The sequence below is a fragment of the Marinococcus tarijensis genome (assembly GCF_054971385.1).
Genome location: NZ_JBQOJA010000001.1, coordinates 56650 through 171992, shown reverse-complemented (window position 1 = coordinate 171992; position 115343 = coordinate 56650). Strand labels below are relative to the sequence as shown.

106 protein-coding genes, 1 tRNA gene, 1 pseudogene and 2 riboswitches (2 of these 110 only partly in view) are annotated in these 115343 nt (G+C 48.1%); of the genes and pseudogenes, 75 read left to right on the top strand and 33 right to left on the bottom strand.

All coding sequences use genetic code 11. From position 1 onward, the window contains the following. The 4 genes from ACTTK7_RS00845 to ACTTK7_RS00830 all read left to right on the top strand — a co-directional run. Positions 1–612: the final stretch of a transglutaminase TgpA family protein gene (locus tag ACTTK7_RS00845; RefSeq protein ID WP_462865047.1), read on the top strand. The gene continues 1542 nt to the left of window position 1, outside the view; the window shows 612 of its 2154 coding nt (coding positions 1543–2154); its start codon lies beyond the left edge, outside the window; it ends in the stop codon at positions 610–612. Between the two features lie 31 nt (positions 613–643). Further along, positions 644–744: riboswitch (purine riboswitch) on the top strand. A 208-nt stretch (positions 745–952) separates the two neighbouring features. Beyond that, on the top strand, positions 953–2497 hold the full coding sequence (gene guaA, locus ACTTK7_RS00840) for a glutamine-hydrolyzing GMP synthase (RefSeq protein WP_462865045.1): 1545 nt from the start codon (positions 953–955) through the stop codon (positions 2495–2497). 88 nt (positions 2498–2585) lie between these two features. After that, a complete protein-coding gene (locus ACTTK7_RS00835) occupies positions 2586–3899 on the top strand; it encodes an NCS2 family permease (protein ID WP_462865043.1) in 1314 nt (437 codons plus the stop codon). 110 nt (positions 3900–4009) lie between these two features. Continuing rightward, positions 4010–5005, top strand: coding sequence for an acrylyl-CoA reductase family protein (locus ACTTK7_RS00830; RefSeq protein ID WP_462865041.1), 996 nt, complete (start codon positions 4010–4012; stop codon positions 5003–5005). Positions 5006–5011: 6 nt separating this feature from the next. Here ACTTK7_RS00830 and ACTTK7_RS00825 read toward each other — a convergent pair whose 3' ends face one another. Beyond that, positions 5012–5608, bottom strand: a complete 597-nt coding sequence (locus ACTTK7_RS00825; RefSeq protein WP_462865040.1) for a DNA-3-methyladenine glycosylase — start codon at positions 5606–5608, stop codon at positions 5012–5014. 162 nt (positions 5609–5770) lie between these two features. Between ACTTK7_RS00825 and ACTTK7_RS00820 the strand changes: the two genes are divergently transcribed. The 24 genes from ACTTK7_RS00820 to gatB all read left to right on the top strand — a co-directional run bounded on the left by ACTTK7_RS00820 (position 5771) and on the right by gatB (position 34149). After that, a complete protein-coding gene (locus tag ACTTK7_RS00820; RefSeq protein WP_022793723.1) occupies positions 5771–6658 on the top strand; it encodes a nuclease-related domain-containing protein in 888 nt (295 codons plus the stop codon). Between the two features lie 304 nt (positions 6659–6962). Further along, complete coding sequence (locus tag ACTTK7_RS00815) at positions 6963–8270, top strand: allantoate amidohydrolase (RefSeq protein ID WP_462865039.1); 1308 nt, start codon at positions 6963–6965, stop codon at positions 8268–8270. A 107-nt stretch (positions 8271–8377) separates the two neighbouring features. Continuing rightward, positions 8378–8578, top strand: a complete 201-nt coding sequence (locus ACTTK7_RS00810) for an NETI motif-containing protein (RefSeq protein ID WP_462865037.1) — start codon at positions 8378–8380, stop codon at positions 8576–8578. A 91-nt stretch (positions 8579–8669) separates the two neighbouring features. Beyond that, positions 8670–8771, top strand: a riboswitch (purine riboswitch). A gap of 175 nt (positions 8772–8946) precedes the next feature. After that, complete coding sequence (purE, locus tag ACTTK7_RS00805) at positions 8947–9441, top strand: 5-(carboxyamino)imidazole ribonucleotide mutase (RefSeq protein WP_462865036.1); 495 nt, start codon at positions 8947–8949, stop codon at positions 9439–9441. After that, on the top strand, positions 9429–10568 hold the full coding sequence (gene purK, locus ACTTK7_RS00800) for a 5-(carboxyamino)imidazole ribonucleotide synthase (RefSeq protein WP_462865035.1): 1140 nt from the start codon (positions 9429–9431) through the stop codon (positions 10566–10568). The genes purE and purK overlap by 13 nt, the downstream gene beginning before the upstream one ends. Before the next feature lie 31 nt (positions 10569–10599). After that, a complete protein-coding gene (gene purB / locus ACTTK7_RS00795) occupies positions 10600–11895 on the top strand; it encodes an adenylosuccinate lyase (RefSeq protein WP_462865034.1) in 1296 nt (431 codons plus the stop codon). A 29-nt stretch (positions 11896–11924) separates the two neighbouring features. Then, positions 11925–12644, top strand: coding sequence for a phosphoribosylaminoimidazolesuccinocarboxamide synthase (gene purC, locus ACTTK7_RS00790; protein ID WP_462865033.1), 720 nt, complete (start codon positions 11925–11927; stop codon positions 12642–12644). Further along, the gene (gene purS / locus ACTTK7_RS00785; RefSeq protein ID WP_022793713.1) at positions 12637–12885 is read left to right on the top strand and encodes a phosphoribosylformylglycinamidine synthase subunit PurS; all 249 of its coding nucleotides are present in this window, start codon (positions 12637–12639) and stop codon (positions 12883–12885) included. The genes purC and purS overlap by 8 nt, the downstream gene beginning before the upstream one ends. Further along, complete coding sequence (gene purQ / locus ACTTK7_RS00780; protein WP_462865031.1) at positions 12885–13568, top strand: phosphoribosylformylglycinamidine synthase subunit PurQ; 684 nt, start codon at positions 12885–12887, stop codon at positions 13566–13568. The genes purS and purQ overlap by 1 nt, the downstream gene beginning before the upstream one ends. After that, positions 13552–15780, top strand: coding sequence for a phosphoribosylformylglycinamidine synthase subunit PurL (gene purL / locus ACTTK7_RS00775; RefSeq protein ID WP_462865029.1), 2229 nt, complete (start codon positions 13552–13554; stop codon positions 15778–15780). The genes purQ and purL overlap by 17 nt, the downstream gene beginning before the upstream one ends. Continuing rightward, the gene (gene purF / locus ACTTK7_RS00770; protein ID WP_462865028.1) at positions 15756–17177 is read left to right on the top strand and encodes an amidophosphoribosyltransferase; all 1422 of its coding nucleotides are present in this window, start codon (positions 15756–15758) and stop codon (positions 17175–17177) included. The genes purL and purF overlap by 25 nt, the downstream gene beginning before the upstream one ends. 17 nt (positions 17178–17194) lie before the next feature. Further along, complete coding sequence (purM, locus tag ACTTK7_RS00765) at positions 17195–18232, top strand: phosphoribosylformylglycinamidine cyclo-ligase (RefSeq protein WP_462865026.1); 1038 nt, start codon at positions 17195–17197, stop codon at positions 18230–18232. Next, on the top strand, positions 18229–18840 hold the full coding sequence (purN, locus tag ACTTK7_RS00760; protein ID WP_462865160.1) for a phosphoribosylglycinamide formyltransferase: 612 nt from the start codon (positions 18229–18231) through the stop codon (positions 18838–18840). The genes purM and purN overlap by 4 nt, the downstream gene beginning before the upstream one ends. Beyond that, complete coding sequence (purH, locus tag ACTTK7_RS00755) at positions 18837–20369, top strand: bifunctional phosphoribosylaminoimidazolecarboxamide formyltransferase/IMP cyclohydrolase (RefSeq protein ID WP_462865025.1); 1533 nt, start codon at positions 18837–18839, stop codon at positions 20367–20369. The genes purN and purH overlap by 4 nt, the downstream gene beginning before the upstream one ends. Before the next feature lie 95 nt (positions 20370–20464). Continuing rightward, positions 20465–21712: a phosphoribosylamine--glycine ligase gene (gene purD / locus ACTTK7_RS00750; protein WP_462865023.1), complete on the top strand. Its 1248-nt coding sequence runs from the start codon at positions 20465–20467 to the stop codon at positions 21710–21712. Between the two features lie 369 nt (positions 21713–22081). Continuing rightward, positions 22082–23824, top strand: coding sequence for an adenine deaminase C-terminal domain-containing protein (locus ACTTK7_RS00745; RefSeq protein ID WP_462865021.1), 1743 nt, complete (start codon positions 22082–22084; stop codon positions 23822–23824). Positions 23825–23939: 115 nt separating this feature from the next. Next, a complete protein-coding gene (locus ACTTK7_RS00740; RefSeq protein ID WP_091615863.1) occupies positions 23940–24254 on the top strand; it encodes a YerC/YecD family TrpR-related protein in 315 nt (104 codons plus the stop codon). A gap of 225 nt (positions 24255–24479) precedes the next feature. Next, positions 24480–25166, top strand: a complete 687-nt coding sequence (pcrB, locus tag ACTTK7_RS00735; protein WP_462865020.1) for a heptaprenylglyceryl phosphate synthase — start codon at positions 24480–24482, stop codon at positions 25164–25166. A gap of 73 nt (positions 25167–25239) precedes the next feature. Beyond that, positions 25240–27462, top strand: coding sequence for a DNA helicase PcrA (gene pcrA, locus ACTTK7_RS00730; protein WP_462865018.1), 2223 nt, complete (start codon positions 25240–25242; stop codon positions 27460–27462). Positions 27463–27476: 14 nt separating this feature from the next. Next, a complete protein-coding gene (ligA, locus tag ACTTK7_RS00725) occupies positions 27477–29480 on the top strand; it encodes an NAD-dependent DNA ligase LigA (protein ID WP_462865016.1) in 2004 nt (667 codons plus the stop codon). Between the two features lie 137 nt (positions 29481–29617). Next, positions 29618–30820: a CamS family sex pheromone protein gene (locus tag ACTTK7_RS00720; RefSeq protein ID WP_462865014.1), complete on the top strand. Its 1203-nt coding sequence runs from the start codon at positions 29618–29620 to the stop codon at positions 30818–30820. 110 nt (positions 30821–30930) lie between these two features. Further along, entirely contained in the window at positions 30931–31221 is a 291-nt protein-coding gene (gatC, locus tag ACTTK7_RS00715) for an Asp-tRNA(Asn)/Glu-tRNA(Gln) amidotransferase subunit GatC (protein ID WP_091615876.1), read from the top strand. Positions 31222–31238: 17 nt separating this feature from the next. Beyond that, entirely contained in the window at positions 31239–32696 is a 1458-nt protein-coding gene (gene gatA, locus ACTTK7_RS00710; protein ID WP_462865013.1) for an Asp-tRNA(Asn)/Glu-tRNA(Gln) amidotransferase subunit GatA, read from the top strand. 16 nt (positions 32697–32712) lie between these two features. Then, on the top strand, positions 32713–34149 hold the full coding sequence (gatB, locus tag ACTTK7_RS00705; RefSeq protein WP_462865011.1) for an Asp-tRNA(Asn)/Glu-tRNA(Gln) amidotransferase subunit GatB: 1437 nt from the start codon (positions 32713–32715) through the stop codon (positions 34147–34149). A 19-nt stretch (positions 34150–34168) separates the two neighbouring features. Here gatB and ACTTK7_RS00700 read toward each other — a convergent pair whose 3' ends face one another. Next, positions 34169–34756, bottom strand: coding sequence for a GNAT family N-acetyltransferase (locus ACTTK7_RS00700; RefSeq protein WP_462865009.1), 588 nt, complete (start codon positions 34754–34756; stop codon positions 34169–34171). 72 nt (positions 34757–34828) lie between these two features. After that, on the bottom strand, positions 34829–35140 hold the full coding sequence (locus ACTTK7_RS00695) for a hypothetical protein (RefSeq protein ID WP_462865008.1): 312 nt from the start codon (positions 35138–35140) through the stop codon (positions 34829–34831). 447 nt (positions 35141–35587) lie between these two features. Here ACTTK7_RS00695 and ACTTK7_RS00690 point away from each other — a divergent pair, with 447 nt between their 5' ends. Both ACTTK7_RS00690 and ACTTK7_RS00685 read left to right on the top strand, forming a co-directional pair. Next, positions 35588–36523, top strand: a complete 936-nt coding sequence (locus tag ACTTK7_RS00690) for a helix-turn-helix domain-containing protein (RefSeq protein ID WP_462865006.1) — start codon at positions 35588–35590, stop codon at positions 36521–36523. Positions 36524–36639: 116 nt separating this feature from the next. Further along, positions 36640–37527 carry a diacylglycerol kinase gene (locus ACTTK7_RS00685; protein ID WP_462865004.1) on the top strand — a complete coding sequence of 296 codons (888 nt, stop codon included), beginning with the start codon at positions 36640–36642 and terminating at the stop codon, positions 37525–37527. Positions 37528–37552: 25 nt separating this feature from the next. On the opposite strand, the gene ACTTK7_RS00680 is transcribed toward ACTTK7_RS00685, so the two are convergent. The 4 genes from ACTTK7_RS00680 to ACTTK7_RS00665 form a co-directional block, all read right to left on the bottom strand. Continuing rightward, complete coding sequence (locus ACTTK7_RS00680) at positions 37553–38125, bottom strand: GNAT family N-acetyltransferase (protein WP_462865003.1); 573 nt, start codon at positions 38123–38125, stop codon at positions 37553–37555. A gap of 143 nt (positions 38126–38268) precedes the next feature. Beyond that, entirely contained in the window at positions 38269–38640 is a 372-nt protein-coding gene (locus ACTTK7_RS00675; protein WP_462865001.1) for a DUF779 domain-containing protein, read from the bottom strand. Positions 38641–38680: 40 nt separating this feature from the next. Further along, a complete protein-coding gene (exaC, locus tag ACTTK7_RS00670) occupies positions 38681–40204 on the bottom strand; it encodes an acetaldehyde dehydrogenase ExaC (RefSeq protein ID WP_462864999.1) in 1524 nt (507 codons plus the stop codon). A 132-nt stretch (positions 40205–40336) separates the two neighbouring features. Next, a complete protein-coding gene (locus ACTTK7_RS00665) occupies positions 40337–41317 on the bottom strand; it encodes an aldo/keto reductase family protein (RefSeq protein WP_462864997.1) in 981 nt (326 codons plus the stop codon). Positions 41318–41488: 171 nt separating this feature from the next. On the opposite strand from ACTTK7_RS00665, the gene ACTTK7_RS00660 reads away from it, so the two are divergent. After that, positions 41489–42013 carry an N-acetyltransferase family protein gene (locus ACTTK7_RS00660; protein WP_462864996.1) on the top strand — a complete coding sequence of 175 codons (525 nt, stop codon included), beginning with the start codon at positions 41489–41491 and terminating at the stop codon, positions 42011–42013. Here the strand turns inward: ACTTK7_RS00660 and ACTTK7_RS00655 are convergent. Both ACTTK7_RS00655 and ACTTK7_RS00650 read right to left on the bottom strand, forming a co-directional pair. Beyond that, positions 42001–42726: a potassium channel family protein gene (locus ACTTK7_RS00655; protein WP_462864995.1), complete on the bottom strand. Its 726-nt coding sequence runs from the start codon at positions 42724–42726 to the stop codon at positions 42001–42003. The genes ACTTK7_RS00660 and ACTTK7_RS00655 overlap by 13 nt on opposite strands. A gap of 15 nt (positions 42727–42741) precedes the next feature. Then, the gene (locus tag ACTTK7_RS00650; RefSeq protein ID WP_462864993.1) at positions 42742–43239 is read right to left on the bottom strand and encodes an N-acetyltransferase family protein; all 498 of its coding nucleotides are present in this window, start codon (positions 43237–43239) and stop codon (positions 42742–42744) included. Positions 43240–43368: 129 nt separating this feature from the next. Here ACTTK7_RS00650 and rlmD point away from each other — a divergent pair, with 129 nt between their 5' ends. Next, positions 43369–44757, top strand: a complete 1389-nt coding sequence (gene rlmD / locus ACTTK7_RS00645; protein ID WP_462864991.1) for a 23S rRNA (uracil(1939)-C(5))-methyltransferase RlmD — start codon at positions 43369–43371, stop codon at positions 44755–44757. Between the two features lie 82 nt (positions 44758–44839). On the opposite strand, the gene ACTTK7_RS00640 is transcribed toward rlmD, so the two are convergent. Both ACTTK7_RS00640 and ACTTK7_RS00635 read right to left on the bottom strand, forming a co-directional pair. Beyond that, positions 44840–46015: a DUF4317 domain-containing protein gene (locus ACTTK7_RS00640; protein ID WP_462864989.1), complete on the bottom strand. Its 1176-nt coding sequence runs from the start codon at positions 46013–46015 to the stop codon at positions 44840–44842. Positions 46016–46137: 122 nt separating this feature from the next. Further along, positions 46138–46950: a PRC-barrel domain-containing protein gene (locus ACTTK7_RS00635; protein ID WP_462864988.1), complete on the bottom strand. Its 813-nt coding sequence runs from the start codon at positions 46948–46950 to the stop codon at positions 46138–46140. Positions 46951–47267: 317 nt separating this feature from the next. On the opposite strand from ACTTK7_RS00635, the gene ACTTK7_RS00630 reads away from it, so the two are divergent. The 6 genes from ACTTK7_RS00630 to ACTTK7_RS00605 all read left to right on the top strand — a co-directional run bounded on the left by ACTTK7_RS00630 (position 47268) and on the right by ACTTK7_RS00605 (position 55279). Then, a complete protein-coding gene (locus ACTTK7_RS00630; protein ID WP_462864986.1) occupies positions 47268–48782 on the top strand; it encodes a pyridoxal phosphate-dependent decarboxylase family protein in 1515 nt (504 codons plus the stop codon). Then, positions 48772–50529: an IucA/IucC family protein gene (locus ACTTK7_RS00625; RefSeq protein ID WP_462864985.1), complete on the top strand. Its 1758-nt coding sequence runs from the start codon at positions 48772–48774 to the stop codon at positions 50527–50529. The genes ACTTK7_RS00630 and ACTTK7_RS00625 overlap by 11 nt, the downstream gene beginning before the upstream one ends. Continuing rightward, positions 50510–51100 (top strand): GNAT family N-acetyltransferase, encoded by a 591-nt coding sequence (locus ACTTK7_RS00620; protein WP_462864984.1) that lies wholly within the window; start codon positions 50510–50512, stop codon positions 51098–51100. Before ACTTK7_RS00625 ends, ACTTK7_RS00620 begins: the two co-directional genes overlap by 20 nt. Beyond that, positions 51090–52406 (top strand): lysine N(6)-hydroxylase/L-ornithine N(5)-oxygenase family protein, encoded by a 1317-nt coding sequence (locus tag ACTTK7_RS00615; RefSeq protein WP_462864982.1) that lies wholly within the window; start codon positions 51090–51092, stop codon positions 52404–52406. The genes ACTTK7_RS00620 and ACTTK7_RS00615 overlap by 11 nt, the downstream gene beginning before the upstream one ends. A gap of 39 nt (positions 52407–52445) precedes the next feature. Next, a complete protein-coding gene (locus ACTTK7_RS00610; protein WP_462864980.1) occupies positions 52446–54245 on the top strand; it encodes an IucA/IucC family protein in 1800 nt (599 codons plus the stop codon). 179 nt (positions 54246–54424) lie between these two features. After that, the gene (locus ACTTK7_RS00605; protein ID WP_462864979.1) at positions 54425–55279 is read left to right on the top strand and encodes an STAS domain-containing protein; all 855 of its coding nucleotides are present in this window, start codon (positions 54425–54427) and stop codon (positions 55277–55279) included. A 65-nt stretch (positions 55280–55344) separates the two neighbouring features. Here ACTTK7_RS00605 and ACTTK7_RS00600 read toward each other — a convergent pair whose 3' ends face one another. Further along, entirely contained in the window at positions 55345–56148 is an 804-nt protein-coding gene (locus ACTTK7_RS00600) for an alpha/beta hydrolase family protein (protein ID WP_462864977.1), read from the bottom strand. 78 nt (positions 56149–56226) lie between these two features. On the opposite strand from ACTTK7_RS00600, the gene ACTTK7_RS00595 reads away from it, so the two are divergent. From ACTTK7_RS00595 to ACTTK7_RS00585, 3 genes are all read left to right on the top strand, one after another. After that, a complete protein-coding gene (locus ACTTK7_RS00595; protein ID WP_462864976.1) occupies positions 56227–56385 on the top strand; it encodes a hypothetical protein in 159 nt (52 codons plus the stop codon). A gap of 14 nt (positions 56386–56399) precedes the next feature. After that, entirely contained in the window at positions 56400–56951 is a 552-nt protein-coding gene (locus ACTTK7_RS00590; protein ID WP_462864974.1) for a GNAT family N-acetyltransferase, read from the top strand. A gap of 87 nt (positions 56952–57038) precedes the next feature. Beyond that, the gene (locus ACTTK7_RS00585) at positions 57039–58091 is read left to right on the top strand and encodes a C45 family autoproteolytic acyltransferase/hydolase (RefSeq protein WP_462864973.1); all 1053 of its coding nucleotides are present in this window, start codon (positions 57039–57041) and stop codon (positions 58089–58091) included. Positions 58092–58115: 24 nt separating this feature from the next. On the opposite strand, the gene ACTTK7_RS00580 is transcribed toward ACTTK7_RS00585, so the two are convergent. Then, positions 58116–58901: an SDR family oxidoreductase gene (locus tag ACTTK7_RS00580; RefSeq protein ID WP_462864972.1), complete on the bottom strand. Its 786-nt coding sequence runs from the start codon at positions 58899–58901 to the stop codon at positions 58116–58118. Positions 58902–59096: 195 nt separating this feature from the next. On the opposite strand from ACTTK7_RS00580, the gene ACTTK7_RS00575 reads away from it, so the two are divergent. The 17 genes from ACTTK7_RS00575 (at position 59097) to ACTTK7_RS00495 (ending at position 78972) form a co-directional block, all read left to right on the top strand. Continuing rightward, entirely contained in the window at positions 59097–59528 is a 432-nt protein-coding gene (locus ACTTK7_RS00575; RefSeq protein ID WP_462864970.1) for a VOC family protein, read from the top strand. 13 nt (positions 59529–59541) lie between these two features. After that, on the top strand, positions 59542–60087 hold the full coding sequence (locus ACTTK7_RS00570; RefSeq protein WP_462864968.1) for a GNAT family N-acetyltransferase: 546 nt from the start codon (positions 59542–59544) through the stop codon (positions 60085–60087). Positions 60088–60289: 202 nt separating this feature from the next. After that, complete coding sequence (locus ACTTK7_RS00565) at positions 60290–61000, top strand: TraR/DksA C4-type zinc finger protein (protein ID WP_462864967.1); 711 nt, start codon at positions 60290–60292, stop codon at positions 60998–61000. Positions 61001–61296: 296 nt separating this feature from the next. Beyond that, positions 61297–62118, top strand: a complete 822-nt coding sequence (locus ACTTK7_RS00560) for an MIP/aquaporin family protein (protein ID WP_462864966.1) — start codon at positions 61297–61299, stop codon at positions 62116–62118. Positions 62119–62508: 390 nt separating this feature from the next. After that, complete coding sequence (locus tag ACTTK7_RS00555; RefSeq protein ID WP_462864965.1) at positions 62509–63897, top strand: carboxylesterase/lipase family protein; 1389 nt, start codon at positions 62509–62511, stop codon at positions 63895–63897. A gap of 102 nt (positions 63898–63999) precedes the next feature. Further along, positions 64000–66954 (top strand): CDP-glycerol glycerophosphotransferase family protein, encoded by a 2955-nt coding sequence (locus tag ACTTK7_RS00550; RefSeq protein ID WP_462864963.1) that lies wholly within the window; start codon positions 64000–64002, stop codon positions 66952–66954. A 293-nt stretch (positions 66955–67247) separates the two neighbouring features. After that, a complete protein-coding gene (tagD, locus tag ACTTK7_RS00545; RefSeq protein WP_022793663.1) occupies positions 67248–67643 on the top strand; it encodes a glycerol-3-phosphate cytidylyltransferase in 396 nt (131 codons plus the stop codon). A gap of 227 nt (positions 67644–67870) precedes the next feature. Further along, the gene (locus ACTTK7_RS00540; protein WP_462864961.1) at positions 67871–69133 is read left to right on the top strand and encodes a CDP-glycerol glycerophosphotransferase family protein; all 1263 of its coding nucleotides are present in this window, start codon (positions 67871–67873) and stop codon (positions 69131–69133) included. Positions 69134–69166: 33 nt separating this feature from the next. Next, entirely contained in the window at positions 69167–69976 is an 810-nt protein-coding gene (locus ACTTK7_RS00535) for an ABC transporter permease (protein WP_462864959.1), read from the top strand. A gap of 59 nt (positions 69977–70035) precedes the next feature. Next, entirely contained in the window at positions 70036–70842 is an 807-nt protein-coding gene (gene tagH, locus ACTTK7_RS00530; RefSeq protein ID WP_462864958.1) for a teichoic acids export ABC transporter ATP-binding subunit TagH, read from the top strand. 93 nt (positions 70843–70935) lie between these two features. Further along, complete coding sequence (locus tag ACTTK7_RS00525) at positions 70936–71523, top strand: GNAT family N-acetyltransferase (RefSeq protein ID WP_462864956.1); 588 nt, start codon at positions 70936–70938, stop codon at positions 71521–71523. 1 nt (position 71524) lies between these two features. Next, on the top strand, positions 71525–71956 hold the full coding sequence (locus tag ACTTK7_RS00520) for a UPF0158 family protein (protein ID WP_462864955.1): 432 nt from the start codon (positions 71525–71527) through the stop codon (positions 71954–71956). A 14-nt stretch (positions 71957–71970) separates the two neighbouring features. Continuing rightward, on the top strand, positions 71971–72906 hold the full coding sequence (locus ACTTK7_RS00515) for an alpha/beta hydrolase (RefSeq protein WP_462864954.1): 936 nt from the start codon (positions 71971–71973) through the stop codon (positions 72904–72906). Positions 72907–73045: 139 nt separating this feature from the next. Beyond that, entirely contained in the window at positions 73046–73276 is a 231-nt protein-coding gene (locus ACTTK7_RS00510) for an LPXTG cell wall anchor domain-containing protein (RefSeq protein ID WP_462864952.1), read from the top strand. Between the two features lie 118 nt (positions 73277–73394). Next, positions 73395–74330, top strand: coding sequence for an NADP-dependent oxidoreductase (locus ACTTK7_RS00505; RefSeq protein ID WP_462864951.1), 936 nt, complete (start codon positions 73395–73397; stop codon positions 74328–74330). 169 nt (positions 74331–74499) lie between these two features. Next, complete coding sequence (locus ACTTK7_RS00500) at positions 74500–77304, top strand: EAL domain-containing protein (RefSeq protein ID WP_462864949.1); 2805 nt, start codon at positions 74500–74502, stop codon at positions 77302–77304. 27 nt (positions 77305–77331) lie between these two features. Next, positions 77332–78972 (top strand): thiamine pyrophosphate-binding protein, encoded by a 1641-nt coding sequence (locus tag ACTTK7_RS00495; RefSeq protein WP_462864947.1) that lies wholly within the window; start codon positions 77332–77334, stop codon positions 78970–78972. A gap of 32 nt (positions 78973–79004) precedes the next feature. Here the strand turns inward: ACTTK7_RS00495 and ACTTK7_RS00490 are convergent, their stop codons facing one another. Continuing rightward, positions 79005–80078, bottom strand: a complete 1074-nt coding sequence (locus tag ACTTK7_RS00490) for an FUSC family protein (protein ID WP_462864946.1) — start codon at positions 80076–80078, stop codon at positions 79005–79007. 124 nt (positions 80079–80202) lie between these two features. Continuing rightward, on the bottom strand, positions 80203–81639 hold the full coding sequence (locus ACTTK7_RS00485) for a carbon starvation CstA family protein (RefSeq protein WP_462864944.1): 1437 nt from the start codon (positions 81637–81639) through the stop codon (positions 80203–80205). 246 nt (positions 81640–81885) lie between these two features. Between ACTTK7_RS00485 and ACTTK7_RS00480 the strand changes: the two genes are divergently transcribed. The 3 genes from ACTTK7_RS00480 to ACTTK7_RS00470 all read left to right on the top strand — a co-directional run bounded on the left by ACTTK7_RS00480 (position 81886) and on the right by ACTTK7_RS00470 (position 85834). Further along, entirely contained in the window at positions 81886–82611 is a 726-nt protein-coding gene (locus tag ACTTK7_RS00480; protein WP_462864943.1) for a FadR/GntR family transcriptional regulator, read from the top strand. A 110-nt stretch (positions 82612–82721) separates the two neighbouring features. Next, positions 82722–83174 (top strand): MarR family winged helix-turn-helix transcriptional regulator, encoded by a 453-nt coding sequence (locus ACTTK7_RS00475; protein WP_462864941.1) that lies wholly within the window; start codon positions 82722–82724, stop codon positions 83172–83174. Further along, positions 83171–85834: an MMPL family transporter gene (locus ACTTK7_RS00470; RefSeq protein WP_462864939.1), complete on the top strand. Its 2664-nt coding sequence runs from the start codon at positions 83171–83173 to the stop codon at positions 85832–85834. The genes ACTTK7_RS00475 and ACTTK7_RS00470 overlap by 4 nt, the downstream gene beginning before the upstream one ends. 39 nt (positions 85835–85873) lie before the next feature. On the opposite strand, the gene ACTTK7_RS00465 is transcribed toward ACTTK7_RS00470, so the two are convergent. The 4 genes from ACTTK7_RS00465 to ACTTK7_RS00450 form a co-directional block, all read right to left on the bottom strand. Beyond that, a complete protein-coding gene (locus ACTTK7_RS00465) occupies positions 85874–86293 on the bottom strand; it encodes a GNAT family N-acetyltransferase (RefSeq protein WP_462864938.1) in 420 nt (139 codons plus the stop codon). 65 nt (positions 86294–86358) lie between these two features. Beyond that, a complete protein-coding gene (metE, locus tag ACTTK7_RS00460; RefSeq protein WP_462864936.1) occupies positions 86359–88635 on the bottom strand; it encodes a 5-methyltetrahydropteroyltriglutamate--homocysteine S-methyltransferase in 2277 nt (758 codons plus the stop codon). A 190-nt stretch (positions 88636–88825) separates the two neighbouring features. Continuing rightward, positions 88826–90298, bottom strand: a complete 1473-nt coding sequence (locus tag ACTTK7_RS00455; protein ID WP_462864935.1) for an MDR family MFS transporter — start codon at positions 90296–90298, stop codon at positions 88826–88828. A 260-nt stretch (positions 90299–90558) separates the two neighbouring features. After that, positions 90559–91434 (bottom strand): TetR/AcrR family transcriptional regulator, encoded by an 876-nt coding sequence (locus ACTTK7_RS00450; RefSeq protein ID WP_462864933.1) that lies wholly within the window; start codon positions 91432–91434, stop codon positions 90559–90561. A 166-nt stretch (positions 91435–91600) separates the two neighbouring features. Here ACTTK7_RS00450 and ACTTK7_RS00445 point away from each other — a divergent pair, with 166 nt between their 5' ends. Next, the gene (locus ACTTK7_RS00445; protein WP_462864932.1) at positions 91601–92851 is read left to right on the top strand and encodes a YeeE/YedE family protein; all 1251 of its coding nucleotides are present in this window, start codon (positions 91601–91603) and stop codon (positions 92849–92851) included. 51 nt (positions 92852–92902) lie between these two features. On the opposite strand, the gene ACTTK7_RS00440 is transcribed toward ACTTK7_RS00445, so the two are convergent. From ACTTK7_RS00440 to ACTTK7_RS00430, 3 genes are all read right to left on the bottom strand, one after another. Then, the gene (locus tag ACTTK7_RS00440; protein ID WP_462864930.1) at positions 92903–93463 is read right to left on the bottom strand and encodes a nitroreductase family protein; all 561 of its coding nucleotides are present in this window, start codon (positions 93461–93463) and stop codon (positions 92903–92905) included. A gap of 331 nt (positions 93464–93794) precedes the next feature. Next, positions 93795–94514 (bottom strand): NAD-dependent deacylase, encoded by a 720-nt coding sequence (locus ACTTK7_RS00435; protein WP_462864929.1) that lies wholly within the window; start codon positions 94512–94514, stop codon positions 93795–93797. A gap of 177 nt (positions 94515–94691) precedes the next feature. Then, positions 94692–94778, bottom strand: a tRNA-Leu gene (locus ACTTK7_RS00430). Positions 94779–94902: 124 nt separating this feature from the next. On the opposite strand from ACTTK7_RS00430, the gene ACTTK7_RS00425 reads away from it, so the two are divergent. Next, the gene (locus tag ACTTK7_RS00425) at positions 94903–95541 is read left to right on the top strand and encodes a hypothetical protein (RefSeq protein WP_462864927.1); all 639 of its coding nucleotides are present in this window, start codon (positions 94903–94905) and stop codon (positions 95539–95541) included. Positions 95542–95932: 391 nt separating this feature from the next. Here ACTTK7_RS00425 and ACTTK7_RS00420 read toward each other — a convergent pair whose 3' ends face one another. The 3 genes from ACTTK7_RS00420 to ytvA all read right to left on the bottom strand — a co-directional run bounded on the left by ACTTK7_RS00420 (position 95933) and on the right by ytvA (position 97553). Continuing rightward, complete coding sequence (locus ACTTK7_RS00420; RefSeq protein ID WP_027847408.1) at positions 95933–96133, bottom strand: cold-shock protein; 201 nt, start codon at positions 96131–96133, stop codon at positions 95933–95935. A 242-nt stretch (positions 96134–96375) separates the two neighbouring features. Further along, positions 96376–96576 carry a cold-shock protein gene (locus ACTTK7_RS00415; RefSeq protein ID WP_027847408.1) on the bottom strand — a complete coding sequence of 67 codons (201 nt, stop codon included), beginning with the start codon at positions 96574–96576 and terminating at the stop codon, positions 96376–96378. Between the two features lie 185 nt (positions 96577–96761). Then, positions 96762–97553, bottom strand: a complete 792-nt coding sequence (gene ytvA / locus ACTTK7_RS00410) for a YtvA family blue-light photoreceptor (RefSeq protein WP_462864925.1) — start codon at positions 97551–97553, stop codon at positions 96762–96764. 247 nt (positions 97554–97800) lie between these two features. Between ytvA and ACTTK7_RS00405 the strand changes: the two genes are divergently transcribed. After that, entirely contained in the window at positions 97801–98220 is a 420-nt protein-coding gene (locus ACTTK7_RS00405) for an organic hydroperoxide resistance protein (protein ID WP_298788255.1), read from the top strand. A gap of 77 nt (positions 98221–98297) precedes the next feature. On the opposite strand, the gene ACTTK7_RS00400 is transcribed toward ACTTK7_RS00405, so the two are convergent. After that, positions 98298–98522: a hypothetical protein gene (locus tag ACTTK7_RS00400; RefSeq protein ID WP_322526021.1), complete on the bottom strand. Its 225-nt coding sequence runs from the start codon at positions 98520–98522 to the stop codon at positions 98298–98300. A gap of 246 nt (positions 98523–98768) precedes the next feature. On the opposite strand from ACTTK7_RS00400, the gene ACTTK7_RS00395 reads away from it, so the two are divergent. The 5 genes from ACTTK7_RS00395 to ACTTK7_RS00375 all read left to right on the top strand — a co-directional run bounded on the left by ACTTK7_RS00395 (position 98769) and on the right by ACTTK7_RS00375 (position 105392). After that, complete coding sequence (locus ACTTK7_RS00395) at positions 98769–100214, top strand: DEAD/DEAH box helicase (protein ID WP_462864924.1); 1446 nt, start codon at positions 98769–98771, stop codon at positions 100212–100214. Positions 100215–100357: 143 nt separating this feature from the next. Next, positions 100358–102247, top strand: coding sequence for an ABC-F family ATP-binding cassette domain-containing protein (locus tag ACTTK7_RS00390; protein ID WP_462864922.1), 1890 nt, complete (start codon positions 100358–100360; stop codon positions 102245–102247). Positions 102248–102411: 164 nt separating this feature from the next. Beyond that, the gene (locus tag ACTTK7_RS00385) at positions 102412–102765 is read left to right on the top strand and encodes a winged helix-turn-helix transcriptional regulator (protein WP_022794628.1); all 354 of its coding nucleotides are present in this window, start codon (positions 102412–102414) and stop codon (positions 102763–102765) included. After that, positions 102765–103319 carry a 3-dehydroquinate synthase II domain-containing protein gene (locus tag ACTTK7_RS00380; protein WP_462864920.1) on the top strand — a complete coding sequence of 185 codons (555 nt, stop codon included), beginning with the start codon at positions 102765–102767 and terminating at the stop codon, positions 103317–103319. Before ACTTK7_RS00385 ends, ACTTK7_RS00380 begins: the two co-directional genes overlap by 1 nt. A 192-nt stretch (positions 103320–103511) precedes the next feature. After that, the gene (locus ACTTK7_RS00375) at positions 103512–105392 is read left to right on the top strand and encodes a cation:proton antiporter (protein ID WP_462864919.1); all 1881 of its coding nucleotides are present in this window, start codon (positions 103512–103514) and stop codon (positions 105390–105392) included. Between the two features lie 94 nt (positions 105393–105486). On the opposite strand, the gene ACTTK7_RS00370 is transcribed toward ACTTK7_RS00375, so the two are convergent. Together ACTTK7_RS00370 and ACTTK7_RS00365 are read right to left on the bottom strand one after the other, a co-directional pair. Beyond that, positions 105487–106488: an NADP-dependent oxidoreductase gene (locus tag ACTTK7_RS00370; RefSeq protein ID WP_462864918.1), complete on the bottom strand. Its 1002-nt coding sequence runs from the start codon at positions 106486–106488 to the stop codon at positions 105487–105489. Between the two features lie 21 nt (positions 106489–106509). Beyond that, positions 106510–107025 (bottom strand): cupin domain-containing protein, encoded by a 516-nt coding sequence (locus ACTTK7_RS00365; protein WP_462864916.1) that lies wholly within the window; start codon positions 107023–107025, stop codon positions 106510–106512. A 164-nt stretch (positions 107026–107189) separates the two neighbouring features. On the opposite strand from ACTTK7_RS00365, the gene ACTTK7_RS00360 reads away from it, so the two are divergent. The 3 genes from ACTTK7_RS00360 to ACTTK7_RS00350 all read left to right on the top strand — a co-directional run bounded on the left by ACTTK7_RS00360 (position 107190) and on the right by ACTTK7_RS00350 (position 108982). Continuing rightward, positions 107190–107510, top strand: a complete 321-nt coding sequence (locus ACTTK7_RS00360) for a DUF2325 domain-containing protein (protein WP_091616031.1) — start codon at positions 107190–107192, stop codon at positions 107508–107510. Positions 107511–107528: 18 nt separating this feature from the next. After that, positions 107529–107981: a hypothetical protein gene (locus tag ACTTK7_RS00355; RefSeq protein WP_462864913.1), complete on the top strand. Its 453-nt coding sequence runs from the start codon at positions 107529–107531 to the stop codon at positions 107979–107981. Between the two features lie 101 nt (positions 107982–108082). Further along, the gene (locus ACTTK7_RS00350; RefSeq protein ID WP_462864912.1) at positions 108083–108982 is read left to right on the top strand and encodes a diacylglycerol/lipid kinase family protein; all 900 of its coding nucleotides are present in this window, start codon (positions 108083–108085) and stop codon (positions 108980–108982) included. A 28-nt stretch (positions 108983–109010) separates the two neighbouring features. Here the strand turns inward: ACTTK7_RS00350 and ACTTK7_RS00345 are convergent, their stop codons facing one another. Further along, on the bottom strand, positions 109011–110129 hold the full coding sequence (locus ACTTK7_RS00345) for an oxidoreductase (protein ID WP_462864910.1): 1119 nt from the start codon (positions 110127–110129) through the stop codon (positions 109011–109013). Positions 110130–110222: 93 nt separating this feature from the next. On the opposite strand from ACTTK7_RS00345, the pseudogene ACTTK7_RS00340 reads away from it, so the two are divergent. Next, positions 110223–110405, top strand: a pseudogene (locus ACTTK7_RS00340) (NlpC/P60 family protein); the annotation flags it as partial. A 37-nt stretch (positions 110406–110442) separates the two neighbouring features. On the opposite strand, the gene ACTTK7_RS00335 reads toward ACTTK7_RS00340, so the two are convergent. After that, complete coding sequence (locus tag ACTTK7_RS00335) at positions 110443–110625, bottom strand: SE1832 family protein (protein ID WP_322526008.1); 183 nt, start codon at positions 110623–110625, stop codon at positions 110443–110445. Positions 110626–110770: 145 nt separating this feature from the next. On the opposite strand from ACTTK7_RS00335, the gene ACTTK7_RS00330 reads away from it, so the two are divergent. After that, complete coding sequence (locus ACTTK7_RS00330; protein WP_462864908.1) at positions 110771–111595, top strand: ABC transporter ATP-binding protein; 825 nt, start codon at positions 110771–110773, stop codon at positions 111593–111595. Between the two features lie 58 nt (positions 111596–111653). Here the strand turns inward: ACTTK7_RS00330 and ACTTK7_RS00325 are convergent, their stop codons facing one another. From ACTTK7_RS00325 to ACTTK7_RS00315, 3 genes are all read right to left on the bottom strand, one after another. After that, entirely contained in the window at positions 111654–113681 is a 2028-nt protein-coding gene (locus ACTTK7_RS00325) for an iron ABC transporter permease (RefSeq protein ID WP_462864907.1), read from the bottom strand. Between the two features lie 2 nt (positions 113682–113683). Further along, positions 113684–114706 carry an ABC transporter substrate-binding protein gene (locus ACTTK7_RS00320; RefSeq protein WP_462864906.1) on the bottom strand — a complete coding sequence of 341 codons (1023 nt, stop codon included), beginning with the start codon at positions 114704–114706 and terminating at the stop codon, positions 113684–113686. 103 nt (positions 114707–114809) lie between these two features. Beyond that, positions 114810–115169, bottom strand: a complete 360-nt coding sequence (locus tag ACTTK7_RS00315) for a DUF1499 domain-containing protein (protein ID WP_462864905.1) — start codon at positions 115167–115169, stop codon at positions 114810–114812. 157 nt (positions 115170–115326) lie between these two features. Between ACTTK7_RS00315 and ACTTK7_RS00310 the strand changes: the two genes are divergently transcribed. Further along, positions 115327–115343, top strand: the beginning of a protein-coding gene (locus tag ACTTK7_RS00310; protein ID WP_462864903.1) for an MBL fold metallo-hydrolase. 655 nt of this gene lie beyond the right edge of the window; 17 of the gene's 672 nt are visible here — the first part of the coding sequence; its start codon is at positions 115327–115329; its stop codon lies off the right edge, out of view.

Genomic DNA, 115343 nt, shown 5'->3' with positions numbered 1-115343 from the left:
GCGCATTCCTGGGTGGAAGTGTACTTTCCGGAGGTCGGATGGGTGCCGTTTGAACCGACGAAGGGTTTTTCTTCAGAGTTTAATTACACGTATGAAAACAATGAAGGGTCGGAGGAAGCACCTGAAATTGAAGATGAGCCGGCGTCGGAAGAAGCAGACGCACCCGAAGAAGAGGAAACGGCTCCTGAAGCAGGAGAAGAGCACGAAGAAGAGCAGGAGGACACATCCGGGGGCACCGGCATTGACTGGAGGCTTCCACTCTGGCCCTTTTTTGCAGCGGTCGTCCTCCTCCTTGGAGCTGGATGGTTTTTCCGGAGGAAGCTGTTGGCCAGCTATTTTCTTTTCAAATACCGGCATATGCATTCCGATGCAGAATTTCAAAGTGCCTACCAGGCACTGCTGAGGCTGCTGCAGATAGCGCGTGTGAAACGCACCAACGGGGAAACGCTGCGGGAATTTTCTGGAAGGGTGAATGACATTTACGGCAGCAGTGACATGGAACCACTGACTGAGAAATACGAACGTCTGTATTACGGACGTAAAACCGGAGACGGAGCCGAGCCGGAAACAGTCGCTGCATGGAAACGACTGGTAAAGAAAATCCGTTCTTGACCGGCCCATGACGGGCTGTTAAAATTTATTTCATGTTTACAGGTGAATACCTCGTATAGTTTGGGATCAGGCCCAAATGTCTCTACCCGGCCGCCGGAAAATGGCTGGACTACGAGGGCAGTGAAGGACAGACAGCGGCAGAAGCCCCTCCGTCTGTCCCCGGTCAAAAAGCTGCTTTCGTATGATGCGAAAGCAGCTTTTTTGGTCTGTAAAAAAAAGACTTTCATTGAAGTATTTGACGTGCGTCCGGTAATTGAAAACAGATAGTTGCCCGGAAGCAGGCATTCCTTTAAAGTGAACCTTGCACGTACATATTTGAAAACAGTTAGGGGTAGAAGCGATGAGCGTAGGAAATATCAGTGAAACGATTATTGTTCTGGACTTTGGCGGCCAGTATAATCAATTGATTACACGCAGAATCAGAGATCTCGGTGTTTTTAGTGAACTTCATCCGAACACGATCAGTGCAGAAAAAATTAAAGAATTGAATCCAGCGGGGATTATCTTTTCCGGCGGGCCGAACAGTGCGTATGTTGAAGGGGCGCTCACCTGCGATCCGGCTATTTTTGATCTGGATATTCCTATTCTGGGGATCTGTTACGGGATGCAGCTGATGACGCTGCATTACGGCGGAAAAGTGGAAAAAGCCCAGCACCGGGAGTATGGGAAGGCTGATATCCATGTGCAGGCGAACCCGGTATTATTTGAAGGGCTGCCGAAAACCCAGAGTGTGTGGATGAGTCATGGCGACTTAATTGTCGAGCCGCCGGAAGGCTTTACGGTGGACGCGACCAGTCCATCATGCCCGGTAGCTTCAATGAGTGCTCCGGAGAAGAAAATGTACGGCGTTCAGTTCCATCCGGAGGTGCGCCACACCCAGTTTGGCGATGATATGCTGAAAAACTTTGCTTACAGGGTCTGCGGCTGCTCTGATGAATGGACAATGGCCAATTTTATTGACGAGCAGGTGGAAATTATCCGTGAACAGGTGGGCAGCCGTAATGTACTGTGTGCGTTGAGCGGCGGTGTGGACAGCTCAGTAGCTGCCGCGCTCGTCCACAAAGCGATCGGAGATCAGCTTACATGCATGTTTATTGATCACGGTCTGCTGCGTAAAGAGGAAGCAACAGGCGTCATGGAATCGCTCGGACGTGGATTTCAGATGAATATTGTGAAAATAGACGCAGCTACGCGTTTTCTCGATCAGCTCAACGGAGTGAGCGATCCGGAGGAAAAACGGAAAATTATCGGAAATGAATTCATATACGTGTTTGAAGAAGAGGCAGGAAAGCTTGAAAATGTGGATTTTCTTGTTCAGGGAACGCTGTATACAGACGTCATTGAAAGTGGTACGGATACAGCACAGACGATCAAGTCCCACCACAATGTCGGCGGCCTGCCGGAGGATATGAAATTCGATCTGATTGAGCCTTTGAACACGTTATTTAAAGATGAAGTCCGCAAGCTCGGAACGGAGCTCGGAGTGCCGGATGAAATCGTATGGCGGCAGCCGTTCCCGGGACCCGGACTCGGGATTCGTGTGCTCGGGGAAATCACGGAGCAGAAGCTCGAAATTGTCCGGGAATCGGATTACATTTTACGCGAAGAAATCAAAAATGCCGGTCTGGACCGTGAAATCTGGCAGTACTTTACGGCGCTTCCGGATATGAGAAGCGTGGGCGTAATGGGAGACAGCCGGACATACGACTATACGGTCGGCATCCGTGCGGTTACTTCGATTGACGGTATGACTTCGGATTGGGCCCGTATTCCGTATGACGTTCTCGAAAAAATTTCCACCAGAATCGTTAATGAAGTGCAGCACGTCAACCGTGTAGTGTACGATGTGACATCCAAGCCGCCTTCGACCATCGAATGGGAGTAGGGGCTTGCGCCGCAAACGCTTAGTTAGTATATAATGGAATCAGAGAGAGTTTTGCCTGGGGAGAGCAAAGAGAGGAAGAGATAAGAGCATGGATCGTTTTTTTGAATTCACAAAGAATGAGACGAACTACAAGAAAGAATCGTTAGCCGGTTTAACGACTTTCCTTGCGATGGCGTACATTTTATTCGTCAACCCCAGTATTTTAGCCGAAGCCGGAATGAATGAGGCCGCCGTGTTTGTAGCGACAGCCCTGGCAGCAGCCATCGGGACGCTGATTATGGGGGTGCTTGCCAGGTATCCGATAGCTCTGGCACCGGGTATGGGGCTTAATGCCTTTTTTACATATTCCGTTGTGCTGACAATGGGGATCCCCTGGGAGCTTGCCTTGTTTGGGGTATTCTGCTCCGGAATGATCTTCATAGGGTTAACGACATTTGGTATTAGAGAGAAAATTATTAACGCGATTCCGGAGGAATTAAAATACGCTGTTTCTGCCGGTATTGGACTGTTTATTGCCTTTGTCGGACTGCAGGGAGCACAGATTGTGGTGGCCGACGAGTCTACTCTCGTCACGCTCGGTACACTTACTTCCGGTCCGGCTGCGCTTGCGGCATTCGGGCTGCTTGTGACCGTCATACTTATGGTCCTGGGTATCCGCGGAGGTATTTTTTACGGGATGGTGATTACCGCTCTGGCCGGCATATTAGTGGGCCAGATTCAGCCGCCGGGTCAGATTGTCTCCGGAGTGCCTAGTATCGCACCGACATTCGGGGCTGCTTTCACCTCTCTTGCAGACTTTTCGTGGGATTCAAGTTTTATTATTGGATTTATCGTAGTGGTGCTTACGTTTTTATTTGTAGACTTTTTTGATACGGCCGGAACTTTGTTTGCGGTAGCCAACCAGGCCGGCTTCGTAAAAGACAACAAACTGCCGCGTGCCGGGCGCGCCCTGGTGGCGGATTCATCCGCTACCGTCATCGGCTCGATTCTCGGAACGTCTACCACGACAGCATATATCGAGTCCTCAGCCGGCGTAGCTGTCGGAGGACGTACCGGGTTTGCGTCGATAATTACGGCGCTGTTGTTTCTTGCTGCTTTGTTTTTCTCGCCGCTTCTCGGTGTGGTAACGAGCGCCGTAACAGCTCCGGCTCTTATTATTGTAGGAGCACTGATGGTATCGTCGCTTCGCTTAATTGAGTGGCAGCGTCTTGAAATTGCTGTGCCGGCCTTTTTAACCGTCGTCTCGATGCCGCTTACCTACAGTATCGCAACCGGTATTGCCATGGGCTTTATCTTCTACCCGATCACAATGGTGCTCACTGGAAGAGGGAAGCAGTTGAACCCGATTATGTACGCTTTGTTTTTTTTGTTTATTATCTTTTTCTTATTTTTAACACCGTAGTAACGTCCCGCGCGCTTCCTGGAGGAGGCGCGTGTTTTTTGTTTTTACTCTGCATGGAATAAAGCTTTTATGGGAATAGAGTAGAGGATCATTTTATGGAGGTGGAAAGTATGAGTACATTTAAGGCGCTGGTCGTGGATAAAAACGATCAGGGAGAAGTTACAAAAGAGGTGCGCACACTGGAAGAAAGTGACCTGCCTGAAGGCGACGTCACCATTGATGTGCACTATTCAAGCATCAACTATAAAGACGGGATGGCAGCAGCTCCTGGAAGCCAGATTGCCCAGGGCTATCCACTGATTCCAGGGATTGACCTCGCCGGCGTTGTCGCCTCATCCAGTGATTCAAGGTATCAGGAGGGCGACGAGGTGCTCGTTACAGGCTATGAACTTGGAGTGGCCCATCACGGCGGGTATGCGGAAAAAGCAAGAGTGCCTGCGGACTGGGTAGTAAAACTGCCGGAGGGGATGACCCCAAGAGAAGCCATGATTTTTGGCACTGCCGGGTTTACAGCAGGATTATCGGTCGTGCGCCTGGAAGAGGAAGGAGTCACGCCTGAACAGGGCGAGGTCGTTGTAACCGGTGCTACTGGAGGCGTCGGAAGTATGGCTGTAGCGATGCTTCACTCCCTTGGATATGACGTTGCAGCCGTTACCGGAAACGCCGAAGCCCATGATTACCTCCGCAATATTGGAGCGGGCCGTATTCTCTCCCGTGAAGACGTAAATCCGGATAAACGAAAGCCGCTTGGCAAGGCGATGTGGGCCGGTGCCGTGGACCCAGTTGGGGGAGAGACGCTTGCCTACCTGCTTAGTACGATGAAATATCACGGTACAGCAGCTGTCAGCGGACTTACCGGAGGGACAGACGTTCCTACGACGGTTCATCCGTTTATTTTAAGAGGCGTCAATCTGGCTGGAATTGATTCTGTCTATTGCCCGGCAGAAAAAAGGCAGTACGTGTGGAACCGGCTCGCAGATGACCTGAAAATTCAATCACTGCTTGATACAATTGCAAGCGAGACCACCCTGGACGATTTGGCGGAGGATCTTGACGCTATTTTGGAAAGCCGTATCCAGGGCCGCCGCGTCGTCGCTTTGAAATAACAGGACTCAGGCCCTCCATTTAGACACGTAGGAATTTCCGGCTTCGAAGAACCGCCACGGGTAATGACGTGCTTCACCGCTTCCGGAAATGCCGACGCGAGGGCCGCTTTGAACCTCGGGTTCATAATCCTTTGACGACAGATACAGCGGCGGATGATCAAGTTCATGCCCATAGTAGCTCATATCAATGCCAAGCGCTTTCGTTAACTTGCCGGGGCCGTTTGTCTGCTGAATGCCGCGGACACGGTGCCGGCGTTTTTGAATGAGCTCGAGGCCTGCGACAGGCTCGACAGCGCGGATGAGGACAGCTTCCGGAGACTCTTCTGCCCCGCTGACGATATTTAGAAGCGCATGGGTATGCATTGTATACATATACACGTGGCCCGGGGGAAAGAACATTACGTCAGTCCGCTTTGTTCTGCGGTAATTGTAGCTGTGGGCAGCGCGGTCCACGGGTCCTATATAAGCTTCCGTTTCAACAATTCTGCCGGCTGCAGCTCCTTCCGGCGTTTCGTGCACAAGTACACAGCCGATCAGCGCCCTGGAGAGCTCGAGTGTCGGTTTGTCGTAAAAATCCTTTGGAACAACAGAATAAATTGTCATGGGGAAGAATCCTTTCTTTAGGTGTATACGAAAAGGAATATATTGATTATGATAGAAATATAATGTATATAGTTTTACATAGTGAATGAGAAGCGTTTTTTAGTGTACCAAATTCCGGGTCATAGTAAAAATATTAAGGCAGGAGATGGAAGAGGTGCTTATATGGGTATAGCAGTCACGGTTATTATAGCTTTAATCATCATTGGAGCAGTTATTTTAATTCAGCGGGATCAGTATCTAAAAAAAGTCCGGCAGTATGATAGGAAAATGGAAGAAGAAATTGAAGGAAAGAGCTCGCAGTACCGCGAGGATATCCAGGCGATACGCGGCAAATACGAGGAAGAAAAAGGGAAACTGACGGATTACATTTATCATTTGGAGAAAATCTCGCGGGAACCGGAAGAAATGAAAACACACGAGCTGCTTCGAAGCATTAAAAACGACCTTGTAGAGGCCAATCAGATCGCCGTAGATGAAATGTTGATTTCCGGACACGTATACGTGCCGCTCGACGAACGGACAGAGCTTTCAACCCGCCAGGTGGACCACGTCGTTTTGACGACCCGGGGGCTGTATGTGCTTGAGACGCAGAAATGGAAGGGCCATATTATTCACGGCGTCAGTAAACATAATGCCGGAACGCTTGATTTTGTACTTGATACGCTATACCCGGATCTTGAAGAAGACGTGGAAACGACAATGGTATTTCAAAACACAAGCCGGGGACACGTTCGGTCAGGGACATTTGAAGTTCACGACAGTCCGATTGAACACGCCAAAGCGACGGCATCGATTACAGAAGACTTTCTGCGCAGAGAAAAGCACAACCCGGGTGAAGTGACGCCGATTATCTTCTTCGGCCATTCAAACACGCAGGATGACCGGTTTGTGCAGGACGTATCTGTAGATGCCTATACTCATCGTTTTACGACGGAAGCAGCACTGCGGGCGTTCTTTCACGAGCAGTTTTCCCAAAACGCGCCCCTGTACTCCCAGGAGCAGCTGTATCAAATGGAGCGCTCTATCATTACGACCAATTATGTTTCATAGACTTTTATGCAGAAGCCGCCCTGGAAATCATCAGGGCGGTTTTTTGCGTCAAAATGCTGATGTATACCCTTTCCCAGTTACTGTAGAAAGCTTAAAATTTCTACTTTTAATACAGGAGTATTTATTCTTGTATTAAGCTACTTTTGATACGGTTAAATAGTATATAATGGAAACAGATGATTTTTTGGCAAATTTCACTGTATTAATGATGAAGGCCGGAGGTTTTTATCGTGGACCTGATGCAATGAAGTGTAACGTTTTTGCCGGTGTGTTAGTCTGAAAGAAGAGAAGGAGTGATGATGCTTTGGGTAACAAGGGATTCAGCAGAGAGCGCCTCCTCCAGACGATTGAGGAAAGCAGGGGCTTTCCGTCGATTGACCCCGAGGTTTTGGCCAGCCGCCTGGAGGAACTGGCCTCTGTTGGCCGCACGGAAGAGGGCGGCATTACACGCTATGTCTACACAGAAGAGGAGCAGCAGGCAAAAAATCTTTTTCGTTCCTGGATGGAGGAAGCGGGCCTGAATGTGCGGGAGGACGGTGTAGGTAACATTTATGGCCTTTGGGAGTCTGCCCGGGCCGGAGCCCCGATCATTCTTACCGGTTCTCATCTGGACACCGTGAAAAACGGTGGTGCTTTTGACGGGGCTCTCGGCTGTGTATCGAGCCTGATGGCTGTAGAAGCATTGAAGGCCGAAGGAGCCGAACTGGACTGTTCTATAGAAATTGCTGTTTTCGTCGATGAGGAAGGGGCACGTTTTGGGAGCGGCATGCTCGGAAGCCGGGCGGCCGTCGGCGATATCTCGAAGGATGATTTCTTTCAAATGCGTGATGACGAGGGAGTGACGGCGGCGGAGGCGATGAAGCTGATGGATTATTCGCCGAACAAGCCCGAGAAAAATATTTATCCGCGTGAACGGCTGAGGGCATATTTAGAGCTGCATGTGGAGCAGGGAAAACAGCTCGAACAGCAGGAGGCGGGTATCGGGGTGGTGGAAGGAATCGCCGGCCCTTCCTGGCTTGACGTTCATTTTTGGGGGGAAACGGATCACGCCGGTAACACGCCGATGAACATAAGAAAAGACGCAGCCGCTGCAGCAGCAGAATTTATTCTGTATCTGGAGCAGCTTCCTGCTATGTACAGTGACACCGCGGTAGCCACCGTAGGGAGGCTTTCTCTTGAGCCGAACGGTTCAAACGTAATTGCCGGAGAGGCCCGGCTGACAGCCGATATCCGGGACCTCGATGAGAAGGTCCGGGACCAGATGATCAGCCTGGCGCGAAGCGAAGCAGAAAAAATAGCCGGCCGCCGCGGACTTACTGTTTCTCATGAAGTGGCCTTCAGGGTGAAACCGGTCCCGGTCCCGGAATGGATCCGGCGTTCAATTGAGGAGGCCTCCCGGAGCATCGGCTTAGCTACAGAATCCCTCGTATCAGGCGCCAGCCATGACGCTATGATGTTTGGAGCCTACGTGCCATTCGGCCTGCTGTTTGTCCCGAGCTTTGAAGGTAAAAGCCATACCCCGGAAGAATTTACTGAATTAAAAGACTGTGTAAATGGGGTTGCTGTCTTAAAAGAGACCATACGAACGATAGGCATAGAAAACGGACGATAAATAAGCGAATGAAGTGGAAAATGAAATTCTGCTTCGTTCGTTTTTTTTAGAAAGAACCTGTTATACTAAAAAGCATAGAAATAAAGAAATAAGGAGCAGCTGCGCGAATGGCAAAAAAGAAAAATAAACAGACGTTTTACGTACAGGAAGAAGAAACAGTGGAAGAGTGCCTCGCCCGTATTGCGGCAGAAGGCTTTATGCCGGTACGCAGAATGGAAAAGCCCGTATTTGAAGAGCAGACCATTAACGGAGAGATGCAGTATGTGCCTGTGAGGCAGGAAATCAGTTTTGAAGCAAAAAAGAAATAAACGAACATTTGAAGTTATTTAATTCTTATTGTTCGAATTTTGATTGACAGATAATATAACAACTTGTTAAGCTGAAACACGTAAGCAACAAAAGCAGAACGATGACAATCCTCATATACTTTCGGGAATAAGGCTCGAGCGTCTCTACCCGGCAACCGTAAATTGCTGGACTATGAGGAGAATGATCAAACGAAGCCTTTGTCTGAAATAGTGGAAGCTTCGGCTTGAATTTTTCTTCTATAGTAGAGCGTATGCGTTCATGAGACCTTCCCCGGAGTGCGGAAGACTATCCTTTTTTAGGGATGGATCTGGCACCGGGGATTCTTTATGTCAAAAAGCATGTGAGGAAAAGCAAAGGGGTGGCGCAAGTGGAACCGCAGGTAGGAGTAGTAATGGGCAGTACGTCCGACTGGGAAACGATGCAGAAGGCATGCGAAGTGCTTGATGAGCTCGGGGTGCCGTTTGAAAAGAACATCGTATCCGCCCACCGGACGCCGGATTATATGTTTGAGTACGCGGCAGAGGCAAGAGGACGAGGGATAAAAGTGATCATTGCCGGTGCCGGGGGAGCAGCTCATCTGCCGGGTATGGTAGCGGCGAAAACGACGCTGCCGGTCATCGGGGTGCCGGTGCAGTCCAAGGCTTTAAGCGGATGGGACTCGCTGTTATCCATCGCCCAGATGCCCGGCGGGGTGCCGGTGGCAACTGTGGCCATCGGCACGTCCGGGGCGACCAATGCCGGACTTCTGGCTGCCCAGATGATTTCAGCCTTTGATGAAACGTTGGCGAATAAGCTTCAGAAGCGTAGAGAACAAATGCGTGAGCAGGTCATGCAGTCAGGAGATGAACTATGGGGCGAGTAATGAAACCGGGACAGACGATCGGAATACTTGGAGGCGGACAGCTCGGACGGATGATGGCGTTTGCGGCAAAACCAATGGGCTACCGGGTGGCCGTGCTTGAGCCAAAAACAGATTCGCCCGCCGGACAGGTGGCAGATGTTGAAATTGAAGCAGCTTATGATGACCGTGGCGGGGCGGACAGGATGGCAGAAGCGTGTGACGTATTAACCTATGAATTTGAAAATATTGACGCAGACACAGCCAGGCATCTGGAAAACACCCTCTATCTTCCGCAAGGCAGCCAGCTGCTTCATACGGCGCAGCACCGCCTTCGTGAAAAGCAGGCTATTGAAGCAGCGAATATTAAAGTAGCTCCGTACCATCAGGTAACCTCCCGCGAAGAGCTTTCGGCGGCGGTGAAGCAGATCGGCGTGCCGAGCGTGCTGAAAACGTGCCGTGGCGGTTACGATGGCAAGGGGCAGGTAGTGTTAAAAGCGGCAGAGGATGCAGAAAAAGCGTTTGAAACCCTTGGCGGAAGCGACGGCAAAGAGCTCGTGCTCGAAGCGTGGATTCCGTTCCAGAAAGAAATTTCCTGCATTGTCACCCGGAGCGTGCACGGGGAGACCGGTATTTTTCCAGTCGGAGAAAATATTCATGTGAATAACGTTCTGCACCAGACAATTGTACCGGCAAGAATTTCGCGCTTCGTGAATGAAGAAGCGATCCGTATCGCCCACCGGCTTGCCGAGCATGTGGATCTTGTCGGCACCCTTGCAGTGGAAATGTTTGTCACAGACGATGATACGGTGTATGTAAACGAAGTGGCGCCGCGGCCGCACAACTCAGGTCACTATACGATTGAGGCATGTGAAACCTCCCAGTTTGAACAACACATCCGCGCTGTTTGCGGTCTTCCGCTCGGACCTGCCGGACTGAAGCAGCCGGTGGTTATGACCAACATTCTCGGTGAACACGTCGAGGCGGTAACATCGCATATGGAAGAGTGGAGCAAGGACCATGTGCATCTGTACGGCAAGGATGAAGCCAAGCCCGGCCGGAAAATGGGACACTGGACGGTGCTCCGGGAGGATCTGCAGGACGCGCTTGATCGGTCCTCAGAGGTATGGAAGCAGTACATAGAGAAATAATTATTAAAGAGAAGAGTGGAGGAACCTGATTATGATCGATCGTTATACACGCCCGGAAATGGGTGCTATCTGGACCGAAGAGAACCGCTTTAACGCCTGGCTGGAGGTCGAAATCTGCGCCTGTGAAGCCTGGTCGGAGCTCGGGGACATTCCGAAGGAAGATGTGAAAAAAATAAGAGATAATGCCTCCTTTAGCATCGAACGGATCCAGGAGATTGAAGAAGAGACACGCCATGACGTTGTGGCGTTTACACGGGCGGTGTCGGAGACGCTCGGCGATGAGCGCAAATGGGTTCATTACGGTTTGACCTCCACCGACGTCGTGGATACGGCGCTCTCCTATCTGATTAAGCAGGCCAACGATATTTTGCGGGCGGATCTGGAGCGGTTTCTCGAAATTTTAAAAAACAAGGCAAAAGAGCATAAGCATACGATCATGATGGGGCGCACCCACGGCGTACACGCAGAGCCAACCACCTTTGGCATCAAACTCGCCCTCTGGTATCAGGAAATGAAGCGCAATATTGAGCGTTTTGACGCAGCGGCCGAGGGCATCCGTGTTGGGAAGCTTTCGGGAGCAGTGGGAACGTTTGCCAACATCCCGCCGGCTATCGAGGAATCGGTCTGCCGGAAACTGGGCCTTCAGGCAGCACCGGTATCGACGCAGACGCTGCAGCGGGACCGTCACGCAGATTATATGAGCACCCTCGCTTTAATTGCCACGTCGATTGAAAAAATGGCAGTCGAAATCCGCAGCCTGCAAAAAAGTGAAACCCGGGAAGTGGAAGAGTTCTTCGCCAAGGGACAGAAGGGTTCCTCAGCGATGCCGCATAAACGCAATCCGATCGGCTCGGAAAACATGACCGGGCTGGCCAGGGTCATCCGCGGCCATATGCTGACCGCCTATGAAAATGTGCCGCTCTGGCATGAACGTGATATTTCCCACTCATCGGCCGAACGAATTATTATTCCAGACGCTACCACGGCGCTCAATTATATGCTGAATCGCTTTGGCAATATCGTGAAAAACCTGACAGTGTTTGAAGATAATATGAAAGCAAACATGGACAAAACGCTCGGCCTTGTCTTCTCGCAGCGCGTGCTGCTTACGCTGATCAACAAAGGCATGGTGCGTGAGGAAGCGTACGACACGGTTCAGCCAAAGGCAATGGAGGCCTGGGAAAAGGGCATACCGTTCCGGGAGCTGGTGGAAAATGAACCGGCCATTACAAATGTTTTAAGCAGTGAAGAAATCGAGGATTGCTTTGATCACCGTCATCACATGAAGGAAGTCGATACGATCTTCGCCCGTGCCGGCATCGAATAATAAGGGATAGTCCAAAGGAGGAGCCTGCGATGGAAAAACGCGCTCTATTGTATGAAGGAAAGGCCAAAAAGCTGTATGAAACAGACGTGGAAAACACGCTCTGGGTAGAGTACAAAGACGATGCCACCGCGTTTAACGGAGAGAAAAAGGAAGTGCTGGTCGGCAAAGGCAAGCTGAATAACGAAATTTCCTCCCTGCTGTTTCAAAAGCTTCATGAAGAAGGCATAAACAACCATTTTGTGGACCGGCTCTCCGAAACCGAACAGGCGGTCAAAAAGACGACGATTATCCCTCTCGAGGTCGTAGTACGCAATATTGTCGCCGGAAGTCTCCACCGCCGCACCGGCATCGGAGAAGGTACTGAAACCGACCAGCCGGTGGTGGAATTCTACTACAAGGATGACGAGCTTGGAGACCCGTTGATTAACGATGATCATATTCGGCTGCTGCAGGCGGCTTCCCCGTCGCAGGTGAAGGACATGAAGCAGATGGCCGAACATGTGAATAAAACGCTCTGGAAGCATTTCTCAGACCACGGCCTGCTGCTTGTGGACTTTAAGATTGAGTTTGGCACGACAGAGGACGGGAAGCTGCTTTTGTCCGACGAAATTTCTCCGGACACTTGCCGGCTGTGGGATAAAGAAACCCGCCAGAAGTTCGATAAAGATCTGTTCCGTTATGGGATTGGTTCTCTTCAGGAAGGCTACACCGAAATATTACAGCGATTAGGAGGAGCTGCACATGGTTAACGTTCAAGTGTATGTGACATTGAAAGAAGGAGTGCTTGACCCGCAGGGCAGCACGATTGAAAACGCCCTGCAGACAATGGGGTACCATGAGGTGGCATCTGTCCAGACCGGCAAGTATATTGAACTCGAAGTAGAGGAAGGAAACAACCTTGAGGCCCGGATCGAAGAAATGTGTGAAAAGCTCCTCTCCAATCCGGTGATTGAAGATTACACATACACGATCGGAAAGGGCGTGTCCTGATGAGGTTCGCGGTGATCGTGTTTCCAGGGTCCAACTGTGATGACGACATGTATTATGCAATTCAGGAAGGCCTCGGGGAGCCGGTGGATAAAGTCTGGTATACCGAGGAAAGCGTGGCGGATTATGACGGTATTCTTCTGCCCGGTGGATTTTCCTACGGAGACTATCTTCGTTCCGGGGCAATTGCCCGTTTTGCACCGGTCATGGCGAGCGTCGTGGAGCAGGCGGAAAAAGGCAAGCCGGTTCTCGGCGTATGCAACGGATTTCAGGTGCTGCTTGAAGCCGGGCTGCTTCCAGGAGCCATGCAGCGGAACCGGTCGCTGAAGTTTATCTGCCGCCCGGCCCGCCTCGCAGTGGCGAATCATGAAACCGGCTTTACCTGCGAATACGGCGAAGGCGAACGAATAACGATTCCGGTCGCCCACGGTGAGGGTAACTACTACTGCGATGACGAGACCCTAAAGGACCTGCAGGCCAACAACCAGATTGTGTTCACGTACGAAGACAATTTTAACGGCTCCAAAGAAGCGATTGCTGGCATTATAAACAAACAGGGCAACGTGATGGGCATGATGCCGCACCCGGAACGGGCAACCGACCAGATTCTCGGCAGTGACGACGGATTGAAAATCTTTCAATCAATATTGAAGCAATGGAGGAAATCCCATGTCCTTACTACTTGAGCCTTCCGCAGAGCAGATTGAACAGGAAAAAATCTATCAGGAAATGGGTGTTAAAGACGAAGAATTCGAAATGATTAAAAAAATTCTCGGGCGCCTGCCAAATTATACAGAAATCGGCCTGTTTTCAGTCATGTGGTCGGAGCACTGCAGCTATAAGCATTCCAAGGCCCAGCTGAAAAAATTTCCGACAGAGGGGGAGCGCGTGCTGCAGGGGCCTGGCGAAGGCGCCGGCATTATCGATATCGGCGACGAGCAGGCGGTTGTGTTTAAAATGGAAAGCCACAACCACCCGTCAGCGATCGAGCCCTACCAGGGAGCAGCAACCGGAGTAGGCGGCATTCTCCGGGACGTGTTCTCCATGGGGGCCCGGCCGGTCGCTATTATGAATTCGCTTCGTTTCGGGGAATTGGTCAAGCCCCGGGTGAAATATTTATTTGAAGAGGTTGTCGCCGGCATTGCCGGATATGGTAACTGCATCGGTGTGCCGACGGTCGGAGGCGAAGTGCAGTTTGACCCGAGCTATGAAGGCAATCCGCTTGTGAACGCGATGTGCGTCGGGCTTATTGACCATAACGACATTCAAAAAGGGATTGCCAGCGGCGCCGGAAATACGGTTATTTACGTCGGGGCAAGCACTGGTAAAGACGGTATCCACGGAGCTACTTTTGCTTCGGAAGAAATCAGCGACGAATCAGAAAGCAAGCGTCCTTCCGTGCAGGTGGGTGATCCATTTATGGAAAAGCTGCTGCTCGAAGCATGCCTCGAACTCGTGAAATGTGAATCGCTTGTCGGGATTCAGGACATGGGAGCAGCAGGGCTGACTTCTTCTTCAGCAGAAATGGCCAGCAAGGCGGGTTCGGGCATTGAGATGAACCTCGATACGGTACCGCAGCGGGAGCTCAACATGAGCCCGTATGAAATGATGCTCTCCGAGTCCCAGGAGCGGATGCTTCTGGTGGTAAAACAAGGCGAAGAAAAAGAAATTCACGAGATCTGCAGCCACTGGGGGCTTCACTCGGCAGAAATTGGCCATGTCATCGATGATCAGCGTCTTGTGCTCTGGCACAATGGTGAAAAAGTTGCGGATGTGCCTGTGGATGCGCTGGCCGAAGATGCACCGGTGTACTATCCCGAGTCGCGGGAGCCGGAAGCTTTCCGCAAACGCCAGCAGCAGAAGGCGTGGCGGCCGGATGTGAGTGATGCTAAGGAAACGCTCACAGACCTGTTAAAGCAACCGACGGTTGCGAGCAAGGAATGGGTATACGACCAGTACGATTACATGGTCCGCACCAATACTGCCGTAATGCCAGGCTCCGATGCAGCGGTGCTCCGGGTACGCGGCAAAGATAAAGCACTTGCGATGACAACCGACTGCAACGCGCGTTACCTCGGGCTTGACCCGGAGCAGGGCGGAAAAATCGTTATCGCAGAAGCGTCCCGGAACATTATCTGCTCGGGCGGGCTGCCGCTCGGGCTGACCGACTGCCTGAACTACGGCAATCCGGAAAAGCCTGAAATTTACTGGCAGTTTGAAAAGTCGATTGATGGCATGACGGAAGCATGCAAAACCCTTGAAACACCGGTTATCGGCGGCAATGTGTCGCTCTACAACGAAACGCAGAATGGCGCGATCTATCCGACACCGGTCGTCGGCATGGTCGGACTGATTAAAGAGCTTGCCCATATTACAACCCAGGAGTTTAAGCAGGCAGGGGACGCCGTATATATTATCGGTGAAGCGGGCGAAGACTTTGGCGGCAGCGAGATTCAGGAGATGCAGACCGGCTCGATTGACGGACGGGCGCCGGAGCTTGATCTTGACACCGAGTACCGGAGGCAGCGCGACGTATTAAAGGCTATTCAGGAAGGGCTGGTGCAGTCAGCGCACGATGTATCCGAAGGTGGTCTTGCCGTCGCGATTGCGGAAAGTACGTTTGGCACCGGACTCGGAGCAGAAGCAGTGATCACCGGAGAGGTTATCGATGAATTGTTTGCTGAAACGCAGTCCCGCTATGTGATTTCCGTAGCTGCGGAAAACCGGAAGGCTTTTGAACAGACAGTGCCAGACGCAAGACATGCCGGCAGAGTGACAGAGGAAGCGACATTGCACTTACTCAAAGAATCGGGAGAGACGATTCTTCAGGCTTCTGCCAAGGAGTTGGAGAACGCCTGGAAAGGAGCTATTCCATGCTTGGTGAAATCAAAGGCTTAAACGAAGAATGTGGTGTGTTTGCTGTCTGGAACCATGAGGAGGCGGCACAGCTGACCTATTACGGGCTGCACAGCCTTCAGCACCGCGGGCAGGAAGGGGCAGGCATCGTCGTCAGCGACGGCGATAAACTGTCGAGCCACAAAGGACTCGGTCTTATTACGGAAGCCTTTAAAGAAGGGGACCTCGAACAGCTGCAGGGAAGCTCAGCCGTTGGGCACGTACGTTACGCTACGGCAGGCGGCGGTGGTCTTGTGAACTGCCAGCCGCTGCTTTTTCAGTCACAGACGACAGGTCTTGCAATAGCGCATAACGGAAATCTTGTGAATGCCAACCACGTGAAAGAGGAGCTTGAGAGAAAAGGGAGCATTTTCCAGTCCACCTCGGACACTGAAGTGCTTGCCCATTTGATCAAGAGAAGCGATGAAACCCGCTTTGAGGATCAGCTGAAGGATGCCCTGTCCTATATTGAAGGAGCATATGCTTTTGCGGTGATGACCGAGGAAAAACTGCTTTGCGCTATGGATCCGAACGGGCTCCGGCCGCTTACGATCGGGAAAATTGGAGATACGTACGTGGTCGCTTCGGAGACGTGTGCGTTTGACGTGATCGGCGCCGAATACGTCCGGGACATGCAGCCGGGAGAAATTATCAGCATTGATGACTCGGGCATGCGTTCGGAGTTGTTTTCAACCTCTACGTCCAGGGCGATCTGCAGTCTGGAATACGTCTATTTCGCCCGGCCGGATTCTAATGTGGACAATATTAATGTGCATACGGCAAGGAAAAATCTCGGCAAGGAAATGGCTAAAGAAGCGCCGGTGGAAGCAGATGTCGTGACTGGGGTGCCGGACTCTTCCATCTCTGCCGCTATCGGCTATGCCGAAGCTGCCGGCACGCCGTATGAACTCGGGCTGATTAAAAACCGGTATGTCGGACGGACATTCATTCAGCCGTCACAGGCGCTGCGGGAGCAGGGCGTGAAGATGAAGCTGTCTGCTGTCCGTGGAGTTGTAGAAGGCAAAAGGGTAGTCATGGTAGACGATTCGATCGTCCGTGGTACGACAAGCAAGCGGATCGTACGCATGCTCAAGGAAGCGGGAGCAACCGAAGTGCACGTACGCATTACGTCGCCGCCGATTACGCACCCGTGCTTTTACGGAATAGATACGTCCACGAAGGCAGAATTGATTGCTTCGAATTATACCGTCGATGAAATGCGCGATCTGATGGGGGCGGATTCCCTGTCGTTTATCAGTATTGAAGGCCTGCAGAACGGCATCGGCCGGGGCAAGAGCGAGCCGAACTGCGGTCAGTGCCTCGCGTGCTTTACCGGCAAATACCCTACAGAAATTTATGACGATACGCTTCACCCGCACGATAAAATTATGAATGGTTAACAAAGGAGGGCCTACGGATGTCTGAAGCTTACAGGCGGGCCGGTGTAGACGTTGAAGCAGGATACCAGGCGGTAGAGCGGATGAAAAAACACATTGCCCGCACTGGGCGCCCGGAAGTGATGGGGGCTCTCGGTGGTTTTGGCGGTATGTTTGATATTTCCGGACTTCCTTACAAAGAGCCAGTGCTCATATCGGGCACAGACGGTGTCGGCACGAAATTAATGCTTGCTTTTCAAATGAATAAGCACGACACGATCGGCCAGGATGTGGTGGCGATGTGTGTAAATGATATCGCCGTCCAGGGGGCCGATCCCCTCTATTTCCTGGATTATCTGGCCCTGGGAAAAGCAGATCCGGAAAAAATTGAGCAGATCGTGAAAGGTGTAGCAGACGGCTGTGCGCAGGCAGGCTGTGCCATTATCGGCGGAGAAACCGCCGAGATGCCGGGAATGTACAGCGAGGAAGAATATGATCTGGCCGGGTTCGCCGTTGGTGCGGCGGAGAAGGCGGATATTCTGGCTGAATCAAAAGCGGAGCCTGGGGACGCGATTATCGGGGTAGCTTCCTCGGGCGTTCACAGCAACGGGTTTTCCCTCGTGCGCAAGGTTTTGTTTGAAGAGGGATTGTTTACGGTGAACGACACGGTGCCTCCGTTTCAGCGTCCGCTCGGGGAAGAGCTTCTCGAGCCGACAAAGATTTACGTGAATGCGGCGAAAGCAATTAAGCAGGCAGGAACAGCCAGAGGGATGGCTCATATTACCGGCGGCGGCTTTTTTGAAAATGTGCCGAGAATGCTTCCAGATGGCTGCGGCGCGATGTTTGACGTTAACAGCTGGCAGCAGCCGGAGATTTTTCCCTTCATTCAAAACGAGGGTCATTTGTCCCCGGAAGACATGTTTGGCACCTTTAATATGGGTATTGGTTTAATGACGATTGTACCGGCTGCGGAAAAAGAAAGCCTGCTCCAGGCGCTGAAGCAGGCCGGGGAAGAGGCGTGGGCCATCGGGGAAGTGACTGATGGCGGCGGTGTGCAGGTGAAGGGGGCGACGTGCTGATGAAGCTCGCTTTATTTGCCTCTGGCACCGGCTCAAATGCCCGTTCATTGGTCCGTGCAGCCCGGGAGCAGAGGCTCGAAGCGGAATTTGTGCTGATCGTCTGTGACAAGCCTCACGCCCCGGTCGTTGCCTTTGCCGAAGAAGAGGGCATTCCGGTGTTCGCTTTTTCGCCGAAGGAATACGAAAACAAGGCGGCGTTTGAAACTGAAATCGTAAAGGAATTATATGCTAAAGGGGCGGAGCGGATCGTGCTTGCAGGCTACATGCGGTTAATCGGCGATACGCTGCTTACGGAATACGGCGGGCGTATGATTAATGTTCACCCGTCACTGCTTCCGGCCTTTCCCGGAAAGGATGCCATCAGGCAGGCGTGGGATGCCGGAGTAAAAGTGACCGGGGTCACGGTTCATTACGTCGATGAAGGCATGGATACTGGAAGCATTATTGCGCAGGAGCCGCTTTATGTAAAAGAGACGGATTCGCTCAGGACACTCACAGCCGGTATCCAGGCTGTCGAACACCGGCTCTATCCGGAAATTGTCCAGCAGTGGATTGCCCGTCCCCTTAAAACAGTACAAACCAATACGGAGGGAGCCAACCATTCATGAAACGAGCATTAATTAGTGTGTCAGATAAAGAGGGTATTGTCCCCCTGGCTAAAAGCCTCGAAAAGCAGGGGATTGAAATTATTTCCACGGGAGGAACGAGCCGCGTACTTGAGGAAAGCGGTGTGCAGATCACGGGTATTTCAGACGTTACCGGCTTTCCGGAAATACTTGACGGCCGGGTGAAGACGCTGCATCCAAACATACATAGCGGACTGCTTGCCCGCCGCAGCGACGATGCTCATACAGCTCAGCTGAAGGAGCACAGCATCGAACCGATTGACCTGGTGGTCGTAAATCTGTACCCGTTCAAAAAAACGATCGAAAACCCGGACAAGTCGTTTGAGGATGCCATTGAAAACATTGATATCGGTGGCCCGACGATGCTCAGGGCCGCGGCGAAAAACTTCGAAGACGTTACGGTCGTCGTGGATCCGGATGATTATGAGCTTGTGCTTACAGAATTAAACGACAGCGGCTCCGTATCCGCAGAAACGAACAAAAGGCTCGCAGCCAAGGTATTCCGGCACACTGCCTCTTATGACGCGTTAATTGCGGATTATTTAACCCGGGAGGCCGGGGAAAAGCATCCCGAAATGTACACCGTTACGTATGAGAAAAAGCAGGATCTTCGCTACGGCGAGAACCCTCATCAGGAGGCAGCCTTTTACCGGGAGCCGATCGGGCCGCTCAGCTCGATTGCAAATGCCTTCCAGCTGCACGGCAAGGAGCTCTCCTACAATAATATTAATGATGCTGAAGCAGCGCTCAGCATGATCCGTGAGTTTACGCATCCGGCTTCGGTAGCTGTTAAGCACATGAATCCGTGTGGGGTTGCGATTGGGGAAACGCTCGAAGAGGCTTACGACAAAACATATGCCGCAGATCCAGTCTCGATATTCGGCGGCATTGTTGCGTTTAACGGTGAAGTGACAGAGGCCATCGCCGAGAAGCTGAAGGAAATCTTCCTTGAAATTGTCATCGCCCCGAGTTTTTCCCAGGAAGCCCTTGATCTGCTGACGCAGAAGAAAAATATCCGTCTGCTGACAGTAACGCTCGAGGGGTTTGCAGAGCCGCGATCACAGCTTACTTCGATTCACGGAGGTCTGCTTGTGCAGGATGAGGATACCGCGGGATTTCTGGACGCAGACGTGCGGGTGGTAACGGAACGGGAGCCGACAGAGGCCGAATGGGAAGACCTGAAGCTCGCCTGGAAGGTAGTAAAGCATGTTAAATCCAACGCGATCGTATTGACGAAAAATGTCCAGACGATAGGCATTGGGGCCGGTCAGATGAACCGGGTCGGCTCAGCCGGAATTGCTATTGACCAGGCTGGGGAGGAAGCGGTGCACAGCGCTCTGGGCTCCGACGCCTTTTTCCCTATGCAGGACACGGTGGAAACAGCCGGCGAATCGGGAATTTCAGCGATCATTCAGCCAGGCGGCTCGATCCGGGATCAGGAATCCATCGACCGGGCCAATGAATTGGGAATTACTATGGTGTTTACCGGTATGCGCCATTTCAAGCATTAAAATCGGCAGAAAAGTCCGGGCATCCATTTCCCGGGCTTTTATTTGAAACCAGTGAATCATGAATATATAACGGTTTTTTGAACAGGAGGATGGCGATGAATGTCTTAGTAGTAGGAGCAGGCGGCCGGGAGCATGCCCTCGCTTATGCCTTGGCAAAAAGTGCGAGTGCGAGCCGCGTATACGCAGCACCGGGTAATGACGGTATGGAGAATTATGCGGAATGCGTGAATATAGCAGAAAGCGATCAGGAAAGCCTGGTTGCCTTCGCAAAGGAAAAGAAGGTGGAGCTGACCGTGATCGGGCCGGAAGCCCCGCTTTTGGCCGGGCTTGCCGATCGTTTTGAGAAGGAAGGGCTGCGTGTGTTCGGGCCGGGCGAGAAAGCAGCTATGATTGAAGGAAGTAAATCCTACGCGAAAGAAGTCATGGAACGCTACCATATTCCGACCGGTGCCTATGCTTCATTTTCAAAATACGAAGAAGCAGAGGCTTATGTACGCAGCCGGGGAGCGCCGATTGTCATTAAGGCAGACGGCCTGGCTGCCGGTAAAGGGGTCACCGTGGCGATGACCGAAGCCGAAGCGCTGCAGGCGCTCGAAGAAGTCCTGAAAGACCACAAGTTCGGCGAAGCGGGAGCCGAAGTAGTCATTGAAGAGTTTTTAGAGGGCGAAGAGCTTTCTTTAATGGCTTTTGTACACGGCGAAACGGTCGTGCCCATGGTTGCTGCGCAGGACCATAAACGTGCATATGATAACGATGAAGGGCCCAATACTGGAGGAATGGGTGCTTACAGTCCGGTTCCTCAGTTTACTCAAGAAGACATCGATGAAGCGGTGGAAAAAGTGCTCCAGCCGGCAGCCTCCGGCCTGGTCCAGGAGGGAGCGCCGTTCACCGGTGTCCTGTATGCCGGATTAATGATGACGTCGGCGGGACCGAAAGTGATTGAGTTTAATGCGAGGTTCGGCGATCCGGAAGCACAGGTCGTGCTTCCGCGACTCGAATCGGATCTGGCGGAGCTTTTAATAACCCTTTTTGACGGAGGCAGGCCGGAGCCAGTCTGGTCGGAAGAAGCTGTACTCGGGGTAGTGGCTGCCTCTAAAGGCTATCCGGGCAGCTATGAAAAGAACCGTCCCATCCACCATGTGCCGGAAAGTCCTCTTCTTTTTTTCGCTGGAGTGGAAAAAAAGAACGGCGTGTATGTAAACAGCGGCGGCCGGGTGCTGCTGCTGTCGGAAAAGGCCGCTACTCTCGGTGAAGCGAAGGAACAGGTATATGAAAAAATGAAGGAACTCGATACGGGTAATTTGTTTTACCGCACCGATATTGGTTTTCGGGCGCTGCAATAATGAAAAGCAAAACTGTTTCTGCTGACGGCAGAAGCAGTTTTTTTATGAACTTTGCAAAGCGAATGTGAATTTTATGTTATATTTCCTGTCATTTTCTTTCTCCCGTATGCAGGAGTCTGTTACAATAAGCAGGATGAAAATATTAGTACAGTTTTATCGGTTCTTTAATAAAATTTCCTAATATTTTAAGTGAATTCTGACAATTAACTGAAACTGTTTCATTATTTTTGTAAAAATATGAAAACAGTTGTAAAAAAGGAAAACGTTTCAAAATTGTCACCTGAAAAAATAAAAAAGCGTTTACATTTGTGATATGATAGGGAAAATGAAATCGAGCAACGAACTGTGCGCAGGAGGAGAGATGTTTGGATGGCAAATAAGCTGTATCATTGGAGCAAATCAACATTGAGAGACCATCTTTCCGTGATGAGGGGCGAAACAGCTCCCTCTATTATTTTAAAAGATGCAACATACTTAAACAGTGCCCGCAAAAGCTGGAGCCGCGGACACATATGGGTATATGACGACCGCATTATGTACGCCGGGCCGGAATGGCCGGAGAAAACAGAAGGAGCAGAAATCGTCGACTGCAGCGAAAAATGGGTGGTGCCGGGTTATATTGAACCACACGCCCACCCTTTCCAGCTGTACAGCCCGCAGACACTGGCGGAGTACGCGTCCGTGCGCGGCACGACCACGCTTGTGAACGATAATTTGTTTTTGTTTTTAAATATGGAGAAATACCAGGCGCTTTCTGCTATTGAAGACCTTGGGGAGCTTCCCACGTCTATGTTCTGGTGGGCCCGGTACGACTCCCAGACAGAGCTTGAGGAAGAAGACCGGTGGTTTTCGCCGTCGAACATGAAGGATTGGCTGGAGCATCCGCTCGTCGTCCAGGGGGGAGAACTGACTTCCTGGCCGAAAGTAATGACGGGAAACGATACAATTCTGCACTGGATGCAGTACACGAAGGAGCTGAATAAGCCGATTGAAGGGCATCTGCCCGGGGCATCGGTATCGACGATCACGCAGATGGCCCTGCTCGGCGTGGATGGTGAGCATGAGGCGATGACAGCAGAGGAAGCGCTGCGCCGTCTGGACGCGGGACTTGTTACATCGCTTCGCTACTCCTCGATCCGTCCGGATCTCCCAAATATAATTGAAGGACTGCTGGAAGCCGGAATCACGGACTTTCGCCGTTTTACACTGAACACTGACGGCTCTACGCCGGCCTTTTATAAAGAAGGTGTTATTGACCAGACCATTCAAATCTGCCTGGACAAGGGCGTGCCCGAAATCGATGCGTATGAAATGGGCTCGTATAATGCGGCGGTTCACCTTGGTCTCGACAATTTGATCGGCATGATTGCCCCGGGGCGGCTTGCCCATCTGAATATTTTATCGGATAAGCGCGAGCCTAAGCCTGAAGCCGTGCTTGCCAAAGGGCAGTGGGTATACAGGGATGAAAAGAATCTGTATCCGAAAAAGCCCTTCGAATGGGAAAAGTACGGGGTGACACCGCTTGAAATTGACTGGGAATTAAAGGACAGTGACTTTCACTTTTCGATGCCGATGGGAATTGAGCTGATGAATTCCGTTATTTTAAAGCCTTACCATATCGGCATTGAAGCAAACAATGATGAACTGTGGAAAACCCACGACGAGTCCTTTTTCATGGTCATTGACCGGTACGGAAAATGGCGGGTTAATACGATCTTAAAAGGGTTTGCAACCAAGGTGGACGGATTCGCGTCATCCTTTAATAACAACGGCGATATTATTATGATCGGCAAGCATAAGGAAGACATGGAAAAAGCAGCCGAAGAACTGGTCAAAAATAAAGGCGGGATTTTTCTGGTCGAGGACGGGGAAGTGGTGGAGCATATTTCCCTGGATATTTTCGGCCTGATGTCCTCAAAGCCGATGGAAGAGGTTATTGTTGAGCATGAAAAAATGGTAGCCGCGCTGAAAAACCGGGGCTATCCGCATGAGGATCCCATTTATTCTCTCTTATTTTTTGCAGCGACTCATCTCCCGTATATCAGGGTTACGCAAAAAGGTATATATGACGTTCATAAAAAAATGGTACTCTTTCCTGCCATTATGCGTTAAACTGTAAAAGTAGGTACTGATATCAGCTAGTTTCAGCTTGAATGAAACTGTTTTGCGCGTCGCTTTATGAATAAATACCTTCGTCTGTCACGTAGCCAAAAAGGAGTGTAGTGTGTTGCAGATTGACAAATTAAGGGGGAAAGAGCTCGACCAGCTCTTTCAGGCGATCCTTTCGTTAAAAAATATCGATGAGTGCTATGAATTTTTTGACGATCTATGCACGATTAATGAAATTCAATCACTTGCCCAGCGGCTTGAAGTGGCAAGAATGCTTCAGCACGGATATACGTATCACAAAATTGAGCTGGAAACCGGTGCAAGCACCGCAACCATATCAAGGGTGAAACGGTGCCTGAATTATGGAAACGACAGTTACCAAATGACTCTTGACCGTGTGCATAATGAAAAACAGGAACAGGACTCACAATAGAGCGTAACAGACAGACGCGTATAAAACTCCCGCCGGACTGCCGGATGGGAGTTTTTTTGCGGGGGAAACGGTATAAGTTCATTTAGTAACGGCGGTGGATTTGGTATAATGAAAGACTGAGGAATGAAAAGCAAAAAGGCCCGGAATATTTGGCCACTTCAGGTATCAGAAGCTTTAAAGAGAGCGTTTCTGAAACTATCTATTGCATAAAGGGAGTACGTCAGGATGCTATCATATTCGGAATGGAGACATGTCTTTAAGCTGGATCCGGCAAAGGCGATCAGCGACGAAGATTTAGAACAAATATGTGAGTCGGGGACAGATGCGATCATCGTGGGAGGAAGCGACGGGGTCACTCTTGATAATACATTGAATCTTCTGGCCCGGGTGCGTCGGTTTCCGGTTGCATGCGCGCTTGAAATTTCAAATATAGAAGCGGTGACCCCCGGATTTGACTGCTATCTCGTGCCGACGGTGTTAAACGCAGGAGACGCCCAGTGGATTACTGGGCTGCATCAGCAGGCACTGAAGGAAATGGGTCCGGCCCTCGAGCAGGAGGAAGTACTCGCAGAAGGATACTGCATTTTAAATCCGGATGCCAAGGCAGCAGCGTTAACAGAGGCCAGGACGGAACAGACGGAAGAAGGTATTGAAGCATATGCCGCGATGGCGGACCGGCTGTTTCATCTTCCGATTTTTTATATAGAATACAGCGGCACATACGGCGATGTGCGTATGGTTCAGGAAGCACGGAAAGCATTACACGAAGCAAGGCTCTTTTATGGCGGCGGTATCCGTTCGAAGGAGCAGGCGGCAGAAATGGCTGCTTACGCAGATACCATCGTAGTCGGAGACATTGTGTATGAAGATGTAAAGAAAGCAGTGCAGACCGTCAAAGCGCTCAGACCATAGCGTGAATCACAAATATTCGGTATACTAAAGCAGGAACATATGTTCCTTAATACTTATGAAAGGCGGTGGCATCATGCAGCGACAAATCATTGAGCGCATGTTATCCGGAATGAACGAGCCACAGAAACGGGCGGTGCAGCACACAGAAGGTCCGCTTCTGGTTATGGCCGGGGCAGGAAGCGGAAAAACCCGGGTATTAACCCACCGGATTGCTTACTTAATCAGAGAAAAAATGATCCCGCCCTACGCGATTCTTGCGATTACTTTTACAAATAAAGCTGCCAAAGAAATGAAGGAGCGTGTCGGCAAACTCGTCGGACCGGTCGCCGAGGATATTTGGATGTCGACCTTTCACTCGATGTGCGTCCGCATTCTCCGCCGGGATATCGACCGGATCGGCTATAACCGGAACTTTTCGATACTGGATTCAAGCGACCAGCTGTCTGTTATCAAGCAGATCTTAAAGGATCAGAATATCGACTCGAAAAAATTTGAACCGCGGGCGATCCTTGGCATGATTTCGTCCAATAAAAACGTGCTTGAAACACCGAAGCAGTTTGCAGAAAGAGCAGAGGGGCCGTTCGAAGAAATTGCAGCGGATGTGTATAAAGAGTATCAGCGCCGGCTCCGGAACAACCATGCCCTTGACTTTGACGATCTAATCATGAAAACGATCCAGCTGTTTGAAGATGTGCCGGAGGTGCTGCAGTTTTACCAGCGGAAATTCCAGTACATTCATGTGGACGAATACCAGGATACCAACCGGGCGCAGTACATGCTCGTGAACATGCTCGCAGCAAAGCGGCACAATCTCTGTGTTGTAGGGGATTCGGACCAGTCCATCTACAAGTGGCGCGGGGCGGATATCCAAAATATCCTTTCCTTTGAGCGCGACTATTCGGAAGCGGTCACTATTTTCCTTGAACAGAACTACCGGTCGACGAAAACGATTCTGCGTGCGGCAAATGAAGTGATTAAAAACAATGCCGGACGTAAAGAAAAAACGCTCTGGACGTCGAATCCGGACGGGGAAAACATCTACTATTTTCAGGCCTCAAATGAACGCGACGAAGCGTATTACGTAGTGGATAAAATTAAAGAAATTACGAGAAAAAAAGATATACGTCATAGTGATATTGCCGTTTTGTACCGGACGAACGCGCAGTCCCGTGTGATTGAGGAAATGTTTGTCAAATCAGGCGTTGAATACAATATGATCGGCGGCACCAAGTTCTACGACCGGAAAGAAATCAAGGACCTGCTCGGCTATTTGCGGACAGTCGCGAATCCGGACGACGACATCAGTCTGGGCCGGATTGTAAACGTGCCGAAACGGGGCATCGGTGCCTCTACGATGGAAAAGGTGACAAAATATGCTGCGAGTCAGGATATTTCCCTCATCCATGCGCTGCAGGAGGCCGATCAGATTGGTCTCGGCGCCGGACCGGTCAAAAAGCTGCAGTCCTTTGCCGAGCAGATGAAGCACTGGATGCAGATGCAGGACTACCTTTCAGTCACCGAACTGGTTGAAGAGCTGCTGGAGAAAACCGGCTACCGGGAAGCGCTGAAAAATGAACGCTCGCTGGAGTCCCAGAGCCGTCTCGAAAACCTCGAAGAATTTATGACAGTAGCCCAGGAGTTTGAAAAACGGAGTGAGGATAAATCATTAATTTCCTTTTTAACGGATCTGGCGCTCGTGGCTGATTTGAATGAAAATGACGACACAGACGTGCGGGACAAGGTAGCGATGATGACCCTGCACTCCGCCAAGGGACTGGAATTTCCGACCGTGTTTCTTATTGGGATGGAAGAAGGAATCTTCCCGCACAACCGTTCACTGTTTGAGCCCGAAGAGATGGAAGAAGAGCGGAGGCTCGCCTACGTTGGAATGACCCGGGCCGAGCAGGAGCTTCACCTGACCCACGCTTCCATGCGGATGCAGTACGGACGAACGCAGGCAAACCCAATGTCGAGGTTCATCCAGGAGCTTCCGCAGGAGCTGATCTCCGGCCGTGAAGAGAAGCAGCAGACTTCCACCGGCGGGAAAACGGCTTCCCCATTTGAACGGAAACGCCAGGCCGCCACGGCTGCGCCCCGGGAAAGCAAAGCGCCGACCCCAAGCGGCGGCAGTGACCTTGCCTGGAATATCGGAGACAAAGCGAAGCACAAAAAATGGGGTACCGGCACTGTAGTCAGCGTACGCGGTGAAGGCAATGATATGGAGCTTGATATTGCGTTTCCAAGTGAAGGCATCAAGCGGCTGATGGCGACGTTTGCCCCGATTGAAAAAGCGTAGAAAGGACGAAGCCGATGGAGAGAAAACAAGCAGAAGAACGTGTAGAACAACTCCGTGAGCTGTTGGATAAATACGGCTATTATTACTATGTCAAAGACAATCCAATCGTACCGGATGCTGAATACGATGAACGGCTGCAGGAGCTGATCCAGCTTGAAAATGATTTTCCGGATCTGCAGGCTCCCGATTCTCCAACGGTCCGGGTCGGAGGAGCGCCCCTGGAAGGCTTTCGCAAGGTGCAGCACCGGATTCCAATGCTGAGCCTCGGTAACGCGTTCAACGAACAGGATGTGCGGGATTTTGACCGGCGGGTGCGCCAGGTGACCGGCGACAACGTGGAATACGTGTGCGAACTGAAAATTGACGGCCTGGCCGTATCGCTTTCCTATGAGGACGGACGCTTTGTGCTCGGGGCCACCCGGGGCGACGGCACCACCGGAGAGGATATTACCCATAACCTGAAAACGGTCCGTGCGATCCCTCTGCGTCTTGACGAAGCGGTGGATATTGAAGTGCGCGGAGAAGTGTTTATGCCGGAGCGTTCGTTTCTCAGCCTGAATGAAGACAAGGAGAAAAACGGAGAAGAACCGTTTGCCAACCCGCGTAACGCAGCTGCGGGCTCTCTCAGGCAGCTTGATCCGAAAATGGCGGCCAAGCGGAACCTAGATATTTTCCTTTACGGGGCCGGTAATGATGATGAGCTGGATGTGAATACGCACGCCGAATCGCTTGATTTTATGGATCAGCTCGGATTCAAAGTGAACCCGGAAACGAAAAAATGCCGGACCATTGATGAAGTGCTGGAATTTGTAGACTACTGGACGGAAAACCGCAACGGGCTCTCCTATGAAATCGATGGCATCGTTATCAAGGTGGACGATTTAGGCCAGCGGGAGGACCTTGGATTTACAGCAAAAAGTCCGCGCTGGGCGACGGCCTACAAATTTCCGGCAGAAGAAAAGGTGACGACGCTCGAGGATATTATTTTAAGCGTTGGACGTACCGGCGTAGTGACACCGACGGCGAAGCTGACACCGGTCCAGGTGGCGGGAACGACAGTGCAGCGGGCTTCGCTTCATAATGAAGACCTGATCCGGGAAAAGGGAATCAAACTCGGAGACCAGATTGTCGTTAAAAAAGCCGGGGATATTATTCCGGAGGTCGTGCGGGTGCTCACAGAGCTCCGCGAAGGAAATGAACGGGAATTTGAAATGCCGACCGAATGCCCGTCCTGCGGGACAGAGCTTGTACGTCTCGAGGAGGAAGTGGCTCTTCGCTGCATGAATCCGAACTGCCCGGCCCAGCTGCAGGAAGCATTGATTCATTTTGTCTCCCGGGGGGCGATGAATATCGACGGCCTCGGAGAAAAGGTGATTCAGCAGCTGTTTTCGCATCAATTAGTCTCTGGGATTGAAGACGTTTATAAGCTCGACCGGGATGAACTGCTTAAGCTTGAACGCATGGGAGAAAAGTCCGTTGATAATCTTTTGAGAGCGATTGAAGCGTCCAAAGAAAATTCACTGGAACGCTTACTGTTCGGCCTTGGCATCCGGTTTGTCGGCTCCAAAGCGGCCCGGACGCTGGCGGAGGAATTCGGTACGATGGAGGCGCTTGAACAGGCAGATAAAGACCAGCTGCTTGCCATTTATGACATTGGTGAGAAGGTGGCAGATTCCATTGTCAGTTATTTTGAGCAGGAAAACGTTTCGGCCCTGATCGGGGAGCTGCGTCGGCTCGGACTGAATATGGAATATAAAGGCCCGCGGAAATCAGAACAGGCAACAGATACAGTGTTCAGCGGTAAAACGGTCGTTCTTACCGGCAAGCTGCAGGAATTAACCCGCAAAAACGCCAAGGAACGTATTGAGGCATTGGGTGGAAAGGTTACCGGCAGCGTCAGCAGCAATACGGATATCGTGGTGGCAGGAGAAGAGGCCGGCTCTAAATTGGAAAAAGCGAGAGAGCTGGACGTAACCGTCTGGGACGAACAGCAGTTAATTGAGCAGACAAGTGAATAAAAAGAAGATAAAAGTAGCTTGTTTCACTCGGGCATACCTTCTAAGATAGAGATGGGAAAGAAAAAAATGTAAACCTCTGGATGCACACCAGAGAAAAATATCTGGAAGGTAACGCCTGGAATGGAGGAAATGATATTATGAGGAAAAGAGCCGGCCTTGTTATAGCTGCTTCCGTGTTTGCATTATCAGGATGCGGGTTGTTTGGCGGGGGTGAATCAGAATCAGAGGACTCTCAGCCGGAATCAGAAGAGGAGCTTTCGCTGAGCGCCGGCATTCCAAGTCTGGATGAGTACTACCGGGCGGTGCTCACTGACGATGGCCAGTACGTCACGGGTGAATCCCGGGGGCTCAGTAATTCCATTGTTTATAACCGCTTTGATCTTGAGCGGATGGAAATAGGCATGCAGGAGCTTGCTTCGGAGGAGTTCAGTCAGGATAATTACTACTTCCGGGAAGGCCAGGTCATTGAACGCAGTGAGTTAAACAACTGGCTGCTCCGGGAAGGCGAAGAAGGCGACGGTGAACCTACCACGAGGCCGAGAGGGCTGAATCCGCCGCTTGCCGGCAGTGAAGGAGATGAATTTGAGGAGCGTGAACGCGGAGAACCGAGAACAATGTCCAACCTGCTTGAACATAACTACATGGAAGAGGGAAGCGATGGCCTTGAACTTGGCGGTATTGTTATCGGGCTGTCGATGAATGAAACATATTACTTCCGTGAAGAGTATGAAGACGGTACATACGGCCCGTGGCTCGAGGAGTCCATCAGTGAAGAAAATGCTCTTGAGGACGCGCAGCGTATTGCAGGGGAAATTACCGAGCGCCTGCGAAACGACGAACGCGATAATGCAGACCGGATTGAAGAAGTGCCGATCATGTTTACCGTCTTCCAGGAGGCACCGCGAGACTCGAGCGTGCCGGGAACGTTTATTGCAACTGGTATGGCTGATCCGGGGCAGGAGCCCGGAAACTGGAATGAGTTGAATGAATCAAACTATCTGTTCCCGTCTTCGGAAGCTGAAGAAAATAACCGTTCTGATTCCGAAATGTTTGATGAGTTTAGTAATGAAGTGAACAGCTTTTTTGACAATACAGTCGGTGTAGTAGGAGAAGGTCATTACGTTAATGGTGAACTCGACAGCCTGACGATTGATATTCCAATTCAATTTTACAGTAAAACAGAAATTATTGCCTTTACCCAGCACGTGGCGGATAAGACAGAAGACATTTTTCCAAACGGTCTTGAAGTGGAAGTGAATATTAATTCCTCCTCCGGCCAGGAAGCGTTAATTACAAAAGAGCCGGGAGAAGATATGTACGTTCACGTATACAATGAGTAATTTGTGAGCGCGGGAAGTGGGCACAGTTGCCCGCTTTCCTTTTTCTTTGATATGATCAGAGTATTGTCCCGACAGAAGAACGATAGAAGCATTTAAAGGAGGAAAAACTGATGGCTCATATTTCAAAAGAAGACGTGGAGCACGTAGCCCATCTGGCACGACTTTCCGTTTCTGATGAGGATTTGGAAAAGCTGACCGAAGAGCTTGATGCGATCATTGGATTTGCTGAACAGCTTGACGAACTCGATACGACTGACGTGGAGCCGACATCCCACGTACTGGATATTCACAACGTATTGCGTGAAGATACCATTCAACCATCGCTTGACCGGGAGGAAGCATTAAAAAATGCTCCGGACCAAAAAGACGGCCAGGTGAAAGTACCATCCGTGCTGGAGTAAAAGAAGGGAGATAACGTATGTCCATTTTGGAAGAAAGTGTAGCGTCGTTACATACGAAAATAAAAAACCAGGAAGTAACTGTCGCCGAGCTGGTGGAAGCTTCATTTGCCCGTATTCGTGAAGTAGATACAGACGTAAAAGCGTTTTTAACGTTAAATGAGGAACGGGCACTCGAGCAGGCTGAACAGCTCGACAAGCGAATTCAAAGCGGCGGCGAGGTACCGTTTTTGTTCGGCATGCCGGCAGGTATTAAAGACAATATTATCACCGAAGACCTGCGGACCACATGCGCGAGCCAGCTGCTTGCAAATTTTGATCCGGTTCATAATGCGACCGTAATGGATAAACTCGGAGAGGCAGAAACGATAACCATCGGGAAGCTGAACATGGACGAATTCGCCATGGGATCCTCAACGGAAAACTCCGGCATGCAGGAAACGAGAAACCCATGGAACACCGATTACGTTCCAGGCGGTTCGAGCGGAGGCTCAGCAGCCTCTGTGGCAGCCGGCGAAGTGCTGTTTTCATTAGGGTCTGATACAGGAGGATCAATCCGCGAGCCGGCGTCCTACTGCGGAGTTGTGGGCTTGAAGCCTACTTACGGACGTGTATCCCGTTACGGTCTTGTTGCTTTTGCTTCTTCCCTGGATCAGATCGGACCGCTCACTCGTTCGGTTGAAGATAATGCTTACGTACTGCAGCAGATTGCCGGTCATTCGGAAAACGACTCGACCTCCGCAGATGTACAGGTACCAAATTATCTGGAAGCACTTGGCCGGGAGGTCAAAGGCCTGAAAATTGGTGTGCCGTCCGAATACATCGGGGAAGGCGTGGATGAAGGCGTCAAACAGCGGGTGCTGGAAGCGCTGAAGGTCCTGGAGGAGCAGGGAGCTGTATGGGAGGAAGTATCCCTTCCGCATTCAAAATACGCAGTCGCTGCGTACTATTTAATCGCTTCTTCAGAGGCTTCCGCCAACCTGGCCCGCTTTGACGGTGTCCGCTACGGTGTTCGCGATGAAAACGCGAAGGATCTGGTGGAAATGTATAAAGAAACCCGAAGCAAAGGCTTTGGCGAAGAAGTGAAGCGCCGGATTATGCTTGGAACCTTTGCTTTAAGCGCCGGATATTACGATGCTTACTACAAGAAGGCCCAGCAGGTGCGTACACTCATCCGCCGGGATTTCGAAAAAGTGTTTGCCGACTATGACGTTATCGTCGGGCCGACAGCGCCGACAACTGCGTTTAAACTCGGGGAACAACTTGATGACCCGCTCACAATGTATGCCAACGATATTTTAACCATTCCGGTAAACCTGGCTGGTATTCCGGCGATTTCCGTGCCGTGCGGCTTCTCAGACAATATGCCGGTCGGCCTGCAGATTATAGCCAAGCCGTTTGCTGAAGAAACGATCTATACAGTTGCCCACGCCTTTGAGCAGGCAACTGAACACCATAAAGCCAGACCGGAATTATAGGGGAGGAACCAGGACCATGAACTTTGAAACAATCATTGGACTCGAAGTCCATGCAGAGTTAAAAACAAATACAAAGATTTTCTGCAATTGCTCAACCGAATTTGGTGCTCCTCCGAATACGCATACGTGCCCGGTCTGCCTGGGCCATCCGGGAGTGCTGCCGGTTTTGAATGAGCAGGCGGTGAACTTCGCCATGAAAGCAGCGCTTGCAATGAACTGCGAGATTGCCCCTGAAACGAAATTCGACCGGAAAAACTACTTTTATCCCGACAATCCGAAGGCTTATCAAATTTCCCAGTTTGACCAGCCAATCGGAGAACACGGGTGGATTGACATTGAAACAGAAGAAAACGGACCGAAGCGTATCGGTATTACCCGCATTCATATGGAAGAAGATGCCGGAAAGCTCACGCACGACGAAGACGGTGGCCACTCTCTGGTTGACTTTAACCGTGTCGGCACACCGCTGATTGAAATTGTGTCAGAGCCGGATATTACGACGCCGGAGGAAGGCTACGCTTATCTGGAAAAACTAAAAGCGATTCTGCAGTATACCGACGTTTCCGACTGCAAGATGGAAGAAGGATCGCTCCGTTGTGATGCGAACATTTCCATCCGTCCGGCAGGCCAGGAGGAATTTGGCACGAAAACTGAGCTGAAAAACCTGAACTCATTTACGAATGTGCAAAAAGGACTGGCATTTGAAGAAGAACGGCAGGAAAAAGAACTGCTTTCTGGCGGGGAGGTCCTGCAGGAAACGCGCCGGTGGGATGACGCGAAAAAAGAAACAATTCTGATGCGTATCAAAGAAGGATCGGACGATTACCGTTACTTCCCGGAGCCGGATCTGGTTACGTACTATATCGACGAAGACTGGAAATCACGGATCATGTCATCAATTCCTGAACTTCCGGACGCACGGAAAAAGCGTTATATCGAGGACTTCGGTCTTTCCGAATACGACGCATCGGTGTTGGTGCAGTCCAAAGCAATCGCAGACTTTTTCCAGGAAACTGTTGATGCCGGAGCGGACAGCAAGCTTACAGCCAACTGGCTGATGGGCGAGGTAAGCGGCTATTTAAACAACAATGATATGGATATCGATGAGACGGCTCTCACGCCGGAGTCACTTGCCAAGCTGATTGAACTCATTGAAAAAGGCACCATTTCAAGCAAAATTGCCAAGCAGGTTTTTGCAGATGTAATGGAGCAGGGCGGCGATCCGGAACAGATCGTAAAAGATAAAGGACTTATGCAGATCTCTGATGAAGGAGAGCTTAAGCAGGTAGTTGACGGCATATTGGACAACAACCCGCAGTCGATCGAAGACTACAAAAATGGAAAAGACAAAGCGCTCGGCTTCTTAGTCGGCCAGGTGATGAAGGAAACGAAGGGAAAAGCCAACCCGCAAATGGTGAACTCTTTAATTCTTGAAGGCATGGAACAGCGCTAATACGAAAAACCCCGCAACGTTAAAATTGCGGGGTTTTTGTATGCTCTATACCAGTACCGAGAATGGCGGGAAACCAAAAGCGAGAACGCATGGTATAGACAACATGATCGACGTAATGGTCATACAGCCATTCGGCATTACGCACGTATTTATATTTTTCAAAGCCAAGGCGCTCCGGGATCGAACGGCTGGGCCGGTTGTCCGGAGCAACACAAATATCCACACGCCGGAGGTGAATGTCCCGAAAGGCGTAATCAGTCAATGTCTGTACTGCCAGGGTCATAATGCCTCTTCCCTGAAAAGGGGCAGCAAGCCAGTAGCCAATCACGGTGCGCCGGGTCCAGCGGTACACGTGGTTGAAGCTGATCGCACCGGCGAGCCTGCCTTCATACCAGATACCAAACGTGTAGGATGTGCCCCGGCGGGCGAGCCTGGCCCGGTGCTCAAAAAAACGGAGTACATCACGCAGCTCACGCGTTTTATCCACCCATGGCAGCCAATGTCGCAGGTAGGAACGGTTGTCCTCGACCAGCTGCAGATAATCGGCAGCATCCTGATCTTTAAACGGACGAAGGTATATTTGGGAATTCACGGTAAACTCAGCCATTTTTATCCCCTCCGTAAATTATAGGTGGAGAGTATTTTCCCGATAATCGGCCGGATATAACCCACTTTCTGTTCAGGCGGAAAGCCTGGCCCATTCGTGCAGCCGCCAGCGCATATACACAAACTGATTCGAAGAAATATGCTCGAATGTATCCACCAAAAGCCCGTAGCAGAGCGGCTCTTCTTCAAGCGCCTCCTGAAGGATGGAAGGGCACTTACGCCAGAGTGTACCCATCATTTCAATATAGGGGAGGCGGGTGCCGATAAGAGTTCCCTGTTCAAAAACGCGGTCGCGGAGCTCGCAGAGCACAGCCGGGTCCTCCGCCTGATCCATCTGGGATAAAAATTGATCTACAAAATAAGCAATATGCTGGTCGGAATGCATGGCCGGGCCTCCTGTATCGATGAATGGTAGGGTAATAAATAATAAAAAAGAATCCCCTGCCAGCTAAACTGCAAGGGATACAAAAATATAACAGGGGTAAGCTTGGTTAATGGTGTGAAACGTGTGTCGAGGGTGACGGTTTACACTTAAAAATAGTTATTAATTAGGCCTAAGCTGCGCCTGGTAAGTGAACAGCTGCTGTGAAGTCCCCGGAAGTGAAAGTATAAGCCATCGCTCCGACAACTAACCCTACCTTTATAAACTTAGATAATTTAGGCATTTATTTTCCTCCTTAATAACTTTAATAAGTATGAATTTATTATTACATATATAGTTAAATCCTGCAGAGACTCTCAGTAGCTGTAATTTCCATTTATATACGATTTTCGAAAAAAAGCATGATACAATGTAAGTGTTGAGAACTATAGTACTTAAAAGGAGGGGCGTATGGAAGAATTAACATTAGGAAAGAAACTTAAAGATTTACGTCAGTATTATCAAGTAAGTCAAAGAGAACTATCAAAAGGAATTTGCTCCCAAAAAGCAATTTCCAAAATTGAAAATGAACAAATGCATCCTACGGCTGAAATTCTGAACTTGATTGCAATTAAATTGGGAGTGAAAATTAGTTATTTTTTCGACGATCATGAAGCTCCCAGGTTTAATTATATACGCGATACAAAAGATAGAATAGACAAGCTAATAAGACATTATGAGTTCGAAGAGGCCATGAATATTATTAGACAGGAACTGAAAAACCCTTTATTTCGCAAGCCAGTGCACCAAAAATTTTTATTGTGGAAACGTGCGATAACCCATTTCAAAATAACTAAAGAAAAAGAAGAAGCTCTAGATTTACTCCAATTAGCAAAAGATATTAAATTAGAAGCATTGAGTATAACTGAAGAAGATATAGGAATAATTATCAATTTCGGGACTATTTATATGGATGTTTATGAATTTGATAAAGCAATTTATTATTTTCAAGAAGCACAAAAGCTGTATAAAAAATTGCCAGTAGAATTTTGGGGCCCTACCCAATCTAAAATTTATTTTAATATGTGTGTTGTATATGGAAGCTCAAGGCAATTTGAAAAGGGAATTGTCACAGCAAATGAAGGACTTAAGTATGTATTTGATCAGGAATCATTATATTTGTTAGGTGAAATATATTACGAAAAAGGAATATGTTTGTATTATTTAGGCAATATAAAAGAAGCGTTGCGTTGTATGGAGAAATCTTTATTTTATTTAGAAGAAAAAGAACAGACAATTTTTTATGACTTTATTCTCCAAAACTATCTGCGTTTTCAGCGTGCCTCGTTGGCACAGCGTCCGTATTTCCAGCCGGATAGCATCGATCCTACAGCCGCTACTGTTTAATGAATTAACAATAGTATACAATTAATTAGTGACGCATGTAACAATGAGAGAAAAAGATAGTTCTTTTATATATTATCCAAAGGAATTGAAATCTTCGGTGTAATAGGGGTTATGGTATGCGAAAAAGAGCGAGAGTGATCTACAATCCAACGTCGGGAAGAGAACAAATGGAGAGGCAGGTGCCTTATATATTAGATCGGATGGAGCAGGCGGGCTACGAAACGTCGGCATTTATGACCCGGGGGGAAGGGGATGCACGGGATGAGGCACGCCGCGCCTCGGAGGACGGATTCGAAGCGGTGGTCGCTGCAGGCGGGGATGGCACGATTTTTGAGGTCATTAACGGAATTGCCGAACAGGAGTGGCGCCCCAAAGTAGGACTCATTCCTGCCGGAACGACAAATGATTTTGCCCGGGCCCTTGGACTGCAGGGAAAAGAAATTAAAGAGGTCTGCGACGTATTTGCGCGTGGACGCACCCAGGGTATTGATATAGGAAAGGCGAACGGCTCATACTTTATTAACATTGCCGCGGGCGGAAAGCTGACAGAGCTCACCTACGACACCCCAAAGGGGTTGAAAACGGCTTTGGGGCAGGCTGCCTATTTTATTAAAGGGTTTGAGAAATTCTGGTCCCTGCACCCGCAGATGACGACTGTCGAATACGACGGGAAGTTTCTTGAGGAAGAGATTACAATGTTTCTCATCTCCAATACCAATTCCGTTGGCGGGTTTGAAAAGCTTCTTCCGCAGGCAGAATACAATGACGGCTATTTTGATGTGCTGATCGTACAGAGGATGACGATGTTTGAATTCAGCCAGCTGCTGCGCCAGGCATTGCGCGGCCGGCATCTGGAGAATCCCAAAATTAAATACTTTAAAGCAAAACAGCTTCGTATAGAGGCAGAAGAAGACATGCAGCTGAATCTCGACGGGGAATACGGCGGTCATCTGCCGGCGACGTTTGAAAACTTGTATCAGCACATTGAACTGTTCTGCCCGTAAAAAAATAGCCGCATCACCGGCTGTTTTAATTGTTTTTCCATTCTGTTTTTAAAATTGCGTAAATCATCACATCCCGCCTTACTCCCTGAATCAACAGGCAACGGCGCAGCGTGCCTTCATGGACCATGCCGATCTTTTCCATTACCTTGGCCGAGGCAGTATTTTCGATAAAGCACCGGGCTTCAATCCGGTGCAGGCCCATGTCTTCGAAGCCAAAGCGGATAATTTCCCGTGCTGCTTCCGAGCCGAAGCCCTGATTCCAATGGTCCGGGGCGAGCGTGTAGCCAATTTCCCCGCTGGCGTGGCCGCAGTCCCAGTGCACAAAATCGATGGTGCCGATTACTTTTCCCGAGTCCCTGCGTTCGATGCCAAACGGCGCCCGGCCGCCGTATTTATAGGAATTCATCGTGATATCCAGAAAATCCTTTGTTTCCTTGCGGCTTCTGTGGGTATCCCACAGAACGTTGCGGGAGACAAGCGGATTAGAGGCGTATTCGTAAATATCTTCAAGGTCTGAATAACGCAGGGCCCGGAGCCGGAGCCTTGCCGTTTCCAGGGTGGGGAAGGGTCTGAATGGTGATGTTGATGAATGATGCATAGGCCTTCATCCTTTACTGTAGCGCGCCCTCAAACGGTGCTTATTTCTTTGTTAATTATAGAATAATAAGAAATACCCAAAATGACAATAGGCACACGAGGCAGAAAAAAGGCATTCTGCGCGAATGCAGAATGCCTGGATGTTTAAACAGTAGAATTTTGTTCGAGCTCTGTGCGTTCTTCTTCGGAAAACACCCGTGAGCGGGTTAAAAACCGTTTGCCCTCCGGACCTTCAAGGGAAAACATTCCGCCCCGGCCATCGACAACATCAATAATCAGCTGCGTATGCTTCCAGTATTCAAATTGATCCTTCGACATATAAAACGGGGCTCCGCCAATATCGCCCATATACATGTCACTGTTGCCGGTTTTAAAGTCGCCTTCCGGGTAACACATCGGGGCGCTGCCGTCGCAGCAGCCCCCGGACTGGTGAAACATTAACGGGCCGTGCCGCTTTGCCAGTCGGTTAATCAATTCAAGGGCAGCGTCAGTAGCGGTTACACGCTCTACTGCCATGATAAATCCTCCTTTTTAAATGCTTCCGGCCGCCGGACGCTTAAAAGAATCCTTTCGGCTGTTCGCTGTAGCTGACCAGAAGGTTTTTCGTCTGCTGGTAATGGTCGAGCATCATTTTGTGGTTCTCCCGGCCAATACCCGATTTTTTATAGCCGCCAAAGGCTGCATGAGCCGGATAGTCGTGGAAGCAGTTGGTCCATACACGGCCGGCCTGGATGGCACGCCCGAACCGGTACGCGGTGTTCATATCGCGGGACCAGACACCGGCGCCAAGTCCGTACAGCGTATCGTTGGCAATTTCCATCGCTTCTTCCTTCGTTTTAAAGGTAGTTACACTCAGCACCGGTCCGAAGATTTCTTCCTGGAACACGCGCATTTTATTGTGGCCTTTAAATACGGTCGGCTGTACATAATACCCCTGCGAACGGTCTTCATCGTCGACCTGGGCTGCTTCCCCGCCGACGAGAACCTCTGCACCCTCCTGTTTCCCGATATCCAGATAGGAAAGAATTTTATCGAGCTGTTCCTTGGAGGCCTGGGCGCCCATCATCGTGTCGGTGTCGAGCGGGTGGCCGACGTTGATGGCTTTAACGCGTTCAATAGCCCGTTCAATAAATTTATCATAAATGGATTCCTGAATGAGCGCACGGGACGGGCACGTGCACACTTCCCCCTGGTTCAGGGCGAACATAACGAAGCCTTCGATCGCTTTATCAAGATACGAGTCGTCCTCAGCCATGACGTCTTCAAAGAAAATATTCGGTGATTTGCCGCCAAGCTCGAGCGTTACCGGAATTATATTTTCCGAAGCGTACTGCATAATCAGTCGTCCGGTCGTCGTTTCCCCGGTGAATGCCACCTTATCAATGCCTTCGTGCTGGGCAAGCGGTTTGCCGGCTTCAACCCCGAATCCGCTCACGACGTTCAGAACGCCTGGCGGCAGAAGGTCTTCGACTAGCTCAAGCACCTTGTAGATCGACGCCGGGGTCTGCTCGGCCGGCTTGAGCACGATGCAGTTGCCGGCAGCAAGTGCAGGAGCGATCTTCCAGATTCCCATAAGAATCGGGAAGTTCCACGGGATAATCTGGCCGACAACACCGAGCGGCTCGTGGAAATGATAAGCTACGGTATCGTCGTCAATTTGGCCAATTGTTCCTTCCTGGGCACGGATGACGCCTGCAAAGTAGCGCAGGTGATCGATAGCAAGCGGTATATCAGCATTCAGTGTTTCCCGGACCGCTTTGCCGTTTTCCCAAGTTTCGGCAACAGCCAGCATTTCAAGATTTTCTTCCATCCGGCTCGCCATTTTATTTAAAATATTGGAGCGTTCGGTCGTGGACGTTTTGCCCCACGCTTCCTTCGCTTTATTGGCTGCTGCTACTGCCGCATCAACGTCCTCTTTCGTTGAACGGGCAATCTGGCAGAAAACGGTACCGGTAACCGGGCTGACGTTATCGAAATATTCGCCCTGGGCCGGCGGCCTGTATTCGCCTCCAATAAAGTTGTCGTATTTGTTTTTAAAATGTACCAGGCTTTCAGGGGTGTTTGGTGCATCGTATCTCATGCAAAATCCTCCTTCGTATTAGAGAAAAATTGGAAACGGTTACACAAGTTCATTATAGCACCATTTAAAAATAATGAAAATATAGAAGTTCTGTATATAAAAATAATCCCGCCACAGTGGGCGGGATAGTATTTAATGAAGCCTGGAGGTAACGTCTTCGATTTCCTGAAGGGTGCTGTCGATTTCATCGAGCAGATTGTCCGGAAGCTCAAGCTCCGCAGCTTTTAAATTTTCTTCGAGCTGTTCGGGACGGCTCGCCCCGACGATTGTAGAGCTTACGCCCGGCTTTCGGAGAATCCAGGCGAGAGCGAGCTGGGAAAGCTTAACGCCAAGCTCGTTACGGGCTAAATTCTCCAGTTTGACGACATTTTCGAGAATCCGGTCGTCCATGAAGCGTTCCATCGCAAAATTAATATCTGAATTGGCAGCACGGCTGTCGGACGGAGGCTGCTCGCCCGGACGGTATTTGCCGGTTAAAATGCCCTGGGCAAGCGGGGAGAAGACGACCTGTCCGAGCCCTTCACGTTCACTGATCGGAAGGACCTCTTTTTCAATATAGCGTACGAGCATATTGTAGATGGGCTGATTTGAGACCGGCCGGTGAAGGTTCCGTTTATCGGCAATGTGCGCCGCATCGCTGATCTGGGCACCGGACCATTCGCTGAAGCCGTAGTACAAAATTTTACCCTGGCGTACAAGGTCATCAAGCGCCATCAGCGTTTCCTCCAGCGGGGTATCGGGGTCATAGCGGTGGCACTGATACAGATCCATATAATCTGTACCGAGACGCTGGAGGCTGGCATCGCACTGCTCCATGATGTGCTTGCGGGAGAGCCCGCGGTCGTTCGGCCCGTCTCCCATTGGAAAATACACCTTCGAAGCCAGCACGTAGCTGTCCCGGCTGTAGGAGCTTAAAGCTTTGCCTACGACCTTTTCTGCTTCACCTTTATTGTAGACGTTCGCCGTGTCAAAGAAATTAATGCCGTTTTCATACGCATGGTGAATAATGTTACCAGCAGTCTGATCCTCTACGGAGGATCCGTAGGTAAGCCAGCTGCCAAGGCCTATTTCACTTACTTTTACGCCGGAGTTCCCTAATCGACGGTACTTCATGCGAACACGTCCTTTTCATAAGTATAATCACTGCGTCAGAGAGACGGGTTACGTGAAAGGTATTCCTTTGTTCATTGAATTGTAAACAACCTGCAGGCGGATGCTGAAATAAACAAAAGAAAAACAGGTATGTTATTCTAGGAAAAAAAGCAGGATAAGGGGTAGATGCACGTGGACTATTACATAGCGAGAATGCAGAAGGAGCATTGGCCTGAAGTCCGGGACATATACGAAATGGGGATTATGAGTGAGCATGCGACATTTGAAACGGAGGCGCCGTCATGGGAGCTTTGGTCAGCGACGCACGACCTGGCCTGCCGTCTTGTTGCTATCGATACTACAACTGAAAAAGTAATCGGCTGGGCAGCGCTCGCACCGGTTTCCGGCCGGGAAGTATATGAAGGTGTAGGTGAAACGAGCGTCTATATTCACCAGGATGAACGCGGCCGCGGTGTGGGTGGAACGCTTCTGGAAGCATTAATTGAAAAAGCGGAAGCGGAAGGCTACTGGATGCTCCAGGCCGGCATTTTTCCGGAAAATGATTACAGTCTGCGCATTCACCGGCGCAAAGGGTTTCGTGAAGTAGGCGTACGGGAGCGTATCGGCAAAATGCAGGGGCGCTGGCGCGACGTGGTGCTGCTTGAACGCCGCAGCCAGGTGATTGGCGTAGAAGAGGAAGACAACTATGATGATTGATCTTCCTCTTTTTTATAGCGCTCCTTCCACTTTTCGAGTGAAGCAATCATGTCATCCATTTCTTTGGTCGTAATCTTCGGGTAGTGGTTCAGCGTTTCCTGCACGTGCCGGGCTTCGGGTGGCAGCGTGCGTTGGTTCTGAGAGAAGAAGGCTGCTACAGTTCCGGTAATCACGCCTATCAGCCCGATGCCGACGATCATCAGAATGCTTGCAATAATCCGGCCGGCAGTTGTTACTGGAATGAAATCTCCGTACCCGACTGTGGTGGTTGTGACAATTGCCCACCACAGTGCCTCCTCATATGTGTGAAAGTCAGGTTCAATCCAGCGCATGGAAAGACTGGCCGCAAACAGAAGCACCCCGACAATAATGACAGCTCGGTCTATGTGGTATTTAGAAAAAAATACGTCGAACGGAGAGTGCTTCCGATTGAAAAGTACAATTAAACGCAGAACTTTTAAGAGACGAACGAGTCGGGCAGCCCGGAAAATTTCTCCGAGCGGCAAGATGGCGATCAGCTCGAGCGGATTGCTTTTAATATACTGCCATTTGTTGTCGCTCGCAAAAAAGCGGACGCCGAAATCAATCACAAACAACACGTAGATAAATAAATCGAGCGCCCTGGACTGGTCAGGAGGCAGGTCCACCGTTAAAGAAAATATTAAGAGAGCGGCAAGAATCAGCTCATAAATTGCTTCAAATGAAATGCGCAAGGTTGGTTCTCCTTTCTACAGCAGCTTAGCCATCATAATTTCATTGACGTACGACCCGTGGGCGAAAAGCGAGTCCTGTTTAATCCCTTCGGTCTGAAAGCCGAAGCGTTCATAGAGCGCACGCGCCCCGGTATTTTCTTCTATTACGGTCAACTCCAGGCGGTGAAGGCTTCGCTCTACAGCCCATGCTTCTAAACGCCTGAGCAGCCGGCTGCCAATGCCCAGGCGGTGGTAGGCCGGCAGGATTCCGATAACGACAGAGGCGGTCCGGCAGTTACGGATGGTGCTGCCGCCGACACCCATCGCGTGTCCAACAACCGCACCCGCATCCTCCACCACAAAAAGCACAAGATGATCCTTCATAATAAACTCGTTTACCATATGTTGGTGCTGTTCGGCTGTTGGCCTGCGCTCTCCCGGCTCCAGCAGCATATAGGACGTTTCATTGTCGAGCTGCTGGCTGAATGCCAGGTGATCGTTGGCATCGGCCGGCTCAATGAGACGGATGTTCATACATATCTCTCCATTTCTAACCATTTGCTTTATGTATTCCTACATTATAGCGTGCGAACAGACGGACGCCAAACCACTCCTGTGTTACAATTTTTCTGACAGACTAGAACGAACGGAAGGAACGAAATAATGAGCAAGCAAAATAAGCCGGAAGCTCCGGTAGAAAAAAATGAATTAATAGAAACGACAATTGAGGATTTAACCCACGAGGGGCACGGAGTCGGAAGAATCGACGGGTATGCGTTGTTTATCCCGTACGCTCTGCCTGGTGAGCGTATTCAGGCAAAGGTTCTTAAAACAAAAAAAGGCTACGGCTTCGCGAAGCTTATTACTGTTCTTGAAGAAAGCAGCGAACGAACCGAAGCGCCCTGCCCGGTCTATGTAAAATGCGGCGGCTGCCAGCTGCAGCATATGACCTATGAGGCCCAGCTCCGCTATAAGCATAAACAGGTGAAGGATGCGTTTGAACGGATCGGCGGCCTCGACGAAGCAGTGGTCCACGATACGATCGGGATGGAGGATCCGTGGCGCTACCGCAACAAGGCCCAGGTGCCGATCGGTGTAAAAGAGGACGGCCGGTTAAAAGCGGGCTTTTACCAGAAGCGGACACATAACATTATTGATATGGACGAGTGTATTATTCAGCAGAAGGAAAACGACGCTGCCGTTCAGCAGGTAAAAGACATTGCCGGCAGGTTTGGCATGAGTGCCTATGATGAAGAAAGCGGACGGGGCTTTCTCCGCCACGTCGTGACACGTTACGCACCAACCACCGGCCAGCTGATGATTGTCCTTATTACAAACGGCAAAAAAATCCCGGAGGAGCAGGCTTTTATTGAAGCTGTCCGAGACGAAGTAAAGGATACGGCAAGCATCGTTCAAAACGTGAACACGAAGCGAACGAATGTTATCTTTGGCGACCGGACAAAAACGCTGTGGGGTGAAGACTACATTTACGACCACATTGGCGAAGTGAAGTTTGCGATTTCCGCGCGTTCCTTTTATCAGGTAAACCCGGTCCAGACAAAAACGCTGTATGATAAAGCGCTGGAGTACGCGGACCTGCGCGGTCATGAAACGGTCATTGATGCCTACTGCGGCATCGGAACCATCTCGCTGTTTCTAGCAGAAAAAGCCCGGGAAGTCTACGGGGTAGAAGTAGTGCCGCAGGCCGTGAGTGATGCAAAGCGCAACGCCCAGCTGAATCATTTTGATAACGTAACCTTTGCGACAGGGAAAGCTGAGGAAGTGATGCCGTGGTGGGTAAAAGCAAACGGGCTGCGTCCGGACGTCGTTGTTGTGGATCCGCCACGGAAGGGCTGCGACGAACAGCTGCTGGATACGATGCTCGAGGTAGCTCCCGAACGTATTGTGTACGTCTCCTGTAACCCGGCGACACTCGCCCGGGATTTAAAGCACCTCGTGGAGGGCGGATACGAGGTTGTAGAAGCCCAGCCGGTGGACATGTTCCCGCAGACAACGCATGTGGAAGTGGCCACAAAATTAGTGCGGAAGTAAGAGGGAGTAGGCAAAGAACGCCGCCGGCACAGCTGTATATTAAAAAACAAGGAAGGTCCCGCCCGGGGCCTTCCTTGTGTTATTACGGAGTATCTTCACCAAAGGCTTCGGGGAGCATTTTAAAGCCTTCGATCTCTGCGTCCTCTTCAATTTCAATCATAATGCAGCGTTTTCCCTGATAGTTGACCTGTCTTACGTATTCCAGGTCCTGCGGACTGATCGCAATATTTGCGATTTTCGTATTAATTTTAATGGATTTGGAATTGTATTTCGGCACGATGCTGTTTGCTTTCAGTTCGTACGTTTCGTTGTCGGTGACCCGCTGAAAGGCTGTTTTTATTTTGTCGGTCTCCACCTGCTCGCCGCTCTGCTGAAGCACCCGTTCGACGTCTTTATAGTCGAGCGTCGGCGGGGTATCCTCTTCATTTTCTTCGACGACCCGGTGAATTTCGCCGTAGACGTTCGCAAGCGTGGCGGGGTTCATCTGGTCGCCGACCACATCTCTCACTATATCCTCAAATGCTGTTTTGTTTTCTTTGGCGGTGACGATCTCTTCGCCGTTCAGCACGTCTTCGATAAACCGGTAGTCCGGTTCGTTGGGCTTTGAGGCCGCATAAAGGACACGGTTGACGTCAGCGGCTCCCTCGGTCATGGAGGGAAACAAAAAGCCGGCCAGCGGATGCTTAAGGTCAATGACCGGATCGACCTCGACCTTGTATTTGAATTCCTTCTCAATGTAATCAAACTGCATTTCTTTTTTCGGCTCCTCTGTCTTATTGATGCTGCAGAGAATAAAAGCATTGGAATACACCGCATCGCGACCGCTCGTTTCTGCTTCCTCATTCCGCTGTTTGGCCGGCTTTAAATACTCAGCACGAATAAAGGTAATAACAGTATCCTTTTCATACGGATGGTCTTCGATCATTTTCTCGGTCATGCGAAGCATTTGTTCCTTCCAGTCTTCAACATTGCGGCTTAAGAGGCCTTTGTGAAGAATGAACTGGCTGGAATCTTCAGCTTCCTGCTGAAATTTCAGCTCAAACAGCTTCTCATCCAGCTGCCCGGTGAGAACCTTTTTGAAATTGGCCATAAACAGCTCCTGCTGGTCACTGTCGAGCATTTCGAACGGCTGGCTCTGGTGGTGATAAATATCGGTGGTTTCCTTCATTATGTAAACATTGAAGATGTCGGAGATTGTGAGCAGATCGTTGTCTGTTTTTAGCTGCCTGCGAAGGTCGGCAATATCTTTTTTATCCATGGGTAGTCCACTCCTGAGCTGTTTGAAGGATTATTAGCTTATTTATTTTAACATATCACAGCGGTTCCGGATTCGGCAGATATAAAAAAGCCCGCTGCTTTTAAACAGCGGACAGCTTTCACCTATCTATTCGAGGGGCTGCCGAAGTGACGGCGGATTTCTTCACCATAGTCATCAGTTAACGTCATGGAGGCTTCATAATCAGGTGAATTTTCTACCGCTTCACGGCTCACACTGGTGGTGGCACTTTCATCAGCCGCACTGAACTGGTTAAACCATTCCACTGGCACAAGAGAGTGGTCACTCGAAAGAGCACCGGCAGTATCAACTTCGATGAACTGAACACTCCAGTCGTTTGTGTCGAAAACAATGTCAGAGATCGTGCCGATGTTTTCACCGCCTGCATCGATATCATATCCGCGGAGATCCTTCGTGCTCTGGAGATAGTAATCTTCTTTTTTCTGGGCGGCTTCCATTTCATTTTCTTCCGCACCAGTAACGGCAGTGTCGTGGGCGGGACGCGCATTATTATTGTCATCATCGTTAGGGGCGAAGGGGTCGCCTACAGGCATAACCGGACCGTTTCCGGTACTGCCGGCTGTTGGAATCCAGTAAGGCTCGAGGTTGTAATAATTTAGCACTGAGGCTTCATATGAACGGGAAATAGGTTCGTGCTCGTCCGGCTTCGGGCTGTCTTTAATCTGATCTTTCGAAGCATTCATCTGAATAGCCTGGCCGGCCAGATCAAGCCGGTTAATCAGCTGGGGGCTGAGCAGAACCTTTCCGCCGACAAACCATGTGCGGGTATCTGCGACGAGAAACCGTACCTTCCATTCGCCTCTGGAATCGAAATAGACGTCGGAAATAGAGCCGATTGCTTCTTCATCGGTGGCCGAGATCCAAAAGACCTGAAAATCCTTTGTGCGTACGAGCAATTGCTGCACCTCCTGATAATAGTTATTGATACACGGCTTATTACCTGATAGGGGTGTTTTTAAACAATACGGCTGCTTCTGGCAAAAGCACATGATTACTAAGTCATAATTTGAAAAGAGGTGAGGGTAATGGACCTAAAAGCTGTTAACAGAAGAACCCAACCTTTGTATCAATTCCAGAGCAGTTATTGACTTTGATAATCATTTTCAATTAATGTGTACATTGTAATTAAAAGCTTGAAATAGAGCTTTTATTTTTTCAACTTAATTGATAATGATTTTCATTATCTCTAATAACAGATCATGGAGGAGACGATATGCCGGTTGTAAAGGAAGAGTCGCGTACCGCATTTGATAATGAATTTCTAACTAACATCGGTGATAAGCAAAGAACTCTCGAAATGTTAACCCGGACTTCTGCCTATATAGCGGAGTTTTTCAACGAAAATGAAAGCCCGGTGTCCGCAGAAGGAGAGCAGCAGATAAAACAATTCTTTCATGGCATAGAGCATGAGCATACTTTTGATAATGTGCTTGACGAAGTAATGGAGCATATTATGAAACGCTCCTTAAATATCAGCCACCCTCATGCAATGGCGCATCTGCACTGCCCGCCGCTTTTATCCGGGGTGTGCGCGGATGTAATTGTGAGTGCTCTGAATCAATCGATGGATTCCTGGGATCAAAGCCCGGCAGCGACAACAGTGGAGACAGAGGTAGTGAACTGGCTGTGTGAATTGTACCAGCTGCCTCAAACCGCCGGGGGAACGTTTACGACCGGAGGGACTCAATCGAATTTTATGGGGCTGCTGCTTGCAAGAGACCAGTACTGCGCACGGGAATTGTCACATGATGTGAAAGCCGATGGCCTTCCTACGGAAGCCTCCAGATTCAAGATTTTTTGTTCAGAGGAGGCGCACTTTACCATCAAAAAATCGGCAGTTCAGCTTGGCCTGGGAGAACGGTCCGTAGTAGGGGTGCCGACAGATGAGCATAAAAGGATGAACAGCGGGAGGCTCGAGGCCTTTATTCAGGAGGCAAGGGAATCTGGTGATCATCCTATTGCCGTGGTAGCAACTGCCGGCACGACTGATTTTGGAAGCCTTGACCCGCTCAGGGATATTTATCATACGGCTGGTAAAGAGAATCTGTGGATGCATGTGGACGCAGCGTTTGGAGGTGCATTAGCGCTCTGCAGTAATCACGCTGCCAAACTTGAAGGGATGCAGAACGCAGATTCTGTGGCGGTGGATTTTCACAAATTATTTTATCAGCCGGTCAGCTGCGGCGCTTTTTTGGTCAGGAGCCAGGATAGTTTTCGTTTTATCAGACACGGGGCGGAGTATTTGAATCCGGAGGATGACAGAGATGAAGGCTTTACGAACCTTGTGGATTATTCGATGCAGACGACCCGCCGCTTTGATGCACTTAAAATATTGATGACGCTCCGTACTCTCGGAACGGATAAATGGGCGGAAATGATAGGCCGTGGGTTAAAACAGGCCGAACGTCTCGCGCAAAAAATTAACGACGAGCCGGAGCTGTACCTGGTAATGAAGCCGGAAATGAATGCAGTGGTGTTTAAATACTGCCCAGAGCATTCCTTTGAAAAAGCGGAGGAGGATGAAATCAATAGAGAAATCCAGCAGCAGCTATATGCTTCAGGCGAAGCAGTCATTGCCAAAACGAAAATAGACGGCAGACAGTTTTTAAAATGCACTCTGCTGAACCCTTTAACGACGGAAAAGGATATAGATCATGTAATCCAGTCAATCATTGAAGCAGGACGGCATATTGAAATTTTACGAAGGAGGGAAGGCGTTGAATTTTAAACAACAAGCAGCAGAAGCTTCGATGCAGAGCTTTATCAATTGCTATTTGCGTGAAACCGGAAGTGGTGTCTGGGGCGAGGGGGAGTGCCGCGTGGAGCTCTCCCGCCAGAAAATTGAGCTGATTCTTCCAGTAAAATACCGCTCTCTGACCCACCGGCATATCTTTCGTTTTCCGCTTTATTATAAAATCCTCGGAAACGGTTCCCTGCTTGAGCTTGATGTGGTAACCACAGGGGCGTTGCTTTTGAAGGAGCTTTCGCTTGAATACGGTGACAGGGGAGGGAAAGAAGAGATGATGCAGCGGGTGCTGCAGAGCTTTGAGCTCACAGAGCTGTTTTTGGAAGCACGCAAGGAGCAGAAGGGGGAACTACTCTCCCGCTACATTGATTCAGAACAGGCCCTTCTGCTCGGGCATCTGCTGCACCCGACCCCTAAAAGCAGGCAGGGCATGGAACGAAAAGAGGAAAGGGACCTGTATTCGCCGGAAACCGGCGGGCGTTTTCAGATGCATTTCTTCCGGGCGCCCCTCGAGCAGGTGGAGGAAGCATCGATGGAAAAGGAATGTGCGTCAGCTATCGTGAAAAAAGAACTCGTGCATGCTCCAGAGACAGAGGAAGCATTTAAAGAAAACTATTGTCGTCCGGATGATGGATATGCCCTGCTGCCGGTGCATCCGCTTCAGGCAGAGGCCATGCTCCGGCAGGAATCCATCCAGCAGAAGATAGACCTGGGAGAATTAGCGTATCTTGGCCCGGCCGGCCGGAGCTTTACAGCGACCTCCTCGATCCGGACCCTGTACCATGAGCAGTCACCTTATATGTTCAAAGTCTCTATTCCGGTGAAGGTTACCAACTCTCTGCGTGTGAATCAAAAAAAAGAACTGGCGCGCGGTGTGGAGGTGGAAAAGCTGATGCAGAGCCGGATTGGAAAAGAGGCAGCGCGGTTTTTTCCGGGGTTTGAAATTGTTCGTGATCCAGCATACATCGCCCTTGAAGGTGAAGAAGAAACAGGTTTTGAAACAATTATCCGGCAAAACCCTTTTCAGGAAACTATGGACAATCAGGTATCACTGGCCGCAGGACTGGTGCATGATGCTTACGGAAAAGGCAGTATGCTCGGCAATCTGATCCGAAGTCTTGCCCAGGCAGAAAACCGGAGCACTGCCGAAGTAAGCCGGGACTGGTTCCGGCGGTATTTATCAATCTCCCTGCATCCGATGCTTTGGCTGTATATGACCCACGGCATTGCGCTTGAAGCCCACCAGCAGAATTCCGTCGTGCGTTTTACCGGCGGCTATCCGCAGGTGTTTTATTACCGGGACAACCAGGGCTATTATTTTGCACGCTCGAAGGAAGCGCACTTAAAAGAGTACGTGCCGGAGCTGAATGCTTCAAGCGACACGATATGCGCAGATGACATTGCAGATGAACGCTTTCGTTACTACTTTTTTATCAACCATTTGTTTGGGCTGATTAACGGGTTTGGGGCTTCGGGATTGATTGCAGAGGCGGAGCTGCTGCAAATACTGCGAAAAGAGCTTGAAGATGCAGAAAAAGCATTCGGCCGTTCCGCTTTAACTGAAAGCCTTCTCGAGCACGAAACAATCCCCTCCAAGGGTAATCTGCTGACCCGCTTTTTTGATATGGATGAATTGGTCGGCTCCCTTGCTGAACAGTCCGTTTATATTCATATTTCAAACCCGCTGACCGCAAAGGAGTGCCTGCAGCATGAAAGCCCGGCCATCTAACTCTCATATCTTTACCCGGAAGCCGGACGGGCAAGCCGGTGAACGCATTCAATTCCGCGCAGTTGATGAAACAGCCGACTTTGGCATGCTGCATGGCTGGATGCACGAGCCCCACGTGGTGCCATTTTGGCAGCTGAATATAAGTGAAATTAAATATCAAACCCATCTGCACAAGGCGCTTAATGATACCCATCAGACACTTTACATTGGAGAGCTCGACGGGCGTCCGGTCAGCTACTGGGAAGTGTATTGGGCAGCGGACGACATCATCGGTTCCTATTACGGATCGGAGCCGGAAGATCAGGGTGTACACCTTTTGATTGGGCCTCCGGAAGAAACAGGCAGAGGCTATGCCCTGCCGCTTTTAAAGGCTATGCTCTCGATGCAGTTCCAGCACGCCCAGACCGCCCGGATTATCGCAGAACCCGATATTACCAATGACAAAATGATTCATGTATTTAAAAAAGCGGGGTTTGAGCCTGTAAAGCCGGTGGATCTGCCAGATAAACGGGGGCTTCTAATGGTTTGCAGACGGGAGATGTTTGAAGGAGGGACAGCTGGTGGCAGCTGAAACAGAAGTATATGACGTACTTGGCATAGGCATTGGGCCATTCAATCTTGGGATGGCAGCGCTTGTGGAGAACGTACCGGAAATCCAGGGTGTGTTCCTGGATGAAAATGAAGCATTTGAATGGCACGGCGGTATGCTGCTTGACGGGACGAGCCTGCAGGTCCCTTTTCTTGCTGATCTGGTCACTTTGGCAGATCCAAAGAGTCCCTACTCCTTTTTGCAGTATTTACAGGAAAAGGACCGGCTGTATGCTTTTTATTTCTATGAAAAATTTCATATTCCGCGTCGCGAATACAATGACTACTGCCAGTGGGCAGCGGAAAAGCTTTCCTCCTGCCGGTTTGGCCGGCACGTGACCAATGTGTCCTTTTTGGAGGAAAGCAGTCTGTATAAAGTGGAAGCGGTGCATGCAGATGCCAGGGCGACCGAATACTACTATGCCCGCCACATCGTAACGGGCACGGGCACGAAGCCGTCGCTTCCCTCCTGGGCAGAAGAAGGAGAAGGCGTCTGTCATTCTGCTGATTATCGGTACCGCCGGAAGGAGCTGCTCCAAAAGGAGAGCATTACAGTGGCAGGCTCCGGCCAGAGCGCTGCTGAAGTCTTTTATGATTTGTTAAAGCACCGGCCTGAATATGGATACACTCTGCGCTGGTATACAAGATCTTCAGGATTTTTCCCGATGGAGTATTCCAAGCTAGGGCTGGAGCATTTTTCACCAGAATATATTAGTTATTTCTACCATCTTGATTCCTGGACCAAGGAGCATCTGCTTCAGAAGCAGGATCTTCTGTATAAAGGAATCAGCGCTGACACGATCGCTGCGGTGTACGATGAGCTTTATGAGCAGACGATTGGAGGGAGGAGCGAGGATATTATTCTACAGGCAAATACGGAAGTGATGGGCACGGAGAGAACGCCGGCCGGTAAAATGAAGCTTTCGTTGAAGGAAGTTAACTACGGAACGGAATACACAGAAGAAACGCAAGCGCTGATCGCGGCTACGGGCTATCAGCCAGCTCCGCAGTCGTTTTTAAAAGGCGTCGAAGCAGGTCTGCAGCGTGATAAACAAGGGCGTCTGCGAATTGACGAAAGATACCGCGCTGTGCAGCCTGAAAAGAACCATCATGTGTTTATTCAAAACGGTGAAACGCACACGCACGGCGTCGGGGCACCGGATCTCGGACTCGGAGCGCATCGGAACGCGGTCATTATTAATCAGATCGCAGGCCGGGAGGTTTACCCCATCCGGACCAAAAATGTTTTTCAGCAATTTGAGAAAGAAAAGAACGAGGTTTTTGCGTAAGCCTGTACGCCTAATCTTAAATGGAGGGGAAGAAAGCACATGAATCCATATACAGCTGACTCCTTTGGAGCCGTCCAACAGCGGCACTGGGAGGAAGCGAACCAGCGGTTAACAGCGAAGATGCTGCAGGAATTTTTATACGAAGCTATTATAGACGCGTCTATTGTAAAAGAAGGCGATCCTCAAACGCTTCAAGTAGAAGCCTCAGGAGCGGTTTATACATTTTCTGCACGCAAGCGGTTTTTTGACAGTGTCCATGTGTATCCGGAAAGCATCATAAAAAAAGAGCATGATATAGAAGTATCTGTGCGGGCGGATGCTTTTCTGCTTGAGCTTCAGCAGATGGCACCTATCTCAAGTGAGACAGCCGGCCATTTACTAAAGGAATATTATCATACCCTGACCGCGGACTGCCATTTGCTGGACAAACAAACGACAGCTGCCGAGCTTGCGGAAATGGATTATTTGCGGCTTGAAGGAGAAATAGGCGGGCATCCATGGATCACTTACAATAAAGGCCGCATTGGCTTCAGCTTTCAGGATTATCTTTCTTATGCTCCTGAACACAAGCAGAAGGTTCGTTTGTTCTGGATAGCGGTCCATCAGAAAGCAGCTTCATTTCAAACAGTACACGCCGATGGCTACCATCGTTTAATAGAAAAGGAGCTGAATAGAACCGAACGAAAATATTTTCGCGATCTTATAAACCAGGCCGGAAGAGAAGCGGAGGACTATTATTACATGCCGGTGCATGAGTGGCAGTGGGACAATCACATTGTAACGCTTTACGCTGAGTACATTGCCAAGGGATGGGTTATTCCATTGCAGTATTCAGAGGATACGTACCTTCCGCAGCAATCGATCCGTACGTTCGTAAATACAGAGCATAAAACAAAAAAACATGTGAAGCTTCCGGTAAGTATTTTGAATACGCTGGTGTACCGGGGGCTTCCCAGTGAGCGGACAATGGCGGCTCCGGAAGTGACGAAGTGGATTCAGACCGTTAAGGACAAAGATCCGTTTCTGAGGGATACGTGCAGGGTGGGACTGCTCGGGGAGACAGAAACGATCGATGTGCCGCACCCTGCGTTTCATCATCTGCAGGGAGTGCCGTACCAGTATACAGAAATGCTGGGGGCTGTCTGGAGAGAAAGCATTTATACGGCTGTGGAAGCGGAGGAAAAACCAGTAACGCTGGCGGCCCTTCTGCACGAGGATGCGAATGGAAAGCCTCTGGTGCTCGAATACGTGGAGCGGTCGGGGTTAAGTACAAAAGCTTGGATGAAACAGCTGTTTGATTCCGTACTCCCTCCGCTGCTGCATTACATGTATAAATACGGCACCGTTTTTTCACCGCACGGCCAGAATACGATTGTGGTGTTAAAGAACTGCAGGCCGCACCGGCTTATTATGAAAGACTTTGTGGATGACGTAAATGTGAGTGACCAGCAGCTCCCGGAGCTTGAAGATCTTCCCGAGCATTTAAAGCAGGTGCTGAGATGTGAACCGCCGGAAGGGCTCGTGCAGTTTATTTTTACGGGATTGTTCATCTGCCATTTCCGCTACCTGTCGGATCTGCTTGACCGGAAAAGCTTACTTGCAGAGCATGCATTCTGGAAAATGACAGTGGAAACAATTGAATCGTATCAAAAGCGTTTTCCGGAGCTGACCGGACGCTTTGAGCTTTTTAACCTTTTTCAGCCAGCCATGGTGAAGCTCTGCCTGAATCGAAACCGCATGCTTGATTACGGGTACGGAGATGGTGATGACCGCCCGCACGCTTCAGAGTATGGATTCGTTGAAAACGCGCTCTATACAGTCCATACGCTTTACACTTAAGTCAGGGGGATTCCCTGACTTTTTTGTATGAAATAAAGTAATTGTATGAAAATGCGTACCAAATAAACATTTATACCATACTAAAGACACATGTATTGTTTGGAAATAGGAAAAGTATTATAATAATTCTAATGTGCAAACTGCCCCCGCAATTAAACTAAATGTTGGAGGAACAAAAATTGCAAAAAGAATACAGCCTGGATTCGACTGAATTTCCGTCGTTGAAATCCGTTTCGCAAAAAATGTTTGATTTAATCGCAGACCAGCTTGGTGTAAATACAGCGTATATTACAAAGCGCGGCAGCAATGAAATGACTGTTATCAGCAGCTTCAATAAAAAAGAAGAAATTATCCCCGAGGGCTATTCGGTGGAATACAGCGATACATACTGCAGAAAAATTATTATGAATGAAGAAGACGCATTCTGTACAGAGAATCTGACGAAAGACGTGATGACAAGGGAGCTGGAGGTGACATCCCAGCTGCAAATGAAGGGGTTCCTTGGTGTCACGCTGACCGATCTGAACGGCAATGTATTTGGCACACTGTGCGTCATGGATCCGGAGGAAAAAGTATTCAGCCAGGAGGATGTGGAGTACTTAAAAGCCATGGGAGAGGTACTTGCCCATATTATCGAGCTTGACCACACCCAGTACAACCTCGGATTTTTAAACGTGCCGATCATCCCGGTCAGAAAAGGTATTTCGATTCTTCCGGTTCAGGGAATTATTGATGAAAAACGGGCTGACATTATTACCCGGACCGTTCTCGAATACGCAGCGGCACAAAAAATTGAGCATCTTGTGATCGATTTGTCCGGACTTGTGATTGTAGATGGTGAATTTCCACACGTGTTTATTAACGTCATTCATGCCTTGAAGCTCATGGGTGTTAATATTTTGCTGACAGGAATATCCCCGGCGATCGCCCAGCACGAGTTAAGCAACAATGAAATTTTAAAAATGAATATCCATATTTCAAGAAATCTTGAAACTGCGCTCGAACACATTGGTTTTCACCTGCAGTCTCAATAAAAAGCCGGCAGAGATGCCGGTTTTTTTGCTGTTAAATTTATATTGCTGGGCTTGCACAAGTAAATCTATAAAAGCAGCATCTCATGAATTTCTTCTTTAATAAGGCTCCAGGCATCGGTTTGTATATCGGTAAGCATAAAATGCTCCGCGTCCGGAAGTTCGAGATACCGGATGGCCCGGTAGCCGATTTTTGCTGCCTGGTGGTACTGGGCGCTGATGCCGACCGGCACGTTCACGTCGAGGGCTCCGTGCACGAGTATCTGGGGGACATCAATAGGAATCAGATCAAACGGCGACGTTTCAGCATAGCGCTCAGGAAATGCATCCGGGGAGCCGCCGAGCAGATCTGCAACGGGGTCCATAGGTTCCTTGGCGCCGGTGATTTTGTTGCGATAATCATGTATCTCGTGCATCAGATGCATATCGAGCACGCCGGCAAGGCTTACTGCTCCGTATATGGGTAACGGTTCAGCGAAGCGGGACAGCTCGCTTGTAGCCGGCAAAAATGGCCGGGCAGCAAGCCATAAAGCGAGCTGGCCTCCTGCGGAATGACCGATGGTAAATACCCGCCGAATGTCGATGGGATGAACGGCAGCGAGCTCCCGGACATAGTCAGCGGCCCTGCCGACGTCGTTAAATGTTCCCGGCCATCCACCGCCTGCGTGGCCCACCCGCCGGTATTCAATATTCCAAGTAGCAATGCCTTCCATGGTTAAATCCTCCGCCGCGTCCTGAATAATATCGAGGCCGAACGTCATTCTCCAAAAACCCCCGTGAACAACTATTGCTAAAGGAAAGGGGCCGTCTCCTTCAGGCAGACGAAGGTCTCCAAATTGTTCAGAGTGTTCCCCGTAATAAATTCGTTCCATAATTTTCCCTCCTGTTCTCCTTTTATCATACCTGTTTTTGGTACAATAGATAATAGGAAAATGCTGAGGAGGAGAAACGTGAGGATAAAAACGTTTTACGCCATAAGCGATAAAGGACTCGACACAAAGGTAAATGCCTTCCTGGATGACGCGGATATTGAAGTGACGGACATTCAATTTGGGATGAACTTCTTTTATTTCAGCGTAATGATTGTATATCAGAATAACAGGGAATAAATGGGGGATAAATAATGCAGCCATTAGTAAAGGCAATTGAAGGAGAACAGCTGTACCTGCGTCCATACACGAACGAAGAAGTACCGGCGCTTTACGAAGCGTTTAACAATAATCAGATTGCGCGCCAGTTTACCGGTGCAAGCCACATCTATACCCTGGAGGACGTGGAGCGCTATATCGAAGGCACCGGCGCCCATGCAGATGTCCGTCTTGGCATTTTCATGCAGGGAAACGATCAATTAATCGGGGATACCTCGTTTATTGATATTGATGCACCGGCGAGCCGGCAGGCAAGGTTTCAAATGGTCGTCTTTGACGATTATATCGGGCAGCGCTTCGGGACTGAAGCGACAAAGCTGATGCTTGAATACGGGTTCGGAAAATTGAATTTCCATCGGATTGAACTCGAGGTGTTTTCGTTTAACACCCGGGCGATTCACGTATATGAAAAGCTTGGATTTGTCCACGAAGGAATGAAGCGCGAATGCCGTTACTATGACCACCAGTACTATCACGCCGTAATGATGAGCATACTCGAACAGGAATACCGGCAAAAGCATCGCTGAACCGCCTGGATGCAGGCGGTTTTTCAATTTGCGGAGCTAGTTTTTCACGTCTCGTCGGGAAAATAACCATTTAATGAAGGTGACAATGTGAAAGAAATATACAGCAGCGTGGTGCAGTTTCGCGGCACCCATTACGAATTTGGCAGGTTCCAGGGAGAACGTCTCGCCGGGTCGCTGTCCGTCGAAAACCGGGACAAGCAGTGGAAAATACGAAAGCCACGGTTCCAGGTGGACATAGGAGAAACGAAGGAAGCGCTTATGAAGATGGCCCCGGGTATCTGGGAGGAACTTGAAGGGCTGCAGGACGGTTTGAAATGGAGTATGGAAAAAATCATTATGCATTTCTCCGGCTACCGTCTTGAAATACCTAAATCAGGCTGCTCTATTATGACCGGAAGCAACTATCTGGTGCGTAATTACGATTATCATCCAAAAACCTACGAGGGCAGGTATACATTGTTTCAGCCGGCGGATCAGGGCTATGCGATGATTGGCCCCTCGCAGCGGGTGACGGGCCGGATGGACGGCATGAACGAAAAACAGCTTGCGATGGGCTACAACTTCATGCACCGGAAAAAGCCGGGGGATGGCTTTATCTGCTCCATGATCGGCCGCTTAATTCTGGAGGTGTGTGCCTCGGTGGAGGAGGCGGTGGATATGCTGAAAGAAATGCCGCACCGTCACTCGTTCAGCTACGTGGTTCAGGACACGAAAGGTGTTTCCAAAGTAGTAGAGGCGTCACCGCGCGGAGTTATCGCCAGGGAGGATCAGACATGTACGAATCACTTTGAAAAAATGCCGGAAGAAAATCGCCATTATTTAGTGGATTCGAAAGCGCGTCAGGCGGTTATGGAAAAGAAAAAGCAGGCACGACCTTCCGCAGAAGAGGCGTACCGGCTGCTGAATAATACTGAAGGCGGAGTGTTTTCGGATAATTACCACAGTTGGGCGGGGACGATTCATACCTCCGGATACCTGCTGGAGGAACAAAAAGCATGGTTCGCGCTTGGGGGTGGCCGGGGGGCCTACGAAATTGACTTCGCCCGTTGGCTGAAAGGAGAAGACCTTTCCGAACAGTACTTTTATGGGCAGGTAGACACTGGTATGAAGTTCCTTCATATGGATCAGAACGTAAAATAAACCGGCACGCGGCCGGTTTATTTTTTATATTCGGGCGTCCCAGTTCTGCTGTTCCTCCTGCTTCATCTGGTCTTCGGTATCCTGCGGATGAGCCGTACGGAAGGCATGGTGGTCGGCTTCGATGACTTCAACCATCTTATTAATCATATCGTCAGGGTCAAACTGGCTGTCGAGCATTTGCTCCATTTCGCTGATTGATTTTTCCGGAGTGAAGTTTTTTTTCGGGTCGTACCATTTCCACTTTTCTTCGAACATCCGGTCGTTAAAGCCAGTTTCATAGGGGCCGGGGTTAATGGTTGCCACCTGAACATTGAACTCTTCAAGCTCTGCTTTCATAGACTTTGCAATGGACTCGATAGCGTGTTTAGTGGAGCCGTACGGGGCCAAATAAGGCATCGCCACCACGCCGACGATAGAACTGAGAAAGATTATTTTGCCCCGGCCTTTTTCTACGAATTTTTTAGCAGCAATCTGAGCATTCTCAAGCGTGCTGAACACGTTGGTTTCATAAATTTCGCGAACGCGGTCAACTGGTATTTCAGCAATTGGGCCACCTTCCCCGATGGCTGCGTTTGCGACGAAAATGTCATAGTCATAGTCGGCAATCAATTGCTGATCGCGTTTATTGGTAATGTCGAGCTTAATGACCTCGAGGTCCGCACCTGCTGCTTCTGCTTCCTCACGGAGACTTGTGATCTGCGCCATTATTTCCACTGCAGCAATCACACGGTGGCCTTTTTTGGACAGGCCAATCGCTGTGCCCTTTCCGAGGCCGGTGCCGGCGCCGGTAATAAATATTGTTTTACTCATGAATCGTCTGCCTCCTTATAGTAATCCTGATTGTAATGGACCGTTCCCCTTTGAATGAAGGGTGAAACGCGCAGCATAGCCGGAATTACCTGCCCAGTCACTCCGGAAAAGTGAAAAAGGAAAAAGTAATCCTCCGGCGAAATAACAATTAAAGTATCTTTTGTACATGGGAATTCAATAAGGGAGGCTGAAGCTGTGAATAGAATTAATCTTATTACACTTGGCGTCAGGGATGTTGCTGCTTCCAGAAAATTTTACGTAGAGGGACTCGGTTTTAAGGCTGCTGCAGCTGAAGACGGCCCGGGTATTGTATTTTTTAACAATAAAGGCACGAGGCTGGCTCTTTATTCGTTAAAGGAACTGGCGGAAGAAACTGGTGAAAAAATGGAGGAAGCGGCACAAGGTTTTTCGGGGGTGACGCTTGCGTACAATGCAAAGTCTGCGGAAGAAGTCGATAATGTCATGAAGCAGGCAGCCGAGGCCGGGGGCAGGATTGTAAAAGAGCCGGAATGGGTTTTCTGGGGAGGCTACAGCGGGTATTTTAAAGATCCGGATGGTCACCTTTGGGAAACGGCGTACGCAGAATTCTGGAAATTTGACGAACAGGACATGCTAATTATGGAGTAAAAGGAGATATTCTATGTTTGCCTATAAAATTAACGATCGTCTGGAGCTGCTGCTGCTTCAAAAAGAGCACGCGGGAGAGCTCTTTGCCTTGATTGATAAAAATCGTGAGCATCTAAAAGAATGGATGAATTGGGTAGACAGCGTCCAGTCGGCCCAGGATACTGCTGCAAATATTGAAAGAGCGCTCGAGCAGGCAGCAGCTGGAGGTGGATTTCGCGCAGGCATACGATTTAAAGGAGACCTTATCGGCGTTATTAACTACCACGAAGTGGACTGGGGGAATAAAAAAACAAGCCTCGGCTACTGGCTTGGGAAAGAATATGAGGGCCAAGGTATTATGACTCAGGCAGTAGAAGCCTTTACCCATTACGCCTTCGACGGAATGGATCTGCACCGGGTAGAAATCCGCTGCGCTGAAGAAAATAAAAAAAGCAGGGCGGTCCCGGAAAAGCTGGGCTTTCAGCTGGAAGGAACACTCAAGGAATCAGAGCTTCTCGCAGGATGCTATGTAAATCAAGTAGTCTATGGGATGGTGAAAACAGAAGAGGCGGGCGGCTGATAAATTTTAAGAGAAATCCAGGTGTTTACACATCAGTAAACCGGGGGAAATGATGTTAGGCAATCACAGTTTGCAGCAAAGCCGGAGGGAAAGCTTTTACTCTTTTCGGTTTATTTTGTGTGAACGCTTTTGAAGAAAAAAGCATTTTCAATATACGTGTTAATTGGGTAAAGAGAGAGTAGACAAAACTGGAGGGATACAAATGATTACGGCAGAACAGGAAAAAGCATTAAAAAATCGGCTTTTGGAAATGAAAGAAGAAAACGAAGAAAAAATTGAAGTAGAAGAAACAGGAAATGCTAATAATAACACGGAAACGATCGGTGAGCTATCCGAGTACAGCAACCATCCGGGCGACCAGGGGACGGAGCTGCATGAAATGGAAAAGGACGCAGCTTTAAATAATCAGGCCCGTGAGCAGCTTGAAAATATCGACCATGCCCTCGAGGTGATGAAAAATGGGAATTATGGCAAGTGTGAGATCTGCGGCAGAGAGATTCCATACGAACGCCTTGAAATTGTGCCGGAAACAACGCGCTGTGTAGACCATGCAGGCAGCGACAAGCCTGCCCAGGATCATCCCGTAGAAGAGGATGTAGTCAATCCCGGACCGGAGCAGGAAAAAAGTGAAGAAAATGTAGCTTTTGACAAAGAAGATACGTGGGAAGCGGTAAGTGAACACAGCACTTCCGAGACCCCTTCCGATGATCCGGAAATGACCGGCTACACAAGTGAACAGGAAGAAGAGGAAGAGCAGGAAGGACGGGTGGAGAAGGTAGAAGATGCCTCCGTCGCTGATATGGAAGGGGAAGACACTGGCAACACAGCTGACCAGAAGGAACAATGGCAGGGAAGCAGAAATTCTGCCGAGCAGGAAAATGAAGAAAAAAATAATTCGAAAGATAAAAAATAAATACAAAGGTGCAGTCGGCTGACCGTTAATTGCGTGGTCAGCCGCTTTTTTTATAAAAGGAGCCAGCAAGTAAAAAGAGGATAAGTGAAACTCTCTGCTCCAAATCAAATTGACAGCGTTTTCTTTTCGTGCTACAGTTTTTCTAAGTTAATATATCGGGCTGAGTTGAATGAAAGCCGCACACTAAATGCTCAAGAAGGAGCGGGGTGTGCGGTTTTTTAGTCGTTTGAAGAAATCGAAACGGCTGTCGATACTTATGTCTGCAAATTACAAACGCTTACAAAGGAGCTGGAAGGATGTCAATATACTTAGCGGAAGTCATTGGTACGATGATACTTATTATTTTTGGCGGCGGTGTTGTTGCAAACGTTAACTTAAACAAATCGAAAGCAGAAGGGGGAGGTTGGATTGTTGTTGCCCTCGGTTGGGCGTTTGCCGTAGCAATGGGGGTGTATGCAGTCGGGCAGTTTTCCGGCGCTCATTTAAATCCAGCCGTTACTCTCGGTTTTGCGTCTATTGGGGCGTTCCCATGGGCAGACGTGCCCGGCTATATCGTTTCGCAAATTATAGGTGCGGGAATCGGCGGAGCCGTTGTATATTTTCATTTTCTTGGCCACTGGAAGGAAACAGAGAATGCGGATGTAAAGCTGGCGGCGTTTTCAACAGATCCGGCGATTCCGAACCGGTTTGCAAACTTTTTAAGTGAGTTTATTGCGACGGCTGTATTTTTACTCGTATTAAACAGTATAGGTGCAAACGAGTTCACGGAAGGCCTGAACCCGCTTATTGTCGGTTTTCTTGTTGGTGCTATCGGACTTTCGCTTGGCGGCACCACCGGCTATGCGATCAACCCGGCCAGGGATTTGGGTCCGCGTATTGCCCACGCTCTTCTGCCTATTGCGGGTAAAAGGGATTCTAACTGGTCGTATGCCTGGATTCCGGTGGCGGCACCGGCGCTCGGCGGTGTTTTTGGCTCTCTCGTTTACCGGTCCGGATTTTTAGGAGAAGGCTATGGTGTGCTTGCGGTATTCAGTGTTTTTGTACTCATCGTTCTTGGGGTTCTTTACGTAATGAATAAACGTGATACAGAAGTCAGCAATCCCGATGTTAAAAACTAATAACCGGAAACTGCAGTACCCGACTTCGGGGTATTGCAGTTTTTTATTGTTTGTATAGTAAAAGAGCAGCTGCCATTACGAATATCATAATGATAAGTAAAAATTTGTAAAATTATGTAGCTGCTTATACGTAACCTGCCCCTTATTCCGTCGACTAATATCAGAAAGAATTAAAATATACATATTTTCTTACTAAAAAATAAATACAATACTTTATATGTATGGAGGATTAAATGAAAAAATCAAAAGGAACTGTCCGGCTGCATGCCCCCGGAGGAATATATGAAGGCCGTTTATACAAATATGTTCAGGAATATCTCGAAATAAAATACGCAGAAGCGGAGCGGTTTAAAAAGCCTCAGCGTTTAGGCGGGTCCACAGAAGTTTACAGTGCTCTGGATTATGGCCCCGCCTGCCCGCAGACCGTGGAAGGCCTCCGGAAGGGGGACGGAAACGGAGGACTGCCTGCATGTAAACATCTGGAGACCGGACGAAGAACCGGTATACCGCCGGCCGGTGATGGTGTTTATTCACGGCGGCGGCTTTAACAGTGGATCGAACCGGGAGGCGCTGTATGACGGAAAATCCTTGGCTGCCCGGGGAGAAGTGGTGATAGTGATTATTAATTACCGGCTGGGGATGTTTGGTTTTTTGGATGCAGAAAACATTTGCGGGCCGGAACAGGCCTATATGAAAAATCTCGGCCTGCTGGACCAAATGGAAGCACTCCGCCGGGTCCAGGAAAATATTGAAAGCTTTGGCGGAGACCCAGAGAACGTCACCATCTTTGGAGAGTCAGCCGGAAGTATCAGTGTAACAGCCCTGCTCGCTGCCCCTGCCGCCCGTGGGCTTTTTCAGAAGGTCATCGCCCAAAGCGGTGTGATCACCGGACTTGCGCGTTCGGTGGATGATGCGGTAAATATTTCGGATCAACTTATTTACAAGCTCGGCCTGCATTCCATGAATGACATCTGCATGATTCCGGCAGAAAACCTTGTAAAAACTACGGTGTCGTTCGTGAATAAAAATTTCACCTCCAACGGCCCGTATAACGGCTCCAGAATGTTTGCCCCCACACCAGATGGAGAAATTATTCCGTTTGACGTAGAGCGGGCGATTCAGGAAAACGCGGGAAAGGTGCAGCTTCTTCACGGCTCCAATGCGAACGAGATGCATTTTTTCAAGCTGCTGATCCCAGAGCTGCGCCAGAAAAAATCGGTGGATACGTACGTATTATTTTATCTTCGGAAATACGAGCACATGTCAGAAGAGACAACGATGGCTGTTTATCATGACTATAAGAAAAGATATCCGAAATGGAGCCGCTCGCAGATTTTTATGCAGATGTTTACAGACCGGGCGTTTCGTTTATATCATACAGAACTCAGCGAGCTTTATTCCCGGGCGGGAGGAAAAGTGTATCAATACCGCTTCAATGTGGAAGCCCGCTGGCTGAAGGCCTGCCATGGACTGGAGCTCGGGTATTTGTTTAATACGGTTAAAACAGCTTTTTCGCTCCGGAACCGTGCGCTTTTGGGCATAAATGAAAGCCCGGGCCTCACCCGCCGGATGCAGGACGCCTGGGTTCGGTTCGCCAGAGAAGGAGATCCTGGGCATGAAGACATACCCGAATGGAAGCAGTATACAAAGGAACGGCCGGAAACGATGATTATCGGGAAAAAATGGATCCCAAGGCGCCATGACCATGCGGAGGATGATTTTGCCTGGAGAGCCCGTCTGGCCGAAACGTATACGCGTCCATTCGCGTATAGAAGCTGATAATACGCATATGCTATACTAATATGAAACGTAATGCGGACCTTTCAGAGCGTCCGCATTTTACATAGTGAAAAGAGTTTGACTACAGAGGAGAGCGTCGAGATGAAGGCACCAGCGATAAAAACGCATTACCGGACACCGGTGCAGAAGCTGAAGAAAAGACAGTCCCCGTGGAAGGAAAAACAGTACAGCTGCCGGACGAAGGAATGGCTTGGAGACGACCACGGTATAACAATCCGCGTTGAAATTGGAGATGACCGGCTGCCAAAGCGAATTGAAGAGGAATACTCTTTTATCGAATGGGCGGGAGGACCGGAATGGGAAAACCGGATCAGGGTACCGCTTCGTTTTTTTGCGTCTGATGCGAGAAACGGACGAAGCTTTTCAACGTTTGAAGGCTATGTACCTTACGTACTGCTTGAAAAGCTGGCGGCTGATATTCCTTTTAAAGCGGTCGGCTATGCGGTGCTTTCGAGCCGGAGGGAAGGAATTCGTTATCGTCTGAAAACCGGACGGGGCGGAACAACCTGGCTGCAGAAGGGGACAATCAGTGTAAACGAGAAAGGCTGTTTGTTCAGGCCGGTGCTCAATAAATTTAACAACCTGGAATTGAAAGTTACCAGGCCGTCGGGAAAAAAAGTGAAGCTTTTTCCTGCATATCTGATGGATGTAGAAGCGGTGGATCACGGCTGGGTATTGCTCGGCACGGCTTCGAAGCATCTGCTTGAAGCAAATGGCTGGCCGTCAAAGCTTCAATTGATCCTGAAAAAACGCGGAGAGCCAAAGAAATATTACTACCCCTTGGAATGGAAGAACGATAAATGGTGGTCATCGACTGTAAAGCTTGAGGCTTCAAGTCATTTTACAGGGATATGGGATTTTTACATCGCAGATGGCAGCGAAAAGCCGTTATGGCAGCAACGTCTTCATATGCCGGCCAAGGATATGGCGAAAGCATCCAAGTGGTATGCTCCTCATTATGAAAAAGGAGCTGTCAGCTTCCGGTTGTACCGCACCCAGAATTATTCGGCTTCAGTTATGATTCAGACAGAAAACGTCAAACTGTATACGGTCCGGGCAAGCTATGAAGAGGGCACGATCCATTTCCGGGGCACGCTTTACTGGAACCGCTACACTCCAGACGCCTGGGAGCTCGTATGGAAAAACAGAGACACCAATGAAGAAGCAGCTGTGCCGGTTCATGTATATAAGCTTCATTCCAAACAGGCGCAATACGTTTTTCAGGGAGAAGTGAAGGAGCTGTTTAAAAATGAAGCCGGGATAGGAAAGCATCCCTACCGGCTCGGACGGTCGGATCTTTACCTGCGTGTCACCAGCAACGGGGGGGAGATTGATTACCGGCTGCGTTCCAACAGCGGGAATCTGGTGAAAAATACAAAGCTTGAATGGCCTCATCAGAACAAAATCTACCGCCATCAGTTTTACCGGACAACAAACAAGCGTGTTGCTTTCTCCATAGATGAAATTGATATTGACAAGGACATTACATCGATGAAGGTGAAAAACGGTAAATTTGTTATTAAAGGCCACGCCCGTTTTACAACACTGACACGTAATCTGAGGCCGAGACAGCGGATAACGGTAGTGATGAAAAACCGGGAAACAGAAGACGAGCATCATTTTTACATCAAAAAACAATACCTGAAAAACAACTGGGTCCAATTTGAAGCGGAAGCGGCCTTCGAAGATTTCCGCCCGCTTCACGGCGATAAGGCTGTGCTGGACATCTATATCCGCCTGCATGCAGGGGAGTTTGTACACGAACGAAAGCTTGGAAAAAAAGATTTTATTTATTATAAAGATGAAATCCTGCATTCGTGGATGCTTGAAGAAGGAGATCGGGCGGTTTCCTGGTATGTCACCTATACGCCGCGGGGAAATGTGAAAATAGAGACGATAACGTATCCGCGCAAGCATTTCCTGAAGCTCTGGGAAGAAAACGCCAGAATGCAAAGAGCCGGGAAAAAGCCAGCAGTGTGGGTTATCGGGGAGCGGCCGGATACTGCACAGGATACGGGGTATCATTTTTTCAAATACTGCCGTACTGCCTATCCCGAAATGGCGGTATACTACGCGATTGAGGAAGATTCCATGGACCGGGAAGCTGTGGAGAGGCTTGGGAACGTGCTGATTATCGGAAGCGATGAGCACGTGGACGTTTGTCTTAAGGCAACTGCCTTTTTCGGATCACATGATATTGAATATTTTCTGCCGTTTAAAGGGTCGCTAATGGAATCCTACCGAAGCGGCCTGCGTGTCTTCCTGCAGCACGGCGTGCTTGGACGAAAGCGCGTGGAATACAACCGGGAATACTATAAGTACCCGTTTCACCTGTTTTGTGTCAGCTCGAAAAGTGAAAAGAAAATGGTAATGAAAAAGATGCATTACGACGATGAAACAGTGCAGGTGACGGGCCTTTCAAGATTTGATAATCTCCTTGAGGGACCGCCGGCGGAGCGGAAAATTATTTTTATTCCGACCTGGCGGGAATGGCTGCATTCCAAAGAGACCTTTCTGGAGTCGGAATATTACCGCCGGTACAAAAGCTTTCTGGAAAACCCGAAGCTGCACCGGTTTTTGGAGAAAAATGACGTAGTGCTGCAGTTCTACCCACATTACCGGATGCAGCAGTACACGGACGCTTTTGATAAAATCAACAGTAATAAAATCGAAGTAGTCAAACTGGGTAAAAAAACAGTCCAGCAGTTGTTAAAGGAAAGCACGCTGATGATCACCGACTACTCGAGTGTCTCCTTTGATTTCACGTATATGCAGAAGCCGGTCATCTACTATCATTTCGATACGAAACGATTTTTCCAGAGTGGAAGCCTGCGGCCGCTTGAAGAGACTTTTCTTGGAGATGTTGTGCATTCGGAGGAAGAGCTTCTAAAAAGTCTGAGGCGTCATTTGAAGCATGGATGGACCGAAAAGAAAACAGTAAGCGAAAACAGAGAAATGATTTTCACTCATTCAGATAAGCAGAATGCAGCACGCATTTTCCAGGCTGCAGAAGAGCTTGAACAAGAAAACAGATGAAGGGGCAGAACCATTCTGCTCCATTTTTTGTGAGTAATAGCAGTTCATAAACTATATTAAAATATCTTTAAATGTGTGAAAAAATGTGAAGGTTATCACTGCTATCACATAGTTTTATAGAAAGTTCCTTTCACTTCCCATGATTAGACGACATATTTGGCTGGATATATGTGTTACAATTAACGCGTCAAGTTGATAAATGTAAATTTTTAATGAAGAATTTGTTGAGAAAATTATTTGCGTAGAAGAATAAAATACAGAATAAAATTAACGGAATATAGGGGGGCACTACTATGAAAAAAGTATTGACTTACGGCACGTTCGATTTGCTGCATTGGGGGCACATTAATCTTCTCCGCAGAGCTAAAGAGCTTGGAGATTACTTGGTGGTAGCAATATCGACTGACGAATTCAATGACTTGAAATCCAAAAAAGCCTACTATACGTATGAACAGCGTAAGCTGATTTTGGAAGCGGTTCGCTATGTAGATGAGGTCATCCCGGAAGAAAATTGGGAGCAGAAAATCGACGACGTACTCGATCACGACATTACTACCTTTGTAATGGGTGACGACTGGCACGGGAAATTCGATTTTCTCCGCCCATACTGTGAAGTAGTATATCTGCCGCGTACAGCTGACATCTCGACAACAAAAATCAAAAAAGAATTACTGCTCGTAAACTATTAATCTTCACTCAAAGAGGCTTCGCCTGCCTAAGCGGAGAACCTGAGCAGCCGGGGAGGGAGAGATGTTCTCTCCCTTTTTTTGTTGCCATCAAAATTAACAATGATTTACAAAAACTTTAGCCTGTTTTGTAAGTTTGTCGTTTTTGTTAAGCTCTTTTTTGATAGAATGGAACAAGATGCGCTGCAAAGCATCCAAAATACGAACTTTTAAAAAATTGAGGGACGATAATGGCAAAAAAGAAATGGACGAAAAAATACAAAAAGAAATTTAAACGCTCATGGAAAAATGTGAAAAAACGGGTAACGAAACGATGGAAAAAAATTAAAAGGCTGCGCAATGGCAAAAACTTCTATAAAGCGGTTCTGTCAGTGCTGGGAAAGCTTCCAAAAAATGAAAACATTATTGTTTTTGAAAGCTTTTTCGGCAAACAGTACAGCTGTAATCCGCGTGCGATTTATGAGCAAATGCAGCAGGATTATCCGAAGCTGCGGTTTTACTGGAGCATTGACCACCGGTATAAGGAGCTTTTTGATGAACGGGGCCTGAAGACAATCAAACGTTTTTCCTTCCGCTGGTTTATTGTTTTGATGCGCGCCAGATACTGGGTGTTTAACAGCCGGCTGCCGAAATGGATTCCGAAGCCGGATAAAACGGTGTATATTCAAACGTGGCACGGCACGCCGCTCAAAAAACTCGCCAAAGATATGAATGAAGTGACTATGCCGGGTACGACGACGGAAAAATACAAAAGGAACTTCCTGTATGAAGCCGGGCGCTGGGACTATCTTGTAGCCCCGAATCCTTATTCCGCCCAGATTTTCCGGAGAGCGTTTGAGTTCAGACATAATCTGCTTGAAACCGGTTATCCCAGAAACGACTATCTTCATCATTATTCACATTCAGACGTCGAGCAGGTAAAGGAAAATCTCGGTATTCCGGAAGACAAAAAGGTTATCCTATATGCTCCAACGTGGCGGGACAATGAATACTATTTTATTGGGAAATACAAATTTACCCTTTCGATGGATCTGGAGGAAATGCGCAGGCGCCTCGGAGATGAATACGTACTGCTTCTTCGTCTTCACTATCTGGTGTCTGATCATCTGGATGTTACCGGGTACGAGGATTTTGCGATTGATGCTTCAGCATATGAGGACATCCGGGATCTTTACGTAGTCAGCGATGTGCTGATTACAGATTATTCTTCTGTGATGTTTGATTATGGCATTTTAAAGCGCCCGATGATATTTTATACGTATGACATTGACAGCTACCGTGATAAGCTGCGTGGCTTCTATTTTGATTTTGAACAGGAAGCCCCGGGGCCGCTTGTCATGAACACCGAAGAAATCATCGAAGAAGTGAAAAACAGTGGCACGATTCGGGAACGTTACCATAAAGAGGTTGCCGATTTTGAAGAACAGTTCAATCAGTGGGAAGATGGCTATGCGGCCAAGCGTGTGGTGGAAAAAGTGTTCAACGCAAATTAATTAGTTGGGCAGAGGATAAAAGAGGGAAACAATATGAATGCAGTACGAACCGTGGCGAAAGAATTATGGACGAGCATTCCGCTGATCAACCGGCTGGCGGTATATGAAACGAAAATTAAAAACAAAAGCAATTACCTTGGCTCCTTCTGGGAAATCATCAGTCCGCTTCTGTTTATCGCCATTTATTGGTTTGCTTTTGGCTATGGAATCCGCCAGCGGAGCGACGTAGATGGCATTTCTTTTCTGACCTGGATGCTTGCAGGCATTATCCTGTGGTTTTTTATCCAGCCGGGGGTCACCAACGGGTCAAAAGCTATTTTTTCAAAGATAAAAATGATTTCCAAAATGAATTTTCCGACGAGCATTATTCCAGCCTACGTGGTGATCTCAAGGCTCTTTCCACATTTGGCGCTGCTTGCGATTACGATTGTTTACATGCAGTTTGCCGGACATCCAATCAGCGTGTATTATCTTCAAATTCCGTATTTTCTGCTGGCAGCTATTCTGCTTGTGCTCAGCGTGGTCATGATCACCTCTACGCTTACGGTAATTGTCCGGGATTTTCAAGTCTTTATTCAATCTTCAATCCGGGTGTTTTTGTATTTAACTCCGATACTGTGGCCGATGGATAACCGGCTGCCTGACTGGCTGATTCCTGTGATGAAGATCAACCCGATGTATTACCTGGTGGAAGGATACCGGGCAAGCTTTTTTTACGGGGAATGGTACTTCATTACAAACGCCAGCTACACTCTTTATTTCTGGGCATTGGTTTTTGTGCTTTTCAGTATTGGAGCTGTATTGCATGTGCGCTTCCGCCGGCACTTTGTGGATTTTCTGTAAACCGGCAGTGCGGATAGTTTTATAAATCACACAATGAGGATAGAGACGGGGGAGAACAAATGAAAAAATCCGTCGTAGTTAAAAATGTTTCAAAAAAATATAAGCTGTATGATACGCATGCTGAACGGCTGAAGGACCTGCTTCTGCCAAAAAGCTACGGAGAAGAGTTTTACGCGCTGCATAATGTTTCATTTAAAGCAGACAAAGGGGATATCATCGGGCTTGTAGGAGTTAACGGCTCCGGCAAGTCGACCCTTTCCAATATTATTGCCGGGACCATTCCGCCAACGAAGGGCTCGGTAAAGACGAACGGGGAAGCTGCGATGATCTCTGTTTCCACAGGGCTGAACGGAAAGCTCTCCGGCCGGGAAAATATCGAGCTGAAATGCCTGATGCTCGGTTTTTCCAAACGGAAGATACGGGAGATGGAGCCGGATATTATCGAGTTTTCCGAGCTTGAGCAGTTCATTGATCAGCCAGTAAAGTCGTATTCAAGCGGCATGAAGTCAAGGCTTGGCTTCGCTATTTCAATCACAGTCAATCCGGATATTTTTATTGTGGACGAAGCTTTGTCAGTAGGGGACAAAGCCTTTGCGCAAAAATGCCTGGATAAAATGCACGAATTTGAGCAGCGGGGGAAAACGATGTTTTTTGTCAGCCATTCGCTGACGCAGATGAAAGAATTCTGCAACAAAATACTATGGCTTGAATTTGGAGAAGTAAAAGCTGAAGGAGAAGCCTCCGAAATTCTAAAACAATATGAAGCTTTCCTTAAAGAATACAATGCTTTCACCCCAAAAGAGAAAAAAGCATTCCGGAACCGGGGCTTTGAAAAGCAGAGCGCTGTCCGGGCAGTAACACAGTGAGCAGCATCCCGGGTGGTGCTGCTTTTTGCTTTTGGCTCAGGGTCTGGAGTGATATGATAAACACATCCTATTATAGGGAATGGAGCTAATACATTGCGGTTATCAGGAGAGCAGTTTGATTTGGAATTGCTGCAGGAAAAACATACAGATTCATTGTTTGAAATTGCCTCAGAGCCGTCCAATTGGACATATATGACGCGAAAGATGCATAATAAACATGATATGAAGCGGATTATCGAAGAAGCTCTGGAGCTGCATCAGCAGGGGAGTACTATGCCGTTTATTGTGAAACGGAAAAATGACGGCGCGATTGTTGGATCGACCAGACTTTATGATATTTCCCCGCAGCGGAAAACAGCAGAGATTGGATCTACGTATTACAGTGAAAGTGTGCGCTCTACAGGCGTAAATACGGAATGCAAATATTTACTTCTTACATATGCGTTTGAAACCCTGGGGGTTGTTCGTGTACAGTTTAAAACAGATGAACAGAACAAAGCTGCCAGGAAAGCCATTCAAAAGTTGGGCGCTTTCGAAGAAGGAATTCTGCGTAATGAGCGCGAACTGCCGGATGGACGGGTGCGTAATGCGGCTGTTTACAGCATTATAAAAGAGGAATGGCCGGAGGTAAAAGCGAAATTAACGGAAAGAATTGAAATCAAGAAAAAGGGGCACGAATAATATGGCATTGATGGATGATTTAGTAGAAGCATACCTGCAGCAGTTTGATGAGTTCATGTTCGTTTTGGATAAAAAGCTCGGGCTGGTATTTGTCGAAACAGTATCAGAGGATACGCCGCTTTCCTGGAGTTCGGAGGAAAGCGCGAATCTTGTGGCTATCCCGACGATTACGAAAGCGGAAAGTACACGGCTGATGCAGGACTTTGCCTCGAAGCAGCCGGATGATAAAGAGGAGTCCCTGCAAAAAGCACTGGAGCAGGAGGATCGTTTTTTATCCTTCGAAAAACAGGTGGAAGAATTCGGACTCGAAAATGAATGGGAGCAGTTTGAACGGGACAATGCCAAAAAATACGTGCAGGATTGGCTGCAGCTGCTTCAGCTCGATTACAACGAACTGAATGAAAAGCACGCCATCCATGCAGCAGATGAGTAAGCGGGGCAGATAATATGGCTGTGCACGAAGAGCTGCAGGCAATTTTAGAAGAACAGGAAAGCATGATGCAGATGCACGAGCTGACGCCGGTCGAAGCTCGGGGTCAGTTCAATGACAGCATCGACGTTATTACGTCCCATGTTAACGTCGACGAAGCCGGAGGCATTCGGGATATAATGACTACCGGAGAATACGGGGAAATACCGCTCCGGATTTATTACCCGGATACCGAGATGGACCGCTACCCCACTATAGTTTACTATCACGGCGGCGGATTTGTGATTGGGAATATTGGGACACACGACCACATCTGCCGTGCCATCGCCAAAGAGTCGGATTGTGCAGTCGTGAGCGTGGATTACCGGCTTGCGCCCGAGCATCCTTTTCCGGCAGCGCCGGAGGATGCGTACAATGCGCTGCTATGGCTGATGGAAAATGCGGAGCCGCACCAGCTGGACACAGAAAGGACCGCTCTGGCCGGAGACAGCGCGGGCGGCAACCTGGCAGCTGTGACCGCTATACGCGCGCTGGAAGAAAACGGTCCGAAGGTTTCTTCGTTGCTGCTTTTTTATCCAAGCGTCAGTGGGGAGCACGATTTCCCTTCGGTGGATATGTTTGCTGGAGGATACGGTCTGCCTCTCCGGGATCTGGAATGGTTTATGGAACAGTATGCTGATGGAGAAGATGAAGAGGATCCATATCTCGCTCCGCTTGTTTTTGAACGCCTTGGGGAGCTTCCGCCTACTCATATCGTTACTGCCGAAAACGATGTGCTTCGTGACGAAGGAGAGGCATTCGCTAAAGCTATTGATCAGGCTGGCGGGCAGGTAAGCCTGCGACGGGCAGAAGGTATGATCCACGGTTTTCTGAATTGGACAAGAGCGTTTCCGGAAGTTGATGAAGAGCTTCTAGCCGCACTGGAGCCAGTGAAGGACGTTCTTGCGGAATAATTAAATAATAAAAAGAAATTCCTCCTGTATAAAAGTTATACAGGAGGAATTTTGTATTATATGTAAATAAAATTTACATATAATACAAAAAACATTCTCTGGCACTACAGAAGATACGACTTCTACTACGGAAGAAGACGTGACAGAAGAATCCTCTTCCTCCGACGAAGGCACTACAGAAGAAACGAACACTGAAGAAGAAGCTGCTTCCACAGAAGCTTCTGATGAAAATATGGCTGAAGAATCTGCAGAAGAAGGCGGCGAGATGCCGGAAACAGCTACAAATCAACCAGCCTGGGCTTTAGCAGGAGCTGCAGCAGCCGGTCTGGGAATTCTTTTACTTGTACGCAGACGGGTAGCGTCCCACTAAATAAATAATCACATACCCTGTTCCCTGACCGCTGTGCTCTTAGATGCAGCGGTCATTTTATTACGTGTTTCATTTAAAGGAGTAAAAGGTATGAGGAATGTAGGAGAGGAGGCTCATAATGAAAGCAATTGTCATCGAACAATACGGAAGTGCTGAACAGCTCGTGGAAAAAGAAATGGAAGCGGAAACACCCGGAGACACACAGGTGCTTGTGGATGTATACGCCACCTCCATCAACCCTATTGACTGGAAACTGCGGGAAGGCTACATGAAAGATGACATCCCTTTCGAATTTCCTATCATTTTGGGATGGGACGTAGCAGGCGTTGTCCGAGCAGCAGGAAAAGATGTCACGGCCTTTGGGCCAGGAGACAGGGTGTTTGCGCGGCCGAAATTAACGGCACGCGGTACTTATGCTGAACAGACAGTGGTGGATGAGGACCTGTTAGTAGCCATTCCTGAGCCTATGTCCTATGAAGAAGCAGCCGGGATCCCGCTCGCCGGTATGACCGCCCAGCAGTGCCTGATCGAATTTGGAGAAATTACTCAGGGGAGTAAAGTGCTTATTCAGGGCGGCTCTGGCGGTGTCGGGCATTTTGCGATACAGGTGGCCAAAGATATGGGAGCCTATGTAGCTGCTACAGCAAGCGGCAGAAATCAGGAATTTTTGAAGCAGATGGGTGCCGATGTGGCAATCAATTATGAGGAAGAAAATGTAGTGGATATACTTTCAGACTATGATATGGTATTAGATACGGTGGGAGAAAATGTCCATGAGGAAAGCTTCCGCGTGCTTCGTACCGGTGGAAGATTTGCTTCGGTTGCTGCCCCGCCTTCCCAGGAAAAAGCAGAAGAAGCCGGGGTTACTGCCGGGTTTGTATGGCTGGAGGAAGAAGGCGAAAAGCTCCGGCGCTTAACGTCACTGTACAATAAAGGTGCTTTGCGTGTGGAAATTAACAGCAATCATAAATTTTCAGAAAAAGGCCTGCGGGCAGCTCATAGAGAAAGTGAAGAAGGGCGTGCCCGTGGTAAAATAGTCATTAAAGTCCGCTAGAGATTTAATGGGGCGTTTCTGTTTCCTGAGGGAGACAAAATGGCCTCTACATAACAGGGGAATAGCAGAGAAAATAGGACTTTAATAAAGAAAAAAATTTCCTGCTATTGAAATATTAGTGCATAATATAAATAAAGCTTTAGAATCATCGACAGACAGGGGCGATTCGATGTCAAACGGACAACATAATCGTTATACGCGTCTTGCCAGGATTACACGACTGATCAATGCCAATTTGGACATCAAAACACTTCTTGAACACGTCGTGACAGCTATATCTGAAGAAATTATCCAATGCGATGCGGTTGGTATCTACCTTCCGGAAGAGAGGGAGCTTTACAGAGGCTATGTCAGTAAGCCGGAAGTGCTGAGCGGCATGACTATAGACCAGCATGTCGTCGATCCGCAGGTGGATCATCTGGCCCGGGAGGTGATCGAGTCCCGGCAGTCCATCTATATTGCTGATACGTCTAAAGACAGCAGACCGGACGCCAGGACCATTGATTTCTTTCAGATCCGCTCGATGCTTACAGTTCCAATTTCCCACGGGGACGAATTATTCGGACTCGTATATTTGTTTGACTACGGGGTACCGATGAATTTAACAGAATCTGAAATTGAAACAGTGGAAGCCTATGTCCACATGGCTGCTGTTGCTATTCGAAACAGCCAGGCGATGCACAACATTGAGGAGCTTCTGCATGAAAAACAGACCCTTATCGAGGTGATGGAGCAGCTTGCCCATTCCCAGACGTCCGATTCGGCGATTGATGTCTGCTTTAGTCATATCGGCGACGAACTAAACAATCATAATGTAAGTCTTCATATTATTGATCCTGTTTCCAAAGAAACAGTCATGCCTTCAAAGCTCAGCCGTAAAAGCGATTTTGAACAGAGTGAGTGGTTAAGCATTCATGAGCGGATGCAGATGGACCAGACGAACGACAAGCTGTTTCAGCAGGTCGTTCAAACAAAGCAGCCGTTGTTTGTTGAGGACGTTGCACAAGAAAACAGAATATTTCAGGAAATTTGTGATGTGTTTAATATTAAGAGTATTTTTATGGTGCCGATGATTTCTGTCGGCCGTGTTCTCGGTGTAATTGTAGTCGCCCATCTCGGCGAACAGCCAGCCGAGTATACAAAAGCTCAGCAGCGCCGGGTGGAGTCCATCGTTAATGCTACTGCGCCTGTACTGATTCATTTATACAACCTCGAAAGCCAGGAAAGCATCATTGCGCGCAGGACCGAAGAAATACAAAGCAAAAACGAAGAGCTCCAGCGGCTGATTTTGAAGATGCGCAAGATCAACACGGAAAAAGAGCTGATTATGAATACGGTGGATGAAGGTATTATCGGCTTTTCGCTGGAAGGCACCGTTATGTTTTCCAATGAAGCAGCTGAACATATGCTTGAAACAGACACCCAGCTATTTCACAGCATCCAGTCCTACGATGAAATTCTCGAGCACATTGAAAATGAAGAGGGTACCCTGTCCGATATTTTTGCCTCTTACCTGACTTCTGATTCCATGCAGCCGGTGAGCGGTGAAGCGTATATGAGCCATCCCGAAAAAGGACTCGTAACGCTTGAATATACTCTCTCGAGCCAGATTGAGGAAGGTACAGTAGTGGGTTATGTACTAACGGTCAGAGACGTTACGGTCCGAAAAGAAATGGAGCAGCGTATTGAATACTACGCATACTATGATGGCACGACCGGCCTTCCAAACCGGATGCTTGTCCACGACCGTCTTAGTCAGACGCTCCGGGAAGCCAAAGAGCATGATCAGGAAATGGCTGTATTATTTCTCGGCCTGGACCGTTTTAAACAAATCAATGACCGCTTCGGCCATGCCGGGGGAGACGAATTATTAACGGAAGTCGCCTACCGGCTGCAGGAAATGGTCAGCGGTGCAGCGACTGTTGCCCGGCAGGGAGGAGATGAATTTATTTTAATTCTTCCGCGGCTTGATAATATGGCGCAGGCTACAACGACCGCAGAACAGATTCTGCGCGTATTCCGCAACCCGTTTTATCTTGAAGGGGAAGAAGTGTATGTAAAACCAAGTATCGGTATCAGCTTCTTCCCGCTCGACGGTCACCTGGCAGATGACTTGATCCAAAATGCCAACTCGGCCATGCATAAAGCGAAAGAAATGAATGGCAACACGTACCGGGCGTTTTCGTCTGAGCAGATGGGGCCGGACATGAAAAAAATTCGACTGGAGAATGATTTATACCGGGCGCTCGAAAACAATGAACTTGAACTGTTTTACCAGCCGCAGGTGCGTTTGAGTAAAAACCTGGTTACAGGGGTGGAAGCACTTGTACGCTGGAATCACCCGGTCCACGGAAAAATATCTCCTTCAGAATTTATTCCTATGGCTGAAGATACCGGCTTAATCACGTCGATCGGTGAATGGATTTTGGAAGAGGCCTGCTCCCAGGCGAAAAGCTGGCAGGAGCAGGGGCTTTGCAGCCTGCGTGTAGCAGTAAATATTTCCGCGCAGCAGTTTCAGAGGGAATGCCTGGTGGATAACGTAAAAGAGGTACTAGCCAGAACGGGGCTTGCACCCGAATTTTTAGAAATTGAGATTACGGAAAATACACTGCTGTTGAATACTGAAGAGACGGTCACGACCATGAAAAGGCTGAAAAGTATTGGTGTCCGTATTTCAATAGATGATTTTGGTACGGGCTACTGTTCGCTACAGTATCTCAGGGAATTTCCGATTGATACACTGAAAATTGATAAAGTATTCATTGATGATATTGAAACAGAAAACAGCTCTGCCCCTATTACAACTACGATTATTGCTCTTGCTCACAGTCTGAACCTTCACGTGATCGCCGAAGGGGTGGAAACGCTTGAACAGCAGAAGTTTTTGCAGGCAAATAAATGTGATTTAGTTCAAGGTTTCCTGTATAGTAAACCAGTACAGGCAAGTAAAATTCCTGAATTTTGTAATAACTAGTAAAAATTAGTGGGGGGATAAAACAGAATGAAAGCAGCTCAGTGGATAATTGATTATTTGCGGCAGGATGGACTGGACTATGTATTTGGTATTCCGGCGGGATCGGTGAACGCTCTTTTTGATAAAATGTACGAGCATGGCGATATTACGCCGGTTATTACAAAGCATGAAGGGGCGGCCGGATACATGGCTTCCGCCTATGCGAAGCGTTCGGGAAAGCTTGGGGTGTGTATAGCAAGCAGTGGGCCCGGGGCGACGAATCTTCTCTCCGGAGCAGCAAATGCAATGAGAGAGCAGACTCCCGTACTTTTTATTACCGGCTCTGTGCCGACATCGACCGTTGGCTTGAATGCTTCGCAGGAGCTCGATGTTGTCCCGATGTTTACTCCGGTGACCAAATACAGCCGGCGTGTGGAAAGTATTCACGAAGTGCGTGAAGTGTTTAAAGAAGCGGTATGTAAAGCATTCGCCGGTATACCAGGGCCGGTGCACGTAGCGATCCCGATCAATATTCAATTATCCATGCTCGAAGGGAGCGCTGAACTGCTCGAATATCCGGAAAAGCGCCGGCTGTCTCCGGTAGAAAGCAATGTATCGGAAACCACCCGTGTACTTTCCAGTAACCGTCAGGGGATCATTTTCCTTGGCCAGGGAGCAAGAGATGCCCTGCCTGATGTTATGAATCTCGTGGATTACCTAGACTGGCCGGTCGTTACTACGCCGCAGGCTAAAGGGCTTGTACCGTCGGATCATCCGAACGCATATGGTGTTTACGGGTTTGCCGGGCACGAAACAGCCACGGAAGTAATGGAAGACAGCGATAACTCCATTATATTCGTTATCGGATCCAGTCTCGGGGAAACGGCTACGAACAACTGGAATCCGGCTTTGGCTGCTGAGCGCTTTGTAATCCAGCTCGACCATGATCCCACGGTATTCGACCGCAAATATAAAGTGGATATTTCCCTGCTCGGAGATGTGCGCACGACGATTGGTGAAATTAACAGACGTCTTCACCTTCCGGCAGAAGGAAAAGCCGGGCGTCAGTGGACAGGCGCGCAGAAAAAAGCAGTAAACGAAAAATATGAAACCCAGAATGTGCTTCAGCAGCTCCAGTCCCACATGCCGGAGGATACGCTTTTTACGGTGGATATTGGAGAGTTTATGAGCTATGTGATTCACTACATGGAAGTAAAAAAACCGGATACGTATGACATCAATGTTCATTTTGGTGCCATGGGTTCGGGAATTTCCAATGCGCTTGGAGCAAAGCTTGCCGAACCACACCGTCCTGTTACAAGTATTACGGGAGATGGATGCTTTTTTATGCATGGGATGGAAGTACTGACGGCCAAAGAGTATCAACTGCCTATTCTTTTTATCGTTATGAATAATGCAAGGCTTGGGATGGTGTATCACGGACACCGGCTTCAATACGGAAGAATGCACGACCGTTTTGAACAATCGATGGTGCCGGTGGCAGCTATCGCGGAACAGATGGGAGTAAAGTATGCTACGGTCCGTTCCATGGATGATATCACCCCCGGGCTTTACGAAAGTCTTTGTTCAGACAATTGCCCGGCTGTGCTGGAAATCCAGCTTGTTGATGAACAGACGCCTCCAATGGGAGACAGAGTGAAATTTTTATCCTCCTTCAGTAAATCCTAAAAGAAACAATGATAAATGAAGCGCCCCGTGCCTTATGAAGGCCGGGGCGCTTGCTGTTGTTCGGGCTGTTCGGGGAAATGAAGTTCTTCGAGCTCTTCGAGGACATCGTGAATGGACAGGAGGGCAAAGATAATAATGACGTCTGTAGAAAAGTGATGATGATATTTTTTTATGTTCGGCCGTGATGCATGCTGGCGCTTTTTCCAAAAGCAACGGTCCAAACGTTCAATCAGCCTGAACTGTTCATCAGATATGCGTTCCCCGAAATGATGAATCGTTTGTGACATCGCCGGAATAATGTCTCCAATCAGCTGAACCTCTTCTTTCGTAAACGTGCCGTCATCTGTTTCGAAATTAAATAAACGATTAATATGATAGCTTATGCGCTCTAAAAAATGAAGCTGGCGCTGCTCCCGTGTAAACCTTCTTGCCTCTGTATCCTTTTTTTTATGGTATTTCCATTCCTCCTGCTGGTAATAAGAAAGCTGGATGGCACGCTCCAGGTCACTTTCCAGCTGATGATATTTTTCCATTACCTGGGCAGATGGAGACCGGCCGTTCATTACTTCCTCGAGTCGCATCTCAAAAATTTCAGCGGTTTCCACGAACATTTTACGGTTCTGTTCTGCGAGTAAAGAAGAAAATTTTGGAGGCAGAATCGTTAAATTAATTACTGTAGAGATCGCAAGGCCGATAAATGTTGTGCCGACACGTTCTACAAAAGTCAAAAAATAATGATCGCTCGCTGTGGGGATCATCGCCACTGCGGTAATCGTTGCGACGAGCATCCCGTCCCGGAGCCGCAGCATATTACAAAAATAAAGTGTCAATACAGAAGCAATCATATACGTTACCGGGGTGGGCCCGAATAAATAAACGGTAATCATTGCGAGAGCTGCCCCAATGACGGTGGCAGGCAACCGCTGGGCGCCTTTACGTATGGAAGCAGCAGCTGTCGGTTCAAGGGTTACAATGGCAGTAATAACGGCAAAAGCCTGCGGGAGATCGAAAATGCCGCATATAAAGGCAGTGAGCAGAACAGCTATACCGGTCTTGATCAGTCTGCCGCCGATCAGTCGCCGCTTAATTTTTCTCCAGTAATGCATGGTAAGCCGCCTTCTTTATAAAAATTTCACGTCTGTATTTAGTTTAGCATGAACGTGCAGCGTTTTCATCAGCCTCTCCTTCAGTGAAAAAAGGCTGCCCGCAATAGCAGGCAGCCAAAAGCATTTATATAGATTTTTCGACCTGATCGTATGCGGCCTGCCGTTTAACGGAGATTACTTTCCAGATGTACCATGCAAGCACAAACACTGTCAGTACGGCCCCGATCGTCATGGAAAAGCCGTACGGAAGACCGAGTCCTTCCGGGGCGTAAAAAATGTAGGAACAGACGACGGCTGTCATAAACATCGCCGGGACGCCGCAGATGAAATGGTTTTTGCCGGCATAAAGCAGGTACATGCAACCGGTCCACAGCATCACGGTAGCGACGAGCTGGTTGGTCCATCCTACATATCTCCACAAAAACGAATAATCGATCATAGATAAAAACAGAGCCGGGATAACGACCGGAATAATCGTCAGAATTAAAAGCGGCTTTCCTTTTAGGGAAACAGTGTTTGCCACGAGCTCTGCAAGCATCATCCTTGAAGAACGAAGAGCAGTGTCGCCTGTCGTAATAGGAAGCAAAATAACGCCAAGAACGGCAAGTATCCCGCCGAGTGTACCAAGAAGGCTCGTAGAAATTTCGTTGACGGCGCCTGCAGGGCCTCCGGCGGCTATGGCTGCCTGAAGCCCGCCGGTGCCTCCAAAGAAGGCCATGCCGGCTGCTGCCCATATAAGGGTGATGATACCTTCGGCAATCATAGCCCCGTAAAATACCCTGCGTCCTTCTGATTCTTTTTTCAGCGTGCGGGCGATAATTGGGCTTTGGGTGCTGTGAAAACCGGAAATAGCTCCGCATGAAATTGTTACCATCACCATCGGCCATACCGGGAGTTCATCGGGGTGAAGATTGGCAAGCGTAACATTTGGAATCGTTACATCTGAAAATACAAGCGCACCGGCAATACTGACTGCCATAAAAATAAGCACTGCGCCAAAAAGAGGATAAATCTTTCCGATGACCCGTTGAATTGGAAGCAGGGCAGCCAGTAAAAAATATGCAAAAATAGCAAAAATGGCCGTAAGAAAGCTTAGCGGTGTGAGGCTTGCAATCAATTCAGCCGGTCCAGCGATAAAAGCGGCAGCTACAAGAATCATCAAGCAAATGCTGACGATATTGATGAAGCTCTGCATCGGACGCCCGAGATACTTGCCTACAAGTCCCGGAAACTGGGCACCGTTATGACGAAGAGAAAGCATTCCGGAAAAATAATCGTGTACGGCACCGGCGAAAATGGTGCCGAGTACGATCCAGAAAAATACGATAGGCCCGTACAAGGCTCCGAGCAGCGCTCCGAAAATTGGCCCGAGACCAGCAATATTTAACAGCTGGATAAGGCTGCCACGCCACCAGCTGAGAGGAGAGTAGTCGATATGCCCGTCATTACGGTAAGCAGGCGTTTTGTTGCGGTCATTGATGCCAAACGTTTTCTCCACAAAGGATCCGTAAACGATGTAGCCGGCAATTAACAGGATAATAGCTATAAAGAAAGATAACATAAAACGTTCCACCTTTGCTGCAAAATACTAGAGAAAACCATTGTTATAAATTCTAACTTGTTCCTTCCAAAATGACAATCGTCTATATGGAAAAAACAAAACTTTTTTCACATAGCAATGAAAATATAAAAAATTAACTGAAATCCACTCATGTGATGACCTTATCTATAATAGATGCAAAACGTAGTATGTGCACTCTATGGGTGGTACAATAGCGGTAAATAGTGAACGGAAGGAAGAGCGGCGATGACAATGGATCGTATTGAAACGAAAAAAATAGCTGAAGTAATCCGTGAAAAAATCGAGGGCATGATCAAGTGGGGCGAAGTAAAGCCTGGAGAGAAGCTGGACTCTGTCGTCGCTCTCTCGGAAAAATTTGACGTCAGCCGTTCGGCCGTCCGGGAAGCATTAAGCGCTCTGCGTGCTGTAGGAATTGTAACCATAAGGCAGGGCGAAGGAACATTCGTGAATCAATATGACTTTTCCACTATCACAGAAATGATGAACAGCCGCACCCTCATCTCGAAACAGGAAATGAAGGAGCTGTTCGAAGTCCGGCATGTGCTTGAAAAGGGGGCTTCCGAGCTTGCGGCCGTCCGGCGGTCAGAGGATGATCTCGTGCAGATGCGCACTGCTCTGGAGCAGATGACGCAGGCGGCAGGCGGGACTGATGATCTCGGGGAACGGGCAGATGTCCGTTTTCACCTTGCGATCGTCGAAGCTTCTGGAAATACGTTATTAAAACAGATGATGGGCCGCCTTTCCGACACGATGCAGAAAACGATGTATGAAACGAGAAAAGCATGGCTCTTTTCGGAAAAACGATCCTTCCGGAGGCTCCTTGACGAACACCAGCGGATTTATACCGCTATAAACGAGCAGGATCCAGAAGCAGCCGCAGAAGCAATGAGCGCTCATTTAACGAACGTAGAAAAGGTTCTTTCCAAAGGTATTGAATATATGAATGACTGAAGCGTCCGGCTCCGGGCGTTTTTTGTTTTAAAAGGGATAGTTTAAACCTTTAATACTTGACGAGTGAAAGTTCAGGGGGTAAACTATTGTGTAGTTCAGGGGGTGTACTAATGAAGGATAAAAAAATGGAAGAAGCGGTGGAACTGTTTGCCGAAGTAATGATTCTCGGCAGAAACCGTATAACCAATGAAATACCTGATAATTTATTAAATCAAATTTCTCCGGAACAGGTGGAACTGCTTGATTTTTTAATGAAATACGGAGCGATGACATCGACAGAAATACAAAACAGAATGCTCGTCGGAAAGAGCGCTTTATCCAACCGTCTGAAAAAAATGGAAAACAACGGCTATGTGAAATTTGTACCCAGCAGTGAAGACCAGCGGGTGAAGTACGTAGAAATTACCGATGAAGGGAAAAAATCTCATGAGCGGCATACGCGTCTCGTAAATGAATATGTGTCCGATCTGCTTCAGGACATAAACGAAGACGAAGTAGAGCAGTTTATCCAGACTTTTCATAAAATACGGAGCATACTACAAAAAGGTGGACAGCAAAGATGAAAACAATACTACAGTTTCGCTGGTGGATAGCTTCATTAATACTTATTTTTACCGTAGTGCTTACGTTCGTTTCGCCTAGTCTATCTAATTTGGCAGCCGACAAAGAGACGCTGCAAATACCGGAGGAAGAAACGTCCTCCCAGGCTCAGGAAATACTCGATGACAACGGTGAGGGCGGTAACACCATCAGCGCGGTAATTCAAACAGAAGATCAGGTGGATGAAGAGGAACAGGACAATATTCAATCGCTGATTACTGGCATCGAAGACGAAAACATTGAAGGGATTTCCGGGATTACAAATCCATTTGAGAGCGAAGAAACAGAAGAACAGCTCGTTGCCTCTGAGGAAAATGTCGTCGTCATTCCGATCTCCATAGAAGGAGATAATGATACGGCGGTTAACGCCGCTGAAGAGATTCGGGACCTCAACGAAGCTTCGGACGTGGAAATGTATGTTACCGGGGAATCACTTTTAAACCAACAGGTAAATGAAGCGAGTCAGGAAGGGCTCGAGCGTACGGAAGTTATTACCGTAGTGTTAATTCTTGCGCTATTGTTTGTCGTTTTCCGTGCAGTTATTACTCCCTTTGTGCCGCTTGTGGCGGTCGGCCTTACGTATCTGATCAGCCAGTCGATTATCGCTTATTTAGTAGACTGGTTTAATTTTCCGGTGTCAAACTATACACAGATTTTCCTGGTCGCAGTGCTGTTTGGGATCGGTACAGATTACTGTATACTTCTTTTAAGCAGGTACCGCGAGGAGCTGGCTGCCGGGCTTGATTACAAAAAAGCGATCATACGGACGTACAAAACAGCCGGTAAAACGATGGTTTACAGTGCTCTTGCCGTGCTTGTCGGCTTTACGGCGATCGGCTTCGCCAACTTCTCCGTTTTTCAGTCCGGCGTCGGGGTGGCGGTCGGCATTGTCGTGTTAACGGGCATTCTTTGGACGATTCTGCCGTTCTTTATGCTCACATTGAAAAGGGCTTTGTTTTGGCCGTCGAAGCTTCATAACGGCCATGCCGACAGTAAAATATGGAAATGGCTGAGCCGTGTTTCGGTTTTCCGTCCGCTGCTTGCCATTCTCCTGGTCGCTGTCGTCACAGTACCGCTATTATTAACATTCGATAACTCGCGGTCTTACGATACGATCGATGAAATCGACCAGGACACGGAAGAAGTTACCGGCCTTAACCTAATTGAGGAAGGTCTCGGTTCCGGACAGGCACTTCCAATGCAGATTGTCATTGAATCAGATGAATCGGTGATGGAGCCGGATACACTTGCACATGTAGAGGACTTGAGCCGCTCTATTGATAGTTTGGATGAAGTAGAGGCAGTACGCAGCGCTACACGGCCTGCCGGGGACGTTATTGACGATTTTTATGTAAACAATCAGCTCGAAGATGTAAGCACGGGTATTAGTGACGCCCGTGACGGGATTGAAGAGACTGGGAACGGCCTGCAGGAGGTCGAAGATGGTCTGGGCTCCATCCAGGACCAGCTTGGAAGCAGTGACACGGAAAACTCCTCCCTGCAGGATGCGGCTGATGGGCTTGGCGAGGTAAATACAGCCCTCGAGCAGGTGAACACGCAGCTGGCAAATGCTTCCTCTCCGCAGGAAGCGGCAGCAGCTTCGGAACAGCTGACGGGAATCAGTCAGCAGATTACAGAGATTCAAAGCGGTCTCGAAGAAGGGCAGCAGGAGCTTGACCAGCAGACAGAAGAGCTGGCACAGCTAGCTGAGACGCTCGGAGAACTCGAAAATGGAGTGGCCGATTCCCGCGACGGGTTGACTGAAATCAGTGACGGCCTCGAAAATGCGGAAACCTTTACCGGAGACGTGTCTGAAGCAAACTATGTGGAAGGCACCGGCGTGTACCTTCCAGAGGATACCATCGAGAATGAAGACTTCCAGGACGGCGCATCCAATTACGTATTTGACAATGAAAATGGGATGACCATTGAAGTCGGATTGAATGCAGACCCCTATTCCAAAAAAGCAATCCAAAGTGCAGAAGAAGTTAAAGAGGTTGTAGAAATGAATACGCAGGGAACGCCGCTTGAAGACACGACGATCGAATACGGAGGCGTACCTAGCGTGAACAGCGATCTGCAGTCGGTCAGCTCCAGTGATTTTGACCGGACCGTATTAATCGTTCTTATCGGCATTTTTGCGATACTGATTATTCTGCTCCGTAATATTATCCAGCCGCTTTACATTATCGGCGGGCTTGTACTAGCTTATTTTACAGCAATGGCTGTGACAGAATTGATTTTTGTAAACGGGCTTGGATATCCGGGTATTGCCTGGCCGGTACCGTTCTTCGGGTTTGTTATGCTTGTAGCACTCGGGGTGGATTATTCCATCTTCCTGTTAAGCAGGTATAATGAAGAAGCAAAAGCCGGCGTGCGTACAGGCATGCAGACGGCGATGATTAAAATGGGTACGGTAATTATTACGGCAGCGATCATTTTGTCAGGAACGTTCGCAGCAATGCTTCCGTCGGGAGTGCTTACGCTTCTGGAAGTAGCTACGGTCGTCATTACCGGACTACTGCTGTTTGGCCTGATTGTACTGCCATTGTTAATACCGGCGCTGATCAGCTTCAATTCGGAAGAAAAGAATCCAAGGAAAAAACAAAAGCAGCAGCGATAAAAAGAAACTCTGCCTTTCACGGGGCAGAGTTTTTTTGTGTTATAAAGTGTGACGGAAAACGTAGCTCGACGCCTGATAATCGAGCCGCTCATAAAAACGATGAGCGTCAGTGCGCTGCAGGCCGGAGGCTAGAATCACTTCTGTGCATCCGTGTTTTTCTGCATGCTGGTGAACGGCACGGAGCAGGGTTTCGCCATGACCTTTGGATCGTGCACTCTCTGAAGTCACAAGTTCATGAACCCATGCGTGTTTACCCCATGCGAGGCTTTCCAAAAGCTCAAGTCCAGCTACGGAGACGACCGTCCCCTCTTCTTTTAAAGCAATTAGCTGGTAGGAGGGGTGACGGGAGAGGTAATCGTTGAAGGCTTCCCAGCTGAGAGAAGGGCGCAGGGATTTGATAACTTCATATGCTTTTTTGTAATCGGATCGTTTATTTAAAAATGCAGTAGTGACAGTCATAAGTGGGATATCCTTTCCGTACGAAAATAAGGCCCGGAAGGCCGGGCCTTATTGTATAGTGTTAATTATGCGTGCTGTTCTAAGTTTTTTCTGGCTTCTTCTGCGGCACGGACCATATTTTTAAGGGCCGCAATCGTTTCCGGTACGTCACGTGTTTTGAGTCCGCAGTCCGGGTTAACCCAGAAAAGGTTGCTCGGAAGCACGAGCAGGGCCCGGTCAATCATTTGAGTCATTTCTTGAACATCTGGTACACGCGGGCTGTGAATATCATAGACGCCAAGGCCGATGCCTTTGTCATAAACAGCTGTTTCAAACGTTTCAATAAGCTCCCCGTGGCTTCGGGACGTCTCAATCGAAATAACGTCGGCGTCGAGCGCCCGGATCGATTCAATCATATCCTGAAATTCACTGTAGCACATGTGCGTGTGGATCTGGGTAGTATCTTTAACAGAAGACGTGGAAAGGCGGAAGGCGTGGACAGTCCATTCCAGGTACTCATCCCATTCTGCTCTTTTTAGCGGCAGGCCTTCACGAATTGCGGGCTCGTCCACCTGGATCATTTCAATGCCTTCGTTTTCGAGCGCAAGCACTTCATCATTAAGAGCCCGGGCGATCTGAAAGGCTACTTCTTTTTTCGGAATGTCATTACGTTCAAAGCTCCAGTTCAAAATCGTTACTGGACCGGTAAGCATCCCTTTCATCGGTTTTTCGGTCAGCGTCTGTGCGTATTTGGTTTCCTTTACGGTCATTGGCTCCTTGAACTCCACATTTCCGTAAATAACCGGTGGTTTGACGCAGCGGGAACCGTAGGACTGCACCCAGCCGTTGGAAGTGAATGCAAATCCGCCCAGTTTTTCTCCGAAGAATTCCACCATATCGGTACGTTCAAACTCTCCGTGCACGAGAACGTCGAGTCCGATTTCTTCCTGGATATCGACCCATTCCTGCATTTTATTTTGAATGTACGTTTCGTATTCTTCTGAGGAAATTTCGCCTTTTCTCACCCGGCGGCGTTCCACGCGTACTTCACGCGTCTGCGGGAAGCTTCCGATTGTCGTGGTCGGAAGCTTTGGCAGCTGGAACTTTTCCTGCTGAAGCGGACTTCTTTCTTCGAACGATAGCGGGCGGGAGGAAGGAATGTCTGCTGCAGTGTTATCAACCGCCTCCTGGCGCCACGGAGCGTTTTTAACCCGGTCAAGCTGGGCAGTGTTTTGCTCGAGCTCCGCCTTCGTATCTTCCCCGTTTAATGTGCGTGTGATGAGGTCGATTTCTTCAAGCTTTTGGTCAGCAAAAGAAAGTGCATCAAGCAAAAGCGGATCAAGCTGCGTTTCGTGTTTGGTTGTAACCGGGGTATGCAGAAGGCTGCAGGACGGCTGAATTTCAATATTTTCACTGCCTGTTTCTGCCTGAATATCTTTGGCAAAAGCGACAGTGGCGCGTGCGTCTGCTTTCCAGATATTGCGTCCGTCAATAACGCCTGCGCCCAGTACTTTATTTGAAGGGAAGCCGTGATTTTGCACATTCGCCCAGTTGCCATCTCTGCCGTGAACAAAGTCAAGACCGAGACCTGCAATTGGAAGAGAGATAATGTCTTTATAATGAGAAACGCTGTCGAAATACGTTTGCACAAACAGATCCAGTTCAGGTACTTCGCGGTTGAATAATTCATATGCCTTTCGGATTAGCGGAATATCTGTTTCCGGAAAAGACTGAACGAAAGCTGGTTCATCAATTTGAACACTTTTTGCTCCTGCATCCTGCAGCTGCTGCAGCACTTTTTGATACAGGGGCAGAAGGTCGTTAAACAGCTGTTCAAACTGATGCTCTTCGTAGCCCTTGGAAAGCTTCAGGAAAGTGTACGGGCCGATTAGGTATGGGCGTCCTTCGATACCTAATTCAGATACTGCTTCCTGATAGGCTTTTAATGGATAGTTATCTACAAGGCGCGGCTTTGCGTTTTGAAGCTCCGGCACGATGTAGTGATAGTTGGTATTAAACCATTTCGTCATCTCACTTGCCGGCGATGCCTTCGTGCCCCGGGCTACTGCAAAATATGTAGATAGGGAAGAGTAGCCCGCAGAAGCGTCAAAGCGCTCTGGCACAAGCCCGAACATCACGGACGTATCGAGCACGTGATCGTACAAAGAGAAATCGCCGACAGGGATTGAGTCAACGCCACGATCCTTTTGTTTTTTTAAGAATTCCAATCGGAGTTCTCGGATTTGTTGTTGAAAAGAACCCTCTTCAAGCTTTCCTTTCCAGTATGATTCCAATGCTTTTTTCCATTCGCGTTTTTCACCCAGCCGTGGGTAGCCCAGGTTGCTGCTGGTCCATGTCGTCATTAAATTATTTACTCCCTTCCAGTAGTTCTCGAATGACCTCCTAATCTTTTCGTGAGAGGTATTCATGTAGCCAAACTATATCTTTTTCTGAGTTAAAGTTCAAGGTATTTCACAGAATATTTTCGCGTTTAGTGCAGTAAAAAACACCCTCAGGCATTGCTGAGAGTGTTTTTGCTTAAAATAGCAGTGATTATGCTTTGCTTTCCTTCGTACTGCCTTTACTTCCGCGCACCTCACGTTTTTCCATCGTATCCGGTCTTGTATTTGTGAGAAAGAAAGAAAGTACAAGACCGACAATGGCGGCAATTAAAGCTACAAAGAAAGCTACGTTAATACCATGAATCAGGGCGCCGGTCTGGCTCGAGACTTCGCCAGCCCTTGCCGCACCGGAAGCACTCTGGGACATGACGGTAATCAGTACGGCTGTACCAATTGAGCCCGCAACCTGGCGCAGCGTATTCGTCATCGCCGTGCCGTGGGCGATTAATGAGTTAGGAAGCTGATTGAGTCCCGCGGTTGTCATTGGCATCATAACCATGGCGACACCGAGCATACGGAGTGCGAACATAGCTGTTAAAAAGGCGATCGAGGAGCTTTCTGTTAAAAACATATAAGGAATGGTGCCCACCGTTAACAGAGAAAGCCCCGTAATTGCGAGTCCTCTTCCACCGACTTTGTCGAAAATGCGTCCAGTGACAGGGCTCATCAGTCCCATCAAAAGAGCGCCTGGCAAAAGCATCAGCCCGGAATCCAGCGCGGAGAAGCCACGAGCGTTTTGAACATAAAGAGGAATAAGAGTCTGAGAGCCGACCATAGAAACAAAACAGGCCATGGCAACAACGACGGTTAATGTGAAAATAGGATTTTTTAAGACCCGGAACTCGAGTATCGGTCTTTCCACATGAAGCTGTCTCCATATAAACAGGAACAGGGCAACAGCACCTACGGCAAGAGTAGTGAGCACTGTGGCACTTCCCCACCCGCTGTTACCGGCAGCACTAAATCCATACAGCAGGCCGCCGAACCCGGCAGTTGAGAGCATAATTGATAATAAATCGAGCTTTGGATGTTTAAGCTCCGTTACATTTTTCAACAAAAAGTAAGCCAGAATGATATCTACAATGGCGATAGGAAGAATAATGTAAAATAACGTATTCCAGGAGTACGAATCCACGACCCACCCGGACAGAGTAGGACCGAATGCCGGTGCGAAAGCAATGGCTAGTCCGGCAAGTCCCATAGCCTGCCCGCGCTGGGAGATAGGGAACATGGTCATAATGGATGTCTGCATTAAAGGAATCATAATTCCAGCGCCAACACCCTGAATAACCCGGCCGGCCATAAGCAGGCCAAAAGTTGGAGAAAGGGCAGCGAACAGTGTCCCGAGGGCAAAGGAACACATAGCAAACAAAAACAGTCCCCGGGTAGTGAATTTTTCAATAAGAAAGGCCGTGATTGGAATCATAATCCCGTTAACGAGCATAAAAACGGTCGTAACCCACTGGGCTGTGTTGGCACTCACGTTTAAATCAGCCATAATGCTAGGGATGGCCACAGCCAGAAGGGTCTGGTTTAAAATAGCGATAAACGCTCCGGTAAGAAATACCGCGATGATTAAATTTCTTGTTTTCGCAGGTATTTGTGTAGCTGCTTCTTCAGGCATGAGAAGCCCTCCTTCGGTGTAATGCTTTTCACAATCAGAAATTATTTATAAAACGAATTGGTTTTGAAAGTACTTATTAGTTTTCATCAGCATATAATAACGCCAGCTGCAGGAAAAATCAAGAAACTTGTTTTGAAGAAAAACAAACATCTGACTTTTTGCGCTGACGGTTTGAGGCTTGACTTAGGGCTTGGCTGTGCAATTTTAAGAGCCGGTATAGCAAGAAAACCGAAATAAATGAACGATACCGGATCCTGAAGTTACTGAATAATCTCCCGCAGGATATTAATATTAATTTGCAGATCCTCCTTTTTCTCGAGAAAACAAAACAAAGATTCCATAACAATCATTTCAGGCTCAGATTCGTAGAATTCCTGGTTTAAACGGTCGACCGCTTCCACCCACTGCTTTTTTTCATAGGAAGGAAAGCGGTAATGAATAAACGCCCGTACCTGTTGGACGGTCCGGTCCCAGAGATCCTTCTGATCGATCTCCCCATAATGCCCCTGAAGATTAAATGGCTCCATATCTTCGCTCGAAAATACTGAAGCAGAGGAGGTTTTGTGTTTGATAATACTTTCAATATTAGTGACCAATACTTCAGCGAGCCGCTCGAAATCAAAATTGTAACGGTCAACTTTCTCAGCGAAAGCGATCATTTCTCTGCTCATCCCCTGCATGCATATTGCAAGGTCCCAGACGAAAGGCTCTATATCTTCTCCAAATGTCTCGAGAAGTGTATCCTTGTGCCAGTTCACCATAATGAGCTGGCCTTGTTTTAAAAGAGCTTTAATATTATCAGACTGCTTGTTAATGGAAGCAGATTGATAAAGCATCCATACATATTCGCGGTGCTCAACGAGACCCTCGATTTCCCTCGACAGCTTGGCAATAAGCTGATCCCTTGGCTGCTTGGACTGTTCATTACAGGCGTAATTGGCACGGTGAATAATATGGTTCAAATTATCTCTTACAATTTGGGCGAGAATATCTTCCTTGGAATGAAAGATTTTATAAATTGAAGCTTTAGACATCCGGCATGCTTCAGCAATATCCTGTACTGAGGTGTGAAAGAACCCCTGACTGGAAAACAGCTGCATCGCGGTCTGCTGAATGTATATTTTCTTTTCATCCATTTCTCTCACCACCTTAAAACGGTCAAGTTTTTTGAGTACCATTAAGTTTCAACTTTTTAATAATAGTAGATTTTATTTAGAAAAGCAACATCTTTGACTATATTAAAAAAAATATTTAAGATAAAGAACGTAAAACTGACTAAAAAGATAGGAATGGGGGATTATCATGGCAGTAACAGTACAGCCCGTTTCCCAGCAGGAGACTGCCGAAAAAGCTTCCAAGAAACTGGGGGCCCCGCAGAATAAGCTGGTTACCGGCGGATTAATCGTATTTGCTATTTTAACGTTATATTTGGCATTAACCCAGTCAATCGTGCAGCCGCTCCTGCTCACGATTGGCCTGCTTCTGGGATATACACTTTTTCATGCCAGGTTTGGATTTACCTCGGCGTTTCGCCGCTTAATGTCTGTAGGTAACGGCCAGGCGCTCCGGGCCCACATGGTGATGCTTGCAGTGGCGGTCACCTTGTTTGCCCCGATTCTTGCTCTTGGTTCGACCTTTTTCGGGGGAGATGTGGCAGGGTACGTCAGCCCTGTAGGCGTGAGTGTAGTCGTCGGTTCGTTTATGTTCGGCATCGGGATGCAGCTCGGAGGAAGCTGCGCTTCCGGAACGCTGTATGCGGTAGGCGGCGGCCGGACGAACATGTTTATTACGCTTCTCTTTTTCATCGTCGGGTCTACCGTTGGGGCGTATCATCTTTCGTTCTGGACAGATGAAACACCATCCTTTGGCTCGATTTCGCTGGCGACCTCGACCGGTCTCGGATACACGGGAGCGTGGATTGTGTCCCTGCTCATTTTCGCTGCTGTCATTGCAGTGACCTTAATTATTGATAAAAAGAAAAATCCGCCGGCCATGGCTACACTGCCAACAGAAAGCGGATGGAAACGCATTTTCCGCGGTTCCTGGCCTATGATGATTGCGGCAGTGGTGCTTGCTGTATTAAACGCCTTAACCCTGCTCACACGCGGTCAGCCGTGGGGTATTACCTCGGCATTTGCACTTTGGGGCTCCAAAGCTGCCGAGGCTGTAGGTATCAATGCTTCGAGCTGGGATTATTGGAGCGGAGAAAGCGCGCAGGCGCTGCAGACGACAATTTTTGCTGATTCCACTACTGTACTGAATTTTGGCGTTATTTTAGGAGCGTTTATTGCTTCAGCCGCAGGTGGACTGTTTAAGTTTACGAAAGTGACGGTTGGCAACGCTTCTGCTTCCATTATCGGTGGCCTTTTGATGGGCTACGGAGCACGGCTCGCTTTTGGATGCAATATCGGTGCTTACTTTGGCGGCATTGCTTCCTTTAGTGTGCACGGGTATGTATGGGCAGTATTTGCCTTAGCCGGCACATTTCTGGCTTTGTTTCTACGGCCTTTATTTGGTCTTTCTGTACCAAAGCCAAAGGATACGTTCTGTTAATACGAAAAACCTCCCTGCGCCCAGGGAGGTTTTTTAATGGAAATGAGGGTTTTACTCAAAAATCTTAATCTTTTCTTCAATGGACGTTCTCGGTTTGGCCTTTGGTATTTTTTCAAAATAGCCGAGCTGCAGCATGCCGACAATAGTTTCATCCGGATCGATGCCGAGCGATTGCTTGAAGCGGTCTGAATAGATATAATCACCGGTTTTCCAAATCATACCGATATTTTGTTCCCAGCTTAACAGCTGAAAGTTTTGGATAAGGGTAGAGGCCGCGCCAAAATCTTCCTCCCATTTTTTCACTTTTTGCTCGGCCTGATTAACGACCAGCAGGGCTCCGGGAAGCTCAGAAATTTGCGCCCGTACTTTTTCAGGCTTTTTCGAACCTTCGTGCTCCTGATAATCGGCGAGAGCGTCTGCGAGTTTCTCCGTGCCGCTGCCAAGAAACAGCAGAAAGCGCCACGGTTCACGCACGCCATGATCGGGCGCCCATTTGGATATTTCGAGCAGTTCAAGGATGGTTTGTTTGTCTACTGGCTGGTCCGTAAATTTTTTAATGCTTCGGCGGGATTGAATTGTCTGGGCGAGTGGAGTGCTGGCTATATCAGTCATAAGAAATGCCTCCTATATTGAAAATGATTATCATTTACCAGTTTAACATATAGACAGCTTATTGGAAGATTTACAGACAGGGCTGTTGGGCTCGTGTAACTCCACCATGTATTCGAAATGTGGGGAGGCAGACGTTCGACATAATGGGAGACCAGCTTCAAAAGCAGGGGGCAGAGATAGTGGCTTTGCCGCTGAAAGTAGAGCTTGATCCGGAGGCAGAAGATGTCCGGGGCCCGGGAACTGGCGCATACATTAATGGAGCATTTAGAGGTGAAAACTAATACTGTTTCATAAAAAGGAGCTTCCAGCATTGACTGGAAGCTCCTCTTAGCTACAAATGCCTGTTTGTTTCGGTGAGCACGTTTTGAATAGAAGCTCCGGGAAATGTTAAATCTGCCCATGAATCGAGTTCTGTTTCTTCCTGATTTATAATAACAAGCCTGGCTCCGCTTTCCTTTGCTTCTATTGGAAACAGGGAAGCAGGGGCTACCTGCAGACTTGAGCCGAGAACGATAAATAAATCACAGGCTGCGGTCGCCTCCTGAGCCTGCTGGATAGTCTGCTCCGGAAGCATTTCACCAAATAGGACAATACCCGGTCTGAGTTTGCCTCCGCAATTTGGGCAATGGGAAGCTCCGTTTAAAAAATCCTCCTGGGATGCCTGCCGGCCACAAATATGACAATTAATTTCCCGCAGGCTGCCATGCAAAGCAGAAACGTGCTGCTGACCGGCGGCCTGATGAAAGCCGTCTACGTTTTGAGTGATTACGTGCTGGAGAAGGTTCTGTTGTTCCCATTGAGCTAAGATCTTATGTCCTTTATTTGGCGATGCATCCAGAAGGGACTGCAGTCGCCATTGATAAAACTTTGTGAATACTTCGTTTTGATGTTCGAGTGCTTCAACTGTGGCAAGTTGTTTTGGGTCGTAATTGTTCCAGAGGCCTGACGCAGACCGGAAATCAGGGAGTCCGCTATCCGTAGACATTCCGGCACCGGTCATTACAATACTGTAATTGGAGGCTTTAAGCCATTCTGCTAATTGTCTGCTCACCTTGATCCTCCTGACATATAGTTATTGATTAGTGCTGTAATTTTAATACCCGTCTTCGCCAACTGCTTACACTAATAACAAAAGATGCTCTCAAAAGAGCGACGTGCTAAAATAAAGGGAAAAAGAGCATAAAAAAACACCAGCCTGTAAAGCCTGGTGTGTTCGTTATATAAGAATTGGTGCGGATGAGAGGATTCGAACCTCCAAGAGCGTAAGCTCACACGGACCTGAACCGTGCGCGTCTGCCAGTTCCGCCACATCCGCAAGACAAATTCTATTATAACCAGTAACAGCGAATTGTGCAATAGAAAATTTGCTGTTTTTTTCATAGAATAGTACGATTAAATAAAGCTGAGAAGATAACGGGCAGGAAAGTGAGTCGTCGATAATGAGCGAAGAAAAAGATCAGGGGTTCGGACAGCGATTATACGAGGCGATTATGGTTATACTTGCCATTCTCTCTGTAGGGACGATCTGGTACGAGACAGAAGTATCCGGTTATATTATTTGGACAACCTGGGCGTTATTTACGCTTGATTATGCTTTCCGTTTTTTTCGTGCAGAAAAGAAATGGGAATTTGTAAAATCCCACCCTTTTTTATTAATAGCAATTATACCGGCAGATGCGATCTTTCAATTCGCACGCCTGGCACGAATTATTCACCTTTTCCGCCTCAAGACGATCACCAAATTCTACACGATGCCGCTTATTCGTTATTTAAGCCGTCAGCACCAATATTATGTTTGGGGCGGTATTTTAATATTGTACATTTGTTTTGTACTTTGGGTTTGGGGTATTGAACCGCCGGCAGACTCGCTTTGGACTTCTGCTTTGAGCGTGCTTATGGCGCTTGTTATGTTTGGGCGCTCTAACATTGAGCCGGTTACAGCGGTCGGTCAGGGAACAATGGTAGTGCTGAGTTTGTTTGGGGTCATTTTATATGGCTTAATTTTAACCTATGTGTTTGAATATATTTCTGTAAGGTATTGGAAGAATAAAGTGAAAAAATGGTTTCCTTTTAATTAAAACCAGCTCTAAAAACGATAAAGATTCATTGAACTGCAGTAAGGCAGGAGATATGTTAGAAAATAACATAAAATTGTTGCAAACGTGTGACAGGAGAGTATGATAGATATATATCAAAGGAGGGGTAATCATGTGGGCTTTGCATCTGGTTCAGAACATGCGCTTTGTCATAATGGGGCTCTTATCCCTTTCGGCACTCAGCATTTTTGCTTTTCAATCGGTAGAGATTGTACATGCATTTCTTGAAACGTTTAGACGCCGCTAATACTAAAAAGAGCACCATGCAGCAGGAATACCCGGAAGCCGGGTATTCCTTTTTGTGTGTCCGCATGTTGAAATCAACAAGAAAAAACCTCTCTCCAAAAAGGAGAGAGGTTCATATATGGCTTAATTAGTTTTTAGTGACGTTTGCAGCTTGTGGGCCACGGTCGCCTTCTACTATTTCGAATTCTACCGTTTGTCCTTCTTCTAAGGTTTTAAAGCCTTCTTCCTGGATAGCGGAGAAGTGAACGAAAACATCGTCTGCACCTTCGCGTTCGATGAAGCCAAAACCTTTTTCTGCGTTAAACCACTTAACTGTACCTTGTTCCATAAAAATAATCCTCCTGCGTGCCCTGTGGCACAAATAATACTTATCTTGCAAACCGCATAGTTCCAAGTTCAGAAGCTAAAACCCTAACCTTGTTCAAACTAACGGATCAAAATAGTAATCTCATTGTATCATGTCACTCAAATTATAGCAACAGACTTTAATATTTAAATATTAAAGAATGGGTAATTCTTTTGAAAAGAAAAAGCCATTCTCCCGAAAGAGAGCGGCTTTGTATGGTTTAATTAGTTTTTAGTGACGTTTGCAGCCTGTGGGCCGCGGTCGCCTTCTACTATTTCGAATTCTACCGTTTGTCCTTCTTCTAAGGTTTTAAAGCCTTCTTCCTGGATAGCGGAGAAGTGAACGAAAACATCGTCTGCACCTTCGCGTTCGATGAAGCCAAAACCTTTTTCTGCGTTAAACCACTTAACTGTACCTTGTTCCATAAAAATAATCCTCCTGCGTGCCTCATGGCACAAATGTTACTTATCTTGCAAACCGCATAATACCAAGTTCGGAAGCTAAAACCCTAACCTTGTTCTGACTAACGGATCAAAATAGTAAGTTAATCATATCATGTGCTCCAAACAATAGCAATACATTTTGCGAATCAATTTTAATGACATCAATATCAGCTGTTCCGCTGTTTGAAACGAATAGCATCTTTTACTGTGCCGAAGGTCTGGAAAGTGGAGAAATCGAAGTCCATATCCTTGGATCGTACCGCAAGACTTGGTGAAATGCCGGTGACAATCAATTCAGTGCCAAGCAATTTTAGGAGATCATTTAAAGTGAAGATTCCTTTCATAATATCATCATTTAATGTAGAAAGACCGGAAAGGTCGACGATGAGTGTTTCTACTTTGGAGTTATGAATAACGTCAGTAATATTTGTGAAAATAATCTTCAGCCGCTGCTCGTCGACGTTGCCGATTAGTGGCATGGCGTAAACGCTGTTAATGATTGGAACGATGGGGGTGGACAGAAGATTAATTTCATTGAAATACTCTGAAGCATCTTTTTCTGCATTCTTTTGTTTCGTAATATCTTTTTGCACTCCGATAAAATAATTTTTATCTTCTTCCGGTTCATATACAGGATCGATGTGGAGTTCGTTCCAAAATTTAGTGCCATCTTTCCGGTAGTTAATAATTTCGACGGAAAGAGGTTCGTATGTTTTTAGTGCTTCTCTCATACGCTCAATAGTATGAATGTCGCTTTCCGGCCCCTGAAGAAAACGACAGTTGCTTCCAAGAATTTCTCCGGCGGAATAACCGGTTAAATTGCAAAAACCACTGTTCGTATAGATGATAGGGTTATCTTCTATATCCGGATCAGTAATGATAACTCCGACACGGGTATGATCAACTGCTGTGAGCAGTAAAGAATTAGTAGGGGTTTTTAATGGGAAGTCCTGATTCATAATTTCGCCGACTCCTTTATTGTGGATTTGTTATTCAAAATGAAAAGCCTCTGACAGTTAATTTTAATCTTCAATGATTCTATAACAGCTTCCCGCTGCGGGCAACTGCCGTATTTACTATTTCTTCAGCTTATGTGAAAGGCGTCCGAAGAAATTACTTTGGAACGCTGGATGTTTAAAAAATGGAGTAAAAGTGTATAGTTACTATTGGAAACAATCGTTATTAAGTTGAATGGAGGAGTTATGTATGGCAGAAACAATATTTACTTCGAAAGCTACTGTAGAAGGTGGCCGTGAAGGACATGTCCGTTCTGAAGATGGAATGATTGATGTGAATCTGGAACAGCCGGGTTCAGGTTCTTCCAAATCAGGGTCCAATCCGGAACAGCTCTTTGCATCAGGTTATGCAGCCTGCTTCGATGGCATGCTGAACCTTCAGGCAAGTAAGAAAAATAAAGACGTTTCTTCTAAGACAACTGCAGCTGTAAGTCTGCAGAAAGACGAATCCGATGGAATGTTCCAGTTGGCTGCTGAACTTACAGTAGAAATCAGCGGTGTATCAAAAGAGGAAGCAGACGAATTAGTGGACCTTGCCCACCAATACTGCCCTTATTCCAAAGCTACACGAAACAACATTGAAGTGAAAGTTCAATCTGAAGTGAAATAAAGACGTAAAGAGGGCCCGCAAAAAAGCGGGCCCTCTTTATATGTATACCGCTGCTTTCAGGGAAAGCAGGGCAGAGGTTAACGTGAAAGGTTTTCTTTAAAATCATTCATTGGAGAACGGAGGGTGATGATACACTCTTTATGGTAATACTCTTTAACACCCTGGAGGAGCTCCTGTTCAGAATCGCAATAATAAATCTGCCCACGGCCTAAATCCATTTGTTCGATATCCTTGAGTGTTCCCACCGTGACTTGCCTTCCGGAACGGTCAACAAAATATGCAAATTTGTTCCCCACAGCCATTTGCCCGTCCTCCTTACATATTTATATGCGTAATTAAATGAAAATTTTGTAATTTAATTATATCGTCATTTGCATAAACTGTTCAATGTAGTTTATGTTACGTTTTCATTACAATTAAATAATCAGTATGAATTCGTAGTTAATTTCTATGGAATATGAAAATTAGATAGATTTTTTTTCATGAATATGGTAATGTTAATTAGTTCATACGAAATGATCGAATAAGCATAAAAGGGGAATATATACTTGACTTTATTTTCAGAACTAAGATTGGAATCGCCTATTCTTCAAGCTATTGAAGAGATGGGATTTGAAGAAGCAACACCCATACAATCGGAAGTTATTCCAAAAGCGAAGAACGGAACAGATATTATTGGCCAGGCACAAACTGGTACAGGAAAAACTGCGGCTTTCGGCATACCGCTTCTTGAAGCAGCTGATAAAACAGCTAACGCTCCACAGGGCATTGTGCTTGCACCTACAAGAGAGCTTGCTGTGCAGGTATCCGAAGAATTAAACCGCCTCGGGAAGCATAAACGTGTTACAGCAGTAGCCGTTTACGGTGGACAGGATATTCAGCGCCAAATCAAAGCGCTGAAAAGAAAGCCGCAAATTATTGTAGCAACACCGGGCCGTTTAATGGATCACGTGCGGAGAAAAACGATTGACCTCGGAAAAATGAATACAGTTGTGCTTGATGAAGCTGACGAAATGCTCAGTATGGGATTTGTAGATGACATTGAAGAAATCTTAAAGGATATCCCAGAGCCTAGACAGATGCTTTTATTCTCGGCTACAATGCCTCCAAAGCTGAAGCGCGTAGCAGATAAATTCATGACTAATCCTGAACAGGTTCAAGTGAAAAACAAAAGCATGACAGTGGCGAAAATCGATCAGTATTATATTGAAGTGAACGAACAGGAAAAGTTCGAGACTCTTTGTAATATGCTCGATTATACCCCGCCGGAGCTTGCGATTGTCTTTGGACGTACGAAGCGCCGCGTGGATGAACTCGCTGAAGCTTTATCAAGACGCGGTTATGCAGCAGAAGGCATTCATGGTGACATGAAGCAGGCTCAAAGAGACAAAGTGCTCCAGAAGTTCAAAAAAGGCACGATTGAGCTGTTGATCGCAACAGACGTAGCTGCCCGCGGCATTGACGTAAGCGGCGTTACTCACGTCTACAACTTTGATCTTCCACAGGACCCGGAAAGCTATGTGCACCGGATCGGACGTACAGGAAGGGCAGGAAACGAAGGCGTAGCCTACAGCTTCGTACCGTCGAGAGAAATGACGCACCTGCGCCTTATCGAAAAGACCGTGCAGGCTAAGCTGAAAAAGGCTCCTAAGCCGACGAGAAATGATGCAGTTGAAGGGCGTACCCAACAGGCTGTACAAAAGCTGGTCGGATCAATGCAAGACGATGATAACGAGTACTGGGAGCGTACAGCAGAAGAGCTGCTTAACGAATACGAGGCAAAAGAAATCGTAGCAGCGGCGCTGAAAATGAACTCACGCGAGCTGAAAGAAGAGCCGGTAAAGCTTACTTCGGAAGCACCGCTTCGCAACAAGGGCTCCAAAGGCCAGGGCAAGCCTTCTTCGAAATATAAGCAAAAGCGCCCGCAGGGCCACGGCTCCAATAAAAACAGCCGTCCGCCAAGAAACAAAAAGAAAAAAATGGATCTTTCCTAAATCTAATTTTTCGCATAAGAGCACTTTCCCAGCCTGATGGGAAGTGCTTTTTTGTTTGCTGGGACTTTAAACAGCCCTGTGTTTTTCAGAAGCACGAGCAAGTATGCTAAGATAGGAAAGGACGAGAAAGGAACGGTGAGAACATGAGTCTGCTTGTAGCAGAAAATCTATACCAGACAACCGGCACCAAGGTGCTGTTTGACCATATTTCATTTACGATCGAGCCCGGAGACCGTATCGGGCTGATAGGCGTTAATGGTACAGGGAAATCTTCGCTTCTCCGCGTGATTTCTGAAATTGATGCTTCGGAAAAAGGAAAGCTTCAGCACTCCAAGCAGCTGAGAATTGAATACCTTCCACAGGACCCCGAGCTGCCGGAGGAAGAAAATCTGATTGATTATTTGTATGAAGGCTCTTCCGATATCATGAAAGCAGTGAAAGATTACGAAAAAGCTCAGGCCCGTCTGGAGCAGGAGCCCGAAAGTGAAGCTGCACAGGAACAGTGGATGAAGGCCCAGCAGAAGATGGACCAGCTCGGGGCATGGGAAGCAGGGACTGTCGCCCAGCAGGTCTTAAACAGACTGGGGCTGACGGTCTATAACCAACAAATTAATGAACTTTCCGGCGGCCAGCGTAAAAGAGCTTCCATTGCCCGGGCGCTCATTCAGGACTGTGACATTCTTATTCTTGACGAGCCGACAAACCATCTCGACGACGAGTCCATTAACTGGCTTGAAAAATATTTGTCCAATTATAACGGAGCTTTAATATTAGTCACACACGACCGTTATTTCTTAAACAGAGTAACGAATAAAATCTTTGAATTGGAGCGCGGCCGTCTGTATGAATATGACGGCAACTATGAACTGTTTCTGGAAAAGCGGGCCGAGCGCGAAGCAAATGAAGCGCACGCCGAAGCAAAACGGCAGAACACATTAAAGCGGGAGCTAGCCTGGCTCCAGAAGCAGCCGAAAGCTCGCGGCACAAAACAAAAAGCCCGGAAAGAGCGCGCGGAGTCTTTGAAACAGCAGGAGGGCCCGCTGAAGAAAGAAGAGCTTCAGGTTCCGGTAGGGTCTACAAGACTTGGAAAGAAAGTAATAGAGGCGGAGGATTTGGAAAAGTCCTACGGAGAAAAGAATATGTTTTCCCAGTTTAACTATATGTTTACCCCTGGAGAAAAAATAGGGATCGTCGGTCCAAACGGAACTGGAAAAACGACGCTTTTAAACATTCTTGCCAACCGGATCGACCCTGATGCCGGGGATGTAGTGTACGGTCCGACCGTAAAGCTTGGCTACTATTCGCAGCAGCAGGAAGAATTGGATGAATCCAAACGTGTGCTCGAATATATTCGCGATATTGCCGAAGTTATTTATACTGTTAACGGTGAAAGTATTTCGGCTGAGCAGATGCTGGAACGCTTTCTATTCGAACGGGAAGACCAGTGGACGTATATTTCACGGCTGTCCGGCGGAGAAAAAAAGAGGGTCTACCTGCTCAGTATTTTAATGACCGAGCCGAACGTATTGTTTATGGACGAGCCGACGAACGATCTGGATGTGCAGACGCTCAGCGTACTTGAAGAATACCTGCAGCAGTTCCCGGGCGTAGTCGTCACCGTTTCCCACGACCGCTATTTTCTTGACCGGGTAGCTGAAAAGCTGTTTGTATTTAATGAATCATCCCAGGTTACCTTATTCGAGGGAAATTACTCAGAATTTATGAGTTCAGAAAAGGATGCTTCTCGTCCGGCGCTAAGTAAAGAGAAGAAGCCGGAGGCATCAGCTTTCAGGAGCGCAGCTGGGGAGAAGAAAAAAATGTCCTATAAAGAAAAGCAGGAATGGGACCAGATTGAAGAGCGTATTGCTCGTCTTGAAGAGGAACTGGCGGAAGCAGAGCAGCAGATGGAGCAGAGCGGCAGCGACCTCGCGGCCATCGAAAAGTGGTCTAACATCCAGAAGGAAACTAATGAAAAGCTGGACCAGGCAATGACACGCTGGGCCGAGCTTTCAGAAATAGCAGAAGAACAGTAAAAACCGGCAGTCTCTTAAAAGAGGCTGCTGCTTTTTTTGAAGAAACAGGCTCTAAACGTTTATTCACTTGACTTTAAGGTTATAATACCTACATATAATATATTTGCACATACTTATATTCGAATATATAGTAGTGTCTTTTTTTAGATTAAAGGAGTGAAAGAATGACCATAGAAGAAAGAGAAAATATTAAAATTACGCTCGATAAAGTATGCGGAAAATGGAAAGCAGTCATTCTTATGGAACTGGTCGGAAAAACGCTTCGTTTCAGTGAGATTAAACAGCAGCTGCAGCAGATTAATCATCAGACATTAATCAAGCAGCTCAAGGAGCTTGAGCATGACGGCTTAGTATTGCGGCACGCTTACGCGGTAGTCCCACCAAAAGTGGAATATTCCCTGACAAGCTACGGGGAGTCGCTCGAATCCCTCCTTCGGGAACTTGAAAAATGGGGGAGAGAACACAAAATGAAAATGGAGGAAGAAGGCAAAAGCTCCTCCGGAAGCAGTGGGTGCTGATGAGTATGATGGAAAATGATGTATGGAAGCTTGGTATTGTGGAAGCAATAGAGCCGATGGGAGAAGGATCACGTGTGTGTATAGACGCAGCAGATATTTTATCTCCAGCTGAAGGTCTGCTTGTCGGAGACACAGGGCACGGATACGTTTATACGCTTTCGGAAAACCGTACAACCAGTACGTATCCAGCCCGCGTGTTTCGTATCAATGCGGGCGCTGTGCACCAGTATATTTTTGAAGAAGAGAAGACAAGGTATCTCGCAGAAATAGAGCATGATGAGCCGGTGACTGTGTACGAAGGAACATCTTCACGTCAGGTGCCGGTAGGCAGGGTGAAAATTGAAAAACGCGAACTCGTGAGAGTGAAGGTCCGCGCTGGGGAGGTAAATTTGTCAGCTACTCTGCAGTGGGCAGACAGCGTTTATTTAATGACGGATCAATACGAGCCGATGGCCTTGAAGGACTGCCGGCCCGGAGACCGGATCTACTGCAGAATCGATGAGCCGGGACGTCATCTCGGGCAGGCCATTCAAGAAGAAATAGAGGAGCGGTAAAGAAAAGCATGCTTTGTTTAAAAGCGTGCTTTTTTATGAAAAAATATAGTTTTATAAACTGCTTTGATTGAAACGATAGGGTTTAGTATAGTATCTTTTTATTTCAAGTGATTAAAAAGTGAAAGGAATATAAATTACATATAAGATTAAACCCAAAGATAAAAAATGGGAGTGGAAAGAAGGGAAAATAGTATGCTGGACTCTCTATTGTTTCAACTAATGCTGATCGGTGCCGTCGGAATAGGCTCCCAGTGGCTTGCCTGGTTCTCCAGGCTGCCGGCCATAGTCGTTATGTCTGTTGCCGGGCTTTTGATCGGGCCGATATTTGGCCTGATTAATCCTTCCGAAGCATTTGGCGATCTATATGGTCCCATCGTATCGATTGCCGTAGCCATAATTTTATTTGAAGGAAGCCTGAATCTTGATTTCAGGGGGCTTAAGGGGCTTCAAAAGCCTGTGTATCGCATCATTACAATAGGAGCTTTTCTGGCCTGGATACTTGGTTCATTAACAGCCCACTTTGTGGCTGGGCTATCATGGGAAGTATCCTTTATTATCGGTGGCCTGCTGATCGTTACGGGCCCTACTGTCATTCTGCCGCTTCTCCGGCAGGCCAAGCTGAAGCCGAGGCCGGCGCGGATACTTAAATGGGAAGGGATTGTCGTTGACCCGTTTGGTGCTCTCCTGGCAGTATTTGCGTTTGAAATTATCCGCACTTTTACCTCCGAAGAGTCCACCTTTGTCTCGCTCGTCAATTTCTTTATGGCCTCGTTGTTTGCTGTTTTTCTGGGGATTCTATTCGGCAGAATTATCGGATGGACCTTTGAACGTGGACATGTGCCGGAGTTTCTGAAGTCGCCGGTCGTTCTGTCGATGGTGATTGCAAGCTTTGTCATTTCGGACGTGGTCATGCATGAAACGGGGCTGTTGGCTGTCACTGCGATGGGGATGACGCTTGCAAATCTTCATATCAGCTCCATTAGCGATATGCAGCACTTTAAAGAAAATATTTCTGTACTGCTGATTTCCGGTATATTTATTATGCTGACAGCATCACTCGACCGGGCTACGCTGATGCAGATTTTCGATCCGCAAATTATTGCATACGTTCTTTTGATGCTGTTTTTAGTTCGCCCGCTTTCGATCTGGCTGTCGACCATGGGGACCGATTTAACATTCGGGGAAAAAGCCCTTATCGGCTGGATCGCTCCCCGGGGGATTGTGGCTTTGACGGTAGCAGGGTATTTTGCGAATGTCCTTGAAGAATACAATTACGCTGGGGCTTCCATCATTACTCCGCTTACATTTGCCCTCGTGTTTGCGACTGTATGCTTCCACGGGTTTACAATTGGGCCGCTTGCAAGAAAGTTAAATCTTTCAAAAGAGGGACTTCCGGGAGTTCTGTTTGTGGGAGGAAGCTCCTTCACTACAAGCCTTGCCCAAAAGCTCAAGGAAATGAATGTGCCGGTACTGATTGCCGACTCCTCGTTTGAACATTTGTTCAACGCCCGTAAAGCCGGAATTGCTTACTACCGGGGAGAAATTCTCTCCGAGCAGTCAGAGTATTCCCTGGACATGACTCCCTATAATAAGATTATCGCGGCCACTGACCGGGATTCGTATAATTCGCTCGTGTGCACCACCTTTGTCCCGGAATTCGGAAGGAAGGATCTGTTTCAGCTCAGCTGGCATCAATCAGACCGGAATGAACCCGATGAGCTGATGAGAAAGGTCGGAGGCCGTGTCCTGTTCGAAAAAGGCGCGACGTTTGAAGAGCTGAACTGGAAAGTAGATGCAGGCTACGTATTTAAATTAACGTCTTTAACAAAAGAATACCCGTACAATTCATATTTAAATGACCGGGCGGAGGATGTAGTGCTGATCGGCATCCAAAAACCGACCGGACGCCTGGAATTCTTTGCTCTTGATAATGCAATAAAGCCTGAGGCAGGAGACAAAATTCTCAGCCTGAGTCCTCCAAGCAACCATGAAGTAAAAAAGAAAGAGGAGCTGAAGGAACAGTCGAGAGGAAAACAGACTGTTCGGAAGCCTTCAGGTCCGTCCTTAAATTAATGAAAATACAAAAAAAGCCGCCTGTCCATAAATTGGATAGGCGGCTTTTTTGTAATGTCCCTCCGGCGGTGCGTGAAAGCAGCGGAGTTTTGGTTTATTGGGACACATCCACGAGCAGCTTGCCCGTGTTCCGGCCGGTGAACAAGCCGATAAATGCTTCCGGAATACGATCAAATCCGGTGAGAATTGTTTCTTCATACTGCAGGTCCCCGGAAGCTACCCAGGCTGCAAGCTGTTTGGTGGCTTCTTCAAATTCATCAGCGTAATCGCCTACAATGAAGCCCTTCATCAATGCGCTTGATTTAATGAGCTTGAATTGGACTCTCGGCCCGTAATTGTCCGGATCATTATACGTAGAGATCGCTCCGCACTGAACCACACGGGCAAATTTATTTAAATGATCGAGCACAATATCGCTCATTTCGCCCCCAACGTTATCGAAGTATACGTCTACTTTGTCGGGACACGTCCGTTTAATGGCTTTTGTTAAATCCTCTGTTTTGTAATTAATCACTTCATCAAAGCCAATGCTTTTCATATAATCCAGTTTTTCATCAGTACCGGCAATGCCGACCACCCGGGCGCCCTGCATTTTGGCAATCTGGCCGGCAAGTGAACCAACAGCGCCGGCGCCGCCGGAAATGACGAGCGTTTCTCCCTGCTTGGGCTGACCGATGCTGAGCGTTCCGAAATAGGCAGTGAGTCCGGGCATGCCGACAGCGTTTAAATACGCAGAAACCGGAGCCGCTTCCGCCTGGACCTTCCGTACATCTGAAGCACTCACGTTAACGTATTGCTGCCACGGCAGGTTGCCGGTCACGTAGTCACCTTTGTTTAAAGAATCGTCACGGCTTTCAACCACCTTCGCAATGGCGCCGCCGGCAATTGGTTTGTGAAGCGGAAAAGGAGGGACGTATGATTCGCGGTCGTCCATTCTTCCTCTCATATAAGGATCCACAGAAATGTAAATCATTTGAAGAAGTACTTCTCCTTCAGCCGGAGCACCTATTTCTATATGCTTAAATGCAAATGTGTTTTTGTCAGGGAGGCCTTTTGGTCTTTCGTGCAGGAGTATTTGTCTCGTTTTCGTCGCCATTTTATACTAGCTTCCTTTCGTTTATGAAAAGTTTTTCCAATAAGTAAATAGTGGTCCGTCTAACCCGAAAACGGGATCGGAATCGGGTAGAGGAACGCGGTAAATATTATTAATTTTTTCCGGGCGCTCGGAAGGGTCACCGGTACACATATCATAATCCGAGCCGCCTGGATAAGCACCAATAACTGCAAAGTCCTCACTCTGCTCAATGAGCTTATGGCCGTATCCAGCGGGAAGAATCAATATGTCGCCGTTTTTTACATTAAGCTGCCGTCCCTGTTCGCCACCTATGTGCAAAAGGGCGGAACCACTTACGCAGCCAAGCACCTCATGCGAATTACTGTGATAATGATGGTATTTAAATACACTTCCTTTCCATGCTCCCAGCCAGTTATTTTTATTAAAAAGTTCTTTAACATCCTCAGAGCCGGTAACAGTCTGTTTATAAACGAGCACAGGAAAACTCGGATGATTAGGTATTGTACCGTCATCTTCCACGGTAAATGTTTCTATATGAACTTCTTCGCGGCTTTTCATGCAAGTACCTCCTTTTTGACTGACTGGGGGCATACTCTCTCAAGTATATTCCACATAAAGGCAGAATAAAAACTTCGGACTCAGGAATAAACATTGACATTGAGAATCGTTTTCAATAAACTATACATAATAAATGAGAATTATTTTCAAATAGGAGGATAAGCATGGACGGATTGATGATCATTGGAGCAGACAGACTGGGGGCCATTCCCGACCGGTTAAAAGAATTAGGCTTTCAGGACATCAAGCATGTCAGCGGGCGCAAAGTAAAAATGGTGCAAAAGGAAATTCCGCCAAATATTGATCTGGTGCTTGTGCTTACTGATTTCATCAACCACAATGTTTCCGCCAAGTTAAAGGAGCGGGCCAAAAATCAAAATGTACCTATCTGTTATGCGAAAAGGTCCTGGTGTTCTATTTATAAAGCATTGAGTAACAGTGACGAAGTGTGTGCAAAGTGTCCGATGCTTCAAAAATGTGATTAATGAAGGAGTGGTACAGAGATGAAAAAACAGCATCATGCGAAAAGAATAGCGCCTGAAATTGATGATTTATTTATTTCTATTATTCAGAGTACAATGAAAGAATTAACTGGAGAAAAGATTGAGAGTCAGCTGGATGTAGTAAAGTGCGTAAAAAAACACTGGAAAAAAATCGGTATTTCCTCGCCGGAGCAGGAGTCGCAAAAAGTTGTGCTGTATGCAGCCCTGATGGATGAATGCCTGAGGGCTTACGGGAACATAAAAACCCTGCAGGGAGCACGGTTTATTTCTCTCGAAAAAGGAGGGGCCTGGCTTACCGGAAAAAACCCGAAGGAAGTGCATGTTTTGACATATACGGAAAGCGCAAGCATGAAATCGGTATGGAGACGCCAGCCCTGCCCGCCCGAAGCAGAGCGCATGTATTGGTCTAATTTATATACTGGCACCAGGAGAATGATTCTGCACTGCAAATAGCAAGCATCTCCCTTGTTTTTTTCTCTCTGGAAATGGGAATATACGGTTAGCGTCTTCTAAATATGAAGCCGTGTATTTGACAGGATAGGGGAGACGTTCATATGTATCAAAAAGCTTTACTTATTATTAACGGAAACAAAGACGTTAATGAAAAACAAAAGCAGTTAAATACATTTATCCAGGTATGGGGTACTTCCATTGTGGAGCTGGTTGTAAGGCAGACACAATCCAAAGACGATGTGCGTGAAACGTGCGCTTCGATAGATGAACAGGTAGAGGCGGTATTTATTGCCGGCGGCGATGGGACAATTCATGAAAGCATCAACGGATTGATGGAGTCACCATATGCTCCTGATGTAGGTGTACTCCCGTACGGCACCTGTAATGATTTCTCAAGATCTCTCGGTTTGGCACAGAATCCAAAACGGGCTATGACAGATATGCTTGAAAAAAATACGAAAGAAATCGATATAGGTTCCATGAACGAGCGTTTCTTTGCTAATTTTTACGGAATAGGCTTGATTGTGGAAACGTCGGAAAACATTGATGAAAACTTAAAAGGGGCTATCGGAAAGTTAAGCTATTTTATCAGCACCCTGCAAACTGTTCAGAATCCGGAAGTGTTTTCTTATCAAATGAAAATTGACGGAGAAAACTATACTGGGGAAGCGGTAATGATTCTGATCATGAATGGCCACTCCATCGGTACAAACCAGGTGCCGGTAGGAGACACCTCGATGCAGGATGAGCAGTTTGAAATCTTTATTATCCCGGAAGGCGGCAACAGCCTGATGAGAGAATTTTTTGCAACAATGGGGACTAAGGAAATTGACAATGAAAACAGTCCTATTGAGCACGTGCTTGGCAGAGATATTGAGCTGACTACAGATCCAGTAAAACAGGCAGACACCGACGGAGAGGTTTATACGGAAACACCTGTAAAAATTAAGTTAGGGGAGAAAAAAATACGATTTCTCGTTTCCGCAACCCCTGCACAATAGGAGAGGCCAATCCGGCCTCTCCCTGTTTTTATTCTTTGAAGATGTTTTGTTCAAGTTCTGCTTCCTTCACATTAGCAAGCGGCTGCATAATAAGAGAAGGATCGAAGCTGTTCATCGATTGACCGTGGAGAATACGGTGGGGAGCGTCGGGATTAGCCAGGGCAGTTCTGCCGAGAGAAACGAAATCAGCAGCACTTTCATTAATGGCATGGGAGGATTTTTCGGGATCTCCCAGATTTCCGTTGGCAACGACGGGCAGGCCACTGTATTCTTTAGCCGCCTGGGCCATGCTTAAGGTGTCATTTCCAAAGCCTTCGCCGAGGCCGTCGCCGTCCGTAGTATGAATATAATCGAGTGGCGTCTTTCCGAGCTCGGAGAATATGACTGTGGCGTCTGCTTCCCCTCCAGGCCAGCGGTAAGAGCCATCTGTAACTTTGGCCTGCGAAATACGGATGCCGAGAACAGGAACTGGACCGATAGCCTCGCGCACAGCTTCGATGACTTCAGTAAGAAAGCGTACGCGGTTTTCTACAGGACCGCCGTACTGGTCTGTACGTTTGTTAGTGGATTCAGAAAGAAACTGATCAAGCAGATAGCCATTCGCCCCATGAAGCTCTACACCGTCGAATCCTGCTTCTACGGCGCGGAGGGCTGCCTGTACAAACCCCTGCTTAGCAGCATCCATATCATTTTCGTCCATAGCTTTCGGAACGGGAAAAGCTCCCTGGCCGCCGTAGGAAGATACTTTTTCAGCGGGAGGCTGCACAGGGGAAGCGGAAGCTGTTTCGCTTGTGTACTGATTATACTGAGACTGGGCGCCGGCATGCATGAGTTGGGCAATCATTTTGCTTCCATGCTCTTTGACTGCTTGAGTAATCGGCTTCCATCCTTCCTGATGATGTGCATTGGCGAGTCCGGGCTGATTGGCGTATCCCTGGCTGTAGATCTCATCGGTGTAAATCCCCTCCGAAATAACAGCGGAAAAGCCGCCGAGAGCATAACGCTTATAGTACCTGCGCATACGGTCATTCGGCGTACCATCGTCATCTGCGCTAATCCGTGTCATCGGAGCGACAATCAGCTTGTTTTTAAAAATGTGGTTGCTTATATGCTGTTGGTTAAATAAAATATTTTCAACTTGTGACATACTACTCCTCCTAAATCTTCGTATCTTTACTCTAATATGTCTTCCCCTTTTTCAGCATTAGAAAACTGACTGAAAGCTTAAAAGCAAATGATAAATACAAATAAGAATTGCGTAATTTTCTTAAAAGAAGGATGCGTGCACCACGTCAGTATGTACATCGGTGATGGTGACATGATTCATTCACCGAATTCCCGGAGCGCAGTTGAAATCGTAAATCTGGAAGATTCCGGGTATGCAGATGAGTATGCGGGTGCGAGAAGATATTTAGAGAAATAATTCGCGATAAAAGAAAAGCGGGCCAGTCGCGGCCCGCTTATTTATTGTATTCCCTAATTTGTGTATTAATCTCATGCATTTCCTTTTCAAGAATGTCGAGCTCGCGCATAATGCCGTCTGTGTTGCCTCCGAAAGATTCTAGTTTTTCCAAATCCCCCTGTATGCGTACATAATCTGATTTTAACATGTCCAGCTTATGATCAAGCTCACGAAGAGTCATAGCAGAATCCGCCTCCATAATAAATTTGTACATCTGTTTGCTATTTTAACTCAAAATCGTTATAATTTTAAATGAAAATCATTATCAATTTTATAAACGGCCTGGAATAAGATTAAGATTGCAGAAAAGAAAGGGGCTTGCGACGGTGGCAAGACTTCAAGCAGAGCAAGTAGACGTTTCTTACGAAAATAAACAAGTCCTGAAAAATATCAGCGTTGACATACCCGAAGGAAAAATTACTTCTATTATCGGGCCAAACGGCTGTGGGAAATCCACGATCCTGAAATCCCTGTCCCGTATACTGACCCCTGAAGAAGGCGGCGTGTACTTAGACGGTAAATCCATTCATGAAATGAAAACAAAAGATGTAGCCAAAAACATGGCAATGCTTGCTCAGACTCCGGATATTCCGCTTACGTTGACAGTGGAACAGCTGGTGTCATTCGGCCGGCATCCACATCGCAAGCGTACCCGGAAATTAACTTCAGAGGACCACGAGGCTATTCAGGAGGCCATGAAAGACACGGGAGTTTTAGAATTTGCGGATCGCACGCTCGATTCCCTATCCGGGGGCCAGCGTCAGCGGGCCTGGATTGCAATGGCCCTTGCCCAGGATACGGACCTGCTGCTGCTCGATGAGCCGACTACTTACCTGGATATGGCCCATCAGCTTGAGGTTCTTGAACTGCTTCAAAAGCTGAATGAGAAAGAAAGCCGAACGATTGTAATGGTGCTTCATGATTTAAATCATGCTGCCCGCTTTTCTGATCATTTAATTGCCATGTGCAGCGGAGAAGTACAGTGTATTGGATGTCCGAATGACGTTATCTGTAAAAATGTGCTCCGGCAGGTATTTGGCATTGATGCTCACGTGGTAACCGATCCAAAGAGCGGCAAACCCCTGTGTATGACGTATGATTTAATCGAGCGCACCCCTGCTTCTGCCACGGACTTATCACAGACGAATTAAAAATAAGTGAAGCCAGGAACTCCTTTCACGGGTTCCTGGCTTTCTTTCTGTATGATCATTACGATTTAGAACTTCTGTGCATCAGCCATAAAAAGAATGGAGTGCCAATCACAGCAGCCACGAGCCCCGATGGGATTTCATCAGGGGCGAGTACGGTGCGTCCGATCGTATCGGAAAACACCAGAAGAGAGCCGCCGATAAACAGGGCTACAGGGAAAATGCGCATGTAATCCTGTCCAACAAGCATACGGGCTAAGTGAGGTGCCACAAGCCCGATAAAGCCTATTGTGCCAACGGCAGCTACTGCCATTGCGGCACAGAAGGTGGCAAGCAGCACAGCGGCCCAACGGGCAAAGGTTAAACGCTCTCCAAGAGCGATCGCTGTCTGGTCACCGAGCGCAAGCACATTTAAGGAAGGCGCTAAATACCAGGCAAGCGGTATACTTACGGCAAGCGGGAGCAGAAGAAACTGCTGAAGCTCTTCGTAGCCAGTTGCATACGTACTTCCGGACAGCCATGTTAAAGCAGCGGCAGCGTTTAAATTAAAACGGGTTATCATAATTTGTGACAGGGCACCGCCCACAGCTGACAGGGCAATCCCGAGAAGGGCCAGTACAGCGGGATGAAATTTAGTTTTCCAGGAGAAAAACAAAATCACACCTACCGCTGCGAAAGCCCCGGCAATAGCGCCAGCCGGAATAAAGGCAGTCGGAATATCCCTGAAAAGAAAAAGCACAAACAGTGCACCCGCGCCTGCTCCCGAAGTCACCCCGAGTACTGAAGGATCTGCGAGTGGGTTGCGCAGAATGCCCTGATACAGCATGCCGCTTAGTGCAAGCAGCATGCCAGCTGTAAGCGCCGTTAAAAGCCGTCCGAGCCTTAAGTCGAATATGATGAACCGCTGGCCGCTGCTTTCTTCTGTGAAGAGCGCCTGCCAGGTGTCCACAAAGCTGAAGCCCGTGGAGCCACTGGCTAATCCCGCATAAAAAACGAGAGCGGTAAATGTTACAGCACCTGCTAAAACGACAGGGTACTTCAGCTCCCGCCTTTTACGTCCGCCCCCGATAGCACTTTGCTGCTCTGTGCCGAAAAAAGAGCCCTGGTGCTTTAAAATGAGCCACACAAGAAACGGAGCGCCGACTATCGATGTAACAGCACCGACAGGAAGCTCGCTGAGGGAAGGGTCGACCGCTCTTCCAAGTACGTCGGCCCCGATGAGCAGCACGGCTCCCCAAAGCATAGAACCAAACAGAAGATTGGAATGGAGCTGATAGCCCATCAATCGTGTCAAATGAGGGGCCACGAGACCGATAAAGCCGATGGGTCCAACAACACTTACGACGATGGCAGTAAGGCCTACGGCAAGAAAAAACATCCATGCCTGCGTAGCCCGTACATTTTCTCCAAGTGTAGCCGCCTGGTTTTTACCGAGAAGCAGAATATCGAGGCGGGGAGCGTAAAAGAACACCAAAAACAAAAGTACAATCAGTACAGGAAACACAAAGCGGACCCCGCTCCAATCCTGCTGCACAAGAGTGCCGTTTCCCCACAAGAACAAGCCGGCTGTCTGCACTTCAAAAAATATTTGCAGAACAGCGGTAAATGACGAAAAAGCGATAGAAAGCACAAGCCCGGCCAATGCCATCCGGACCGGTGTAGCTTCAAGGCCGCCGGCCATCGTAAACACCATTAATGCTGCCAGACACCCGCCGGCAAATGCAGCAATAAATCCGCTTAGGCCCAGCCAGTCGGGCAGTATTGTAGCAAAAGCGACGATAAAGAAATAGGCCCCCGCATGGACGCCTAAGGTACTCGGCGCTGCCAGGGGATTTTTTGTGATAGTTTGAAAAATGACGCCGGAAGCAGCCAAAGCTATACCGGAAAGTATGCCGATAACGATCCTCGGCAGATACACAGTCCGGAAAATACTGCTTTCTGTAGAGTCGGTATTCTGAAGAAGGTCCCACCAGGAACGAACTGAAAAAGTACCGGTGCTCTGTACAAGATGCAGATATACAAGCAGCAAGAGAAGAGCTGCTCCGCTAGTATACAGCAGAACAGCTCTTGAAACGAAAGGCGAATTCATAATTACTCCTCATTTGTTAAAGCGTCTGCAACCTCTTCAGCGAATACTTCAGATGAAAGCGGGCCGCCATAAGGCCATGTAGAGCTCGGAAGACGGTGAACATCATCGTTTTCGACGAAAGAAAGGCTGTTCCATACTTCATTATTATTCAGCGTTTCTTCAATATTATCACGATCGCCTTCCGGTGTGGGGATATCTATAAACGTCTGGTCCTGATAATTTTCAAGTACATCGACGCTCGTTTCTGTATAGCCGTACTCTTCAAACTGCTTAGACTCATACGCATTGTCGACACCGATCTGTTCCATCGTCTGGGCGGCAAGGGAGTTGTCGGCAAACAGCCGGAAAGCTACATTTTCATTCGCCAGATAAGAAAGGGAAAGCAGTACTTCTTCATCATCCTGGCCGGCGTCTTCAATTTCCGTTGACAGATCGTCGTAGGTGCTGTCCAGATCATTTAACACCTGCTCTGCCTGGTCCTGCTCTCCAACAGCTGTGGCAATGCTCTCGAAAGTTGATTCCATCTCTTCGTACTGATTGCCTTCTCCTTCTGCAGGATATGGATTATACATCAGCGTCGGTGCAATTTCTTCAAGCTCTTCTTTGATATCTTCATGACGGTAGCCGGCAGTGATAATCAAATCGGGTTCAAGCTCGGCAATGCGCTCGAGGCTCGGCTCCTGTCTCGTCCCGACGTCCTGCACATCCTCGGAAGGAGCAGGCTCGATATCGGATAAATAATCGTTATAGCCATCCAGGTCAGCAATACCGGCAGGCTGCATGCCCAGAGCGAGCAGGTCTTCTGCATACACCCATTCAAGAGCGACTACATTTTCCGGTGTTTCATCGAGTGTTACTTCGTTGTCATATGCATCTGTTACCGTCACAGATTCGCTGTTTTCAGAAGATTCCTCATTGCTGCCGGAATCCTCCGAGCCGCCGCTGTCGTCTGAAGAACTGCATGCAGCAAGTGAAAGCGATAAAGCGGGTATCGTTAAAAATGTTAAAAAAGTTTTTTTATTCATATGTATATCCCCCCCTAATTGAAAAAGATTATCAATATCAACAAATCCGACTTTACTATAAAAGGGGGAGGAATTCAATAAAAACAAAAAATTTTCTTATTTACTATTCATTATTTTGGTCATAAAACCGGGCAGTAATTTCTTTCATTCTATTCTTATTTTTACCCATATCACCTTTACCGAGCCTTGAAGCCGAACGGAAATGGACGTGCCCATGATTTCCGAAATAAAAAACAACGTCATCCTTGAATTTAAGTACCGGTGTCGTAAACACAGCCGAAATATAGTTATCATCCTCATGAACAATTTCCGCATACTTCTGCTGCTGAATGATATGGCGAATAGTGCTTTTCGCTGTTTCCGGGCTGCCTGAGTACTGTATGGGCTCCATGTAATGACGTTTATCCTCAGGGGAGCTCATGGTGGAAACACAATTTGGACTGTTAGGGCACGGAGAGAGCATAAATAACATCCTTTCGCGGTAGAATTTTATATACAATATTGTGTACACTGTAAGCAGATGATTAGATTTAAATCAGCGTTATTCTCTTTCCCGAAAAAATAAAGCGTTAATCGGAAACAGGAAGGGAAGGGAAAAGGAAGAAAGGAGTGGATTGCAGATGGTGAAAGTAAGCCA

Bases quoted from the DNA above. Each gene is read 5' to 3' on its own strand.
- ligA (WP_462865016.1), top strand. From the start codon at position 27,477: ATGGAGAGAAAACAAGCAGAAGAACGTGTAGAACAACTCCGTGAGCTG.
- tagD (WP_022793663.1), top strand. From the start codon at position 67,248: ATGAAAAAAGTATTGACTTACGGCACGTTCGATTTGCTGCATTGGGGG.
- ACTTK7_RS00360 (WP_091616031.1), top strand. From the start codon at position 107,190: ATGGACGGATTGATGATCATTGGAGCAGACAGACTGGGGGCCATTCCC.
- ACTTK7_RS00665 (WP_462864997.1), bottom strand. From the start codon at position 41,317: ATGAAGTACCGTCGATTAGGGAACTCCGGCGTAAAAGTAAGTGAAATA.
- pcrB (WP_462865020.1), top strand. From the start codon at position 24,480: ATGCTATCATATTCGGAATGGAGACATGTCTTTAAGCTGGATCCGGCA.
- ACTTK7_RS00465 (WP_462864938.1), bottom strand. From the start codon at position 86,293: ATGACTGTCACTACTGCATTTTTAAATAAACGATCCGATTACAAAAAA.
- ACTTK7_RS00590 (WP_462864974.1), top strand. From the start codon at position 56,400: ATGCAGCCATTAGTAAAGGCAATTGAAGGAGAACAGCTGTACCTGCGT.
- ACTTK7_RS00315 (WP_462864905.1), bottom strand. From the start codon at position 115,169: ATGCTCTCTCCGTGCCCTAACAGTCCAAATTGTGTTTCCACCATGAGC.
- ACTTK7_RS00490 (WP_462864946.1), bottom strand. From the start codon at position 80,078: ATGCATTACTGGAGAAAAATTAAGCGGCGACTGATCGGCGGCAGACTG.
- pcrA (WP_462865018.1), top strand. From the start codon at position 25,240: ATGCAGCGACAAATCATTGAGCGCATGTTATCCGGAATGAACGAGCCA.
- ACTTK7_RS00810 (WP_462865037.1), top strand. From the start codon at position 8,378: ATGGCAAAAAAGAAAAATAAACAGACGTTTTACGTACAGGAAGAAGAA.
- gatC (WP_091615876.1), top strand. From the start codon at position 30,931: ATGGCTCATATTTCAAAAGAAGACGTGGAGCACGTAGCCCATCTGGCA.
- guaA (WP_462865045.1), top strand. From the start codon at position 953: ATGAGCGTAGGAAATATCAGTGAAACGATTATTGTTCTGGACTTTGGC.
- ACTTK7_RS00830 (WP_462865041.1), top strand. From the start codon at position 4,010: ATGAGTACATTTAAGGCGCTGGTCGTGGATAAAAACGATCAGGGAGAA.
- ACTTK7_RS00335 (WP_322526008.1), bottom strand. From the start codon at position 110,625: ATGACTCTTCGTGAGCTTGATCATAAGCTGGACATGTTAAAATCAGAT.
- ACTTK7_RS00420 (WP_027847408.1), bottom strand. From the start codon at position 96,133: ATGGAACAAGGTACAGTTAAGTGGTTTAACGCAGAAAAAGGTTTTGGC.
- ACTTK7_RS00475 (WP_462864941.1), top strand. From the start codon at position 82,722: ATGAAGGATAAAAAAATGGAAGAAGCGGTGGAACTGTTTGCCGAAGTA.
- ACTTK7_RS00820 (WP_022793723.1), top strand. From the start codon at position 5,771: ATGGGTATAGCAGTCACGGTTATTATAGCTTTAATCATCATTGGAGCA.
- tagH (WP_462864958.1), top strand. From the start codon at position 70,036: ATGAAAAAATCCGTCGTAGTTAAAAATGTTTCAAAAAAATATAAGCTG.
- gatA (WP_462865013.1), top strand. From the start codon at position 31,239: ATGTCCATTTTGGAAGAAAGTGTAGCGTCGTTACATACGAAAATAAAA.
- ACTTK7_RS00480 (WP_462864943.1), top strand. From the start codon at position 81,886: ATGACAATGGATCGTATTGAAACGAAAAAAATAGCTGAAGTAATCCGT.
- ACTTK7_RS00700 (WP_462865009.1), bottom strand. From the start codon at position 34,756: ATGGCTGAGTTTACCGTGAATTCCCAAATATACCTTCGTCCGTTTAAA.
- ACTTK7_RS00520 (WP_462864955.1), top strand. From the start codon at position 71,525: ATGGCATTGATGGATGATTTAGTAGAAGCATACCTGCAGCAGTTTGAT.
- ACTTK7_RS00320 (WP_462864906.1), bottom strand. From the start codon at position 114,706: ATGAATAAAAAAACTTTTTTAACATTTTTAACGATACCCGCTTTATCG.
- ACTTK7_RS00375 (WP_462864919.1), top strand. From the start codon at position 103,512: ATGCTGGACTCTCTATTGTTTCAACTAATGCTGATCGGTGCCGTCGGA.
- ACTTK7_RS00620 (WP_462864984.1), top strand. From the start codon at position 50,510: ATGAAAGCCCGGCCATCTAACTCTCATATCTTTACCCGGAAGCCGGAC.
- ACTTK7_RS00640 (WP_462864989.1), bottom strand. From the start codon at position 46,015: ATGGATAAAAAAGATATTGCCGACCTTCGCAGGCAGCTAAAAACAGAC.
- ACTTK7_RS00675 (WP_462865001.1), bottom strand. From the start codon at position 38,640: ATGGCAGTAGAGCGTGTAACCGCTACTGACGCTGCCCTTGAATTGATT.
- ACTTK7_RS00720 (WP_462865014.1), top strand. From the start codon at position 29,618: ATGAGGAAAAGAGCCGGCCTTGTTATAGCTGCTTCCGTGTTTGCATTA.
- purS (WP_022793713.1), top strand. From the start codon at position 12,637: ATGGTTAACGTTCAAGTGTATGTGACATTGAAAGAAGGAGTGCTTGAC.
- purD (WP_462865023.1), top strand. From the start codon at position 20,465: ATGAATGTCTTAGTAGTAGGAGCAGGCGGCCGGGAGCATGCCCTCGCT.
- ACTTK7_RS00565 (WP_462864967.1), top strand. From the start codon at position 60,290: ATGATTACGGCAGAACAGGAAAAAGCATTAAAAAATCGGCTTTTGGAA.
- ACTTK7_RS00570 (WP_462864968.1), top strand. From the start codon at position 59,542: ATGTTTGCCTATAAAATTAACGATCGTCTGGAGCTGCTGCTGCTTCAA.
- ACTTK7_RS00385 (WP_022794628.1), top strand. From the start codon at position 102,412: ATGACCATAGAAGAAAGAGAAAATATTAAAATTACGCTCGATAAAGTA.
- rlmD (WP_462864991.1), top strand. From the start codon at position 43,369: ATGAGCAAGCAAAATAAGCCGGAAGCTCCGGTAGAAAAAAATGAATTA.
- ACTTK7_RS00355 (WP_462864913.1), top strand. From the start codon at position 107,529: ATGAAAAAACAGCATCATGCGAAAAGAATAGCGCCTGAAATTGATGAT.
- ACTTK7_RS00390 (WP_462864922.1), top strand. From the start codon at position 100,358: ATGAGTCTGCTTGTAGCAGAAAATCTATACCAGACAACCGGCACCAAG.
- ACTTK7_RS00450 (WP_462864933.1), bottom strand. From the start codon at position 91,434: ATGGATGAAAAGAAAATATACATTCAGCAGACCGCGATGCAGCTGTTT.
- ACTTK7_RS00540 (WP_462864961.1), top strand. From the start codon at position 67,871: ATGGCAAAAAAGAAATGGACGAAAAAATACAAAAAGAAATTTAAACGC.
- ACTTK7_RS00405 (WP_298788255.1), top strand. From the start codon at position 97,801: ATGGCAGAAACAATATTTACTTCGAAAGCTACTGTAGAAGGTGGCCGT.
- ACTTK7_RS00505 (WP_462864951.1), top strand. From the start codon at position 73,395: ATGAAAGCAATTGTCATCGAACAATACGGAAGTGCTGAACAGCTCGTG.
- ACTTK7_RS00745 (WP_462865021.1), top strand. From the start codon at position 22,082: ATGGCAAATAAGCTGTATCATTGGAGCAAATCAACATTGAGAGACCAT.
- purH (WP_462865025.1), top strand. From the start codon at position 18,837: ATGAAACGAGCATTAATTAGTGTGTCAGATAAAGAGGGTATTGTCCCC.
- ACTTK7_RS00600 (WP_462864977.1), bottom strand. From the start codon at position 56,148: ATGGAACGAATTTATTACGGGGAACACTCTGAACAATTTGGAGACCTT.
- ACTTK7_RS00440 (WP_462864930.1), bottom strand. From the start codon at position 93,463: ATGACTGATATAGCCAGCACTCCACTCGCCCAGACAATTCAATCCCGC.
- ACTTK7_RS00685 (WP_462865004.1), top strand. From the start codon at position 36,640: ATGCGAAAAAGAGCGAGAGTGATCTACAATCCAACGTCGGGAAGAGAA.
- gatB (WP_462865011.1), top strand. From the start codon at position 32,713: ATGAACTTTGAAACAATCATTGGACTCGAAGTCCATGCAGAGTTAAAA.
- ytvA (WP_462864925.1), bottom strand. From the start codon at position 97,553: ATGAATCAGGACTTCCCATTAAAAACCCCTACTAATTCTTTACTGCTC.
- ACTTK7_RS00630 (WP_462864986.1), top strand. From the start codon at position 47,268: ATGCCGGTTGTAAAGGAAGAGTCGCGTACCGCATTTGATAATGAATTT.
- ACTTK7_RS00500 (WP_462864949.1), top strand. From the start codon at position 74,500: ATGTCAAACGGACAACATAATCGTTATACGCGTCTTGCCAGGATTACA.
- ACTTK7_RS00485 (WP_462864944.1), bottom strand. From the start codon at position 81,639: ATGTTATCTTTCTTTATAGCTATTATCCTGTTAATTGCCGGCTACATC.
- ACTTK7_RS00400 (WP_322526021.1), bottom strand. From the start codon at position 98,522: ATGGCTGTGGGGAACAAATTTGCATATTTTGTTGACCGTTCCGGAAGG.
- purB (WP_462865034.1), top strand. From the start codon at position 10,600: ATGATCGATCGTTATACACGCCCGGAAATGGGTGCTATCTGGACCGAA.
- ACTTK7_RS00835 (WP_462865043.1), top strand. From the start codon at position 2,586: ATGGATCGTTTTTTTGAATTCACAAAGAATGAGACGAACTACAAGAAA.
- ACTTK7_RS00560 (WP_462864966.1), top strand. From the start codon at position 61,297: ATGTCAATATACTTAGCGGAAGTCATTGGTACGATGATACTTATTATT.
- purL (WP_462865029.1), top strand. From the start codon at position 13,552: ATGTCCTTACTACTTGAGCCTTCCGCAGAGCAGATTGAACAGGAAAAA.
- ACTTK7_RS00445 (WP_462864932.1), top strand. From the start codon at position 91,601: ATGGCAGTAACAGTACAGCCCGTTTCCCAGCAGGAGACTGCCGAAAAA.
- ACTTK7_RS00515 (WP_462864954.1), top strand. From the start codon at position 71,971: ATGGCTGTGCACGAAGAGCTGCAGGCAATTTTAGAAGAACAGGAAAGC.
- ACTTK7_RS00825 (WP_462865040.1), bottom strand. From the start codon at position 5,608: ATGACAATTTATTCTGTTGTTCCAAAGGATTTTTACGACAAACCGACA.
- ACTTK7_RS00690 (WP_462865006.1), top strand. From the start codon at position 35,588: ATGGAAGAATTAACATTAGGAAAGAAACTTAAAGATTTACGTCAGTAT.
- exaC (WP_462864999.1), bottom strand. From the start codon at position 40,204: ATGAGATACGATGCACCAAACACCCCTGAAAGCCTGGTACATTTTAAA.
- purQ (WP_462865031.1), top strand. From the start codon at position 12,885: ATGAGGTTCGCGGTGATCGTGTTTCCAGGGTCCAACTGTGATGACGAC.
- ACTTK7_RS00365 (WP_462864916.1), bottom strand. From the start codon at position 107,025: ATGAAAAGCCGCGAAGAAGTTCATATAGAAACATTTACCGTGGAAGAT.
- ACTTK7_RS00610 (WP_462864980.1), top strand. From the start codon at position 52,446: ATGAATCCATATACAGCTGACTCCTTTGGAGCCGTCCAACAGCGGCAC.
- ACTTK7_RS00380 (WP_462864920.1), top strand. From the start codon at position 102,765: ATGAGTATGATGGAAAATGATGTATGGAAGCTTGGTATTGTGGAAGCA.
- ACTTK7_RS00350 (WP_462864912.1), top strand. From the start codon at position 108,083: ATGTATCAAAAAGCTTTACTTATTATTAACGGAAACAAAGACGTTAAT.
- ACTTK7_RS00650 (WP_462864993.1), bottom strand. From the start codon at position 43,239: ATGAACATCCGTCTCATTGAGCCGGCCGATGCCAACGATCACCTGGCA.
- ACTTK7_RS00495 (WP_462864947.1), top strand. From the start codon at position 77,332: ATGAAAGCAGCTCAGTGGATAATTGATTATTTGCGGCAGGATGGACTG.
- purC (WP_462865033.1), top strand. From the start codon at position 11,925: ATGGAAAAACGCGCTCTATTGTATGAAGGAAAGGCCAAAAAGCTGTAT.
- metE (WP_462864936.1), bottom strand. From the start codon at position 88,635: ATGACGACATGGACCAGCAGCAACCTGGGCTACCCACGGCTGGGTGAA.
- purK (WP_462865035.1), top strand. From the start codon at position 9,429: ATGGGGCGAGTAATGAAACCGGGACAGACGATCGGAATACTTGGAGGC.
- ACTTK7_RS00680 (WP_462865003.1), bottom strand. From the start codon at position 38,125: ATGCATCATTCATCAACATCACCATTCAGACCCTTCCCCACCCTGGAA.
- ACTTK7_RS00370 (WP_462864918.1), bottom strand. From the start codon at position 106,488: ATGGCGACGAAAACGAGACAAATACTCCTGCACGAAAGACCAAAAGGC.
- ACTTK7_RS00345 (WP_462864910.1), bottom strand. From the start codon at position 110,129: ATGTCACAAGTTGAAAATATTTTATTTAACCAACAGCATATAAGCAAC.
- ACTTK7_RS00470 (WP_462864939.1), top strand. From the start codon at position 83,171: ATGAAAACAATACTACAGTTTCGCTGGTGGATAGCTTCATTAATACTT.
- ACTTK7_RS00325 (WP_462864907.1), bottom strand. From the start codon at position 113,681: ATGAATTCGCCTTTCGTTTCAAGAGCTGTTCTGCTGTATACTAGCGGA.
- ACTTK7_RS00425 (WP_462864927.1), top strand. From the start codon at position 94,903: ATGAGCGAAGAAAAAGATCAGGGGTTCGGACAGCGATTATACGAGGCG.
- ACTTK7_RS00535 (WP_462864959.1), top strand. From the start codon at position 69,167: ATGAATGCAGTACGAACCGTGGCGAAAGAATTATGGACGAGCATTCCG.
- ACTTK7_RS00580 (WP_462864972.1), bottom strand. From the start codon at position 58,901: ATGAGTAAAACAATATTTATTACCGGCGCCGGCACCGGCCTCGGAAAG.
- purF (WP_462865028.1), top strand. From the start codon at position 15,756: ATGCTTGGTGAAATCAAAGGCTTAAACGAAGAATGTGGTGTGTTTGCT.
- ACTTK7_RS00550 (WP_462864963.1), top strand. From the start codon at position 64,000: ATGAAGGCACCAGCGATAAAAACGCATTACCGGACACCGGTGCAGAAG.
- ACTTK7_RS00695 (WP_462865008.1), bottom strand. From the start codon at position 35,140: ATGCATTCCGACCAGCATATTGCTTATTTTGTAGATCAATTTTTATCC.
- ACTTK7_RS00415 (WP_027847408.1), bottom strand. From the start codon at position 96,576: ATGGAACAAGGTACAGTTAAGTGGTTTAACGCAGAAAAAGGTTTTGGC.
- ACTTK7_RS00455 (WP_462864935.1), bottom strand. From the start codon at position 90,298: ATGCCTGAAGAAGCAGCTACACAAATACCTGCGAAAACAAGAAATTTA.
- purM (WP_462865026.1), top strand. From the start codon at position 17,195: ATGTCTGAAGCTTACAGGCGGGCCGGTGTAGACGTTGAAGCAGGATAC.